The organism is Algoriphagus ornithinivorans (assembly GCF_900115305.1).
Classification (GTDB): domain Bacteria; phylum Bacteroidota; class Bacteroidia; order Cytophagales; family Cyclobacteriaceae; genus Algoriphagus; species Algoriphagus ornithinivorans.
Genome location: NZ_FOVW01000010.1, coordinates 57,672 through 155,295 on the forward strand (window position 1 = coordinate 57,672; position 97,624 = coordinate 155,295).

Annotated in this window: 89 protein-coding genes (1 of these 89 running past the window's edge); 47 read left to right on the forward strand and 42 right to left on the reverse strand. The window is 39.9% G+C overall.

The genetic code is table 11. From position 1 onward, the window contains the following. The 3 genes from BM073_RS15120 to BM073_RS15130 form a co-directional block, all read left to right on the forward strand. On the forward strand, positions 1-80 hold the 3' end of the coding sequence (locus BM073_RS15120; protein WP_091655174.1) for a metal-dependent hydrolase family protein. It extends 1,204 nt beyond the left edge of the window; 80 of the gene's 1,284 nt are visible here — the last part of the coding sequence; the start codon falls outside the window, past its left edge; its stop codon occupies positions 78-80. Positions 81-293: 213 nt separating this feature from the next. Then, the gene (locus tag BM073_RS15125) at positions 294-1,811 is read left to right on the forward strand and encodes a S10 family peptidase (protein ID WP_091655175.1); all 1,518 of its coding nucleotides are present in this window, start codon (positions 294-296) and stop codon (positions 1,809-1,811) included. Positions 1,812-1,824: 13 nt separating this feature from the next. Beyond that, the gene (locus BM073_RS15130) at positions 1,825-2,916 is read left to right on the forward strand and encodes a serine hydrolase domain-containing protein (RefSeq protein WP_091655176.1); all 1,092 of its coding nucleotides are present in this window, start codon (positions 1,825-1,827) and stop codon (positions 2,914-2,916) included. A 4-nt stretch (positions 2,917-2,920) separates the two neighbouring features. Here BM073_RS15130 and BM073_RS15135 read toward each other — a convergent pair whose 3' ends face one another. From BM073_RS15135 to BM073_RS15145, 3 genes are all read right to left on the reverse strand, one after another. After that, positions 2,921-3,316 carry a response regulator gene (locus tag BM073_RS15135; protein WP_091655177.1) on the reverse strand — a complete coding sequence of 132 codons (396 nt, stop codon included), beginning with the start codon at positions 3,314-3,316 and terminating at the stop codon, positions 2,921-2,923. A 165-nt stretch (positions 3,317-3,481) separates the two neighbouring features. Then, a complete protein-coding gene (gene groL, locus BM073_RS15140) occupies positions 3,482-5,110 on the reverse strand; it encodes a chaperonin GroEL (RefSeq protein WP_091655178.1) in 1,629 nt (542 codons plus the stop codon). Positions 5,111-5,146: 36 nt separating this feature from the next. Next, on the reverse strand, positions 5,147-5,425 hold the full coding sequence (locus BM073_RS15145) for a co-chaperone GroES (protein ID WP_091655179.1): 279 nt from the start codon (positions 5,423-5,425) through the stop codon (positions 5,147-5,149). Between the two features lie 221 nt (positions 5,426-5,646). Here BM073_RS15145 and BM073_RS15150 point away from each other — a divergent pair, with 221 nt between their 5' ends. Further along, complete coding sequence (locus BM073_RS15150) at positions 5,647-6,357, forward strand: hypothetical protein (RefSeq protein WP_091655180.1); 711 nt, start codon at positions 5,647-5,649, stop codon at positions 6,355-6,357. Positions 6,358-6,369: 12 nt separating this feature from the next. Here the strand turns inward: BM073_RS15150 and BM073_RS15155 are convergent, their stop codons facing one another. The 9 genes from BM073_RS15155 to BM073_RS15195 form a co-directional block, all read right to left on the reverse strand. Next, entirely contained in the window at positions 6,370-7,299 is a 930-nt protein-coding gene (locus BM073_RS15155; RefSeq protein WP_091655181.1) for a sterol desaturase family protein, read from the reverse strand. 145 nt (positions 7,300-7,444) lie between these two features. Further along, positions 7,445-7,804, reverse strand: coding sequence for a preprotein translocase subunit SecG (secG, locus tag BM073_RS15160; protein WP_091655182.1), 360 nt, complete (start codon positions 7,802-7,804; stop codon positions 7,445-7,447). A gap of 10 nt (positions 7,805-7,814) precedes the next feature. Next, positions 7,815-8,561: a DUF8458 domain-containing protein gene (locus tag BM073_RS15165; protein ID WP_091655183.1), complete on the reverse strand. Its 747-nt coding sequence runs from the start codon at positions 8,559-8,561 to the stop codon at positions 7,815-7,817. Between the two features lie 31 nt (positions 8,562-8,592). Further along, positions 8,593-9,132 carry an LPS assembly lipoprotein LptE gene (gene lptE / locus BM073_RS15170; RefSeq protein WP_091655184.1) on the reverse strand — a complete coding sequence of 180 codons (540 nt, stop codon included), beginning with the start codon at positions 9,130-9,132 and terminating at the stop codon, positions 8,593-8,595. Continuing rightward, positions 9,116-10,411 carry a sigma-54 interaction domain-containing protein gene (locus tag BM073_RS15175; RefSeq protein WP_091655185.1) on the reverse strand — a complete coding sequence of 432 codons (1,296 nt, stop codon included), beginning with the start codon at positions 10,409-10,411 and terminating at the stop codon, positions 9,116-9,118. Before BM073_RS15175 ends, lptE begins: the two co-directional genes overlap by 17 nt. Next, entirely contained in the window at positions 10,408-11,886 is a 1,479-nt protein-coding gene (miaB, locus tag BM073_RS15180) for a tRNA (N6-isopentenyl adenosine(37)-C2)-methylthiotransferase MiaB (protein ID WP_091655186.1), read from the reverse strand. Before miaB ends, BM073_RS15175 begins: the two co-directional genes overlap by 4 nt. A gap of 85 nt (positions 11,887-11,971) precedes the next feature. Then, positions 11,972-13,072, reverse strand: a complete 1,101-nt coding sequence (gene dinB, locus BM073_RS15185) for a DNA polymerase IV (RefSeq protein ID WP_262481191.1) — start codon at positions 13,070-13,072, stop codon at positions 11,972-11,974. Continuing rightward, positions 13,062-14,297 carry an anthranilate synthase component I family protein gene (locus BM073_RS15190; RefSeq protein WP_245756435.1) on the reverse strand — a complete coding sequence of 412 codons (1,236 nt, stop codon included), beginning with the start codon at positions 14,295-14,297 and terminating at the stop codon, positions 13,062-13,064. The genes dinB and BM073_RS15190 overlap by 11 nt, the downstream gene beginning before the upstream one ends. A 56-nt stretch (positions 14,298-14,353) precedes the next feature. Next, positions 14,354-15,076 carry a YceI family protein gene (locus tag BM073_RS15195; RefSeq protein WP_091655260.1) on the reverse strand — a complete coding sequence of 241 codons (723 nt, stop codon included), beginning with the start codon at positions 15,074-15,076 and terminating at the stop codon, positions 14,354-14,356. 125 nt (positions 15,077-15,201) lie between these two features. Between BM073_RS15195 and BM073_RS15200 the strand changes: the two genes are divergently transcribed. The 7 genes from BM073_RS15200 to BM073_RS15230 all read left to right on the forward strand — a co-directional run bounded on the left by BM073_RS15200 (position 15,202) and on the right by BM073_RS15230 (position 21,325). Further along, the gene (locus tag BM073_RS15200) at positions 15,202-15,723 is read left to right on the forward strand and encodes a gamma carbonic anhydrase family protein (RefSeq protein ID WP_091655187.1); all 522 of its coding nucleotides are present in this window, start codon (positions 15,202-15,204) and stop codon (positions 15,721-15,723) included. A gap of 81 nt (positions 15,724-15,804) precedes the next feature. Continuing rightward, on the forward strand, positions 15,805-16,326 hold the full coding sequence (locus tag BM073_RS15205; protein ID WP_091655188.1) for a hypothetical protein: 522 nt from the start codon (positions 15,805-15,807) through the stop codon (positions 16,324-16,326). A gap of 105 nt (positions 16,327-16,431) precedes the next feature. Then, a complete protein-coding gene (locus BM073_RS15210; RefSeq protein WP_091655189.1) occupies positions 16,432-17,145 on the forward strand; it encodes an esterase family protein in 714 nt (237 codons plus the stop codon). A gap of 19 nt (positions 17,146-17,164) precedes the next feature. Further along, positions 17,165-18,121 carry an ATP-grasp domain-containing protein gene (locus tag BM073_RS15215; protein ID WP_091655190.1) on the forward strand — a complete coding sequence of 319 codons (957 nt, stop codon included), beginning with the start codon at positions 17,165-17,167 and terminating at the stop codon, positions 18,119-18,121. Positions 18,122-18,139: 18 nt separating this feature from the next. After that, a complete protein-coding gene (locus BM073_RS15220) occupies positions 18,140-19,258 on the forward strand; it encodes a carboxylate-amine ligase (RefSeq protein WP_217643119.1) in 1,119 nt (372 codons plus the stop codon). A gap of 41 nt (positions 19,259-19,299) precedes the next feature. Beyond that, complete coding sequence (locus tag BM073_RS15225; RefSeq protein ID WP_317042671.1) at positions 19,300-20,130, forward strand: type 1 glutamine amidotransferase; 831 nt, start codon at positions 19,300-19,302, stop codon at positions 20,128-20,130. A gap of 4 nt (positions 20,131-20,134) precedes the next feature. Then, the gene (locus tag BM073_RS15230; protein ID WP_091655191.1) at positions 20,135-21,325 is read left to right on the forward strand and encodes a hypothetical protein; all 1,191 of its coding nucleotides are present in this window, start codon (positions 20,135-20,137) and stop codon (positions 21,323-21,325) included. Between the two features lie 115 nt (positions 21,326-21,440). Here the strand turns inward: BM073_RS15230 and pyrE are convergent, their stop codons facing one another. Further along, complete coding sequence (gene pyrE / locus BM073_RS15235; RefSeq protein WP_091655192.1) at positions 21,441-22,085, reverse strand: orotate phosphoribosyltransferase; 645 nt, start codon at positions 22,083-22,085, stop codon at positions 21,441-21,443. A gap of 96 nt (positions 22,086-22,181) precedes the next feature. Here pyrE and BM073_RS15240 point away from each other — a divergent pair, with 96 nt between their 5' ends. Next, entirely contained in the window at positions 22,182-22,859 is a 678-nt protein-coding gene (locus BM073_RS15240) for an NUDIX hydrolase (protein ID WP_091655193.1), read from the forward strand. Here BM073_RS15240 and coaD read toward each other — a convergent pair. From coaD to BM073_RS15260, 4 genes are read right to left on the reverse strand one after another with little or no spacing between them, the layout of a single operon-like run. Then, entirely contained in the window at positions 22,856-23,311 is a 456-nt protein-coding gene (coaD, locus tag BM073_RS15245) for a pantetheine-phosphate adenylyltransferase (RefSeq protein ID WP_091655194.1), read from the reverse strand. The two genes, BM073_RS15240 and coaD, sit on opposite strands and share 4 nt — an antisense overlap. A gap of 2 nt (positions 23,312-23,313) precedes the next feature. After that, a complete protein-coding gene (locus tag BM073_RS15250; RefSeq protein ID WP_175557930.1) occupies positions 23,314-24,132 on the reverse strand; it encodes a DUF3822 family protein in 819 nt (272 codons plus the stop codon). 13 nt (positions 24,133-24,145) lie between these two features. Beyond that, positions 24,146-24,727, reverse strand: a complete 582-nt coding sequence (locus BM073_RS15255) for a hypothetical protein (RefSeq protein ID WP_091655196.1) — start codon at positions 24,725-24,727, stop codon at positions 24,146-24,148. A gap of 49 nt (positions 24,728-24,776) precedes the next feature. Next, positions 24,777-25,286 carry an NUDIX domain-containing protein gene (locus BM073_RS15260; protein WP_091655197.1) on the reverse strand — a complete coding sequence of 170 codons (510 nt, stop codon included), beginning with the start codon at positions 25,284-25,286 and terminating at the stop codon, positions 24,777-24,779. A 14-nt stretch (positions 25,287-25,300) separates the two neighbouring features. On the opposite strand from BM073_RS15260, the gene BM073_RS15265 reads away from it, so the two are divergent. The 5 genes from BM073_RS15265 to BM073_RS15285 all read left to right on the forward strand — a co-directional run bounded on the left by BM073_RS15265 (position 25,301) and on the right by BM073_RS15285 (position 30,469). Further along, positions 25,301-26,740 carry an ATP-dependent DNA helicase gene (locus BM073_RS15265; RefSeq protein ID WP_091655198.1) on the forward strand — a complete coding sequence of 480 codons (1,440 nt, stop codon included), beginning with the start codon at positions 25,301-25,303 and terminating at the stop codon, positions 26,738-26,740. A gap of 125 nt (positions 26,741-26,865) precedes the next feature. Beyond that, positions 26,866-27,261, forward strand: coding sequence for a DUF1573 domain-containing protein (locus BM073_RS15270; RefSeq protein ID WP_091655199.1), 396 nt, complete (start codon positions 26,866-26,868; stop codon positions 27,259-27,261). Between the two features lie 72 nt (positions 27,262-27,333). Continuing rightward, complete coding sequence (locus BM073_RS15275; protein WP_091655200.1) at positions 27,334-28,083, forward strand: TerC family protein; 750 nt, start codon at positions 27,334-27,336, stop codon at positions 28,081-28,083. Positions 28,084-28,129: 46 nt separating this feature from the next. Next, the gene (locus BM073_RS15280) at positions 28,130-29,875 is read left to right on the forward strand and encodes an ABC transporter ATP-binding protein (protein ID WP_091655201.1); all 1,746 of its coding nucleotides are present in this window, start codon (positions 28,130-28,132) and stop codon (positions 29,873-29,875) included. A gap of 81 nt (positions 29,876-29,956) precedes the next feature. Next, entirely contained in the window at positions 29,957-30,469 is a 513-nt protein-coding gene (locus BM073_RS15285) for a UpxY family transcription antiterminator (RefSeq protein ID WP_091655202.1), read from the forward strand. Positions 30,470-30,495: 26 nt separating this feature from the next. Here BM073_RS15285 and BM073_RS15290 read toward each other — a convergent pair whose 3' ends face one another. From BM073_RS15290 to ligA, 5 genes are all read right to left on the reverse strand, one after another. Next, a complete protein-coding gene (locus BM073_RS15290) occupies positions 30,496-31,200 on the reverse strand; it encodes a hypothetical protein (RefSeq protein ID WP_091655203.1) in 705 nt (234 codons plus the stop codon). A 125-nt stretch (positions 31,201-31,325) separates the two neighbouring features. Beyond that, the gene (xseB, locus tag BM073_RS15295; protein WP_091655204.1) at positions 31,326-31,514 is read right to left on the reverse strand and encodes an exodeoxyribonuclease VII small subunit; all 189 of its coding nucleotides are present in this window, start codon (positions 31,512-31,514) and stop codon (positions 31,326-31,328) included. Beyond that, complete coding sequence (xseA, locus tag BM073_RS15300; RefSeq protein ID WP_091655205.1) at positions 31,511-32,824, reverse strand: exodeoxyribonuclease VII large subunit; 1,314 nt, start codon at positions 32,822-32,824, stop codon at positions 31,511-31,513. Before xseA ends, xseB begins: the two co-directional genes overlap by 4 nt. Before the next feature lie 2 nt (positions 32,825-32,826). Next, on the reverse strand, positions 32,827-33,690 hold the full coding sequence (gene dapA / locus BM073_RS15305) for a 4-hydroxy-tetrahydrodipicolinate synthase (protein ID WP_091655206.1): 864 nt from the start codon (positions 33,688-33,690) through the stop codon (positions 32,827-32,829). A gap of 72 nt (positions 33,691-33,762) precedes the next feature. Next, entirely contained in the window at positions 33,763-36,216 is a 2,454-nt protein-coding gene (gene ligA / locus BM073_RS15310; protein ID WP_091655207.1) for an NAD-dependent DNA ligase LigA, read from the reverse strand. A 139-nt stretch (positions 36,217-36,355) separates the two neighbouring features. Between ligA and BM073_RS15315 the strand changes: the two genes are divergently transcribed. Beyond that, the gene (locus tag BM073_RS15315; RefSeq protein WP_091655263.1) at positions 36,356-36,988 is read left to right on the forward strand and encodes a TetR/AcrR family transcriptional regulator; all 633 of its coding nucleotides are present in this window, start codon (positions 36,356-36,358) and stop codon (positions 36,986-36,988) included. Between the two features lie 66 nt (positions 36,989-37,054). After that, complete coding sequence (gene metG / locus BM073_RS15320; RefSeq protein WP_091655208.1) at positions 37,055-39,112, forward strand: methionine--tRNA ligase; 2,058 nt, start codon at positions 37,055-37,057, stop codon at positions 39,110-39,112. 197 nt (positions 39,113-39,309) lie between these two features. Here metG and BM073_RS15325 read toward each other — a convergent pair whose 3' ends face one another. After that, positions 39,310-40,212, reverse strand: coding sequence for a YitT family protein (locus tag BM073_RS15325; protein WP_091655209.1), 903 nt, complete (start codon positions 40,210-40,212; stop codon positions 39,310-39,312). A 185-nt stretch (positions 40,213-40,397) separates the two neighbouring features. Here BM073_RS15325 and BM073_RS15330 point away from each other — a divergent pair, with 185 nt between their 5' ends. The 4 genes from BM073_RS15330 to BM073_RS15345 are packed head-to-tail and all read left to right on the forward strand — an operon-like array spanning position 40,398 to position 44,420. After that, positions 40,398-41,825 carry a circularly permuted type 2 ATP-grasp protein gene (locus BM073_RS15330; protein ID WP_091655210.1) on the forward strand — a complete coding sequence of 476 codons (1,428 nt, stop codon included), beginning with the start codon at positions 40,398-40,400 and terminating at the stop codon, positions 41,823-41,825. Positions 41,826-41,834: 9 nt separating this feature from the next. Beyond that, positions 41,835-42,812, forward strand: coding sequence for an alpha-E domain-containing protein (locus tag BM073_RS15335; protein WP_091655211.1), 978 nt, complete (start codon positions 41,835-41,837; stop codon positions 42,810-42,812). Then, positions 42,812-43,561: a proteasome-type protease gene (locus BM073_RS15340; protein WP_091655212.1), complete on the forward strand. Its 750-nt coding sequence runs from the start codon at positions 42,812-42,814 to the stop codon at positions 43,559-43,561. Before BM073_RS15335 ends, BM073_RS15340 begins: the two co-directional genes overlap by 1 nt. A 1-nt stretch (position 43,562) precedes the next feature. Beyond that, positions 43,563-44,420 carry a transglutaminase family protein gene (locus BM073_RS15345; protein WP_091655213.1) on the forward strand — a complete coding sequence of 286 codons (858 nt, stop codon included), beginning with the start codon at positions 43,563-43,565 and terminating at the stop codon, positions 44,418-44,420. On the opposite strand, the gene BM073_RS15350 is transcribed toward BM073_RS15345, so the two are convergent. After that, positions 44,421-45,191: a DUF6503 family protein gene (locus BM073_RS15350; RefSeq protein WP_139217511.1), complete on the reverse strand. Its 771-nt coding sequence runs from the start codon at positions 45,189-45,191 to the stop codon at positions 44,421-44,423. A gap of 165 nt (positions 45,192-45,356) precedes the next feature. Between BM073_RS15350 and BM073_RS15355 the strand changes: the two genes are divergently transcribed. The 3 genes from BM073_RS15355 to BM073_RS15365 all read left to right on the forward strand — a co-directional run bounded on the left by BM073_RS15355 (position 45,357) and on the right by BM073_RS15365 (position 48,977). Then, complete coding sequence (locus BM073_RS15355; RefSeq protein ID WP_091655215.1) at positions 45,357-46,577, forward strand: PepSY-associated TM helix domain-containing protein; 1,221 nt, start codon at positions 45,357-45,359, stop codon at positions 46,575-46,577. Positions 46,578-46,619: 42 nt separating this feature from the next. Then, positions 46,620-47,720: a glycoside hydrolase family 130 protein gene (locus tag BM073_RS15360; RefSeq protein WP_091655216.1), complete on the forward strand. Its 1,101-nt coding sequence runs from the start codon at positions 46,620-46,622 to the stop codon at positions 47,718-47,720. Between the two features lie 174 nt (positions 47,721-47,894). Then, entirely contained in the window at positions 47,895-48,977 is a 1,083-nt protein-coding gene (locus BM073_RS15365) for an alkaline phosphatase family protein (RefSeq protein WP_091655217.1), read from the forward strand. A 235-nt stretch (positions 48,978-49,212) separates the two neighbouring features. Here BM073_RS15365 and BM073_RS15370 read toward each other — a convergent pair whose 3' ends face one another. Continuing rightward, positions 49,213-49,551, reverse strand: coding sequence for a single-stranded DNA-binding protein (locus BM073_RS15370; protein WP_091655218.1), 339 nt, complete (start codon positions 49,549-49,551; stop codon positions 49,213-49,215). Between the two features lie 482 nt (positions 49,552-50,033). Between BM073_RS15370 and BM073_RS15375 the strand changes: the two genes are divergently transcribed. The 6 genes from BM073_RS15375 (at position 50,034) to BM073_RS15400 (ending at position 53,046) form a co-directional block, all read left to right on the forward strand. Continuing rightward, the gene (locus BM073_RS15375; RefSeq protein WP_091655219.1) at positions 50,034-50,291 is read left to right on the forward strand and encodes a hypothetical protein; all 258 of its coding nucleotides are present in this window, start codon (positions 50,034-50,036) and stop codon (positions 50,289-50,291) included. Between the two features lie 90 nt (positions 50,292-50,381). After that, entirely contained in the window at positions 50,382-50,588 is a 207-nt protein-coding gene (locus BM073_RS18255; protein WP_091655220.1) for a GDCCVxC domain-containing (seleno)protein, read from the forward strand. Between the two features lie 30 nt (positions 50,589-50,618). Further along, positions 50,619-50,975, forward strand: coding sequence for a bleomycin resistance protein (locus tag BM073_RS15385; RefSeq protein ID WP_091655221.1), 357 nt, complete (start codon positions 50,619-50,621; stop codon positions 50,973-50,975). A gap of 62 nt (positions 50,976-51,037) precedes the next feature. Next, positions 51,038-51,646 (forward strand): hypothetical protein, encoded by a 609-nt coding sequence (locus BM073_RS15390; protein WP_139217512.1) that lies wholly within the window; start codon positions 51,038-51,040, stop codon positions 51,644-51,646. Continuing rightward, positions 51,633-52,163: a GNAT family N-acetyltransferase gene (locus BM073_RS15395; RefSeq protein WP_091655223.1), complete on the forward strand. Its 531-nt coding sequence runs from the start codon at positions 51,633-51,635 to the stop codon at positions 52,161-52,163. The genes BM073_RS15390 and BM073_RS15395 overlap by 14 nt, the downstream gene beginning before the upstream one ends. Positions 52,164-52,230: 67 nt before the next feature. Continuing rightward, on the forward strand, positions 52,231-53,046 hold the full coding sequence (locus BM073_RS15400; protein ID WP_175557931.1) for a hypothetical protein: 816 nt from the start codon (positions 52,231-52,233) through the stop codon (positions 53,044-53,046). Between the two features lie 64 nt (positions 53,047-53,110). Here BM073_RS15400 and BM073_RS15405 read toward each other — a convergent pair whose 3' ends face one another. After that, a complete protein-coding gene (locus BM073_RS15405; RefSeq protein ID WP_091655225.1) occupies positions 53,111-54,466 on the reverse strand; it encodes a glucoamylase family protein in 1,356 nt (451 codons plus the stop codon). 83 nt (positions 54,467-54,549) lie between these two features. On the opposite strand from BM073_RS15405, the gene BM073_RS15410 reads away from it, so the two are divergent. The 5 genes from BM073_RS15410 to BM073_RS15430 all read left to right on the forward strand — a co-directional run bounded on the left by BM073_RS15410 (position 54,550) and on the right by BM073_RS15430 (position 60,871). Next, entirely contained in the window at positions 54,550-55,797 is a 1,248-nt protein-coding gene (locus BM073_RS15410) for an alkaline phosphatase family protein (RefSeq protein ID WP_091655226.1), read from the forward strand. Further along, a complete protein-coding gene (locus BM073_RS15415; protein WP_091655227.1) occupies positions 55,797-56,195 on the forward strand; it encodes a group III truncated hemoglobin in 399 nt (132 codons plus the stop codon). The genes BM073_RS15410 and BM073_RS15415 overlap by 1 nt, the downstream gene beginning before the upstream one ends. Positions 56,196-56,311: 116 nt before the next feature. Next, positions 56,312-57,328: a hypothetical protein gene (locus BM073_RS15420; RefSeq protein ID WP_091655228.1), complete on the forward strand. Its 1,017-nt coding sequence runs from the start codon at positions 56,312-56,314 to the stop codon at positions 57,326-57,328. 43 nt (positions 57,329-57,371) lie between these two features. After that, the gene (locus tag BM073_RS15425) at positions 57,372-58,247 is read left to right on the forward strand and encodes a formate/nitrite transporter family protein (protein ID WP_091655229.1); all 876 of its coding nucleotides are present in this window, start codon (positions 57,372-57,374) and stop codon (positions 58,245-58,247) included. Positions 58,248-58,333: 86 nt separating this feature from the next. Next, a complete protein-coding gene (locus tag BM073_RS15430; RefSeq protein WP_091655230.1) occupies positions 58,334-60,871 on the forward strand; it encodes a family 20 glycosylhydrolase in 2,538 nt (845 codons plus the stop codon). Here BM073_RS15430 and BM073_RS15435 read toward each other — a convergent pair. The 11 genes from BM073_RS15435 to pdxA all read right to left on the reverse strand — a co-directional run bounded on the left by BM073_RS15435 (position 60,868) and on the right by pdxA (position 73,297). Further along, on the reverse strand, positions 60,868-61,602 hold the full coding sequence (locus BM073_RS15435; protein WP_091655231.1) for a sugar isomerase domain-containing protein: 735 nt from the start codon (positions 61,600-61,602) through the stop codon (positions 60,868-60,870). The genes BM073_RS15430 and BM073_RS15435 overlap by 4 nt on opposite strands. Before the next feature lie 6 nt (positions 61,603-61,608). Continuing rightward, positions 61,609-63,735: an FN3 associated domain-containing protein gene (locus BM073_RS15440; RefSeq protein ID WP_091655232.1), complete on the reverse strand. Its 2,127-nt coding sequence runs from the start codon at positions 63,733-63,735 to the stop codon at positions 61,609-61,611. A 3-nt stretch (positions 63,736-63,738) separates the two neighbouring features. Continuing rightward, positions 63,739-65,193 carry a DUF1501 domain-containing protein gene (locus BM073_RS15445; protein WP_091655233.1) on the reverse strand — a complete coding sequence of 485 codons (1,455 nt, stop codon included), beginning with the start codon at positions 65,191-65,193 and terminating at the stop codon, positions 63,739-63,741. A 1-nt stretch (position 65,194) separates the two neighbouring features. Then, a complete protein-coding gene (locus BM073_RS15450; protein WP_091655234.1) occupies positions 65,195-67,510 on the reverse strand; it encodes a PSD1 and planctomycete cytochrome C domain-containing protein in 2,316 nt (771 codons plus the stop codon). A 137-nt stretch (positions 67,511-67,647) separates the two neighbouring features. Continuing rightward, positions 67,648-68,997: an acetyl-CoA carboxylase biotin carboxylase subunit gene (gene accC, locus BM073_RS15455; RefSeq protein ID WP_091655235.1), complete on the reverse strand. Its 1,350-nt coding sequence runs from the start codon at positions 68,995-68,997 to the stop codon at positions 67,648-67,650. A gap of 24 nt (positions 68,998-69,021) precedes the next feature. After that, entirely contained in the window at positions 69,022-69,498 is a 477-nt protein-coding gene (gene accB, locus BM073_RS15460; protein WP_091655264.1) for an acetyl-CoA carboxylase biotin carboxyl carrier protein, read from the reverse strand. Between the two features lie 88 nt (positions 69,499-69,586). Beyond that, on the reverse strand, positions 69,587-70,150 hold the full coding sequence (efp, locus tag BM073_RS15465) for an elongation factor P (RefSeq protein ID WP_091655236.1): 564 nt from the start codon (positions 70,148-70,150) through the stop codon (positions 69,587-69,589). A 23-nt stretch (positions 70,151-70,173) separates the two neighbouring features. Then, positions 70,174-71,172 carry a beta-ketoacyl-ACP synthase III gene (locus BM073_RS15470; RefSeq protein ID WP_091655265.1) on the reverse strand — a complete coding sequence of 333 codons (999 nt, stop codon included), beginning with the start codon at positions 71,170-71,172 and terminating at the stop codon, positions 70,174-70,176. A gap of 221 nt (positions 71,173-71,393) precedes the next feature. Continuing rightward, entirely contained in the window at positions 71,394-71,585 is a 192-nt protein-coding gene (gene rpmF / locus BM073_RS15475; RefSeq protein WP_091655237.1) for a 50S ribosomal protein L32, read from the reverse strand. A gap of 29 nt (positions 71,586-71,614) precedes the next feature. Further along, a complete protein-coding gene (locus BM073_RS15480; RefSeq protein WP_091655238.1) occupies positions 71,615-72,181 on the reverse strand; it encodes a YceD family protein in 567 nt (188 codons plus the stop codon). A 93-nt stretch (positions 72,182-72,274) separates the two neighbouring features. Then, positions 72,275-73,297 carry a 4-hydroxythreonine-4-phosphate dehydrogenase PdxA gene (gene pdxA / locus BM073_RS15485; protein WP_091655239.1) on the reverse strand — a complete coding sequence of 341 codons (1,023 nt, stop codon included), beginning with the start codon at positions 73,295-73,297 and terminating at the stop codon, positions 72,275-72,277. A 105-nt stretch (positions 73,298-73,402) separates the two neighbouring features. Here pdxA and rsmA point away from each other — a divergent pair, with 105 nt between their 5' ends. The 5 genes from rsmA (at position 73,403) to BM073_RS15510 (ending at position 77,723) form a co-directional block, all read left to right on the forward strand. Continuing rightward, entirely contained in the window at positions 73,403-74,188 is a 786-nt protein-coding gene (gene rsmA, locus BM073_RS15490; protein WP_091655240.1) for a 16S rRNA (adenine(1518)-N(6)/adenine(1519)-N(6))-dimethyltransferase RsmA, read from the forward strand. Then, on the forward strand, positions 74,175-75,542 hold the full coding sequence (gene mgtE / locus BM073_RS15495; protein ID WP_091655241.1) for a magnesium transporter: 1,368 nt from the start codon (positions 74,175-74,177) through the stop codon (positions 75,540-75,542). Before rsmA ends, mgtE begins: the two co-directional genes overlap by 14 nt. Before the next feature lie 4 nt (positions 75,543-75,546). Then, complete coding sequence (locus BM073_RS15500) at positions 75,547-76,476, forward strand: 2-hydroxyacid dehydrogenase (protein WP_091655242.1); 930 nt, start codon at positions 75,547-75,549, stop codon at positions 76,474-76,476. Positions 76,477-76,641: 165 nt separating this feature from the next. Then, a complete protein-coding gene (greA, locus tag BM073_RS15505) occupies positions 76,642-77,115 on the forward strand; it encodes a transcription elongation factor GreA (RefSeq protein WP_091655243.1) in 474 nt (157 codons plus the stop codon). Positions 77,116-77,330: 215 nt separating this feature from the next. Further along, positions 77,331-77,723, forward strand: coding sequence for an HIT family protein (locus tag BM073_RS15510; RefSeq protein WP_091655244.1), 393 nt, complete (start codon positions 77,331-77,333; stop codon positions 77,721-77,723). Positions 77,724-78,004: 281 nt separating this feature from the next. Here BM073_RS15510 and BM073_RS15515 read toward each other — a convergent pair whose 3' ends face one another. The 4 genes from BM073_RS15515 to BM073_RS15530 all read right to left on the reverse strand — a co-directional run bounded on the left by BM073_RS15515 (position 78,005) and on the right by BM073_RS15530 (position 82,698). After that, on the reverse strand, positions 78,005-78,439 hold the full coding sequence (locus BM073_RS15515; protein WP_091655245.1) for a hypothetical protein: 435 nt from the start codon (positions 78,437-78,439) through the stop codon (positions 78,005-78,007). Between the two features lie 67 nt (positions 78,440-78,506). Continuing rightward, positions 78,507-79,688: a class I SAM-dependent rRNA methyltransferase gene (locus tag BM073_RS15520; RefSeq protein WP_091655246.1), complete on the reverse strand. Its 1,182-nt coding sequence runs from the start codon at positions 79,686-79,688 to the stop codon at positions 78,507-78,509. Continuing rightward, positions 79,675-81,072, reverse strand: coding sequence for a high affinity choline transporter 1 (locus BM073_RS15525; protein ID WP_091655247.1), 1,398 nt, complete (start codon positions 81,070-81,072; stop codon positions 79,675-79,677). The genes BM073_RS15520 and BM073_RS15525 overlap by 14 nt, the downstream gene beginning before the upstream one ends. A gap of 6 nt (positions 81,073-81,078) precedes the next feature. Continuing rightward, entirely contained in the window at positions 81,079-82,698 is a 1,620-nt protein-coding gene (locus tag BM073_RS15530) for an ABC-F family ATP-binding cassette domain-containing protein (RefSeq protein WP_091655248.1), read from the reverse strand. A 166-nt stretch (positions 82,699-82,864) separates the two neighbouring features. Here BM073_RS15530 and BM073_RS15535 point away from each other — a divergent pair, with 166 nt between their 5' ends. The 5 genes from BM073_RS15535 to BM073_RS15555 all read left to right on the forward strand — a co-directional run bounded on the left by BM073_RS15535 (position 82,865) and on the right by BM073_RS15555 (position 95,110). After that, entirely contained in the window at positions 82,865-86,005 is a 3,141-nt protein-coding gene (locus BM073_RS15535; RefSeq protein WP_091655249.1) for a PKD-like domain-containing protein, read from the forward strand. Between the two features lie 36 nt (positions 86,006-86,041). After that, a complete protein-coding gene (locus BM073_RS15540; RefSeq protein WP_091655250.1) occupies positions 86,042-89,722 on the forward strand; it encodes a PKD-like domain-containing protein in 3,681 nt (1,226 codons plus the stop codon). 137 nt (positions 89,723-89,859) lie between these two features. Continuing rightward, positions 89,860-92,868, forward strand: a complete 3,009-nt coding sequence (locus BM073_RS15545) for a PKD-like domain-containing protein (RefSeq protein ID WP_175557932.1) — start codon at positions 89,860-89,862, stop codon at positions 92,866-92,868. A gap of 71 nt (positions 92,869-92,939) precedes the next feature. Next, entirely contained in the window at positions 92,940-93,950 is a 1,011-nt protein-coding gene (galE, locus tag BM073_RS15550) for a UDP-glucose 4-epimerase GalE (RefSeq protein ID WP_091655252.1), read from the forward strand. A 206-nt stretch (positions 93,951-94,156) separates the two neighbouring features. Further along, positions 94,157-95,110: a CHRD domain-containing protein gene (locus tag BM073_RS15555; RefSeq protein ID WP_091655253.1), complete on the forward strand. Its 954-nt coding sequence runs from the start codon at positions 94,157-94,159 to the stop codon at positions 95,108-95,110. A gap of 96 nt (positions 95,111-95,206) precedes the next feature. Here BM073_RS15555 and ggt read toward each other — a convergent pair whose 3' ends face one another. After that, complete coding sequence (gene ggt / locus BM073_RS15560; protein WP_091655254.1) at positions 95,207-96,901, reverse strand: gamma-glutamyltransferase; 1,695 nt, start codon at positions 96,899-96,901, stop codon at positions 95,207-95,209. Positions 96,902-97,624 lie beyond the last annotated feature (723 nt).

Sequence of the window (97,624 nt, forward strand, 5' to 3'; positions counted from 1 at the left end):
ATCCTGATCAGGATATCTCTGTCATGAAAAATGTGGTTTTTGTGATGAAAGAAGGAAAGGTTTATAAGGCTGAATTATGAAATTAGAAGGCTGAAATGGCAGTGCCAGTTGGCAGTAGGCAGTAAGCAGTTTCGGATTGAGAAAGATAAAATCTGAATGGTGGGGTGATTCTTGAGAATACTAAAAATTATAAATCACCAATTTTCAATGGACAATAACCATTAACTCAATAACTAATAACCATTAACTCAATAACCAATAACAAATAACCAATAACTCAACAATCCATAATCATGTACTTAGTATCCAGATTAAGAATAGTGTTCCTTTTTACTTTGATTTCAACCTTCACTTTTGCTCAGGAGAAGGCTCATGAAACCAAAGAGCTTCCCAAAGCTCAGGTGTTTGAAAGTAAACAGACTGTCACCATTGACGGCAAGGTCATCAACCTTCAGGCAAAGGCAGGGACCCTAGAACTGAAGGACGAGAACAATAAGCCTATCGCCCTTTTTGGTTTTACCGCTTATTTCAAAGAAAATGGAGGAAAAAATAGACCCATCGTTTTCGCCTATAACGGAGGCCCTGGTTCATCGTCTTACTGGTTGCACATGGGTATCATGGGACCCAAAAGAATTGTTGTCGACGATCCGAATTACAACCAAGGAGCTCCCTATCAACTAGTCAATAATGAATTCTCCATACTGGATGTAGCAGACGTGGTCATGATGGATCCTGTTGGCACAGGTCTTTCCGTACCCATTGGAGATGCAACAGGGAAGGATTTTTGGGGAGTAGATCAAGATATCCGATCTGTCAGCTTGTTTATCATGCAATTTCTTAAGGCTCATGATCGGCTGAATTCTCCTAAATATATCCTTGGCGAAAGTTATGGTACATTTAGAAATGCAGGCGTGATGAATTACCTGCTGAATAAGGGATATGCCTTGAATGGTGTAATTATGGTTTCAGCTGTATTTGACTTGAGATCACTGTTTTTCGCTCCTAATGAGGATTTATCCTATATCGTGTATTTGCCAACTATGGCCGCTACTGCTTGGTATCATAATAAGATAGAAAGGAAACAGTCGGACTTAGATGCATTTGTGGAAGAAGTGAGAGGGTTTACAGAAAATCATTATACGCCGGCCTTATTTAAAGGAAATAGAATATCTGATACTGAAAAAAATCAGGTTGCTGCCAGTCTTGAATCTTATACTGGAGTCTCTGCAGATATTTGGAAAAGAGCTGATTTGAAAATTACAGCCGGTGAATTTTTCCAGGAATTATTGCGCGATGAAAAGAACACAGTGGGACGACTGGATTCCAGATACACAGGAATCAATATCGATCCAATGTCAATGGATTCCTTTACAGATCCTCAAAGTGATGCCATCTCTCCTGCTTATACTATGGGCTTTCTAGACTACTTTCATGGAGCTTTGGGAGTAAGTAAGGATTTACTCTATGCTACTTCAGCGTATTCCAAAGAAGGCTTCAAATGGGACTGGAAGCATCAGGGCAATAACTTTTGGGGAGCAGATGCAGCCGTCACCACAGTTCCTGATATGACAGAAGCCCTGAGTAAGGATCCAAATGTGAAGATATTGATCATGAATGGATATTATGATTTAGCAACTGTCTTCTATGGCGTGGAGCAAAGTATTTCTCATATAGATCTCCCGAAGTCGGCAACTGACAGAATTATCATGGAATACTATGAAGCCGGGCATATGATGTACACACATTTGCCGTCTGCGAAGAAATTTAGAGAAGATTTGAAGGTATTTATTGAAGATACTTTGAGAAAATAAAGTAGATTTCCACATGATAAAATTCAAGTTTTTCAAGGCCCTGTTATTGAGCGGGGCTTTTTTTCAATTAGTAACTGGCTTGGTTCAGGCACAGTCATCATCTCTTTATTTTCCGCCTATCAATTCTGAGGATTGGGAAAAAATGTCAATTTCTGAAGCAGGTTTTGACCAGGAGAAAATGGGTGAATTTTTGAATTGGCTGAGTGAAACAGATACCAGAGCTTTTCTGATTTTAATAGATGGAAAGATTGTCATAGAAGAGTATTGGGGCAATAAACTGACAGGATTGGGTCAGATGGATGCTAACTCTTATTGGTATTGGGCTTCTGCCGGCAAAACTCTTACTGCTACTTTGATCGGAATAGCTGAAGAGCAAAAACTATTAAAACTCAAAGATAGGTCTCAAAAATACTTGGGGACGGGCTGGACCTCATTAAGTCAAAAACAGGAGAAGAAAATACGTTTGATTCATCACCTTACCATGACTACAGGCTTGAATGATCAAGTTTCAAATTTAGATGATACTACGCCCTCATCCTTTCAGTATTTGGCCGATCCAGGCAAGCGCTGGACTTATCACAATGCTACTTATACAGTTCTGGATAAAGTGATTGAAGCATCCACTGGAATGGATATGCAGGAATACTTTCGGGCAAACATCGGAGATAAAATTGGCATGAAGGGTTTTTGGCAAAAGACCGGACAAAACAATGTCTTTTTCAGTACGCCTAGGAGTATGGGCAGGTTTGGTCTATTGCTTTTGGCCAATGGAAGTTGGGATGGAAATAAATTATGGGAAGGACAGTTTTTTAAGGATATGATCCAACCATCTCAGCAGCTGAACCCAAGCTATGGATACTTGACTTGGCTGAATGGAGAGAGTTCATATCTATTACCAGGAAGTCAAACAAGACTGCCGGGAAGTTTGATTAAAAGTGCTCCAGAAGATATGTATCAGGCTATGGGAAAAAATGGACAGTTCTTGATGGTTGTACCATCCCAAAATCTGGTAATTGTAAGAGTAGGGGGAGCTCCGGGAAATCTTCCGGTTCCATTTTTATTGGCAAGACAAATTTGGGATAGGCTAGGACCTATACTAAAGTAAAAGCTTAGTCTTTGGAATCGTTTCTTGAAAGTTGATAGTTGATTTTCTCCATGGTTAGTGGTTTTTCGATAAATCCACTAACTACTTCATAATCCATAGCCTTTTGCCTATCCTGAAAATCAATGGAGCTGGAAAGGATGACTATTTTATCTTTTCTTTTCGGAAATTTTTCCAGATAAAAATTCAAAAACTCCCATCCGTTCATAACGGGCATGTTAATGTCCAAAAAAATCATGATTTGTTGGTCTGTTGGGAGTTCGGCTATTGCCATTAAAGCTTCTTCACCTTCTAGAAACTGGTAAATGTGCTTGGAGATATCCGTCTTTCCTAACAGCCGTTTATTGATCAGATTATTTATCGGATCATCGTCCACAAGAAAAATCGCTTCGAAATGGATCATGTTGGCAAAAGTAACTAATCAGGCTGTATATAGCCCAAAATACAATTATTCCTACTGTCAGAAAAAACTTTAAGAGCCTTTTTTCAAAAATGATTTTACAGGCACTCAAAATCAGGACAATAAAAAAGGAGGCCGAAGCCTCCTTCTAAATTTTATAGGGTTGAATTACATCATTCCACCCATTCCTCCGCCGCCCATTGGAGGCATTGCAGGACCATCTTCTTTAACGTCTGCTACTACACATTCAGTAGTCAAAAGCAATGCTGCGATAGAAGCCGCATTTTCCAAAGCAAGTCTAGTTACTTTAGTTGGGTCGATTACCCCCGCTGCGAATAGATCTTCGTATTGATCAGTTCTCGCATTGTAACCATAGTTTCCTTTGTTTTCTCTGATCTTGTTGATTACTACAGAAGGCTCGCCACCTGCGTTCAATACGATAGTTCTCAAAGGAGACTCGATTGCCTGTCTGATGATATTGATACCAGTGTCTTGGTCTTCGTTGGATCCTTTCAAATCCGCCAAAGCATCAACAGCTCTTACAAGAGCTACACCACCACCTACTACTACACCTTCTTGTACAGCAGCTCTGGTAGCATGCAATGCATCATCTACACGGTCTTTCTTCTCTTTCATTTCTACTTCTGTTGCAGCTCCGATATATAGGATAGCTACACCACCAGAAAGTTTAGCAAGTCTTTCCTGCAACTTCTCTCTGTCATAGTCAGAAGTAGTTTTTTCAATTTGAGCTTTGATCTCAGCGATTCTACCCTTGATTGCATTTGGATCACCAGCACCGTTTACTACAGTAGTGTTGTCCTTGTCGATATTGATTTTCTCAGCACGACCCAACATATCAACAGTAGCATTCTCTAATTTGAAACCTCTCTCTTCAGAGATTACAGTACCGCCAGTAAGGATAGCGATATCTTCCAACATTGCTTTTCTTCTGTCACCGAAACCAGGAGCTTTAACAGCAGCTACTTTCAGAGCACCTCTGATTTTGTTAACTACTAGAGTTGCCAATGCTTCTCCGTCTACATCTTCAGAAATAATAACCAAAGGCTTACCGGACTGCGCAACTGGCTCCAATACTGGAAGCAATTCTTTCATGGAAGAAATCTTCTTATCATAGATCAAGATATAAGGAGACTCCAATTCAGCTTCCATTTTCTCAGTGTTGGTCACAAAGTATGGAGAAAGGTAACCTCTGTCAAACTGCATACCTTCTACAGTTTTAACTTCAGTTTCAGTTCCTTTTGCTTCTTCTACAGTGATTACACCGTCTTTTCCAACTTTGTCCATCGCATCAGAAATCATTTGACCGATTTCTTCGTCGTTGTTAGCGGATACGGTAGCTACCTGAGCAATTTCTTTAGAGGTAGAAATCTCTTTGGAGTTTTCTTTCAATCTGGCAACTACAGCAGCTACCGCCTTGTCAATACCTCTTTTTAAATCCATTGGGTTAGCACCCGCAGCTACGTTTTTGATACCTACGTTGAAAATTGACTGAGCCAAAACAGTTGCAGTTGTAGTACCGTCACCTGCATTATCAGCAGTTTTGGAAGCTACTTCTTTCACCAACTGAGCGCCCATATTTTCGATAGGCTCTTCCAATTCGATTTCTTTTGCTACAGATACACCATCTTTAGTAATGGTAGGTGCACCGAATTTTTTATCAATGATTACGTTTCTTCCTTTTGGACCAAGCGTAACTTTTACAGCGTCTGCCAAAGCATCAACGCCTTTTTTCAGTCTGTCTCTTGCGTCTGTATCGAAAAATAGTTCTTTAGCCATTTTCTTGATTTTTTAGTGTTTGTTCTTGTTGAATGATTAAAGGATCGCGAAAATGTCAGATTCTCTCATGATAAGATAATCTGCACCATCTACGTTGAGTTCAGTACCGGAATACTTTCCGTACAAAACAGTGTCTCCAACTTTTACAGTCAAGGGCTCATCTTTTTTACCATTGCCAACTGCTACTACGGTACCTCTTTGAGGCTTCTCCTTGGCAGTGTCCGGGATGTAAAGACCGGATGCGGTTTTCTCTTCAGCTGCAGCAGGTTCTACTAGAACTCTGTCCGCAAGAGGTTTGATGTTCACTTTTGACATAGTTATGAAATTGTTTAAAGGTTAGTTTAAAATTCTATACTCCCTAATGAGCGATTCCTGTGCCAAGGGAGTTTTTCATGAAAAGTCTGACAAATCGGCTACATCCTGTCAGGTAGAGGACTGCCAATTCGAATTTTGAGCTACTTTTTGTCTGCCAAAATTTCCAAAAATGCTGGATAAAATGTCAGAATTCTGTAAATTTTCGTAAACCTATGTTGCCAATGAAAACATTGTCGAAAAACTGGATGACAGAAGGGCTGATTGATTTCGAATATAAGAAGTATCAATTGTTAGCCTATTTGCAGGAAACAGAAAAGCAGTTTAAAGCCGTTCGCCTGTATCCGCATTTAGGGGAGTTGATTGAGCATCATCGAAACCTCAATGAGTTTAAATCCGGGAAAAAGTCTATCTCTGACTTCTTTCCCAAGGCTCTTTCACATGTGGATTTGAAGCAAGTTAAACTTCACTACAAGGACCTGGAAAAAGAAGATCAGGTGCTGCAGGAGGTTAACCAAATTGCGGACTTTGCCTTACCCAGCATTGAGAAAAAAATCGTTGAGGGAAGAAATATCTATGATTATGTGGAAGACCAAGTGGAGTTTGAACCAGTAGGAATTCAGCCGATTTACAATAGGGAAGGCTTTGTTTTTCTGACAAGAGAGAAAGACTCTGATGTCTATGCATACAGGTATAAATCCAGTTTGCTCCAACTTGCAGGAGAAAAATTCCGAAGTATCAGCTTATGGCTTTTGGGTGTTTTTCAGAAAACCCTTGTCAAGACATTGGAAATGCTCAAACTTGAATTAATCCGGGAGGTAAAAGAATTGCCTAATCCAGCTACTTGGAGAATGCATTCCCACCAGGCTTTTCCCATTGATGAAACGTTGATACCAATCAGTAAAAGGCTATTGCTTCAAAAAGTCAATTCATAAAAAAAAGGAGGCCTAACTGGCCTCCACTAATTCTTCTTTCTTATCTATTTCCTTTTCTACGGGAACCAACTTTTTCTCCCGGTTGGCTATTACCTCAGCGCCAGGCTTGTCAAATAATATTCTCCAGGCTTCCTTAAAGCTTTGAGCTTTTCTTAAGTCAGAGAAAATGTCTCTCCATTCATGAAATACCAGGTAAATAGGATTGTAAGAAGTTACCGGCTTGGTAATTCCATAATTAGGTCTTTCGCCTTCCGGCATGAAAGTGCCAAACATTCGGTCCCAAATTATGAAGGTTGAACCGTAGTTTTTATCCAAATAATGCTCATCACTAGCGTGGTGAACTCGGTGATGGGAAGGAGTGGTGAAAATGAATTCAATTACCGGGTGAAGTTTTTTGATGTATTCTGTATGGATCCAGAACTGATAGAGAACGGCTATCTGGTGGCAAATGAAGAATACAAAGGGGTCAAAACCCATGAACATCACAGGGAAAAAGAAAATGATTTTAATATGCTGTGTCCATCCCAAACGAAAAGAAACGGATAAGTTATATTTGGATGAATTGTGATGCGTGATGTGTGTAGCCCACCAGAATCTCTGCTCATGCGCAACTCTATGCGCCCAATACCTGGCAAAGTCAATTGCGATAAAGCAAAGGATAAAAGACCACCAAGTTGCCGGGATTTTGAAAGGGGAGATGTTGTAGAAGAACAATGCAGAACCAAAAGTGGCCAATTTGATCATCGCACTGATGCCTACATTGACAAAACCAATAGTGGCTGCTGCAAAGAAATCTTTGGCATCGTATGAATCTTTCTTTTGATACCAGCTAATTCCCCATTCTAAGAATACCAGGAAAAACATGATCGGAGCTGCCCATAAAATGAGATTAGGCCAGCTTTCTAGATTAAGATCCTCCACTCGGAGTGTTTGATTATTCATAAAGGATAATTTGGTTGAAGCAGCAGATTTTAAAGAACGGTGATTAGCTATCCGCTGAAAAAACGCTTATCTACTAAATTAAATAAAAAAGTCCGCCTTATGAAGGCGGACTCTAATTATATTCTTAAATGGTCTTAATTTTCCATTATTGGTTGGAACTGCTGTCCGGAGTGGTAGTCTCTGCTGGAAGAACGCTTTCACCTTCGGTATCTCCGAATGCCGGAGCAACTACTTGCTGCTTCGCACTTTCAATATTTGGTGATGCGAACTGATTTGGCTGGCTTCCAGTGTAGAAAGCTGATGATGCCAAGGAAAGAACCAAAATTGCAATTGCCAGTACCCAAGTTGCTTTTTCAAGTACATTTCCTGTACGAGTTACACCCATGATTTGGGAAGCACTTCCACCGAAAGCTGCCCCAACTCCACCTTTAGAATTTTGTCCTAAAATCACAAGGATCAAAAGAACTGCTAAGATTAGGATAATGGTGATTAATAAGGTAAACATATATTTTTAATTAAGATTTTTTCAGATTTTCAATCAAGTCCGCAAAGTAAGCCCTTTTATCCGGAAACTTCAAACTCAATTTCTTATAAATTTCAATGGCTTTTGCCTGTTTATCTTGCTTTACCAAGAGTTTGGCATAAGATTCTGAAATCAGATTGTCATTAATTTTAGTGCTTTCTGCAGCAAGATTTTCTGTATTTTGATTGGCCTCTATTTCTTTAATGGTAGCCAGCTTGATATCCTTTTTGCTGAACGCCTTGATCAGGTCAATTTGTTCCTGCTTTTTGGAATCGAGAATTTGCTTCTTCTCTTTCTTTTTGATCGTTTCGATCAAATCTTCTCCCGCTCCCGGTCTTTTCACTCGCTTTTTAGGCTTTTCAGGGCTTTTTGGCTTCTCAGGTTGGGGAGCAGTACCTTTCAATTGATCACCTAATGCTTTTAAAGACTGGGTTCTGCTCGCTTGATCAGGTTTTTCAGGCTGGTCTTCCGGAAGAAGATCGTCTTTTCTGGAGCCCGTATCGCTTGCACTTATTTTTTGTTCTATCAGTTTTTTCAACCAAATCCTATCCGGACTGGTGATTGCAGCCATTCCCAAAGCGCTGGATTTGGATTTCTTTTGAAATTCATACCTGGCTATCAAAACATGAGGGATTTGAAAATAAGGAAAGTTTTCCTGCACCTTCTTCAATTGGAGGATATCACTCTTCTCCAAGGAGTCGGCTTTTTGGATTATTTCTTGAAATTGGCTGGCGTTCACTTTCTGGCTTTTGGGTGAAAATATAGAAAATTTACCAATTTGCTACAGTTGCAGTAAATACATCCTGTATGATGTTTTTGAAAATTTCCTCGATTAACTGACTTTCTACGTCCAATAGGGTAGTAGTTCTCGGGTCATAATCCTGAAAGAAGGAAAAACTTCTTTTGAGGTTTTCCTCTTCGTTAGTCAGGTTGATATAATCCACTTCCACAGCAATGGTTAATCGCATTTGCCCCGCTCTATCTGGTAGGTTTGGGTTCCCGCTCGAAACAGCCGATTGTGGCGTCAATGTGTAGCGCTTAATTGCACCGGAAAACTGAAGATCTCCATTACTCCTTACTAATTCCAGTTGGGTATTCCTCTGATAATATTCTTTCAGACTTTCTGTAAATAGCTGCTCCATATTTGCCGGACCACCACCAGAATCGTTGAAGAAATTATCAACAGAGAATGTCTTCACCAATTCATAATTAATGTTGGTTCCGGTAAAACTGTATTTGACCGAGCAGCTTTGGAATAATAGAAAAATCAATCCCAGTGCTAGGCCAAGGTTCTTATTGATCAATTTCATACTGCTTGATTTTTCTGTAAAGGGTCCTTTCAGATATTCCCAAATCGCTCGCCGCATACTTTCTTTTATTGTTATGCTTTCTTAACGCCCGAAGAATCATTTCCTTTTCCTTTTTCTCCAAAGAAAGTGAGTTGTCATCTTCTTCGTGAATGATATCTTCAATTGCTTCGTCCTCGTACTCATCAGTATCTACAGAAGAAGGCTTCTGAGATTCCAGTACCAGAGGAACATTGTAATTGGGACTGTTGTCGCTTTTGTTTTCAGCCGGAGCTAAATTGCTCTCCATATCCTCAAACAGCCCGCTGTGTTTTTGAATTATACTTTGGTTTAAACCACCGCTTTGATAAGATTCCAATACCAATTTTTTGAGCTCATTCATGTCCTTTTTCATATCAAAAAGAACCTTGTACAGAATATCTCTTTCTGAAAAATCCATCCCTTCGCTTTTTCCCTGATTATTAGGGAGCGTCATAGGGAGGCGGGAATTTTCTGCTGGTAAATACCTGGATAAGGTTTCTGCATCTACCTCTCTTTGCTCTTCCAAGAGGGAAATTTGTTCAGCAATATTTTTCAGCTGCCTGATATTTCCGGGGAAAGGATAGCGCACCAATAAGGTTTGTGCCTGCTCATCCAGAGAAATAGGCTTAACATGATATTTTTCAGAAAAGTCAGAGGTAAATTTTCTAAAAAGTAAAACCACGTCCTCTCCACGCTCTCTCAGAGGTGGGACATAAATTGGAACAGTGTTTAACCTGTAGTAAAGGTCTTCCCTGAATTTTCCTTTTTCTACTGCCTTTAATAAATTGACATTGGTGGCAGTGATGACGCGAACATTCGTCTTTTGAACTTTTGAAGAACCCACTTTAATGAATTCCCCGTTTTCTAAAACCCGAAGTAATCTCGCCTGTGTTCCCAATGGCATTTCTCCGATTTCATCTAAGAAAATTGAGCCTCCGTCGGTAACCTCAAAATAGCCTTTTCTAGCCTCATGAGCTCCGGTAAATGATCCTTTTTCGTGACCAAATAATTCAGAATCAATGGTTCCTTCCGGAATCGCTCCGCAGTTGATCGCGATAAACTTTCCATGCTTTCTGGTAGAAATGGAATGGATGATTTTTGAAAAACTCTCCTTACCGCTCCCACTTTCTCCGGTAATCAAGACCGTCATATCTGTAGGGGCAGCCTGCATTGCTACTTGAATGGCATGGTTCAGTAGGGGACTATTTCCTATGATTCCAAAGCGGAGTTTGACGCTATGTATCTCTTGGGCTGTGATCATGCAAAGGTTGGATTTACTTCCAAAACTTCTCCAAACAGCGTTGCAGGAGAGCAGTCTGTAATTTTTACTTTGACATAGTCACCCATTTTCAATCCTGCAGCTGGCACGATAACTACCTTATTTGCGGAATTTCTACCTTTCAGCTCATCCTGAGACTTTTTAGAAGTCCCTTCGATCAATATTATTTGTTCTTTTCCTAAATCCAGCTTGTTTCTTTCAAATGAAATCTGACTTTGCTTGGAAATGATTTCTGCCAATCTTCTTTTCTTGACATCCAAAGGAATGTCATCTTCATATTTCTTAGCGGCTAGAGTTCCCGGTCTCTCAGAATAATAGAACATGTAGGAAAAGTCATATTTCACTATATCCATCATGGTCAGGGTATCCTGATGCTCTTCTTCAGTTTCGGTACAGAAACCTGCAATCATATCAGAAGAGATACCGCATTCCTCACCAAGGATTTCACGGATAGCCTGCACTCTATTCAAATACCATTCTCTATCGTAGGTTCTGTTCATAAGTTCAAGAACCCGGCTGTTTCCTGATTGAACAGGCAAGTGAATGTATTTACAGATATTGTCGTACTTTTTAATTGTATACAACACCTCATCAGTAATATCCTTAGGGTGGGAGGTAGAAAACCTTACTCTCAAAAGAGGACTCACTTGGGCAACCATCTCCAACAAATTGGCAAAATTGACCACCTCTGTGACGTCACCTTCTTTTTTATTGAGGCGCGCTTTGTTATTTTCTTCAGGAGACCATTTGTAAGAGTCCACATTTTGACCTAAAAGTGTGACTTCTTTATAACCCTTATTAAAAAGATCCTGAGCTTCAGCTACAATAGAATGTGGATCTCTGCTTCTCTCTCTTCCACGAGTAAATGGAACCACACAGAAGGAACACATATTATCACAACCTCTCATGATAGAGATGAAGGCCGTCACTCCGTTGGAATTTAACCTTACTGGTGCAATATCGGCATAGGTTTCCTCTCTGGATAAAAAGGTGTTTACCCCTTTTCTTCCATCCTCAGCAGCATTGACCAAGTTAGGCAAGTCTCTGTAAGCATCCGGACCGACTACTACGTCTACTATTTTTTCTTCCTCAAGTAATTTATCCTTCAGACGCTCAGCCATACAGCCTAAGACGCCAATAGTCATTTCAGGCTTATGTTTTTTAACAGCATTGAAATGATTCAATCTGTTTCGGACTGTTTGCTCGGCTTTTTCACGGATAGAGCAGGTATTCAAAAAGACCACATCAGCCTGCTGAAAATCCGAAGTCGTATCGTACCCATTTTCTTTCATGATGGAAGCCACGATTTCTGAGTCAGAAAAATTCATCTGACAGCCATAGCTCTCAATGTAGATTTTCTTGGATTTACCGGTATTTTCCTCAACGGTGGTTTTATAATCGACTGCTTGCGCCTCTTCTCCAGTGATAATGTCGATATCTTTGATCAGTTGGTCCATGTAGTATTTTTAATCTTAAGGGATGCGAAATTAACAAAAAGCGGACAAAATGGCAGATTTCTTAACGATATTTATTAATAAGTGTTTATTCAAAAGGAATCCTCAATTGCTCTCCAAAATGCGTCTGTTCTTCTGTAATGTTGAGGTTGGAAACTCCCAGACCCAGTAAGCGCACCGCTTTGGGGATTTCTTCCTGGTAAAGTAATTCCTTTGCTATCTCCCAAATCAGTTCTTTTTCAGGATATTGTTCCAAGGTTTTACTTCGAGTTTGCTGGGTAAAATCAGAATATTTCAGTTTCAAAGTAATCGTTCTGCCTTTGACTCCGGACTTCTCCAGCCTTCGTATAACTTCTTCAAAAATTGGAAAAAGTTGTTCTTCCATTTCCTGAACCGTAATCAAATCCCGGTCAAATGTATTTTCTGCGCTTAGAGATTTTCTGATTCTATGAGGCTGAACCTCGGAGAGATGGATTCCTCTCACAATGTTATAATAGTGTAAGCCTGATTTTCCGAATTTTTTGGTTAAAAACTGAAGGGAAAAGTCCTTAAGATCTTTGCCGTTATGAATCCCGAGTTTTTGCATCTTTTCGGTGGTGACCTTTCCAATTCCGAAAAACTTCCCAATCGGTAACTTTTCTAAAAATTCTTCAGCTTCTTCCGGAAGGATGACCGCTTGCCCATTTGGCTTATTGAGATCGGAGGCAATTTTTGCCAGAAATTTATTGTAAGAAACCCCAGCGGAGGCATTCAAGCCGGTTGCCTCTTTGATTTTTGCCCGGATTTGCCTAGCTATTAGAATGGCGGACTTGATGTCTTTTTTATTTTCTGTGACATCCAGAAAGGCTTCGTCCAAGGAAAGGGGTTCTACCAAATCTGTGTATTCGTAGAAAATTTCACGAATTTGATGTGAAATCTCGCGGTATCTATCAAACCTGGCTTTGGCGAAGATCAGATGAGGGCACTTTCTTGCAGCCAAAACGGAGGACATGGCCGAGTGAATTCCATATTTTCTAGCCTCATAGCTGGCAGCAGCCACTACGCCGCGAGCGGCATTTCCACCAACTACCAGTGGTTTGCCTCTCCATTCCGGATGATCCAATTGCTCCACAGAAGCATAAAAAGCATCCATATCCACATGGATGATTTTTCTGATTTTTGTTTGCTCTATGCTGTTTTCAAGATCCACGTAATACCTCTAAAAGCGCGCTGGCCTTAAGCAGGCACTCCTCGTATTCCTGCTCCGCTTCCGCATCAATGGTGATGGCGCTACCTACTGCAAAATACAGTTTCTTAGTTTCTAAATCAGCAACTATACTCCGGATAATGACTGAAAAATCGAAATCTCCGTTTTCCTGAATTATTCCCAAAGCACCGGAAAACCAGCCTCTTTGGAAGTTTTCAAATTTTTCGATCAATTCCATTGTGCTGATTTTTGGCGCACCAGTCATACTTCCCATAGGGAAGGTCGCCTGAAAAATCTCCTTCAGGCCTATTTTTGGTAAAAGCTCCGATTGAACCGTACTGATCATCTGATGAACTTTCGGAAAGGAGTATACGCCAAATAGTTCAGGTACATGAACAGATCCAATCTGAGAGACTTTGGATAGATCATTGCGCATCAAATCGGTGATCATCAGATTTTCTGCTCTTTCTTTTTCACTTTGAAGCAGAATTCTTTTGCTAGCTTCATCTTCCTCTTTATTCTTTCCTCGTTTGGAAGTTCCTTTGATGGGCTGGGCAATCAATCTGGATGCTTCTTTTTTCAAGAAACGCTCAGGAGAAGCCGAGATTAGGTACTTTACATTGGACTTAAAAAGGCCTGAAAATGGCATAGGTGAAAGCTGCATGAGTTTGAAAAAACTGGTAATTGGGTCCAGTTTTTCAAAAGAAGCTTGGTATGCTATGCAGTAATTCATCTCATAGGTATTCCCTTCGATGATTTCATTTTGAATTGCTTCAAAAACGCGGATGTACTCCTCTTTCGAAGTCAAAGCTTGAATCTCTATAGGGGTAGAGTCAATTTTTGTATTTGCCCCTTCAAGTGATTTTTCAGGTAGAGCTTGGTTAGAATAGATTTTGTCTCCGTCCCAGGTGATTCTGAGTTCAGCTTTGAAAAAAGTTAGATCGGGAACTTTGACTAAAATAGGGTTCTTGCTGCTGAGTTTTTCTAGTTGATTTTTGTAATCGTAAGAAATGATCCCTGCTGCAGGATAATTCGAATGTTCCCATAAAGAACCTTTCTCTAGTACAGTGTTACCTGCCAGAATTTGATCCGGAAAAGTGCCCTCGGGATAGTCATGCCCGTTTCCGAACGTAAGACAATAAAAAGAATAATTCTGGTCAATCCATCTGATCAGCCTTTCAATGACTTGATCCGATTGGATGGGGTATTCAAAAAGGTCGTTTTTCACAGGTACAAAAAAAAGAGGAATTCGTTCGAATTCCTCTTTTTAAGATTAATTTCTGATTAGTTAGCTTTTACGTCCAACTGCAAAGAAACAGTGTTGTAAATAAACTGATCTTTTGCTTTGTCTACTGCATTAGCTTCGTCACCATAAGATAATCCCCAAGCTGTTCTGTCAATGTTGAATCCAGCTTTTGCCATTACCGCACCATTTTCAATAGTTACAGCAGCAGGGAATTTGATGTTTTTGGTAGTTCCTCTCATGGTCAAGTTACCGCTAATCCAATGAGTTGGGTTTTCTGGAGAAAGCTCAGAAGCTGTCTTTGGAGTGTTGTCAGTCTCGAATTGCTCCTGATCTGCAACCATGTCACCAGCGGCAAATGGTTCTACGCCTGTGATTTCAAATGTTGCTGTTGGATAGTTTGCAGCATCAAAGAAATCTGCGGATTGCAAGTGTCCCCAAAGTTTTCCGTAATCTTCAGAGCCATCTTCCAAATCTTCGATTTTCAATCCTGTGATGTCAAAAGTGAAAGATCCACCTGTGATTTCTGAACCTTGAACAGTCAAAGTACCAGTTGTAGCAGGAATTTTACCGAAATGCTGGCCTGCAGGCTTATAACCTCTCCAAGCGATAGAAGTAGAGGCAGGGTCCAAAGAAAGGGTAGTACCTTCACCTTCAGCTACTTCCTGAGCATCGGTAGTTTCTACTGTGTCACCTGGTTTGCTACAAGCGAATGTAATCATTGCAGCGGCTAAGAATAGTCCGGTTTGTTTGATAAACTTCATAATGGTTTGATTTAGTTTCTTTATTTGATGTATATACACGGAAACTCAAAATTGGTTAAAAAGTTCACAGAGTTCAAAAAAAATTATCAATTTTTGTTTTTGAGTCAAACAAAAGCCCGAAAGTGATGAAAGCATTGATAATGGAAGTGAACGGTAAATCTCCACAAATGGGGAAAGAATGTTGGTTGGCACCTAACGCCACCTTGGTTGGAGATGTGATCATGGGAGATAATTGCACAGTATGGTTTAATGCCGTCATTCGAGGAGATGTTCATGAGATCAGAATTGGAAATGACACCAATATTCAGGATGGAGCAGTAATTCACTGTACCTATAGAAAGGCTGGTACATATATAGGTAATCGGGTTTCCATTGCCCATAATGCCATTGTTCATGGATGTACAATTCATGATGATGTTTTGATCGGAATGGGTGCTGTAGTGATGGATGGGGCCATTGTGCACTCAGGCGCCGTGATTGCCGCTGGAGCAATCGTTTTGGCCAATACGGTCGTTGAGGCCAACAGTATTTATGCGGGCATGCCAGCCAAAAAGGTAAAAGATACCGGACCTGAAATGTTGGAAGTTATTGAGCGTACTGCCAAAAATTATCCCATGTACTCTAAATGGTTTTCAAAAAATGAGTGAGTTAACCGGATTTTTTTGATTTGGATCATTTTTAAAAGCGGCTGATTTTCTTACTTTTAACAAACTTTTAAACTACTTTTTATGACTAAGTTATTGGATTTTGTAGGCAAGAAAAACCACTTAATAGTTTTGTTTGCCTTGGTAATTCTCTTCAACATTCTTCTGTCTTTCTTCATGCCAAAAGATCAGGCTCTTGACCTGAAGTTCGCTTATACCTTCGGAGAGGCCTACCAATCTATTGAAACCATGGATCTGGAAACCAGGCAAATTTACCGTCTGGGAGTTTGGACGCTGGATTTTCCTTACATGATATTGTATTCTCTGGCATTCTATGGTCTGCTGTTTAAAATCTGGGGAAATAGAGGATTCATCAAGCTTCCTTTCCTGATTGCATTAATGGATTTGGGCGAAAACCTTTTGGTAATAAAGATTTTAAATTCTTTTCCTGATGTGAATAAAAGTATGGCGATTTTTGCCTCTGTTTTTACGACTTCGAAATGGATTTTAGTGGGGGTATTGATGCTTTTTATTTTGGGAGGCCTTTTTAAAATTCTACATTCTAAAGCCCTTTCCAAAGAGGAGAGGGAGGAAGTCAAGGCATAATTCATTCTTTCTATACTCTTTCTCTGAGGTTCTTTGCTTTTGGGGAAATTTTTGAATAGTTTTTACCAATAGACCTATCAACTCATCAGGTCTATTTGATTATTTATGAAAGAAGAATTTATAAAGTGGTATTCGCCAAACCTTCACAGGGATGTGCAAATGCTGGTTTTTGGTCATGCAGGATATCCTGTTGTAGTTTTTCCAACTTCCAAAGGCTCGTTTCACGAAAATAAGGACATGGGTTTGATTGGCTCAGCTCATTGGTATTTGGAGCAGGGTTTGATTCAGATTTATTGTCCCGAGAGCAATGATGCTCAGTCTTTTTATAACAAAAATATACACCCTCACGATAGGATTCAGAATCATATAGCTTATGATAAAATGATCTGCCATGAAATCGTGGAAAGGATCAGACTGAATACCTCAGTAGCAAAAGTGGTCATGGCGGGATGTAGTTTTGGAGGATATCATGCTGCCAATTTCGCTTTTCGGCATCCCGGCTATGTGAGCCATATGTTCAGTATGTCTGGGGCATTCAATATCCGGGATTTTATGGACGGATATCATCATGATGATATTTATTACAATAGTCCTCTAGAATACCTACCCGGCTTGATGGATGGAGAGCTCTGGAATATGGATATAGTATTAGGTACTTCCAATTGGGATATCTGCTTTGATGCTAATCTCAAGCTTAATGAATGCCTGAAAAACAAGAATTTGAATCATTGGCTGGATGTGAGGCAAGAGCGTCATCACGACTGGCCTTTGTGGAAAGAAATGTTTCCCCATTATCTCAGTAGAATAAAATTTAATTAACCCTTTGGTATAAATAGCAATGAAAAAAATCGGAATACTTTTCGGAATGGAAGATACTTTTCCTCATGCTTTTGTGGAGAGAGTCAATCAAAAGGCAGAAAAAGGCATAGTCGCTGAAGCTGTAAAAATTGATAAGGTAGTACAAAATCAACTGACTGATTACGCTGTCATTATAGATAGAATATCTCAGGACGTCCCCTTTTACAGAGCCTATTTGAAAAATGCTGCTTTGACTGGCACCGCAGTGATCAATAATCCTTTTTGGTGGAGTGCAGACGATAAATTCTTTAATAATTGCTTGGCGGATCAGTTGGGAGTACCATTGCCGAAAACTGTTTTATTACCGTCAGCTGAACACCCAACAGACACTACCAGTAAGTCATTTAGAAATCTGGCAGCTCCTCTGGACTGGGACTCCATGTTCAATTACATAGGCTTTCCGGCTTATATGAAACCTTACGCAGGTGGAGGCTGGAAAAATGTTTATAGATTGGAAAACAAAGAAGAGTTTTTTCAAAAGCATCCTGAAACCGGGCAATTGGTGATGTTGCTGCAGGAAGAAATTGTGTTTGATGAATACTTTAGAGTCTATTGTTTGGGAGGAAAGGCTGTTCGAATCATGCAGTATGAACCCCGAAATCCTCATCATCTTCGCTATGTAATTGATGGGCCTCCTGCCTCCAAAAAGCTATTGGCAAAAGTGAAGGAATATACCCTAGCTCTATGTAAAGGATTGGGATACGATTTTAATACCGTGGAATTTGCTGTTCGGGACGGAATCCCTTATGCCATCGATTTCGGTAACCCTGCACCGGATGCAGATATCAATTCAGTTGGTCAGGAAAACTTTGACTGGGTAGTGGAAGAGGCAGCGAAAATGGCGATCAGCTACGCCAAAGCCCAAAAGCCCGGGAAGATGAATCTTACTTGGGGAACTTTCATGAGAAATTCTGTAGAAGCAGCCAAGCGCTTCTAAAACTCAAACCAAAAGCCTATGTGCGCTTCAATCAAAAAGCTTCCCCCCTTTACCTTGGGCGTGGAAGAAGAGTATCAAATCATAGATCCCAAAACCAGAGATCTCAGGTCCCATATGTCCAAAATCGTGGACGGAGGGAAAATAGTGCTAAGGGAACAGGTGAAGGCTGAAATGCATCAATCTGTGGTCGAGGTTGGAACCAATATCTGTAAAAATGTAGGAGAGGCCAGAAAAGAAGTTTCTTATTTAAGGAATAAAATCTCCGAATTGGCAGCAAAACAAGACTTGGTAGTAGGTGCCGCGAGTACACACCCATTTGCTAAGTGGCAAGATCAGGAGATCACTGATGATCCGCGCTACCATAACATTGTGAATGAGCTGAAGGATATTGCCAGGTCCAACTTAATCTTTGGACTTCATGTGCATGTGGGAATAGAAAATAGAGAAGTAGCCCTTCAATTGATGAATCAGGCTTGCTATTTTTTGCCTCATATTTACGCATTGACTACAAATTCACCCTTTTGGGAGGGAAGGAATACGGGATTCAAAGCTTTTAGAGCCAAGGTTTTCGCTAAGTTCCCGAGAACCGGGTTACCCGAATACTTTGATTCGGTACAGTCTTATGACAACTTTCTGGAAATCCTCGTCAAAACCAATTGCATAGATAATCCCAAGAAAATCTGGTGGGATTTGCGCATGCATCCATTTTTCAGCACTATAGAATTCCGAATTTGTGATATGTGCCTGACGGTTGATGAGACGATATGCATCGTAGCCATCATTCAAGCTGTGGTAGCTAAGCTTTACAAGCTTATGATGAGCAATACCAGCTTTAATATTTACCGAATTGCACTGATTAGAGAAAACAAATTCAGGGCTGCCCGAAATGGAATAGAGGGACAATTAATTGATTTTGGCAAGAAGACTGAGGTGCCTACTACCGAACTGATCATGGAATTGCTTGATTTTATTGATGATGTGGTAGATGAGTTGGGAAGCAGAAACGAAATCGAATATGTGCATACCATTTTGAAAAATGGAACAGGAGCTGATCAGCAATTGGCTGTTTTTGAAAAGACCAATGATTTAAAGCAAGTAGTCGATTATATCACAGGCAAGTTTAACCAAGGGATCTAATCATTTGCGTACCTTTGTAGCTGGAATTTAAATGAAAAAAGGTGGGTAAGAGAAAGTTGCAATTGGCTATTTTGGATATGTATGATGGGGAACCCAATCAGGGAATGCGCTGTATCCGAGAAATCGTGGAGCGCTTTTCCAAGGAAGTTACCTATAAGATATTCGATGTAAGAGGAAAGGCTGAGATTCCTGAAATCAGGGATTTCGACCTGTTTATTTCCACGGGAGGTCCAGGGAATCCACTGGAAGGAAATGGCTATTGGGACTTGAAATACTATGACTTTTTGGACCAGGTTTGGATTTGGAATCAAAACCATAGTAAAAAGAAATACCTACTGTTGATTTGCCACTCTTTCCAGATGGCTTGCAAGCACTTTGGTTTGGGTGAAATCACAAAGAGAAAGTCTACCTCTTTTGGAGTAATGACTATTCATAAAACTGCCGATGGGATTAAAGATCCATTGTTCCAGAATCTTCCCAATCCTTTTTGGGCTGTGGATAGCCGGGATTTTCAGGTTGTTCAGCCGAAAATGAGAAAATTCAAACTTTTGGGTTCTCAAGTGATCGCTTTGGAGAAAATCCGAAATCATGTAGAGTATGAGCGAGCTTTGATGGCTATTCGATTTTCTGAGGAAATTGTGGGAACTCAATTTCACCCGGAAGCAGATCCAGTTTCCTTTTTAAACCATCTGAAAAAACCGGATGTAAGGGAGAAAATTATTGCATTAAAGGGTAAAGGTAAGTTTAGAAGCATGTTGGAGGATTTGGTTGACGAAGAGAAAATCTACAAAACCAATGAAACATTGATCCCGAATTTCCTAGCTAATTCAATTCGAAAATTGACCAATCGCTCCGTGGAAGTGATGATATAATAATATGATAGAAAAATTCAGGCGTTTATTTAATCAGCATTTTTCAGAGGAATCTTACGCTGAATTTTTAAATTCCATTGACAGGGATTTTGATCATAGACCGACTTTTAGAATCGCGGAAACTCCTTTTTTTATCCCAGAGGAATTTCAAAAGCAATTGGTTGAAGCGAGTCAGGAGGTTATTCAATTCATTAAAAGGCCTGATTTCAAGCAATTGACCCAAAAAGCGATTGACCTGAATGTTTCTGTGCCCAATGAGGATGCACATACCCAGTTTTTGGCCATTGACTTTGGGGTCTGCATGGAGAATGGAAAATTGATTCCCAAGTTGATTGAAGTTCAGGGTTTTCCTTCTGTATTTAATTTTCAATATAACCTGAATCAAAAATTTCAAGGGACCTATCCATTCCTTTCCGAATTGACACCCTATTTCCCTGGAGTAGATTCTGAGAAGTATTTAGAAATTCTTAAAAAAGTGGTCCTCGGGGTATATAAGCCGGAAGAGGTAATTTTATTGGAAATCGAGCCTGAAAAGCAGAATACGAAAATTGATTTTTATTACTGCAAAAAGGATTTGGAAGTGCCTTTTGTTTGCGTAACTCAAATTCGAAAAGAGGGAAAGAAATTATTTTATACAAACGAAAAGGGGAAAGAAATTCAGATAAAGAGGATCTACAATCGGGTAATCTTTGACGAACTCAATGCCAGACCTGATTTAAAGATGCAATTCAGGTTTGAAGAGGAATTGGATGTGGAGTGGGCAGGACACCCCAATTGGTATACTAGAATTTCAAAATTTATTTTGCCTTATCTGAGAGGTCCATATTTTATTGAGACCACTTTACTAAGTGAGTTGAAGGAAATACCTGAGGATTTGGAAAATTACGTATTAAAGCCTCTTTTTTCTTTTTCTGGAGCCGGAGTAATATTCAATGTGAGTAAGGAGGATATTGAAAAAGTGAAGCAGAAGGATTTGTATATTCTTCAAAAGAAAGTGCAATATGAACCCGTAATTCAATCTCCAACAGGAGGAGTAAAGGTAGAAGTAAGAGTTTTGGCGCTTTGGCCTGAGGAAGATGAATCTCCAACTTTGGTTGGCAATTTATCCCGTTTAAGCAGAGGGGAGATGATTGGGGTAAAGTTTAACAAAGACAAAGACTGGGTAGGAGGTTCTATTGGATTTTTCGAAAAGTAAATGCCTGTCTTTGTGTTTTTGAATCCTAAAAGGTTTGAAAAGCCCTAAAAAAGAAAGTCAAAGCCTGAGAAGACTTTGACTTTTTCATTAGAGAATAAAGTGTCCCATATTGGTCTTATGGAGTCCAGTTAGCGGGGTCTTTTCTCCAAGTTTCAAGCGATTTTAAAACCTCATCACTGATATACTTCTTTTCTACAGCTCTAGGTAACATGGCTTCATAATTTGACAATACCACCAATTTGATCCCTGCTTCCTCGAAATTATCATCCGCAACAGAGAATCCATAGCTAAATATTGCTACCATCCCCATTACTTCAAATCCGGCATTTTTCAAATCCTGTACCGCTTTCAGGGAACTTCCCCCTGTAGATACCAAATCCTCAACGACCACCACTTTTTGTCCCGGTGTGACTTTTCCCTCTATCATGTTTTCCATTCCATGTCCTTTAGGTTTGGACCGCACATAGATAAATGGAAGCTTCAGATCATTGGCAATCAGTGCTCCTTGTGGAATACCTGCAGTGGCAACTCCCGCAATGGCTTCTGCTTCCGGATAAAAATGTTGGATACTTTTCACCAGGTTTTCCTTTATCAAATCTCTGACAGCGGGGAAAGAAAGTGAAAGTCTATTGTCACAATAGATGGGGGATTTCCATCCTGAGGCCCAGGTAAAGGGCTTTTCGGGTTGAAGTCGGATAGCTTGGATTTGCAAGAGTTGGTCTGCTACTTCAGCAGCAATTGAAGAGTCTAAAATTTCCATGTTTCAAAAATAAGTGAATATGATGGTTTCGGGTTGTGGTAAGTGATTTTTTTATGCATTTTTGGCGCTTACCCAATCAACAGTACTGATTCTTCCATGAGAATTTTTGTAAATGATAAACCAATGGATTTGATCGGTTTCGAAGATCTGAATCCTAAGAAGAAGTTTGATGCAATTTTTTCGGATTCAGAGGAACTTCCGCCTGCAAGTCAGTGGCAGGAAGACATCCTTTTTCAGGAACCCTCACATGATTTGATTATCAAAATCCTCTATCAACTTCGTACCCGTAAACTCAAAGATCTGGACTCTGTTACTTTGGTAAGCAGGAATAAGGATGAATTGAAAAAATTTGTCAAGAGTAGATTTTCCATCATCAAAGCAGCAGGGGGTATAGTGACCAAAAAGAATCAGATTCTACTCATTTTTAGACTAGGTAAATGGGATTTCCCGAAGGGGAAATTTGAAAAGGGCGAAACCCCTAAAGAATGTGCTGTCAGGGAGGTGGAAGAGGAATGTGCCATTCATGTCAAGGCTGGAAAGCCCATTTGTAATACTTGGCACACCTATACCCAAAACCGAAAGAGTATTTTAAAGAAAACATATTGGTTTGCTATGGAGTGTGTATCTGATGCTGAGATGAAGCCTCAAAAAGAAGAGGGTATTGATGACATTCGCTGGTTTCCGGAAGCAGAGACAAAAACAGCTTTAATCAATTCATATCCTTCAATGAGATGGCTTTTCAAGCATTTTCTCAAAGAGCACTTTAAGCATTAAATAGAGTATGGTAGAAACTCGCTCACATCGCCACCATATCTATGTACCTCACGAATGACAGTGGAGGAAATAGCTGCGAATTGAGGAGTGGTGATTAAAAAAACAGTTTCCAGATCTTCGTTGAGGTAGCGATTCATCTGAGAAATGGTATTCTCATATTCAAAGTCTGTAGTATTTCTCAGGCCTCTGATCAAAAAGTTTGCTCCGTGTTTTTTTGCCAAAGTTGAGGTCAATTCATTGTAAACAATGACCTTGACATTTGGCATGTCTACATATACAGATTCAATTTTTTCCACCATTAGATCAATATCGAAGTATCGATTTTTTTTGGTTGAATTGTAACCTATTCCGATAATAACCTCATCAAAAATATCCAGGCTGCGGATGACAATGTCATGATGACCTTTGGTGTAAGGATCAAAAGAACCGGGGAAGATTGCTACTTTGCTCATAATTAAAGGTATTGCCAAGAGACCTCAAATAGCCCCAGATCTTTTAAATGTTTGAATCCATGGGAATAATTCTGATTTGCATGAGGAACCAGAATTCTAAAATTTTGAAAATATTGTTTTCCCCAAGATTCAGTAATATCACTTTTTGAAGGGATTCCAAAAACACTGATTCTCACATGATTTCGGTCATAATGTAGTTGCTCTATCAGGATTAGAACATATTTTAAAATGTCCTCCTTCGACTGAATCTCAAATAGGTTGAAAGTACTGAGCTCCTGATCGGTAAATGCCGCTACATACATCTGCTTCCCAAACACGTTGACAATTATTTCCTGCCCGATCAGGTTGAATCTTTCCTTGAAAAGGTAAGAAAGGAATGAACAGGATCCATGATAGAAACTGAGATCTGAAAATCTGGCTTCCAAATGCTTCTTCATTTTTTCATCTACATAGGAAAGCACTTGCAAGTTATTGCTATCCAAAGGAGTGTTGAAGTAAAAGGCGTTATCCGGAACTTCCTTGGAAAAACTTAAGAATTGAGCTTCATTTCCTGAGGAGTATAACACTCCTGGAACCAAGCTAAATCCTGGATGATGAATGAATAATCTGGCCGGCACATCCAACCGTAGCAATGGATCAGTTAGTATTAATTGGTCCAAGCTTTTTAGATTCAACTTGGGATAATAATGAATCCCGGTGTTGGATTGGTTTTGATCTTTTGCGAAGATGACCAAAAAGTCGGGATACAAAAAAAGTGATAAGCTTGCTGTATCCTCTACATCAAACTTATCACTTTTGAATACTTTGAGAGTATTTTCCAAAATTAGGAGGGGATTATTTCCAGTTACCTTCAGTAGAAGCGTCAGTTCTGGATCCTACTCTTAATGCTTTTTCGTTGTTGTTTAATCTTCTCTCAGGATTAATTGGAGCAGGGTCTCTAATTTCAAATACGTTGATTTGGTAGTTGTTTCTTTCGATTTTATCTGCAAAGAACTCGAACATTTTGCCTCCAGATCCTGGTACTACAGCCAAAGCCTCTAGGTTGAAGTCGGGATATTTTCTTTCGTTGAACAAAGAGTCCATCACATTTACCGAACCTAAGGTATCGAAAGTCACAGTAGTTTCTTCCTTACCGTAATCCAATAACTTGGTAGTCTCAGTTCTTTGTACCAACCAGATCTCACCGTTTTGGATGAAGTTTTTCAAATCATTCCAGTTGTCAGCATACTTACCGTTAGATGCTTGGTAAGCCAACTGTGCATCGCGAAGCATTTGTAGTTTTTCGATGATTGCACTTTCGATAAGAGCGATTCTTTTCTCTTCTTCTACGACATCATCTACGCCTTTATAGAGGAGATAGCCAAGAGCAATTGCTACTGCGAAGAAAACAAAGGATAATACTTTGGTTAAATTCATTTTGTTGAAATTTTAAAATCTGGGTAAGGTTGAAGGTTTTTAAAACGTGCTATTTTAGATAATTATTTTCAAAATTAAAATATCCTTTCCACAATCCTAAGTCCTTTAGGGAATTAATTCCCCAAAAGATTTGATGAACTGACTCTGGAGGCAATGAACGGAGCTCTGAAATGGACATCCATGCAATTTCGGTAATTATTTGGTGATTATCCTCTAATTCTGGGTCTTTTCCCAATTTTACTTGCCCTGAGCCCGATTTTACTTCGAAAAACAGCTCAATTGCGTGTAAAGGTGGGCGTAAAAACTCGTGAACGAAAAGAAAATCCCCGATTTCTACTGTCAAGCCGGTCTCTTCTGCGAATTCCCGCTTCAGATTATTTTTAGCATCAGAACCGTAATTCATACCACCTCCCGGAACTGACCAAAATATTCTGTCGTCTCCCATCAAATGACGAATCATTAAGATTTTTTCATCCTGAATAAAAATCCCATTTACTCTAGTTCGAAGTTGATTGCCAAATTTTGATGTGATTTCCTTACCGATTTTGTCTTGCTTCATGTACTTTCGCCAATATGGGTAAAGATAGTCAAGCTGCTTGGAAGGCCTCAGAATTGATCCGGAAAAATTTCCCCTTTGATCCCACTTCCGGTCAATCTTCTTTTTTCCAAAAAATGGATGCCTTTCTTTCCTTGGAACTAGGAGAAAAGCCTTGTTTTGTTTTGAGAGGATATGCCGGAACCGGAAAAACTTCGGTGATTTCTGCATTGGTTCAAAGCCTTCCCAAACTAAAAATGAGATCTCTTTTATTGGCACCTACCGGAAGAGCTGCCAAAGTAATGAGTAATTATAGTGGAAGGGCTGCCTATACCATTCATAAGATTATCTATAAGCCAAAAGGTGAAATGGGGGCTCTATCCAATGGCTTTGTTCTACAAAAAAATTATTACAAAGACACAGTATTTATCGTAGATGAATCTTCCATGCTGGCAGATGATGGCGGAATGTCCGGAAATTTGCTGGGAGATTTGATCCGCTTTGTTTATAGTGAAGAAAGTAACCGATTGATATTGGTGGGAGATACAGCCCAACTTCCTCCTGTGGGCTCAGAATACAGTCCTGCATTGGATTCTAATTACCTCACTCGCTATTTCCGATTGCAAACAGATCAGATTGAATTGACCGAGGTTATGCGCCAAAGGTTGGAGTCAGGTATACTATTTAATGCCACCCAATTGAGAGATCAGGTTTTGAAAGAAAAGCCTGCTGTTCAGATCATGACTTCTCAATTCCGTGATATTTTCAAGATGACCGGGGAAAAATTGGAGGATGGATTACGCTATGCTTATGACAAGTACGGGACTGAAAACACGGTAATCGTCACTCGGTCCAACAAGAATGCAGTTCAATACAATTTGTACATACGAAAGGTCATTCACTTTTTTGAAGATGAGATCAGCTCAGGTGATTTACTAATGATCGTGAAAAACAATTACACCTATATGGCTGATTCGGATAGGGTCAACTTTTTAGCAAATGGGGATATGGCGGAAATCATGAAGATCCGCTCCTTTGAGGAGCTTTATGGCTTACGCTTTGCGACTTTAGAATTACGTCTTCTGGATTATCCAGAAGAACCACACTTTGAGGCAAAAGTCATTTTAGACACGCTTTATTCACCCAGCCCCTCATTGACAAGGGAGCAATATAAAAGTTTGTATGAGCAGGTTTCTGAGGACTATGCAGATATAGCAAATAAAACTGAGCGGATGGAGATGATCCGAAAAGATCCCTATTTGAATGCATTACAAGTTAAGTTCGCCTATGCTTTGACTTGCCATAAAGCGCAAGGAGGGCAATGGAAGGCAGTTTTTGTAGATCAAGGCTATTTGCCTGATGATACTGTGGATAAAGACTTTATCCGATGGTTATATACTGCAGTCACTAGATCCTCTGAGGAATTGTATTTAGTGAATTTTTCCCAGGGCTTCTTTGTTAAGAATTCAGGTATTTAGAAAACTTAACATTCCCTTTCCATGAATTTTGGCAAGGTATTTTCGGATATTTGATGAAAGCTTTAGAAATTTAGCCTCAAAGAGAAATTAGAATTTAAAATTTGAACTCAATAATTAACATAATCATGAAAAAATTAGGATTGATCTTGACCCTCTTTGCAATGGTTTTTGCTTTTCAGGCGAATGCTCAAAGCGAATCTGGCGCAGTAATTACCTTCAAAGAAAAATCTGTGGATTTCGGTGATATTACCCAAGGTGACAAGGTTTCCCATACTTTCGAACTGACGAATACCGGTACTACTCCATTGATTATTTCCAATGTAGCGGCCACTTGTGGTTGTACGGTTCCTTCTTGGCCTAAAGATCCGATTGCTCCAGGTGCGAAAGCAAAAATCGAAGTGTCCTTCAACTCAGCTGGAAAAATGGGTAAGCAAAACTCAGTAGTGAGAATTTATTCAAATGCTTCTGAGCCAATCGAAAAAGTATCTTTGATTTCTAACGTTTTGCCTAAAACGAAGTAATAAACTTAGTAAAGCATGGAAAGCCTGTCTTAACTTTGGACAGGCTTTTTTGTGCCCAAAAATTACCCCACTATGGAAATATTCATGCAGTCCGAAACCTGGATCGCACTTCTCACTCTCACATTTCTGGAAATAGTATTAGGTGTAGACAACATCATATTTATTTCCATTGTATCCAATAAGCTACCGGAAGCTCAGCAGCCCAAAGCGCGAAATTTAGGATTGACTTTGGCTTTGGTTTTTAGGATAGGCCTATTATTAGGGATTTCTTATATAGTACGATTCACCCAGCCGCTATTGACGATTTTTGAATACGATTTCAGCGGAAGGGATTTGATATTACTAATCGGAGGTTTATTTCTTCTTTTTAAATCTACTATGGAAATTCACCATAAGATGGAAGGTGATCCTCAAGAAATAAAAGCCAACACTGCGAAGAGTTTTGGTTCAGTCATCGCTCAAATAGTATTCTTGGATATCATCTTTTCATTTGACAGTATTCTGACAGCAGTCGGTTTGGTGGATCATGTGATCATCATGATTATTGCAGTTGTCATCTCTTTGGGAATAATGATGGCATTTGCTGGAAAAATCAGTCGCTTTATCAACCAACATCCGACATTGCAAATTCTTGCATTATCCTTTCTGATATTGATTGGCTTTATGCTGTTCTTGGAAGGCTTTCACCAAGAAGTTCCAAAAGGATACATCTATTTCGCAGTATTCTTTTCTTTGAGTGTGGAGCTATTGAATATTCGAGTTAGAAAGAAATCAACTGATCCAGTAGAGTTAAAACCAAGATTAAAAGAAGAAGAAAATTGATTTGGAACCCCGGAAGTGATTTCGGGGTTTTCTTTTTTTTACACCCATGCAACAGAAATCAGAAAGAAAAGTAACCATTGGTCAGGTTTTTACCACCATCATCTGGCCCCGTAGAAAACACCTGTTTTTAGGTCTTTTTCTCATCATCATTAGTAGGCTATCAGGCTTGGTCCTTCCTGGGGCCAGTAAATATTTAGTGGATGATGTCATTCCTTCCAATGATTTGAACTTGCTAAAATGGCTGATTATTGCGGTGGTAGTAGCCATTGTGATTCAATCTGTGACCTCATATGCCTTGACTCAGATTTTATCTGTGGAGGCACAAAATCTCATTGCAAAGCTCCGGTCTAAAGTTCAAAGTCATATCATCAAATTGCCCATTCGTTTTTTTGACAATGCAAAGACCGGAGAACTTGTATCCAGAATCATGTCTGATGTGGAAGGTGTAAGAAATCTGGTGGGAACCGGTTTTGCTCAAATGATAGGAGGGGTAATTACTTCCGCCATTTCGCTGGTTTTATTAATAAGTATCAGTCCCTTGATGACCTTGTATGTCTTGGTTCCGGTAGCAATATTCGGTTTGGTTTCCTTAAAAGCATTTGGACGGATCAGACCGATTTTTCGAGAAAGAGGCAAAATCAATGCTCAGGTTACAGGCAGGCTTACCGAAACCTTGGGAGGAATTCGAGTGATCAAAGGCTTCAATGCTGAAGCTCAGGAAATAAAAACTTTCCAACAGGGTGTAGATGAGTTGTTCCAAAACGTGAAAGCAAGTTTGACAGCAACTTCTTTTGTGACCTCAGCAGGCACCTTACTTTTGGGACTGGCTTCTGCTGGCATTATGGGTATCGGAGGTTGGATGATCATGGAAGGGGACATCACGTTCGGAGATTTTCTGGCTTTCACGCTCTATCTAGGTTTTATGATCGCACCTATTGTACAAATGTCAAATATAGGTTCCCAGCTTACTGAGGCCTTCGCAGGCCTTGATAGGACAGAAGAAATCATGAATACTCCTTTGGAATCTGATGATAAAGAAAGATCCATTGAACTTGAAAGTATTCAAGGGGATATTCGTTTTGAAGACGTTTCCTTTGCTTATGAATCAGGAAAAGATGTGATCAAGAATATCAATTTTCACGCACCGGCTGGAACAGTAACAGCATTGGTTGGTTCTTCTGGTTCGGGCAAAACCACCATAGCAGGTCTTGCGGCCACATTTTTAAATCCAGATTCTGGAAATATATACTTAGATAATCAAGACTTGCAAAAAGTAAGTTTGGAGTCCTTCCGTTCAAAATTAGGGGTTGTATTACAGGATGACTTTCTTTTCGAGGGTACCATTCGGGAAAACATTCTTTTCCCGAGACCTGATGCTACTGAAGAGCAATTACAGCAAGCGGTTCATGCCGCCTATGTACAGGAGTTTTCGGATCGTTTTGAAGATGGACTGGATACCTTGATAGGGGAGCGAGGTGTGAAGCTTTCAGGTGGGCAGAGGCAGAGAATAGCCATTGCCAGAGCGATTTTAGCAGATCCTAAAATTTTGATTTTGGATGAGGCAACTTCAAATCTAGATACCGAGTCAGAAACTTTAATTCAAGCTTCTTTGAAAGAACTAATGAAGGGGAGAACCACCTTTGTAATCGCACATAGATTAAGCACTATTCGACAGGCTGACCAAATATTGGTGATAGAGCATGGGGAAATAGCAGAGAGAGGAAAGCATGAAGACCTAATAAGCAAAGAGGGACGCTATTATCAATTGTATACCTATCAGGCAAGAATCTAAATTTGGATTTGAAAACTCAGGTTTATTCATGGGGAAAAGATAGGATTTTGTAGATTTGATGTCCCAAAACAAAATTTAGAGATGAGTGATTTGAAATGGTATGTGATGTATACGGCTTCACGTTCCGAAAAAAAGGTGGCCACAAGATTAAGAGAAAAGGGTTGGGAAGTTTATTTGCCTCTGGTCACTGAGTTAAGACAATGGTCTGACAGAAAAAAGAAAGTAGAAAAAGCCCTATTCAACGGTTATGTTTTCGTAAAAACCCAGAGAAACCAACTTTGGGAATGTCTTCAAGTACCGGGAGCAGTGAAGTTTGTTCATTTTTCCGGGCAGCATGCCACAGTGAGGGAAGAGGACCTGGATATTATCAAAAGAGTTGTAGAAACCGGGGTGGCTGTCGAGACAGATGGTTCAGAAATTGAACCGGGAGAAAAAGTTCAAGTGATTGGAGGAGCACTACAAAATATGATAGGGGAGTGCGTGGAGAAAGGAAATAAAGATTATTTCATGATTAGGATTCCAGGAATTTATCAGAATATGCTGATATCTATCCCAAGGAAATTTTTGCAAGTCATTCCAGAAAAAATTCAATGAAAAAAGGCCGGTTTAAACGGCCTTTTTTAGTCTTTATTTTTTGGTAAAATATAGCGTCTAAATACGATTTGAGCCTGAAATAAATGGTCCGCAAATCGGTTAAATCCGACATTTCCATCTATGTTATCCGTAAATGTTAGTAGCATAGTACCCTCACCAGCTATATCGGAATAAGGGCCAATTCTATAACTTAATCCTGCTCTTACGGGCACGTACGCCGTTGTCAAGCTTTCATTGGTAGGTCGCTCGTCTGGGCTGTAAGATTTTGTTTGTTTGGTTGATACAGCCATTACACCTATTCCAGCCCCTCCGTAGATATTAAACCTGCTCCTATGCATATGATTGCTAAAAGGGATTAGGTTAATACTTGGCATGACATCCAGATAAAAAGTGGACCCCTTAGCGGTAAAGGAAGCACCTGCTATCCTCCATTTTTCCTGCACATTCAAATTACCATTATTGCTACTACTGATTGATTGGTATCCCACTGTATACCGAAGGTCAAAAACCTGAGATAGCTTTTTAGTCCAGGCTACTGAAAGAGAAGGCAAAATCTCAAAGCCTATGGTACGGTAAGGCCCTCCATTATCAATATAAGAAAACGATGGACCAGCACCCACAGTCAAGATGTTGTTTCTGGAAATCCTTTCTTTATAAAAGTTCTGGCTGTAAGAATTTGAAGATATCACCAAAAATAAAAGTGCCAGAAATAGTTGAAATACTTTTTTCATCACGTCTCAAAGAGCTTAAAGCTCAATTAATTCCTTTGCAAATTTGGCAACAAAAATGCCAAGTACCTGAAAGATGGCTTATTAAAAACTCGAATATCTGAAAATTATTGTTTCAGACGCCAAAATCAGGCTTCTTCAAAAGCCTTTTGAATCTCCTCCTCGGTAGTTTTCAGCTTCTTTTTACAAAAACTGACCAATTCTGTCGCCTCTTTCACCAATTCGGAAAGTTCATCTACACTCTTTTTGCCTTCTTCTAATTGTGCCAATATGAGCTCTAGGCGCTCCAATGCCTGCTGATAATTTAAATCCTTCATAGTTCTTTGATATCAGTGATTGTACTTTTAATCTTTTTTTGATTGCTTACTGTAAGAATCTCTTGACCTTTTTCAAGATCCTTTACCAAATGAATAGGAATCCCGTCCAATTCTGTTCGAGTGTAACCTCTTTCCAAAATTGCTTTGGGATCTAAGCTTTTTAAGCTTTTTTCAAGATGTTCTAATTTTTGACCATTAGACAAGACCTGCTGGGAGGCTGCCTTTTTTAAAGCCTGATGGAGTTGCTCCAGACGGTATGACTGTGTATTGAGATTTGTGGACAAATTCGCTTTGATCCTGTCTTTTCTGGCATTTAGCCTTTCTTTCTCCAAAGTCAGCCTGTTCTGGACTGCAGTTTTCAACCTTAAATTCTGTTGATGCAGTAAGTTGTCAGCAAGCTTTATGTTTTGTCTGGTTAGCCTGTCCAATCTTGTAAGGGCTATTCCTAAATTTTCCTCAAAAATTCTGAATCCTGAAAGTAGAAATTCAGCTACTGCTGTTGGAGTTTTTAATTTGGTATGGGCTACCAAATCTGCAACTGTTTCATCCCTTTCATGTCCTATGCCGGTAAAGACAGGCAAAGAAGAGTTGGCTATTTTGGCCGCTAGCCTATAGTCATCAAAGCAATCTAAATCCAACTGTGCACCACCACCTCTGATGATAATGACAGCTTCCAATCCTAACCTTTCTTTCAATTCCTCGGCTTTATCCAAAGCATTGATTAAGCTGGAAACAGCCTCGTTCCCTTGCATCATAGAAGGTATCAGCGTATGGTAAATTTTATACCCCTGAGGATTATGCTCCAATTGATTGATAAAATCACCATATCCAGCAGCAGTAGGGCTGCTGATAATGCCTATTTTTTGAATGACTTGAGGAAAAATTCGGGAAGCATTTAGTCTGAGTAGACCTTCTTTGGTTAGGCGATCGATGGTTTCCTGACGGATTCTAGCTCTTTCACCCAAGGAGAAAGAAGCATCAATGTCTTTCACAATCAGGCTTAACCCGTAAACAGGGTGAAAGGTGATTTGGACTTGTGCCAAAACTTTCATCCCATTTTTGATTCCTGTTCCTGTTAGACTTTCAAAGCGTGAAGCAATGGTTCTGTATGTAAACTGCCAGCAATTACAGCGAATTTTGGCCAAAACTTGATTGCCCTGTTTTTCGGCCAATTCAAAATAAGCATGTCCCTGAGGAGCCTGTCGGAAATCAGCGATTTCACCGATCACCCAATAGGTAGGATCCAACTGATTTTCCAATGTGGATTTGATCAGCTCTCCCAGCTCCTGTATGGATAGCGCTTGCTGCATCTTTATTTGAATTTTTGGGCAGCCGCCTTGATCAATTGATTCAACTCCATACTAGCTCTTAGCATTGGCAGACGAACTTGATCATCACAAATCCCCAGATGACAAAGGAGGTTTTTGATTCCCACAGGATTTCCCTCTTTATACATCAGGTCATTAATTTCTAAAAGTGAAAAAGCCGCTTCTTTACTTTCAGAGTCCGTTCCGTGACATAATTTATGAAAGGTTTCAGGAAGGGCATTTGCCAAAACTGAAATGACTCCAACTCCTCCTATACCATACAGAGCTTTGGTCATTAGGTCATCTCCAGAGATTAGCAAAAAATCTTGAGGCTTACCAGCTGCAATACGCATGCACTGCTCCAAATTTCCGCTAGCCTCTTTGATTCCTATGATATTTGGATGGTTTGCTAAGCTAAGTGTGGTTTCTGCACTCAAATTGGACATGGTTCTTCCCGGTACATTATAAAGAATAACCGGAACAGGGCATGCATCAGCGATAGCTCGATAATGTGCAATGATACCTGCCTGACTTGGCTTATTATAGTAAGGGCTTACTGATAAAATAGCGTCAATTCCAGTAAAATCTGTATTTGCGATTTCATCTAAAACGGACTGCGTGTTATTCCCTCCAATTCCATAAACTACAGGAACTCTTCCAGCATTATATTTTAGACAAGCTGCCAACACTTGTTTTTTCTCTGTTGCATTCAAAGTGGCAACTTCCCCAGTAGTTCCTAATGCTACCAGGTAATCAACTCCACCTTTGATAGTGTGATCAATGAGTTTTTCCAATCCATTGTAATCAATGGTGTAATCATCATTAAAAGGAGTGGCCAGTGCCACACCCGTACCGTAAAATTGGTTCATTGCTTTTCGAATTTGGAGGTGCAAAGATAATTGCTTCCTCGTGGTTTGGTTCTACCTTAAATAAAATAGGAATTATTCCTGAATCATAGAAAGAAACTCTTCCTCTGAAATCAATGGAATACCTAATTTTTGGGCTTTATCCTTTTTGCTAGGCCCCATTCCTTCACCTTCTATAATAAAATCCAGATTCTTGGAAACGGAAGAAATGTATTGCCCTCCGTGGGCTTGAACGAAATCAACAATCTCATCCCGCTTAAAGTTTACCAATTTGCCTGAAGCTAATATTTTCTTTCCAGCCAGGGATTGACTTGCAGGCTCTTGATCCGCCTGGTCTATTTCGAATTTGAGACCTAAATCTCTCAACTGCTGAAGTATTCTCTGATTTTCAGGATTGGCAAAAAACTCATGGATGCTTTGAACCAAAGTGCCTCCCACGCCATTGATTTCCAATAATTCCTCTTCTGTTGCTTCTTGTAACTTATCCAAGGTTTTGAAGTGTCTAGCCAAAAGTTGGGCTGTATTTTCTCCTATATTTCTGATACCAATCGCAAACAAAACCTTTTCAAAAGGCTGACTTTTGGATGCCTTAATACCCTCCAGCATATTGGAAATAACTCCTTCTTGAAAGGTGTTAGCCTTTAGTTTTTTGATTCGCTCTCGAAGTTCATCCGGTAATTCCAGATTCAATCGCAGAATGATGCCATGCACGGTTCCTTCCTTTTTACTGGCTTCCAGGATTCTCTCAAATTCCACTCTTCTTCCAAGAAAAATTTCCAAGACAACTGCTACCGGTATATAATCTTCCAGCTTGGGAAGTTCTGGATGATCCTTCAGGGAGTTGATCAGATAATCCACCATGCCCGTGTTGGATGGAACTTTCTTCTTCCATTTTCTTATTTGTTCCTGAAATCCTCTCAGGGTTTCGTTCAATGGAAGCTCAGCAGCACTTTCTAGGTACTCCTGAATTTGCTTGAAGGAAATTTGTTCGGTCAAAGCAAAAAGTGCTTTTTCCAATTTGATATAGAGCAGTCCACTCCCTTCCTTTTCATATTGGTCTTGGCTCATTTCCAAACCCAGCAATTCACGCTCTTTGGTTTCTAGAAGGTAAATATCACTATAGTTGGAGATGAACTTTTGGTCAATTAATGCTCGAATTCTTTCTGTTCCCAATGAATCAATGTCCATGGCTCTTTTAGAAACGAAGTGCTCGATTCTTCCCAGAACCTGTGGAGGGCAGGATTCAGCATTGGGACAAAAGTGCTTTGCTTCACCTTCTTTTCGCTCCAGGGCAGTTCCACATTCAGGGCAGGTTTGAATATATTGGATAGGCTGCATGCCAGCTTTCCTTTTCTGAAGATTTACAGCTGTTATTTTTGGAATGATTTCCCCGCCTTTTTCGACAGCCACTATATCACCTTCATGAATTCCCAATCTTTCGATTTCGTTGGCATTGTGGAGGGATGCGCGTTTCACAGTCGTTCCTGCCAAACTCACTGGCGCCAAATTAGCTACGGGTGTGATAGCCCCTGTTCTTCCCACTTGATAAGTGATTGAAAGCAATTCTGTTTCAGCACTTTCAGCTTTGTATTTGTATGCAATCGCCCAACGTGGAATCTTGGCCGTAAAACCTAATTCCTCTCTTTGCTCATAATTGTTAATTTTCAGTACCACACCGTCTGTATCCAATGGAAGGGTATGGCGCTTTTCTCTCCAAGTTTCAATGTATTGTAAAACCTCTTCCACATTAGAGGCTTTTGTATAGGTCTGTGAGACATTAAAGCCCCATTTTTCAATAAGATGAATAGCTTCTGCATGAGTTTCAACCCCAATATTTTCTCCCAAAAGCTGATAAAAATAGCAATTCAACCTCCTTTTGGCGACGACCGAGGAGTCCTGCATTTTTAATGTTCCCGAAGCTGCATTTCTAGGATTGGCCAGCAGCGCGTCTCCCTTTTCCGCCCTTTCTGCATTGATTTTTTCAAATTCTTTCAATGGCAAAAATATCTCTCCCCGAACCTCAAATTTTTCTGGAATATTTTCTCCCGCTACTGAAAGTGGGATGTTTCGGATGGTTCTCACATTGGCTGTGACATCATCACCTTTAGTCCCGTCACCTCGGGTTACGGCTCGGGTCAGTTTGCCATTTTCATAAACCAAACTGATTGCCACTCCGTCGAATTTCATTTCGCAGAAATATTCGTAATCCGAATGCCCCAATCCTTTTTGTACGCGTTCGTCAAAGGCTTTGAGCTCTTCGATCGTATAGGTATTGCCCAAAGAAAGCATGCGGTATTCATGCGCGACAGTTTGAAATTCCTTGGTAATCGTACCACCAACTCGCTGACTTGGACTATCTGGATCCAACAAATCCGGATATTCAGTTTCAAGCCGAATTAGTTCTTCCAGCAACTGATCAAACTCATAATCAGATATTTCAATTCTGCTCTCCTGATAATACAGGTGATTATGATAATTGATTTGTTGGCTGAGTTCTGCGATCCTTTTGGCAGCTTGTTGGTGATTCATGGATTGGAAAGAATTTTGGGTGGGTAAAAATACCCCTTTGCATTTGGCTTCACAAGGAGATTATCCTTCAAAATATGCAACTAAAAATAAAGATAGCTGTTGGATACCTTTGTATATATTTGTTTCTAAATCTGTTCATATGAGCAAAAAGACCAGTGTAGAAAGTAAAATTTTGGAAAAGGCATATCAGCTTTTTTTGGAAAAGGGATATCGTCATACTACTATGGACGATATTGCTCAGGAATTGACCATGAGCAAAAAAACGCTCTACAAGTATTTTCCTGGCAAACTGGAATTGCTTTCCGCATCCTTTGATAAGCTTAAAACCAAAATGACGGCCAAAGTAGAGGCTATTTTGGATAATAGATATATTACATTTCCACTCAAGCTGAAGTCCACGCTTTCAGTGATTGCTACCCATTTGGCACCTATCAATCCAGGCTTATTTGAAGATTTGAGGGAATATGCACCTGAGATTTGGGTGGAATTGCAAGAGTATATTAATGAGTCGGCTTTTCTTCGATTTCAAAAGCTAATAGAGCAGGGGAAAGAACAGGGATTGGTAAAAAACAACCTGAATGTCAGCTTAGTAGTGACTCTATACGCAGCTGCTGTCCAGTCATTATTAGATCCAAAATTTTTGAGCCAGTTTCCGGAAAATATCCGAAAGGAAATGAGTTTACCGCCCTCTGATATTTATGATCAGGCGATCACGATTATCTACAATGGGATTTTGACGGAGGATGCGAGAGATGAATTTACCAATGCATAAAGGCCCCTTTAAGGGTTTTCCTTATCTTTGCGACCTGATTAGAAATTTGTAATCACCCATTCAGACATGTCTAAGAATTTCAAGCGATATACAGTTACCTCAGCTTTACCTTATGCCAATGGGCCCTTGCATATCGGCCATTTAGCGGGATGCTATGTTCCTTCAGATATTTATGTGCGCTACCTTCGATCCAAAGGAAAAGATGTAGCCTATATCTGCGGATCGGATGAGCATGGAGTAGCCATTACAATCAAAGCGAAAAAAGAAGGAAAAACTCCCCAGGAAGTAGTGGATCATTATCATGAAATGATGAAAAAAAGCTTTTCCGAATTCGGAATCAGCTTCGATCATTATTCCAGAACTTCCGCCAAAATCCATCACGAAACAGCTCAGGGATTTTTCAAGGATTTGTATGAAAAAGGAGAATTCTTGGAGCAAAGCACTGAGCAGTATTTCGATGAGGAAGCCGGGCAATTCTTGGCCGATCGCTACATAGAAGGTACCTGCCCTAAGTGCGGAAATGAAAATGCCTATGGAGATCAGTGCGAGCGATGTGGATCTTCTTTAAGCCCTACTGATCTAATCAATCCTAAATCCAAATTGAGTGGAGCAACACCGGTTCTGAGAGAAACCAAGCACTGGTTTTTGGACTTGGCTCGCTATCAGAATTTTTTGAAAAAATGGATTTTAGAGGAGCATGCTCAAGATTGGAAAAACAATGTATTGGGACAATGCAGATCATGGTTGGAAGCTGGTGATGGCTTGCAGGCAAGGTCCATGACAAGAGATTTGGATTGGGGTATCAAAGTGCCTTTGCAAGATGCACAAGGGAAGGTGCTCTATGTTTGGTTTGATGCGCCAATTGGCTATATCTCCTCTACGAAAGAGTGGGCTGCTGAAAAAGGGATTGACTGGAAGCCTTATTGGAAAGATGATGAAACCAAGTTGGTTCACTTCATTGGAAAAGACAATATCGTTTTCCATTGTATCATTTTCCCGGCTATTTTGAAGACTCACGGAGGCTATATCCTTCCAGAAAATGTTCCGGCCAATGAATTCTTGAATTTGGAAGGAGATAAAATTTCTACTTCCAGAAACTGGGCTGTGTGGTTGCATGAGTACTTGGAAGAATTTCCGGGAAAGCAGGATGTACTTCGTTATGTATTAACTGCCAATGCTCCTGAGACTAAAGACAATGATTTTAGCTGGAAAGATTTCCAGGCTAGGAATAATTCTGAGTTGGTGGCTATCTATGGCAATTTTGTCAATAGGGCAGTGGTTTTGACTCATAAATATTATCAAGGAGAGATTCCACAGCGTGGAGAGTTGACCGGCTATGATGAGGAAGTGTTGCAGGCCCTTTCTGAGTTTCCTGAAAAAATTGAGGCTTCCATTGAACGCTATAGATTCAGAGAGGCATTGGGAATCATGATGGATTTGGCTCGATTGGGGAATAAGTATCTTGCTGATACCGAGCCTTGGAAAGTGGTGAAAACGGACGAAGTTCGCACAGCTACCATCATGAATATTGCCCTCAATATCGCTGCAAATTTGGCGATCGTTTCCGAGCCATTCTTACCATTTACGGCGCAGAAATTAGTGGGCCTATTCGGGTTGGAAGCTCCAGACTGGACTCAGGCAGGTAATGGACAGCTCTTGAAAGAAGGCTCAAGCATTGGTCAAATGGGCCTTTTATTTGAGAAAATTGAAGATGAAGTAGTAGAAAAGCAATTGAATAAACTCCAAGAATCCAAAAAGATGAACGAAGCAGCAAATGCACCAGCAGTACCGATGAAGGAAATAATTACTTATGATGATTTCGCAAAATTGGATATGCGGGTAGTAACCGTTTTGGAGGCTGAAAAAATGCCTAAATCCAAGAAATTGATCAAACTGAAAGTAGATACCGGCTTAGGACATAGAACTGTTTTGAGTGGAGTAGCTGAGCATTTTGAACCGGAGTTTTTGGTGGGTAAGCAAGTAACCATGCTGATCAACTTGGCACCAAGAAAAATGATGGGTATTGATTCCGAGGGAATGATTTTGATGGCTGAAGACAAAGATGGTAAGCTGAAGCTATTGATTCCTCATGAGGGAACGGCGAGCGGTTCGACAATCTCATAATATTGAGATGCGAGAGGCTAGAAGCGAGAGATGAGAGTTTAGAGTCTAGAGCCTACTAAAAAAAAGAAAGCCATCGGAGATAACCAGATGGCTTTCTTTTTAGATATACCTGTCTAATTTCTAACATCTAACTTCTTTCAACTAAGTATATCCTTTTTATTTCTAGCATCTATCATCTCGCTTCTCGTATCTATAAATCAATGCAGTGGCCTTTTTTTAATCATCCCTCCTTTGGTATCCTTGATCGGATATTGGATCACAAATGCTTTGGGGTCAATTTTGTCTATTTCGGTTAGAACTCTGGTGACTTCCAGTCGGGTTACCACACAGAATAATACATTTCGGTCAGGATTTTTGGCTTTTTCCCCAAAGCCTCCATCAGCTTTGAAGGCAGTTACTCCTCGTCCCAAGTCGTAAGTGATTTTTGTTTTGATATCATCCGAGAAGTCGGAAATGATCATTACTCCGATATATTCTTCTACCCCATTGATCAAAAAATCCACTGTTCTGGAAGCTGAAAAATAAGTCAGCATGGAGTACATGGCTGTTTCCAAGTTGACCATAAGCGCGGCAACCAAGAATAAACAGACATTGAATACAGTAATAAAATCGCCTACAGTTAAGCTGGATTTTCTTGATACTTGAATGGCCAATACTTCCGTGCCATCAATTACTGCTCCTCCACGAATAGCAAAGCCAATTCCGCTTCCCAAGAAAAACCCCCCAAAAACCGCTATAAGTAGCTTATCAGCAGTAATGGTGGGTAATTTTATATAATGGACCAATAGTGCTAAGGCAAATATGGCTAGGGTGCTTTTCAGTGCAAACCTAAGGTTGAGTTGCTTGTAGCCTAGATATATAAATGGAATATTGACCAAAATAATAAGGTAGGAGAGATCCAGTGGGGTCAGGATTTCCAAAAGCAAGGAAACCCCCATGGCACCGCCGTCAAAAAATCCATTGGGCAATAAAAATCCTTTTAGCCCAATACTCGCCATAATTACTCCTATTCCAATGAATATAACGTCCTTAATTTGTCTCCAAGTTGTCACTTGTTGTACCCAATTTTTGTCCGTCACCTTTAGTATACCTTTCGCCATATGCGAAATTAATCTAAAAAGGGGAAACAATTTTATTTTATGGATTAGCAGTTTTTTTCTGATATTATTCAGATAAATCAAATTTTAAGCTGTTCTATTGAAAAAATCCTAATCACCGCTATGATTTTTGAATTAATGTAAAATTCACTTATCTTATCCGAGGACTCCGTAAATTTTTGAAACTTATGAAAATAGAAGGATATAATGCTGGAGAGCATTATGATGAGATGTTTACACCCCAAGGAGAAATACGCCCTCATTATGAGGAGTTTTTTCAAAGCCTTAAGAAAATTCCCAACAGGAAGATGAATCACCTGCAGTTTTCTGCCAATCAAACTCAGCGGGCAATGGGGATGACCTTTAATGTGTATCACGACAATCAGGGATTGGAGAAGATTCTTCATCTGGATATCGTTCCCAGAATAATTCCCAATCAGGAATGGAAAAAGCTGGAGGCAGGTCTCAAGCAAAGGACATATGCTCTAAATCTTTTCTTGCAGGACATTTATAACGACAGAAAAATTCTAAAGGATAAAATCGTTCCAGAAGAATTAATATTAGGCAGTAAGGATTACCTCAAGCCTTGTATTGGCTTGACGCCTCCTAAAGGAATTTGGTGTCACATCACAGGCACAGATTTGATCAAAAATAAAGATGGGGAGTATTACATATTGGAAGATAATCTTCGCTGTCCTTCCGGGGTGTCTTATATGCTGGAAAGCAGGGAAATTATCAAACGGGCTTACCCTAATTTGTTTAATAAAAAGGGAGTGATGCCTGTCTCTGATTATCCTGCTAAGTTGCTTAGGATGCTACAGAATCTCTGCAATAAGACAAAGCCAGTAGTAGGAGTTTTAACTCCTGGAATTTACAATTCAGCATATTATGAGCATTCCTATTTGGCTCTTCAGATGGGGGTGGAATTGGTCAATGGGGTAGATCTAATCGTGCAGGATAAAAGGGTATTTATGCAAACCACCCAAGGCCTGCAGCAAATAGATGTGCTGTATCGCAGGATTGATGATGTGTTCTTAGATCCTTTGGCTTTTAGACCAGATTCAATGTTAGGGGTGCCGGGGTTATTTGAGGCCTATAAGGCGGGTTATATAGCATTAGCTAATGCACCAGGAACGGGTGTGGCAGATGATAAGGCGGTATATGCCTATGTTCCCAAAATCATCAAATATTACTTAGATGAAGATCCAATACTTAATAATGTGCCCACTTATTTGTGTAGAGAGGAAAAGGATAGGAAATATGTCTTGGAGCACATCGATGAGTTGGTAGTTAAGGAAACCAATGCAGCTGGCGGATACGGGATGCTGATCGGGCCTAAAGCCAGTGAGGATGAACATGATAAATTCCGTGAATTGATAAAAAATAATCCTACCAATTATATAGCTCAGCCAACTTTATCGCTATCTACTGTTCCAACACTCACTGAAGAGGGACTGGGAGCAAGACATGTGGATTTGCGTCCTTACATATTGTATGGTAGTGAAATTGAAGTAATTCCTGGAGCTCTCACAAGGGTTGCGCTGAGAGAAGGCTCTTTGGTAGTCAATAGCTCTCAAGGAGGAGGAAGTAAGGATACTTGGGTCTTATACAATTAATCGAAAACTATGTTAAGCCGCGTTGCAAACCATATATATTGGCTGGGAAGATACCTGGAAAGGGCTGAAAATTATGCCCGATTCATCGATGTAAACTTTAACCTGATGCAGGATTTGCCTGTAGATCTCAAAGAACAATGGCAGCCTTTGATAGCTGCTACAGGTGATTGGGATTTATATACAGCCAAGTATCAGGAATTCGAGAAAAATCAGGTGTTGTTCTTTTTGGCATTTGACTTGGATAATCCCAACTCCATGTTTTCTGCGATCTCCAGAGCCAGGGAAAATGCTCGGATTATCCGTGAAAATTTGAGTAAAGAAACTTGGGAAAAGACCAACCAGCTCTATATGATGATGCAGGAAGGTTGCGAGAAAAAAGTTTGGAAGAAGCCAGACCCAAGACCTTTTTTCGAAAAAATCAAAAATCAAATCCTTCTGTTATATGGAATTGCAGATAGCAGCGTAGCCAGAGTTGAGGGCTGGTATTTTAGACAATTGGGCCAGTTTTTAGAAAGAGCTGATAAAACTTCCAGAATTTTGGATGTGAAGTATCATATTTTACTGCCTCCCGGACAGGATATAGGCTCTCCTTTGGATTTTCTACACTGGATGGCTTTGCTTAAGTCGGTGACTGGCTTTAATACTTATCGAAGAGTTTATGGAAATATAGACCCTTCCAATGTTGTGGAGTTTTTGGTTTTGAATAAATATTTTCCAAGGTCAATTTATTATTGTTTGAAAGAGGCAGAGTCTTGCTTACATCATATTTCAGGGAATCTGGATGGTGGCTTTAAGAACCCAGCTGAGAAAGCCATTGGAGAGCTCAGGTCTCATGTGGAGTTTGCAGAAGTTTCCGAAATAATAGACTTCGGTTTACATGAATACTTGGATAATCTGCAAATAAAACTGAATAAGCTATCAGAACTGATCGACAGTACGTACTTTCGACTTAGGGATAACTTTATCTCACAAAATCAGGATCAATAATGACATTTTGCCTCGGCATTAAGACCAAACAAGGACTGGTGGGTCTTTCTGACACTAGAATCACCTCTGGAAATGAGACTACCTCTTCCAAAAAAGTATTTACAGTAAACAGAGAAAAACACTCCTTTTTTATCATGACGAGTGGTCTTAGATCTGTAAGAGATAAGGCTATTACATACTTTACAGAAGTCATTGAGCAGCAAGATGAGTCTTTTACCAAATTGTATCATGCCGTAAATGAGTTTGGGAATCAGGTAAAAACAGTTGCTAAAGAGGATAAGCAATTTTTAGAAGAGGCTGGTTTGAGTTTTAATTTATTTTCAATCATTGGAGGGCAGCTGGAGCATGATCCCGAGCCAAAGCTCTATCTATTATACCCTCAAGGAAATTGGATAGAAATCAGAAAAGGAACTCCCTTCGTGATCATTGGAAACTCAGGCTTTGGAAATCCGGTGTTAAAGAGATCCCTTCATTATGAGGATTCTATGGAATACGCACTACGTTGTGCATTTCTAGCTTTTGATGCTACCAGGATTTCGGCCAATGATGTGGATTTCCCCATAGATACGGTTGTTTTGAAAAATGACGAGTATTTCATTAAGGAAAAAAGATTTGAGCAAAAAGAACTGGAGCATATATCAGCATTTTGGAATAATAGACTCAAAAATGCCATTGCGGAATTACCCGCTGAAGTATTAAATACAGCAATTTCGGATTTTCAGAAATTAGTAGAAGAGGAGGAAAGCTGATATGCTAATCCAAGTCAGGCACCTCAGCGAATATAGTTATGCAAATCCTGTGGGTTTGGGGGTTCATAAGCTTTTTCTGATTCCTCAACATCGTCCATATTTTCGGATTGAGCATCAAAAAATCAAGATTGATCCAAAACCTGTGGATCATAATTACAGGCAGGACTTAGCAGGAAATTGGTATCAACAGGCTTGGTTTGTGGGAGAGACAGAATCACTCAAGATCGAAACAGACTGGATTTTTAGACTGGATTCCTTTAATCCCTTTGGGTTTATATTGGATAAAGGATTTGAGGACTCTGGTTGGAATCATGAATATCCCCATTTTAATTATCAGGACGTGGAGAAGTTTTTAATTCCTTTTCTTGACCGTCCTGAACCTGTTAAGTACCGGGAATTCATAATCCCTATTAAAAGTAAATCCTCAGGTCTGGTCGATTTTTTAGTTAGACTGACAGAAAAGGTCCATCAAAACTGGGGGCATATCATCAGACACGAACAGAATATTTGGGATGCTAGCCTGACTTATTCCTCCAAAAAGGGATCCTGTAGAGATTTATCCTTGATGCAAATGGATATGTTAAAGTCCCTGGGACTTGCTACTCGTTTTGTTAGTGGATATGCTTTCAACCCTGAATTGGATGAAGGCCATGAGTTACATGCTTGGTTGGAAGTCTATCTTCCGGGTTCCGGTTGGGTAGGAATGGACCCAAGTCTTGGGCTTTTTACAGACCATAATTATATCCCACTGGCTGTGCATGCTGACCCTGACGCAACTATGCCAATTCAGGGAGCATTTTTAGGTTCGGGTAAATCCGAGCTACATACTCACGTTGAACTCAAGCTAATTCGTGCCTGATTAGTTGGCCACTACTGCTTGTTTTTCAGGCATTTCAAAAATATCCTCATTCAAGGGGTCTTCACTAAGGACTACATCAGAAAAGCTTACCTGATAACGGATTCTACCGGTAGAATCTCCTTCCAAGGTATATCCTGTCATTATCCTTGGAAACACTAATCCTCCTGCATCTCGATAATCTTCATATTTCAAGGCATTAAACTGACTGTTGGATTGATCGAAAAAAGTCACAGTATAAAGTAACCATTGAAGCCTTTTGGTTTCGGAATCAACTAGCATGACATATTGATCTTCTGGACTATCCCCTTTTCCTTCATCAAAGGAAACCTCAAAGGCCTCAAACTCTTCCCCATTCAAAGTTTTATTGTCAACCTTTTTCACATTTACGCCTGGGTCTGTGAAAATGTAGGGAATTGAAAAAAAGTAGAAATAAAGATTATGATAAAACCTTACGGAATTACCAGCAAAAGCCTGCCTGTTTGGACTGATCCAAACCTTTTCTCCATCAAACCCAATTTGAAAATTCTGAGCGTCAATTCTTCCTTTTCTACTGTCTAAATTAAAAAAGTGATTTTCCTGGGTCAGATTAGTTTCATGAATCATGGTATAGGAAAAAGCCTTGGAATCTATCCATTTATTCCAATCTCCATGAGCATCCAATACCTGCTTGAATTCCTCCGGTTGCTCAAGTCTTGGATCAGGAGTTTTTTCTGCACAGGAAATTATTAGAATGATGATGATAGAACAAAGAAAGGTTGAGAGGCTACGCATGAGATTTATATTTGATCGGGAAGATAAAAACTTTCTATGCTTTTTACCCATTTAATCTCCGCGTTTAAATGAGAAAACTGGCGATTCAAATTATTTTTTAGAATTAGTCTTAATAATAAAGATTCTTGTTTTAATTTTGTCCAAGTCTAAATAAGAAAGATATCCATGGCTCAGAAATCTACTCTTTGGAAGAAAGTTCGTTCAGTATTTAATCAAATTCACCTCTATGCAGGTTTAATATCCGGCTTAGTGGTTATTGTAGTTTGCTTGAGTGGAACTATCTATGTCTACAATACTGAAATCAAGGAATGGGCTGATTCTGATAGATATTTTGTAGAAAAAGGAGAAGAATCCTTGTCTTTGGACGTGCTGAAATCTCAGATGGAAAGTAAGATGGAAGGAAAAGTGACTTCCGTCTTTGTATCTGAAGATCCTGAGAAGTCCGTTCAAATTGGATTTTTGAAAGCAGGAGAAGAGGGTAGAGGTACTACCTATTATGTGAATCCATATACTGCTGAAATTTTAGCAGATAATTCCGAGCGAACTTCAACAGAGGAATTCATGAGCTATATGTTTTCTCTACACCGCTGGCTGATGATTGATAGAGTGGAGGAGCCGATTTTGGAAAGTATGGGTAATCGGGATTTAGGAAGATTTATAAACGGAATCGCCACTTCTTTATTTCTGCTGGGAGTTATTACCGGAATTTTCATTTGGGTTCCACAAAAAGTGAAAGGTTGGAAGCAAGGATTGAAAGTGAAATGGTCTGGAAACTGGAAGCGAATTAATCACGACCTACATAATACCTTAGCTTTTTATTCACTGATTGCATTGTTTATCATGTCCGCAACTGGTCTTTTCTGGTCATTTCAATGGTACAGGGAAGGCTGGCAGAAAACATGGGATACCTATCAGGCACCCCAGGAAGAAAAATCTGAACCAGAGGAGATTATTGTTCCCGGACCAGCCAAAGAGTTCTCTTTAGATGCAGTATTAGCTTCTTCTCAGGAGATTTTGCCTTATGCTGGAAATACAAGAATTTCCCTTCCTTCGGATGATTCCCAAACGATTGAAGTTACCAAGTATAGAACAGGATTTTTTGCAAGGGCGGGATCGGATCAGCTTTCTCTAGATCAATCAAATCTCAGCTTGGTTAATCAAAAACTTTTTTCTGATATGTCAGTGCGGCAGCAAATCGGGAGATCCGTGAAAAGTCTACACACGGGTGAGATTTTTGGGTCCTTCACGAAGTTTCTATGGTTTGTGGCTTGTCTTATTGCAACTTCACTACCTATAACAGGAACTTTGATCTGGTGGAATAAAAGGAAGAAAAAATCTGCGAAGAAAAAGTCAAAGGGTAAAACTGAGGTTGCACAAATGGCTTAAGACCTTTCAGGGTTTTGGGAGAAATATGCCTTAAATTGAGGCATGAAAAAACTTCTTCTACTCTGTTTATTCTTTTTGTTTGCCTTTGGTTCTGCTTTCTCCCAAGAGAAAAGCTGGATGCTAGGCCCCTTCCTTAGGCCTAATAATGCTGTGCCAATCATCAGCCCTGATCCAGAAAGCACTTTTCTGGACCCCATGAGTCAGAGAACTGTTTTTTGGGAATCCATGGCAACCTTTAATCCTGCAGCCATTGTCAAGGATGGAAAGATTCATGTCCTGTATCGTGCAGAAGAAAAGTTGGGGGAAAAGGAGATTGGCGGGCATACTTCCAGAATTGGGATGGCTATTTCTTCCGATGGAATCAATTTCGATAGAAAATCAAGCCCGATATTTTTTCCCGGCAATGATAATCAAAAGGAATTTGAATGGACCGGAGGCAGCGAAGATCCTCGAATAGTTGAGACTGAGGATGGCTTGTATGTTCTAACCTATACGCAGTGGAATAGGGATGTGCCAAGACTTGCTGTGGCTATTTCAAAGGATTTATATAACTGGGAGAAAAAGGGTCCTATTTTTATCAATTGGAAGGAAGGCAAGTACCATAACGTTGAGTCAAAATCCGGAGCCATAGTAACCAAATTGGTAGACGGGAAATTGGTGGCTGCTAAAATCAACGGAAAATATTGGATGTATTATGGTGTTCCGCATATTTGGCTAGCAAGTTCTGAGGATTTGATTAATTGGACACCGGTAGAAAACCATGAAGGAAATAGAGTGCCTGTTTTGAGTCCCAGACCAGGATATTTTGATTCTTGGTTGGTAGAAGCTGGACCGCCGCCTATTTTGACAGAAGATGGAATTGTGGTGTTGTATAATGCAGGAAACTCGCAAGCTGTGGGTGTTCAAAACTTGGGCAATCGGGTGTATACAGGTGGTCAGGCGCTTTTTGATGTGAATGAACCTTGGAAATTAGTAGATAGAACTGATGAGCCATTTATCCAGCCCGAACTACCATTCGAGAAGTCTGGGCAATATCCGGAAGGGACTACCTTTCTAGAAGGCTTGGTTTATTTCCAAGGAGCTTGGTACTTGTATTATGGTACAGCGGATAGTATGGTTGGGGTAGTTGTAGATAGAGATTAGAGGCGAGAGACGAGAAGCGAGAAATGAGAAGCGAGAGAACTGATGCGAGAAGTAAGAGACTCGAAGTTATATTTATGAGAGAAATTAGGATTAGGTATAATTTCTATGGGAGTTGCCTAGGGTTTGAGTGAAAAGTTTAAAATGAAGTTTTAAGAGAGAATACCTTCAATTGCTATGAATAGTAAGTTGCTTTTTTCAACCATTTTGGTGGTTTTATCGGGTTTTGCTCAAGCTCAAGAAGCCAAAAACATTATTTTGATCACCTTGGATGGCTTAAGGTGGCAGGAAGTTTTTTCGGGAGCTGATTCTTTATTTCTCAGAGATGCCGAAATGGTCAAAAACCCTCAAGGCTTATACAATGAATTCTGGGAGACTAATCCCGTCAAAAGAAGGGAAGTTCTGCTTCCATTTTTTTGGAACACAATTGCTTCTACAGGACAGCTTTATGGAAATCGCCAATTGGGAAATAAGGTAAATAACCAAAATACCCATTGGTTTTCCTATCCGGGTTACAATGAAATTTTGAGTGGTTTTGCTGATGATCAACGAATCAACTCAAATGATAAAATTAATAACCCCAACAAGACCTTCTTGGAATATCTCAACCAAAAGGAAGGTTTTGCCGGTAAGGTTTTGGCTTTCGGCTCTTGGGATGTTTTTCCTTATATCATCAATGAGGAAAGAAGCGGAATTCCTGTGAATGCAGGTTTTGATCAGGCTGAAGGAGAGCACTTGTCTGATAAAGAAGAGTTACTGAATAGATTACAGACAGAGATTATTGGACCTTGGACCGAAGTTCGATTGGACGCCTTTACCCATCATTTTGCTATGGAGGCATTGAAAAACCAAAGACCAAGAGCATTGTATATTGCCTATGGTGAAACAGACGATTGGGCGCATGAGAACCATTACGATAGATATCTTTGGGCTGCCAGGCAAACCGATGATTACATCAAAGAAATCTGGGAATGGGTTCAAAGTGATTCTGAATACCGAGATAACACCACCCTCATTATCACTACAGATCATGGAAGAGGAGTTAGAAAGGATACCTGGTTGGGACATGGATCTTCCATTCCGGAATCCAGCGAAACTTGGATTGCTCTATTGGGAGCAGGAATAAGCCCTCGAGGTGAAATTTCAGAAAAGGGGCAATGGTATAATGCACAAATTGCCCGAACGATTTTTGAAATGCTAGGCTTCGAGTACCCTGATGAAAAGGCAGCTAAGTCCTTGAAATTGACATCAAGTAACTAGCCGGGTCTACTTTTTTAGCCTTAAGATATTCTCTAGCGCACTTTTGATTTTTAAAATAGAAACAGAGGCTTTCTGAAATTCCATTTGACTTCTTGAGCATGAGAGAATGCAAAATTGCGAAGCTGGAAGATGATTGGTTGAAATTAACTAACCATGAATCCAATTTCTAGAAATCACTTTAACTCAGTCTGTCAAAATTAGATTTTCGAGAAAGCCTCCATCTTTCCAAGATGAATTAAGGTTTTGAACCCATCAACATCACCTCGCTGACTACCACCTCGGTAATATATTTTTTTACTCCGTTTTTATCCGTGTAATTCCGGCTGCTCAATTTTCCTTCTATGCCGATTTCAGAACCTTTATCCGTGTATTTTTCCAAAATATCTACCTGCTTGTCCCAGATAACCAAATTATGCCAAGTGGTTTCGGTGACTTTTTCACCTTGCTGATTTCTGTAAGTTTCATTAGTGGCTAACCTGATTTTCCCAAGCTTTTTTCCTGATTCCAAAGTCTTTACTTCGACTTTGTCTGCCATTCTTCCGATGAGTTGTACTCTGTTTTTAAGCGCATTCATAATAGTTATAGTTTTAGTGTGAAATAATTTTTCGCCTTTGGCAAAATGTTGATTCAAAGTTGCAGGATAGGCGATCAGTTAGTCGGGAGGCAGTCGATAGTATCCGATAGCAGTCGTTTGTTGTCGGATAATTGGACTTTAGGAGACCCAATTCAAAAAAATCAAAAAAAAGTTTAGTGATTTTTTATGCCTTTTTGTTGGATAGGTCTTTTATTACTAGGCTGTACCTAGCTAAGGACTTATTTGATTAGTAAGAGAAAGGTTGATAAAGAATAAATTTCAGTTCAATTATTTACTGTATCATTACCAATAAGTTGGTCATAAATACATTTTATAAATAATCTGATTATCCGCAATCATGCTAGTTGACAAAAAGATTTAATTAGTTGTTTTCGGTAAGAAAGCGGAAATCCATATTAAACAAGTTGACATTGAAAAAGTCAGTTTTCTTATCTTTACCTATATCAAAATTGATTTAAAATATGAGTTTGAACCTAGCATATTACAGAAAATCAGACTGGAGCAAATTGATAGAGATGATTGATGATCCTGAAAAAATGCATGATACTTGGGAAGAGTGGTACCAAGACTTTTTGAGGGTCGAAAAACAATTAAAGTCTTTAGGTTTTTCACCTAAAAGAATCACAGTCGATTTGGATAAGCTGAAGGAATTTTGTCTTCAAAAGAGAATCAAGATTGACGGAAATGCCAGATCTTCCTATGTTAGCTCATTAAGTTAAAATCTCGTTAGTTATTAAACTGACGAATAATTCAAGGAAAATTTATAATCGCTGAATATCTTATCATCAAATTATAGTTATTTTGAATTCATGGTCGTTCAACTAGATTCAACCATCACTTGCCCAAATTGTGGATTTCAAAAAAGAGAGCATATGCCTGAAGATGCCTGTGTTTTCTTTTATGAATGTGTGCAATGTAAAACTATACTCAAACCTCTTCCTGGTGACTGTTGCGTTTTTTGCAGTTATGGAACAGAGAAATGTCCACCGATTCAAAAAGGTAATTCTTGTTGTTGAATTAGTCACAACTTAATAAAATTGAATTCTATGCTCACTGCAATCCACCCCAAGCTTCCCATGAGGGACAAGAACCTAACTCAAAAATATTATTGTGATCAATTGGGGTGTGAGGTCTTGGGGAATGTTGACTATGAGGATTACCTTATGTTAAAGAAAGATCATATTGAGATTCATTTTTTTCGGTTTAAGGATTTGGACCCCAAAGAGAACTACGGTCAGGTTTATATCCGTGTCACGGGTATCGAAAAATACTATCAATCCTTAATTGAGAAAAGAGTAGCTATTCATCCCAATGGACCGCTACAACTCAAGCCTTGGGGGCAAAAGGAATTTGCTTTACTTGATCCGGATAATAACCTCTTGACTTTTGGTGAGTCGATATAAAAAGCTATTTGAAATTTTACTTCGATCTTTTTAGACTGAATAGAAGCCCTTATTTTTCCAGGATGAAAGCAATTTTGCTACTAATTATTCTTCTTACACCGCTTACTCTTATTGCCCAAACTGGCTATAAAGATGAAATGGGAAGGGATGTAAGCAGAGAGTATTTTGAAAATCAAATTTTGGAAGGTCCCTATTTTGGTATTCCAGATGGAGAAGGAGGAAAAATATTGGTTCATAGGATGCCGTTTGGAAAGGTGGATCCCCAAGCATTTTTTGAGAAAACAGGAAATCTGGATGCGCTGAATCAAGGTAAATCACTGATTGTGATTTTTTACCCTGGCCAAGATGAATGTAATTCCACTGGTTCGGGAGATCGGACTAAGTCCTTTGAGAAGGAGCACAAAACTTTAATTAAATGGGCGGAAAAGGCTAATGCAGCTCCACCGATTTATCTTTATTCCAATCCCTCAGGCTTGGAAAGGTTTAAGGATGTAGTTAGCTGGAAATCTGATCCGGATGGAGTATTTTCCCAAACATTTTTTCGATATCCCTATCCTTGCGGAAGTTTTGTGGTGATACATCCATCGGGGGAGTTTCGAGGAATCTTAGGGGGATACCCTCTCAACCAAATTCAAGTTGCACTTAAAAAACTTCAGCGTGCCAACAGATAAGATTGATCTCACTATCACTGCCCTTAAAAAGGAGGAATTACCAGAGCTGGTAGAGATGGCCAGAAAAGCATTTATAGAAGCTTTCACAGAGGGTAATAAACCCGAGAATGTAAGGACATACTTAAATGAAGCATTTGCGTATTCCCAAATTACCAAAGAATTTGAAGAACCTGCATCACATTTTTATGTTGCCAAATTGGAGGGTACCATCATAGGCTATACCAAGCTGAATGAAGTACCTGCCCAAACTGATATTCATGATCCAGAGAGTTTGGAAATAGCTCGTTTGTATGTTTTGGAAGAATACCTCGGGAAAGGTATTGGAAAGAAATTATTGGATTTTGGGATCAAATTCGGCAAGGAAAAAGGTAAAAAATATCTTTGGTTGGGTGTTTGGGAGCATAATGCCAGAGCTATCCGTTTTTATGAAAAAAATGGATTGAGAATTTTTGCTGATCATCCTTTTCCTTTCGGGGATGAAATTCAAACAGATTATTTAATGAGGATTGATTTCTAATTGAGTGCTGAATTCTTCTTTTTCCTTTGTTTTGTTTTTTAGTTATGCATAATCCTAATTTTTTAATATGTTCATGTTTTCTTTTTATGAAATGGAAAATGAAGAGTTAGAAATACCCAAGCTATACTCGTATTTCGGAATTTGTTTGGCTACATTTTTTGGAGGACCCTTGGCAGGAGGGGTATTAATTTATAAGAACCTTCATGTTTTAAATGAAAGAAGTAAAGGGCTTAAGATTGTCATTTTATTCTTCATCTTTCAGGTTCTCTTATTTTGCTTTATTATCTTCTTGCCCAAATATTTCGTCAATCAAATTCCTAATTTTTTAATCCCGTTTTTGACCGCCCTGATAGTCTATCAAAGCTCAAAAAAATTATTTGGTGAGGAATTAAAGTTTAGAGAGATAAATGAAATAAAGCCGAAAGGAAACTTAAAGGCCCTAGGAATCGGATTTTTGGTTTTACTGCTATCCAGCTCAATTTTCTTATCATTTGCAATTCCAATGAGGCTTTTGAGTGATCCTGTAGAATTTGAAAATTTTTTGGTGGACTTTGCTGATAATGAGGCCAAAACTGCAGATTTCAATGATCATTTTTTCAATTTATCAGACTCCGAGCTGGCCTCTTACTTTCAAAATGATTATCTGCCTATTTGGTATGAAAACAAAGAATTGATTCAGGAAATAAAAGAATCAGACATCCAATTGAGTTGGGATTTGGAAAAGAAGCTTGAACTTTTGGATAAATACACGGACAAAAGAATTTTGGTCGGAGAAGTATTTTTGAAAGATTATAAAAATAGACACGCTACCTATATAGAAGATATTAATCTAATTATGGGCGATATACATGATATTCTAAGGGAGCTGGAGGAGCTTTATTAAACTGATTTTTATAGAATCTATGCCTTCAAATCCAGATTCCAATAGAAGTCGAAACGCATATTTTTTATTTAGGAACCTGGTACTCAAATCCCAACTTATCCAATCCAGCCTGAATCTCAGGAGCATTCATAAATAGTTTCCAACCTAATCCTGAACGGTAATTTTCTATCATGGTCACCATTGGACCTTGATCTATAGCCAAATAGCGCTGTGGAAAAAAGTTGTGATGAGGACTCATGGCATCGTAAAATCCATAAGGCCCAAGTACTTGGTCTCCGTAATTTTCATATAAATTTCTAATCACTTTCATGGACTCTTCGGGAGTATATACTATGGAAGAAACAGCTGCAGTTGGAGAAATGACTCCTGTGTCATTCCCCGGCCGATGTGCATCGTAAAAGTTGATAGAATAAGAAGCGGTAAGTCCCCAAAGATTCTCTCCATACCCGGAAAATTTATTCGGGTTTGCAATACACCATGCTCGATTAATCAGTGTTTGGTTGGTGTTTTCCTGCCCATAATCTGCATAAGCATCTTTTAGCCCAAAAGGATGTAAGCCCAAATAGGAGTAATGTGCCCAAAATAGTGGTCCTCCCAACTCTTCCGCTCCATTATGCCTAAGTTGAAGAGGGAAGCCATATCCACCCGCAGAAGGAGCTTTGATATCTCCAGACCTAGCCCATCCCTGATGGTAAACCTCGGAGCTGATGCTATGTGTAGGAGAGGAGGCTGCTAGGATGTAAGTGATTAATACCTCATTGTATCCCTCCAAAGCGAAATTCATGTCCCATCCAAAATTAGGGGACCAATGCCAGTATAAAACGTTCTGTCCTCCTCTTGTAAACCAACTCCAATCCATTTCCCTCCAGAGTTGATCTATTCTTTCAGCAATGTTTTTTTCTAATTCATTGCCATCTTTATAGTATTCCCGCACAGCCAATAAACCTTGCATCAAAAAAGCAGATTCTACCAAATCGGCTCCATCATCCTTTGGGGAAAAAGGGACGGTCTTTCCAGTTTTTCCATCCAACCAATGTGGCCAAACTCCGTGGTAACGGTCTGCTTTTTCCAGAAAGTTTAAGATTTTCTCAAATCTTCCTGCAGCCTGAACTCTGCTGATCCAACCTCTTTCAATTGCTCCAAGAATTCCTATCAAACCCATGCCTGTTCCTCCAGTAGTGATCATATGGGCATCATTGGCCGGATAAACGCCATCCATGTGAATTCTTTCAGGTGCCATTCCAGAGTTAGGTTCAGCCCCATCCCAGAAATATTGAAATGTGTAATATTGAATTGTATCCAATAGTTCTTCATCACTGAGTTTCGTGACATTTTCATCCGTTGCCTCGTCCATAGGGTCAGTCTTTGGCGAATCACATGCAAACAACAATAGAAAGGGAATAATATAAATGGTTCTCATAGGACTTTGTTAGCTGGGAAATAAGTTAATGAATAGATAGGTAAAAACTTATTCAGACCATATTTTTGACAAAAAATAAGTTTATGAGGTTATTACTCTTAGGTTTTGTCATCGGTCTTTCAACTATTTTGAAAGCTTTTTCCCAGGATAAAGAAGATCAATATGTGATTTTGATTTCTCTGGATGGATTTCGCTATGATTATGTGAACCGGTTCCAACCAGAAAATCTAAGCATGTTCATAGCAAATGGAACAGCCGCACAAGGCCTCATCCCTTCTTTCCCCAGCAAGACATTTCCCAATCATTATACCATTGCAACTGGTCTGAAACCCGAGCATCATGGCTTGGTTGATAATAGCTTTTATGATCCCAAAAAGGATAAGCAATACTCTATTTCTAACAGAGATGTAGTAACTGACGGCTATTGGTATGGGGGAACGCCGCTCTGGGTTTTAGCTGAGCAAAATGGGCTGACAGCTGCGAGTTACTTTTTTGTAGGAAGTGAGGCGGCCATCCAAGGAGTTAGGCCTAGTTATTATTTCGATTACGATGGTAAGGTTCCTAACCTGACTAGAGTCTCAAAAGTTTTTGAATGGCTACAACTTCCAGAAAATGAAAGACCAAGGTTGATTACCCTTTACTTTTCTGATATGGATGACACGGGGCATGCATTTGGTCCATCTAATGATGCAGCACTGAGGCAGACACTCACACGTTTGGATAGGGAGTTAGGTGCTTTATTTGAAGGTTTGAAAAGTTTGGGTCTTCCCATCAATGTAATCTTGGTATCTGACCATGGAATGGTGGAGGTGCCTAGGGAGAACTTGATTAATTATGAACCCTTGGTGGATGGGGTAGAAGCACGAATTGTAAATTCGGGAGCTTTGTTGCATATGCACCTAAAAAATCCAGATGAAAAGGCTGAGATTAAAGCCTTGATAGAATCCAGAGGCAAGCATATTCATGTCATTGATATTGCCGATCGGGAGTATTATCAGGATTTAAGTTTGCATGAGGATTTGATGGGAGACCTTTTGATTATACCTGATTTAGGATATTATCTGACAGATGATCGCGGGATGTTTCGATACCAAAATCGGGCTGCCATGTCCAAAACTGAAGTCTTTGGAGAGCATGGATTTAGTCCTGATTATCAAGAAATGCAGGGGATATTTTATGCGAATGGTCCTGTTTTCAAAGAGGGACTTTTAATTGAGCCCTTTGAAAACATTCATATTTATCCCGTTATATGTGAAATATTAGGTTTACCTATTCCTGATTCAATAGATGGTCAGCTAGAAGTTTTAAAGCCAATTCTCAAAGAAAACTGATGGATAGGGCTCAGATATCAAGTAGAAAGGAAGTTGATTTTTTAGTTCGCCGCTTTTATGATCAGGTTCGAAAGCATGAAGTTTTGGGGCCAGTTTTCAATCATGTGGTAAAGGATTGGGAGCACCACTTGGTGCATTTAAGTGACTTCTGGGAAATGATCTTACTCCAAACAGGGCCTGGAAGGGGGAAATTTAATCCTACAAAGGTGCATAGAGAGGTAGATGCTCAGGTCAATCATCAAATTGAGCAGTCGCATTTTGGACATTGGTTGGAACTGTGGTTTGCAACCATCAATCGATATTTTGAGGGGGAAGTGGCTGATTATGCTAAAGAGCATGCCCGTCGTATGGGACATATGCTTTTTATGAGAATTTGGGAGGCCAGGAATAATTCCTAATTCTTAATCCTTTGAATATCTGACCTTTTTTGTTAGCTTGATTGTACTATTTCAGGATTTTTTAATGCCTGACTCAATTGGCTGAATCTTGAATATTTTTACCTAATCAATGACTTATGAAACTCAGATTTGCACTCATTCAGCTTTGTTTATTCTTCTTTTTTGCCATCCCACTTTTAGCTCAGGAAGACTTATTTACCAATCAGGAAACCTTGGACTTGAAGATGAAATTTTCCATCAAGGACATGAAGAAAAACACCAATGATTCTACTTATGTTGATCAAGTAATATGGTATAAAAATGAAGCAGGTGAATGGGAGGAATTGGAAGTTGAAATGAGGACTAGGGGGAATTTTAGGCTCAATAACTGCTATTATCCACCTATGCGTTTGAAGGTTAAAAAGAAGGAGCGAAAAGGAACTCCATTTGAAAACAATAAAAGTCTAAAACTTGTCATGCCTTGTAATCGGGCTAGCAATGCGGATTCCTACGTGATCAAAGAATTGATATGTTACAAGCTTTTTGATGAAGTTAGCGAGTATACTTTTTCCACCCGAATGGTCAGACTCCACTTTGAAAACGAGGATGATAAGAAAGGTGAACAGGAATTAATTGGTTTTTTGATAGAAGACGATGATGATGTGGCTGATCGTTTTAATGCAAAAATTGTAGATGATAAAAAGATCCTGGGGACTTTATTGGAAGACTCAGCGGCTTTGAGACATGATTTGTTTCAATTGATGATTGGGAACACCGACTTTTCAGGATTGTATAAGCATAATCAAAAAGTCATGCAATTGGACGAACGCACAGTGGTTCCCTTGGCATATGATTTTGATATGACTGGCCTTGTTAATCCACCCTATGCACAGGTGAGTAATCTCGTCGATATTGAAAAGGTGACAGATAGATTATATCGTGGTTTTTGTAGAGATGAGGCAATCACCCAGACGATTCGAAAAGAATTTATCGCCAAAGAACAAAGTATCTATTCTGTAGTTAATCGATATAGTGATTGGTTAAGTACGGGAGAGAAAAAAGAAATTGACAGATTTCTGAGAGATTTTTTTGAAATCCTAAACAACGACCGGTCTTTTGAAAAGTTCGTAGTCACCTCATGTAGAAGCTATTAAACTTTTAGCTTAAAGTTTATCTTTATTGAATAAATAATTCTTTATGATCTGGAAAAAGGAGAAAAGTCCTGAGCAGCAGGAAAAGGAGCGTCAAAGAGAAATTGATAAGGAAATCCATAATTCTGCTGAAGAAAAAAAAGACGGGACCAAAACTCATGGGGAGGTTCTCCGTGACCAGATTACTGATGCTCTTAAGACATATGACAAAAACTCCAGTAGTATTCTACTCAGCTCTTTGACCGCAGGAATGGAGATTGGCTTTAGCTACTTACTGCTCGCTACGCTTTTTTACTTTTTGGAAGGGAAAATGGCAGAGGATACCATTTTTAAAATGATCGCTTTTGTCTATCCCATGGGATTTATTTTGGTGGTGTTAGGTCAGTCTATCTTGTTTACCGAGCAAACGGCCCTGCTAACTCTTCCGGTTTTAAATAAGAAAAGGACTCCTCTTTCTATGCTCAAATTATGGGGACTGGTGATTAGTGGAAACTTGGTTGGGGGCTATTTTATTGGTCTATTACTGGTTTGGCTGGGTCCTAGATTGGAAATTTTCGATTTACATGTAATCGAAACCATTGCTCTCCACGTTCTCAAAGCAAAAATCCATGTAATATTGGTTAGTGCCATGGTTGCAGGTTGGTTGATGGGACTATTGTCTTGGTTATTGGCTTCATTCCGAGACACCATTAGTCAGATTGTGATTATTTTCCTGATTACATCCGTCTTGTCTTTTGCGAGCTTACACCATAGCATTATCGGAAATATTGAGGTATTTACCGGAATGATCAGTTCGGATAAAGTTCACCTGATAGACTACCTTTCTTTTCAATCCACAGCACTTTTAGGGAATGCATTTGGTGGGGCAATTTTCGTAGCATTACTCAAATACAGAGCTTTTGTGTTTAACATTGGGAAATAAAAGATTTGATTAGCTACTATAAACTGAAGGTCTTAAAAATTGCCAGCTAAACCACATCTCCCTATTTTTAAGTAAATAAAGGGAGCATGCGAAAAATATTTTGTATTCTAATTCTGATCTTCTCAGGGAGAAATCCCGACAGCTTTGCTCAAACAGAGTCTTCTAATGGGATAGTCATCAATTGGAACCTACTTCAAAATCAACTCGGAGAAAATTCTTTCCATGAGGCTAGCTTCGTGATAAAAAATCAAAGTAAAGAGCCGCTTGAAGCAGGGTGGGCAATTTACTTTAATACAATCTTTTTAGGTTTGAGACCCGAGGTTAATTCCGAAATTTTTGAGATCAAACATTTAGCGGGGGACTTTTTCGTGCTACAAGGTAATCCTACCAGTCCTAAGATTCCCGAAGGAGATAGCCTGTTAATATCTTATAAGTCTACTACTCCCCATTTGAAAAATTCACATGCTCCTCAAAGCTTAATTTTAAATTCTAACTCTGATCAAATTATTCCCATAGTAAAATATGAGGTGGATCAAATGAGTTGGAAAGATTTCATGGCTTACAGTAATGGTTCGGAGATCTTTATTCCAAGCCCAGAAAACCTCTATAAACAAAATCAGGAACTGAACTTATTCCCTTCAGAAAAATTACCGCCTTTTTTGCCAAGTCCAAAGCAATGGATCTATCATGCGGCACCCATTAAGGTGAGTAATGCAGGCTTGGCAGTGGTTGGTGATAAGGCATTTGCAAGTGCTTCTGCTTTTTTAATAAAAAGAATCAAGGAAGGGTATAATCCTCAAATTGACAGGAAAGAAACTCCAGTACAAATAAGAATTGCCACAAACGAAAAAATTCCAAGTGAAGGATATCATCTTGAAATTAGAGGTAAACGTGTATTGATTTTAGCTTCTGATGAAAAGGGGGCCTTTTATGGAGTTCAATCCTTCTTGGCCTTGCTTCCCCCAGGCTTTTGGGATAATCAAACAAGCTCAATTGAATTGGTTCAAATTGAAATTGATGATTTTCCCTCTTATCCTTATAGAGGTTTGTTCTTGGATGTAGCAAGAAATTTTCAGCCTAAAGAGCAAATTCTAAAGTTATTAGACATCATGGCATTTTATAAATTGAATAAGTTTCATTTCAATTTAGCCAATGATGAGGGTTGGAGATTGGAGATTCCGGGTTTGCCCGAATTGACAGAATTTGGGTCTAAAAGAGGTTTTTCAATTGATGAAAAGGAAGCTATATGGCCTTTTTATGGTTCAGGAGCTTCGGTATTTAATTCCCCCGGAACCGGGTATTATTCCGTTGAGGATTATCAGGAAATCTTAAGCTATGCTCGGGAGCGTTTTATAGAAGTCATACCTGAATTTGGAGTTCCTGCACATTCAAGAGCAGCGATTTTGGCCATGGAAAGACGCCATGAGAAGTTCAGTCTTGCTGGAAATCTGGAAGCAGCGAATGAATATAGGTTGGTCGATCCCGATGATCAGTCAGTTTATCTCTCAGCTCAGAATTTTAAAGACAATACTATTTGCGTTTGCCAAGAGTCTACCTACTCCTTTTATGCTCACTTAGTCAAAGAAGTGAAAAAAATGTATGTCCAAACCGGTATAGAGTTGAAAACATGGCATACGGGTGGAGATGAAGTTCCACATGGTGTTTGGGCACAATCTCCTGTCTGCACGGATTTCATTCGAGCAAATAAAAATGTAACCCATGATCAACTGGGGGATTATTTCAGGTCTAGGGTTGGAGAAATACTTGAATTTGAAGGGATACAGTTAGCAGGATGGGAAGAAATTGGTCAAACATACAAGAATGGAAAAGCTATACCAAACCCTGAATTCTCCGAAAAAAATTGGACTTTATATGCATGGAATGCTGTTGCTGGTTGGGGCAATGAGGACATGGCTTATCAGTTGGCAAATGCAGGATATCCTGTAGTGATTTGTTCCAGTTCTAATCTTTATTTTGACCTAGCCTATGATTGGGACCCTGATGAGCCAGGCCACACCTGGTCAGGGGTAAGTGACCTTTATCAAGCTTGGAAAATAGTCCCTGAAAAACTTTTTCTATCGCAGGATAAAACCATGGAAGGAGGTGAATGGGATTGGAAAGTTCAAGAAAGCTCATTTACAAAACTTACCGAATCAGGAAAAAAGAATATCAAAGGAGTGCAAGGGCAGCTTTGGACAGAAACAGTGAAAAGTCCCGAAATGCTGGAATATTATCTTTTTCCTAAAATGCTAGGCTTGGTGGAAAGAGCATGGAATGCTGATCCTGCATGGAGTAAAGAAGTGACTACAGCTCTAAAACTAGAAGCGAGAATGTCGGAGTGGAATATTTTTAGCAATGTTGTCGGACAAATTGAAATTCCCAGATTGGAATCCATTTTTGGAGGAGTAGTTCTGAGGCTTCCTGCGCCAGGAATTCAGGTAAAGGATAGCTTTATTCATGCCAATGTTCAAAACCCTGGACTGATCATTCGCTATTCCACAGAAGGAGATGAACCTACCATCAATTCTCCTATTTATTCCAAGCCTATTCCTTATCAAAAGGGAATCTCTTTTAGGGTTTTCAGTCCTAAGGGGCAAGGAGGTATGACTAGAGTATTGGATTAAAGACCTAAAACCTTGCTTTTATATTTTTCCAGTAATTGCTCGTTAGCTTTATCTCCTTCATCAGTATTTGCACTATTGAATAATTCAGGCATATGACCTTTTTTGACAAGGATTTCAATAGACTGGGTTACAATTGCCTGAAGAAGTGCTGCACTGATAATGGTTGAAGTTGCTCCAGTAGTATGTTCTATCCCTTCTAATTTAATTGCCGCATCACCGATTTCTCCAAAATTATCCAAAAATAAATCTGCTATTTGAAACAGTTTCAAACCTGAAGTATGCCGGGAATCCACAGATTTACTGTGTGCATAATTAGTGATTGCGATTACTTTACTTCCTTGATTTTTAGCCGACAAAGCCATTTCAATGCAGGCAGCATTTCTCCCGGAATTGCTGAAAACAATCAGGGTATCCAATGAAATGAATTTAAAATTTTCTAATAATTTGTGAATGTATCCTTCCTGCCTCTCCAAAATTGAGCTTTGTGAAGCTGAGATATGAAGCATAAGTTTAGGGTCAAGAATGGGCTTAATTCTGGCTAATCCTCCGGCTCGATAAAATATTTCTTCAGCCAATAAATGGCTATGGCCGGTGCCAAAAGTAAAAATCCATCCATTCTGTTGAATTGTTTCCGCTATCCAATTTGCAGCTTGGAGAATCTCATTTCTTTGATTGAATGCTTTTTCTAGCTTTTCATCAATCTTTTTTTTAAAGCTCAGATAACTCTCCATACTTTCTTAATTCAATAAAATCTCGTCTATAAATACCCAGCCTTTTGCTCCGGCTCCAGGGTGCCAAGCTGGGAGTGAGGAAATTGGATTGAGCTTGACTTTTATTTTTTGAGGACTATTGCCTTGGATCTTGTATTGAAGTAATTCCGATCTGATTTCACCAATTTTTTCAGACTGTTTAGGTTGATCCCGAATGATACTTTTCCAACTACCATCTTCCCAGCTAAATATTTCAACCTGCGTAGGAGGGAAGATATAGGCACTTTCATGATATAATAAGCTTAAGCCTAAACTTTCCACATTTTGATTTTCAGGAATCTCAAACTCAGCTTCAAAGGCTTGTTCACTATAGCCTAGCCATTCCCCGGAAGTATGATTGTTTTTTCCCTTGATTTGATCAAAAAGTGTATTAGCTCCCTGAGCTTGATATCTTGGATTGGGAGCATTTAGAAGTTTTGAATCGGAAGGGCTCAGGCCTGACTTCATGAATACTGAGGATACAGTCGGCGAACTTTTCCAATCAGGAGCAAAGACTTTGGCTTTGATTTTTCCGGATTGATTGATCCAAATAGACTGCGAATAGATATGGCTATTGAGGCTATCAGGCTCAGTTCCGTCTAAAGTGTATCGAATCTCAGCCACTGGAATCGGATGACTGAGCACTAATTCCAAACTGTCTTTGAAAAGTGTTTTTGCCTGTGAAATTTTAGGAGGATTCAATTCATAAATTATCCCTTTACCATCAAATCCAAAATCAATTCTTGTGGTTGGTAGATTTTTTTTCAATTCATTTTTTTGAGAATCCGAAAGCCCAGTTTGCCACAAGAAGAGCTTTTTCAAATTATTCATTTGAGACAAAATTTTGACACTTTCCTGCTGGAGGTTATTTCCTGAAAGCGCTAATTCTTGAAGGGATGATAGTTTTCCCAGTTGGGTAATTTGTTGAGAGGATAGTCCGGAAAAATTTAGTGAAAGCTTTTCCAAGTTATTGAAATCCTCCAAAAAGCCTAGATCCAGATTTTCCAAAGGCATTTTGTTGAGGCTTAGCTCTACCACCTGAGTTTTTACTTTTTTCAAATCATTAAGTGAAGCTGGGTCAAAGGCAGCTATTCCGAAATAAGAAACAGCCAAGGCTGGAGATTCAGGGTAAAGAGGCATGACCGTTCTATAAAAATTATTGAGCTCTTTTACAGTTTCAGGCGAAGCCGCTTCGAACTCATACCTTCTTTCTGGCTGAAAGCGCAAGCTTGCAAATTGATATAGTTTACTTTCCTTTTCCAGCTCTTCCATTTTCTGGTCAAACTTTGCCCCATTCGCCACCCACTCCTTTAAAATACTCAATTCTTCTTCAGAGAGTTGGGCCTTGTTTTTTGGAGGCATATGTTCCTTGGCATCCATCGGGAGGCTAATGCGCTGAACCATCATGGAGTTTTCCAAATCTCCGGCCAATGCGAAAGGCCCTGTTTTACCTCCCTTTTGAATTCCTTCTAAATGATCCAGCCTTAATTCGCCTTTAATTTTGCCCTCTCTATGGCAAGTCACGCATTTTGCCTCCAGGATAGGCTGAACAATATCTCTGAATACCTCTGCTTCCGCCAAAGTAGGAAATTGACTTTCCTCTGGGTTTAACGGGGCTAATAAAAAGTCTTCCCCATGAGTTAGGTTAGCACCCCAGTGTCCTGTTAAAATAACTCCTATGGCTAAAATCACGGCAGAAAAGCCTATAGTTTTGGAGCTTATATTTCTGAAAAAATAGATGAAAATAGAAAAAGCAAATACCAAAAATCCAGCCCATTGATGCCAATTTAGAGACTCTCCTTCGTAATCTTCTTTTGCCAAAATTAAACCTGCGACTACGGTAATTCCTGCAAAATTAGCCCCTGCAAGAAAGATCAATTCGCCGATATTTTTGACCTCATTGTTTTCGCGGAGACTGGGTACTATAAAAAAGATGATGCCTGCAAGTAGTAGGACTATAGGAAAGTGCAAGAGTAGGGGATGGGATCTGCCTATTACTTGAAAGATGGACGGAAACTCCGTGCTTTCTGGAGCAAGACTGAGTACAATACTGAGCCCTAGCCAAACAAAAAGACAGTTTTCAAGCAGGTTACGGAGCGTTGATTTTTCTCTCATAAATTAAGCGATCAGGTCTTTCACCACTTTGCCGGATACGTCAGTTAGTCTATATCTTCTGCCGAGATGTTTGTATGTCAGCTTCTCGTGATCTATGCCCAAAAGGTGTAAAACAGTAGCTTGAAAATCATGGACATGCACTGGGTTCTCAGCGATGTTGTAGCCGAATTCATCTGTTTCACCATACACCATTCCGGATTTTACTCCTCCGCCTGCCATCCAAATGGAGAAAGCCCTGGGATGATGATCTCGTCCGTAGTTTTCCACTTGGATTTTGCCTTGACAATAATTGGTTCGGCCAAACTCTCCACCCCATATCACCAAAGTTTCGTCTAATAAACCTCTTTGCTTCAAATCTGTGATTAAAGCAGCAGAGGCCTGATCCACATCTTTGGCTTGCATGGCCATTTGATTGGGTAGGTTATCGTGTTGATCCCAACCCTGATGGTATAATTGAACAAATCGGACTCCGCTCTCAGAAAGCTTTCTTGCCAAAAGACAATTGGCAGCGTAAGTCCCTGGAACCAAACAGTCTGGTCCGTATAACTTGATTATAGAGTCGGGCTCTTTTGATACGTCCGTGATTTCAGGTACAGCAGTTTGCATTCTATAGGCCATCTCATATTGCTGAACTTTCGCTGTGATGGCCGGATCATTAAACTCCCGGAAACTCAAATCATTCATTGCAGCAATCTGATCAAGCATTTTTCTGCGCTCATCCCGGCTCATGGATTTAGGGTCTTTCAGGTATAAGACCGGGTCTTCGGAGTTTGAAAATTGAACCCCCTGATGAGTTGCATCTAAAAATCCATTGCTCCAAAGCTTAGAATAAACCCCCTGCCCATTTCCTTTTCCTCTGCTCAGTAATACACAGAATGCCGGTAAGTTGCTATTCTCACTCCCCAAACCATAACTCAGCCATGAACCCATGCTTGGGCGATTACCGACTTGAGCACCAGTTTGGAAAAATGTCAAAGCAGGATCATGATTGATTGCCTCTGTATGCATAGACTTGACTATGCATAAGTCATCCACTATGCTGGCTGTATGAGGGAAAATGGATGAAATCCATGCTCTGCTTTCCCCGTATTGTTGAAAATCAAAATAGGAACCCACTAAGGGAAATTTTTCCTGTCCTGCGGTCATTCCCGTCAATCTCTGACCCATGCGAATAGACTCTGGGAGATCCTGTCCATAGTTTTTTTGCAGAAGAGGCTTATAATCGAAAGATTCTAATTGAGAAGGGGCACCATTTTGAAAAAGATAAATCACTCTTTTTGCTTTGGGAGCAAAATGAGGAAGAGCTGCCATAATTGCATCTTCGGATTCACTTCTTCCTGAAAAAAGATCAGGGACCAGCAATGAACCCAATGCTGCACTCCCAAGCCCAAGACTTAATCTGGAAAGAAATTTTCTTCTATTGAGATTTAATCCCTGTTCTAAGATTTCTTTTTCCATGTTAGATTTTGGTTATTGTTTCTTCCAGGTTGTAAAGGCTCACAATTACCTGCATCAAAGCAGCAGTTTCGGCATTGATATGATTTTCTTCCAGAGGGTATTCTCCTACCTCTAAGCTTTCTTTGACTTGGTTTGGATAGGACTGAAACCTTTTCAGCTGGTCATCATAATAACTCATCAAAAGCCTCGATTCTTTGGAGCTCATTGGCCTGCATAGAATTCTTAGAAATGCATCTTCTATTGCAGTTTTGGATTCAGTTTCCTGAGTCATTAATCTGGAGGCTAATACTCTAGAAGCTTCTAGAATTAAAGGATCATTCAGCATGACCAAAGCTTGCAATGGAGTGTTGGTTCTCCCTCTTCCTACCTCGCATCTATCTCTATTACTTGAATCAAATATGATGGCTTTGGGTGGAGGAACGGTGAGTTTGATGAAATTGTAAAGTCCTCGTCGATAAAGGCTTTTTCCATGATCTTGAACATAGGTTGCCAGCACTCCACGTCCCGATGATGCTGCCTCCCAGATGCCTTCTGGCTGATAGGGTTTAACGCTAGGTCCACCCACCTGATTAACCAATAAACCGCTACTGGCCAGAACTAGATCTTGAATGTTTTCAGCTGGTAATCTTAATCTAGGTGCTCTTGCCAGGTAAATATTTTCCGGATCTTTATTGAGATGCTGTCTAGTGATTTTTGCGGATTGTTGATAGGTGGCAGAGCTGACAATCTGTTTCATTAAACGCTTGATATCCCAGCCATTTTCCATAAAATCTACTGCGAGCCAATCCAATAATTCCGGGTGGGAGGGAAGATCTCCCTGCATTCCAAAATCTCCCGCTGATTTGACTATTCCAGTTCCGAATATTTCCTGCCAAATAAGATTAACAAAAACTCGGGCTGTCAATGGATTATCTCTATTGGTAGCCCATTGAGCCAATCCCAGTCTGTTTTGAGGAAGATTATTAGGAAATTCAAGGATTGAAGCTGGCGTAGAAGGGTTCACTGGACTAGTGGGAGCATCATATACTCCTCTATCTAAAATGTAGGTTGTTCTGGCTTTCTCACCTTCTAACTCACCCATAACAGAAACAGATAATTTGCTTGTGTCCTGATAATTGATGAAGTCTAAAATACCGCTCAAGTCTTCCCGTTCTATCCATAGAATGGGAGTTTTAGCGGGCTTTGAAATACTCACATCTCCCTCGTAGCCTTTTTCTGGGCTATTATTGAAGAAGGCGAAAAATTCATAATATTCTTTCTGAGAGAATGGATCATATTTATGATCGTGGCATTGAGCACATTCCATAGTAATGCCCAATATTCCCTTGCTGAAGGTATTGGTCTTATCCAGCACATATTCTACTCTATATTCTTCATCAATAACCCCGCCTTCTTCAGTGTATTTATGGTTTCTATTGAAAGCGGTGGCTAAAATCTGTTTTTTGGTTGGGTTTGGCAATAAGTCTCCTGCAATCTGCCAGGTGATGAATTGATCATAGGGAAGATTTGCGTTTAATGAGTGGATCACCCAATCCCTGTATGGCCACTGGGTTCGAATGTTGTCATCCTGATACCCATAGCTATCGGCATATCTGGAAATATCCATCCATAGAATTGCCAGTTTTTCTCCAAAAGAATTTTGTGCAAGTAAATTGTCAATCAACTTTTCATAATTGCCAGACTCGTCCAGGTCAGAAAATTGCTGTAGAATCGCTGGGCTAGGAGGGAGTCCAGTCAAATCCAGACTAACACGCTTGATCAATTCATAGGATTCTGCTTTTGGATTAGGCTTTAAACCCTTTTCCTTCATCTTTTGAAGGGTGAATTGATCTATTTCATTCTTGGTCCATTCAGTTTTTGGAGGGAGTTTGCCCTTTTCAGCTCTTACAAAAGCCCAATGAGGTTCGTATTTTGCGCCTTGTTCTATCCATTTTTTAATCAGTGCAATTTCTCCTTCGCTCAGCTTTAGGTTAGATTCAGGAGGAGGCATGATTTCTGAAGGATCAAGAGAACTGATTCTATGATATGCCTCCGATTCTTCAGGTTTTCCTGATACCAAAGCAAACTTTCCCGGATTTTCCTTCAAGACCTTAAATGCAGAACTTTCCAAGTCTAATCTGAGATCGGCTTCTCTTTTGTTAGCATCAGGACCATGGCAGGCAAAGCACTTATCAGATAATATGGGTCGGATATGGAAATTGTAACTTACTTGGTCTATAGATTCCAGTGAGTCATATTCTGTATTGCTTGGTTCGCATGACCAAAAAAATGGAACTAAAAGAATTAAAGCATAAATATTTCGCCTCTTGAAAACCATAAAAGGGATTATTTTGGTATTTCAAGTTATGGAAAAATTTTAAAAAAGTAAGAGTCGTTTTTGATTAATTTTTATTTACCAAGGCAATAAAAAAGCCACCTGAAAAGGTGGCTTTAATTATTTTTATTTATTCAATATCAGCTCTTTATCACTGAGAAATCAAATGATTCCAAGAATTTGGTGGTAAAGTTTCCTGCCTTGAATTGCTCATTTTCCAGCAAAGCAATGTGGAAAGGAATAGTGGTTTTAATACCATCAATTACAAACTCTTCCAAGGCTCTTTTCATTCTTACGATCACCTCTTCTCTACTTTGACCACTTACGATCAACTTGGCAATCATGGAGTCATAGTTTGGTGGAATAACATAGCCTGCGTAGACATGCGAGTCAACCCGAACTCCACGTCCTCCTGGGATATGAAGGTTTTGAATTTTACCAGGACTTGGTCTGAAACCATTGGCAGGATCTTCTGCATTGATTCTACACTCCATTGCAAAGAGTTTAGGGAAGTAATTTCTTCCTGAGATTTTCTCACCTGCAGCTACCTTGATTTGTTCTTTGATCAGGTCAAAATCAGTCACCTCTTCTGTAATTGGATGCTCTACCTGAATTCGGGTATTCATCTCCATGAAGTAGAAGTTTCTGTCTTTATCGACCAAGAATTCTATTGTACCTGCTCCCTCATAGCCTATGGCCTCAGCGCCTTTGATAGCAGCTTTACCCATAGCTTCTCTAAGTTCATCTGTGATGAATGGGGAAGGAGTTTCCTCTACCAGCTTCTGATGTCTTCTCTGAATAGAGCAGTCTCTTTCTGATAAGTGGCATGCTTTTCCTCTGCTATCGCCGACAATTTGAATTTCAATATGTCTAGGCTCCTCAACAAATTTTTCAAGATATAATCCATCATTGCCAAAGGCAGCTCCAGATTCCATTTTTGCATCATCCCATGCTTTTTTGAAATCTTTGTCTTCTTTAACAATTCTCATTCCTCGACCACCGCCACCTGCGGTTGCCTTGAGGATAACAGGGTAACCCATTTCATTGGCCAGTTTTAAGCCTTGCTCGATGGAGTCCAAAAGACCTTCTGAACCTGGAATAGTCGGAACACCTGCTGCTTTCATGGTTGCTTTAGCAGTAGCTTTATCACCCATCTGGGCGATCATATCCGGAGATGCTCCAATGAATTTGATTCCGTATTCATCACAAATTCTTGAGAATTCAGCATTCTCAGAAAGGAACCCATAACCCGGATGAATAGCGTCTGCATTGGTAATTTCAGCAGCGGCAATTATTCTGGGAATATTGAGATAAGATTCTCTACTTGGAGCCGGGCCGATGCAAACTGCTTCATCTGCAAAGCGAACGTGCAGGGAATCCTTGTCTGCTGTAGAGTATACAGCTACAGTTTTAATTCCCATTTCCTTGCAAGTTCGAATTACTCTTAGAGCAATTTCACCTCGGTTGGCTATTAATATTTTTTTAAACACAGCGATTTATTTTTAGTGGAAAAATTAACCTGCTGGATCTACCAAGAACAATGGTTGATCGTATTCAACTGGTGTTGCATTGGAAACTAAGATCTTTACAATCTTACCGGAAATTTCGGATTCGATTTCGTTGAAAAGTTTCATCGCTTCGATGATACAAACGGTCTGTCCAGCCTTGATGGTGTCACCTACATTTACAAATGCAGGAGCATCAGGGTTAGGAGTGAGATAGAAGGTTCCGATCATCGGGGACTTAATTTCTACCAAATTAGAGCTTGCCGCAGCTGGAGCCTCAGAAGCAGCAGGTTGAGGTGCTGGCGCTGGCGCTGGAGCAGGTGCTGCAGCTGGCTGAGGAGCCGGAGCTGATTCCACCACTCTTACTTGAGCAGACTCTGCATATTTCTTGATAGAAAGTTCGAATTCTTCTGTTTTGATTTTTACTTCAGCCAGACCAGAATTCGAGATATAGTCGATTAATTCCTGAATTTCTTTTGCTTTCATAGGTTTCATGTTTTGGATTGCCTCTCGGCAGGGTTGGGTTTAAAACAATAAAGCTGTGTAATTTACTAAAATCACACAGCTTTTGATTTTATTTTACTCGTTCGGAATATGAACCATCACGAGTGTCTACCTTGATCATGGTGTCCTGATCTACAAAAAGAGGAACCATCACAGTAGCACCTGTTTCAACAGTTGCCGGCTTCAAGGCATTAGTAGCAGTATCACCTTTGATACCCGGCTCGGTATAGGTGATCATCAATTCAACAAATGGAGGTAATTCCACAGAAAGTGGAGTTTCAGTCTCATCGTGGATCAAAATATCCACAAGCTGACCATCTTTCAATAAATCAGAACGCTCGATCAGTTTTTCTTCGATCATGATTTGTTCGAAGGTATTGGTATCCATAAAGTTGTAACCCATGTCATCCTTGTACAGGAATTGATGAGGTCTTTTTTCAACTCTTGCAGTGGTTACCTTTTCACCTGCGTTGAAAGTCTTATCCAAAGTTTTGGCAGAGGTAAGACTTTTCAATTTTGTTCTGACGAAAGCAGCTCCTTTTCCTGGCTTTACGTGCTGAAATTCTACAATGGTCCAAATGTCATTGTTCATTTCAAGGCACAATCCATTTTTAAAATCTGCAGTACTTGCCATATATATTTGAGTTTATTTTTTCCTTATTTGGGGTCGTAAGCCCATTTCACATAAATAGATCCCCAAGTAAATCCACCACCAAAAGCAGCCAAAATCAAATTGTCTCCTTTTTTGAGTTGACTTTCATAGTCCCAAAGACAAAGTGGAATAGTGGCGGCAGTGGTATTGCCATAGCGTTCAATATTCATCATTACTTTTTCTGGACCTACTCCCATTCTGTTGGCTGTAGCATCTATGATTCTCTTATTTGCCTGATGGGGAACAAGCCAAGCTACATCGTCTCCAGTCAATCCGTTTCTTTCCATCACTTCAGCACTTACATCTGCCATGTTGGTTACAGCAAATTTAAACACTGTTGAACCTTCTTGGTAGGCGAAATGCTCTCTTGCTTCAACTGTTTGATGAGTGGCTGGCTTACGGCTTCCTCCTGCTTTCATGTGTAGGTAAGGTTCTCCTGATCCATCAGATCTCAAAATCGCATCTCTGATACCATATTCACTGGTGGTAGCTTCCAGTAGTACTGCTCCTGCACCGTCTCCAAAGAGGATACAGGTTGTTCTATCCTGATAATCTACGATGGATGACATTTTATCAGCACCAACTACCACTACTTTTTTGTGGGTTCCCGCTTGAATAAATTGAGCCCCTAACTGAAGTGCGTAAAGGAATCCTGAACAAGCAGCAGAAATATCAAAGCTGAAGCTCTTTTTTGCTCCGACTTTGTCCGCTATGATGTTGGCTGTTGCCGGAAAGGGCATGTCAGGAGTGACAGTCGCACAGATGATCAATTCCACATCCATTGGGTCGGTACCGGTTTTTTCCAACAGTCCTTTGACTGCTGCTGCGCCCATTACCGAGGATCCTTGGTTTTCTCCTTTGAGAATTCTTCTTTCCTTGATTCCTGTTCTCGAGGTGATCCATTCATCATTGGTCTCGACCAGTTTTTCAAGTTCTTTGTTTGTCAGACGGTACTCAGGTACATATCCCTGAATCCCGGTGATCATGGCTCTTAGTTGCTCCATTTGATTTTGTTTTTCCAAAGACAATTCAAAAAGTCTTTGATTTTCTTAGGTTGATAGGTTTTGCTAAGGAAGGTCAAAAATATTACAATTGCTTCTTACCACCAAAATTAATCCGTTTATGACAGCTAAGTCATTGGTTAAATGAGTCTTGGAATTAGCTGAAAAACAAAAATCCATCCCGTTTCGGGGATGGATTTCAATTTTATGAGTTAAATATTGGATTAAGCCAATACCTCTTTTTCGATGATCACCTGACCTTTGTAATACAACTTACCGTCCAACCAGAATGCTCTGTGAGGAAGGTGCATTTCGCCAGTTGTAGGACATTTAGCCATACCAGGAGCCTCTAACTTGTAATGAGTTCTTCTTTTATCTCTTCTGGTTTTCGAAATTTTGCGTTTAGGATGTGCCATTTTATGCGTGGTTTATGATTTCTCGTTCTTTATTTTTTTAATTTTTTCAGCATCTCCCAACGGGGATCTACCGGTGTGTCTTCATTTTCTTCTGAGTTTTCCTCTTCTTCCTCCCAGTCTGACTGATCATCGATATAAATGTATTGTCCATCTATATCAGAATCGTCTTCCTCATCCAATTCATTGCGGTGATCAGGGTGGATTTTCTTGGCTGGAATAGCCAATAAGATAAACTCGTAAATCAACTGAGCTACATTGATTGAAGGAGTATCCCTCGTAATCATGTAGATATTATCGTCAATTTCTTTTTCTTCAGAGCCATATTTGAAAATGATCTCCTCTTGAATATCAAGCGGATAATCAAATTCTTCGAGACTTCTATCACAAGTCAGTCTCACATGACCCGCAATATCAAACTCCATCTCTATCAAATTTGCTCCTTTGTGCATGATGACCCTTGTGGTCAACTTGCCTTTCTCAACCAGTTCATTATCCTCGAAAGCCGAAAAGAACTGATCGTCAATCAGAAACTCGATTTCGTGCTGTCCTTCTTTGAACTTAATTACCTCAATATCAAAGCTTCGTAAGAATTTCACACTTCCTCCTTCTGATTTAAGACCGCAAAAATAGGTATAATTTTGTTTTATCTAAAATAGTCAGGGAAATAATATTTGGTTAAACCGAAATAATTATTCCTCTTCGACTAATGACTCATGGTATTGTATGATATCTGAAGCCAAATAAATGGCCGCACGCATCGATCCTTCATCTGCCAGATTCTTTCCTGCAATATTATATGCAGTGCCATGATCCGGTGAAGTACGAATAACAGGGAGCCCCGCCGTGAAGTTCACTCCATTGCTAAATGCTATTGATTTGAAAGGAATAAGCCCCTGATCATGATACATGGCTAGAATCCCGTCAAACTTACTTTGATGCACCATTCCAAAGAAACCATCAGAAGGATAGGGACCAAAAACCAGTTTGTTTTGGTCTTTCAATTCATTGATAGCTGGTCTGATTACTTTTTCCTCTTCCTCTCCCAACAGTCCATTTTCTCCGGCATGTGGATTTAGTCCCAGAATTGCAATTTTTGGTTTGGCAATTCCAAAATCCTTCTCAAGGCTTTGTAGCATTAAATTCGCTTTCTCTTTGATCTTCTCACCTGTTACGGCTTGAGCTACTTTTGATAAAGGAATATGTCCAGTGACTAAGCCAACTCGAAGTTGTTCTGCCACCATAAACATCAAGCTTTTTTTCGCACCAACAGCTTCGGTCAAAAATTCTGTGTGTCCTACAAATTTTAAATCCTCAGAGTTGATGTTGTTTTTATTCAATGGAGCAGTGACCAAAGCCTGAATATTTCCAGCTTTTAAGTCTTCAACTGCCATTTTTAGCGCTTCTAGAGCCATTTTACCAGCCTCCTGAGTTTCTACTCCAGGGATAATCTCCGGACATTCTTCTACAGCATTGATCACATTTACTCGCTTGTGCTGTATTTCATCCAGAGACCGAATTTGTACAAAATTGAAATCTTCCATGCTGAGAAGCTTTCTGTAATAACTCAGAGCTTTTCCATGCCCATAGATCAATGGAGTGAAGTTTTTATAAGTTCTATTGTCCTGAAGAGCCTTCATAGTTACTTCTGCCCCAATGCCATTGATATCCCCTATGCTGATCCCTATTATGGGTTTTGAAATTTTAGCGCTCATAAAAACTTGATTGTTGAAAAGAATGGCCTAATCTTGAACTTAGGCCTTTAGGAATATTGTCTTAATTTTAGGCTGCAATTTATAAAAATTTATCTGAGCTATTCGATGCAGAACGTCAGACCCAAAAAACATCTGGGCCAACATTTTCTGACCGACCTTAGTATTGCCGAGCGAATAGCTCAAGCAGTGCAAGGCCACGGAGATGTAGGCTGCGTATTGGAAATCGGCCCCGGAATGGGAGTGCTGACAGATTTTCTGTTGAAAAACCCCATGGAACTATATCTAATAGATATTGATTCTGAGTCCATAGCCTATCTGCATCAGAAATATCCCCAGCTTGGAGGAAAAATCATTGAAGGGGATTATTTAAAGGAGAATTTAGATGCTGTTTTACCGGAGCGTTATGCCATAGCCGGAAACTTCCCTTACAATATTTCTTCTCAGATCTTTTTTAGGGTTTTGGAAGAAAGGCAAAAAGTAACTGAGGTAGTTTGCATGCTTCAGAAAGAAGTCGCGCAGCGAATTGCTTCTCCAAAAGGAAATAAAGATTATGGTATTTTGTCTGTTTTGCTTCAGGCATATTATTCTATAGAATATTTGTTTTCCGTTCCTCCAGGTGTTTTCAATCCCCCTCCGAAAGTAAATTCCGGAGTAATTCGTCTGACAAGAAACCAAACAGAAAAACTGGATTGTAATGAAAAGCTTTTCTTCCAGGTTGTCAAAGGCGGTTTTGGAAACAGGAGAAAGACATTGCGGAATTCTCTGAAATCATTTCAGCTTGCTGAGGAGTTTAAAAGCCATCCTATTTTGAATAAGCGAGCCGAACAGTTAGATGTGGCTGATTTTGTGTTTTTAACCCAACAAATCGAAGCTTCCCGTGGAAATCATTAAGCAATTTGAACTTTCAAAAGAATACCTAGAAAGCCTTAGGTTGGCGATCGAGTCTGAAGACCTCGTGTTCATTGAGGAGTCTTTAGAAGGGGTAAATGTAGCTGATATTGCAGCCATCCTCGACGAGCTGTCGATGGAGGAGTCGATATATGTGCTGCGTGCTTTAACCAAACAGACAGCTGCTGATATTCTGATAGAGTTGGATGACAATACGCTTTTCAGGGTTTTGAAAGAAATCAATGAAGCTGAGATAGCATCCTACATCGAGTTGATGGATTCTGATGATGGAGCAGATATTCTAAACTTACTAGGTGAGCGTGAGCGGGAGGAAGTTATTTCTCATTTTCAGGATAAACTCAAGTCTGAGCAAGTCTTGGATTTGTTGCGCTACGAAGAAGACACCGCCGGTGGTATCATGGCCAAGGAATTTATCCGAGCCAATAAAAACTGGAATGTCATCCAAACCATCAATGAGATTCGCCGACAGGCAGAGAATGTTGAAAAGATCTTTTCCATTTACGTAGTTAATAATAGGCAACAGCTCTTAGGTAGAGTCTCTTTGAAGCGGATTATCCTAGCAGGAGAAAATACCAAAATTGAGGATATTTATGAGGAAGAAGTGATCTCTGTTCCTACCTATATGGATCAGGAAGAGGTAGCTGCCATCATGCGGAAATATGACTTGGAATCCGTTCCGGTTGTCAATGCAAAAAATAAACTGGTAGGTAGAATTACTGTCGATGATATCCTCGACGTAGTACAGGAAGAAGCTGATGAGGATATCCAAGCTATGGCCGGTATCTCCGGAGATATCGAAGAGTCTGATTCTATCTTTATGATCACCAAAGCAAGATTGCCTTGGCTATTGATTGGTGTGATGGGAGGATTGATGGGGGCTAAAATCATCGGTTTCTTTGAAGATGGTTTGAATAAATATTTAGCCTTGGCCTCCTTTATCCCGCTCGTGGCAGCTACTGGAGGAAATGTAGGGATTCAAGCAAGCTCTTTGATCGTTCAATCCCTTGCCAATAAATCCATATTTGATGACACACCATTTCAGCGATTTTTTAAAGGCTTACTAATTGCCTTGATCAATGGAGTTGTATTGGGAGGTTTTGTTTTCTTGGTGGTTGTTTTTCTTTATGGCTTTGAGCCTATCTTCGGAGTTACAGTTGGGATTGCCTTATTTTGTGTAGTACTATTAGCCTCATTTATGGGGACAGTTACCCCGCTGGTTCTGAACAGGTTTGGCATCAATCCGGCCATAGCCTCAGGTCCTTTCATCACCACCACCAATGATTTATTAGGCTTGGCTGTTTACTTTGGCGTTGCCATGCTATTACTCAATTTGTGATTAAATGAAGATTTTGATTATAGACGAGATGCATTTGAGCATCATCGATTTATTGGAAAATGAAGGTCATCAGGTAGATTATGAGCCAAAAATTTCCAGAGCTGAGATACTGGAAAAAGTAGCAGATTATCATGGGCTTGTAATCCGTTCTAAAACTCCCATGGATAGGGAATTATTGGAAAAGGCCAGTCAATTGCAATTTATAGCCCGAGCTGGAGCCGGTTTGGATCAAATTGATTTGGAGTACTTGGTGGAGCGGGGAATCAAATTATTTCATGCTGCCAAAGGAAACCGCGACGCAGTGGCAGAGCATGCAATAGGAGGCTTATTAGCCTTGTTCAATCATGTCATTAAAGCTGATTCCGAAGTGAGAAAAGGAATCTGGGATAGAGAAGGAAATCGAGGACATGAACTAAAGGGGAAAACGGTAGGGATCATGGGATATGGCAATATGGGGAGCCAGTTTGCCAAAAGACTCAAAGGTTTTGGAGTTCGCGTGATGGCCTATGATAAATATAAATTGGGCTTTGGCTCGGAAGAGGTAGAGGAAGTTATTTGGGAAAAAGTCAAAGCAGAAGCTGATGTGTTAAGTTTGCACATTCCATTGACTTCGGAAACCAGGAATTTTTTCACCTACGAAGAATTAAAAAGCTTCTCCAAACCTTTTTGGCTGATCAATACCGCAAGGGGTGAAGTCATCAGCTTTGAAGTACTTAACAGAGCATTGGATGAAGGGATATTAAAAGGAGCTGTTTTGGATGTTCTGGAAAATGAAAAATTCAAGAAGTTTACCGATAAGCAAAAAGAGCAGTTTGAAAGATTGGCTGCTCGAGATAATGTAATATTTAGTCCACATGTTGCTGGCTGGACTTTTGAATCCTATGAAAAAATCAATAAAGTTCTGGTAAAGAGGATAAAAAAGGCTTTTAATTAGCGAATTGAGTGAAAAAACAGGAGGCTTTTATTTTTGAGGCAATTTTGCTTTCTGATTAGAGTTTTTCTATTTTTGCTTTACAAATTCAGGAAGAAAACAAGGTAACGGTCCCTTTCACGCGACCGTTACTTTGTTTTTTGTACCTACTTAACAAAGTGATATTTTATGTCAAAAGTACAATACTACACAGAAGAGGGTCTTAAGAGGTTGAAGGATGAACTTCACGAATTGAAGACCAAAGGAAGATCTGATATTGCAAAGCAGATCGCAGAGGCACGTGACAAGGGTGATTTATCCGAAAATGCCGAGTACGATGCTGCAAAAGATGCACAGGGCCTATTGGAACTTAAAATCGCCAAGTTGGAGGCAGTGGTAGGGAACGCCAGAGTTTTGGATAACTCTCAAATGGACCAATCCAAAGTTGGGATTTTGAGCACGGTAAAAATCAAAAATGTAAAGAATGGGATGACTGTTTCTTACACTTTGGTATCTGAGGAAGAAGCTGATTTGAAAGCGGGGAAAATTTCCTTAGCCTCTCCATTTGGAAAAGGTTTAGTAGGTAAGACTGTGGGAGATATTGCCGAAATCAACGCTCCAGCAGGAAAGTTGCAGTTTGAAGTTCTAGAGATTTCTTATTGATTAAAAAATATTATCAGTTTGGAATCCCGGTTTTCGCCGGGATTTTTTTATTTTAAGGATATGTATATCTACTTTTCTACCTATAAGAAAATTATCAGTATAAAAGCTCAGCCTGATGGCTATCAGGGACAAACTTCGGTCTTCGGTCTTCGGTCTCCATTAGCAAAGGGAGATAGGGCTGCTTGAAAAATTCCGAATAATCATATTTAAAAATTATGGCAAGCATATTTACAAAAATCATCAATCGGGAAATTCCTGGACATATCATCGCTGAGGATGAAAATTACATAGCTTTTTTGGACATTATGCCTTTGGTGAAAGGACATGTTTTGGTAGTTCCCAAACAGGAAGTAGACTATATTTTCAACTTAGAACCAATGGTCTTATCAGGATTGATGACATTCGCTCAAAAGGTAGCGAAGGCAATGGATAAGACGATCAAGTGTACCCGTATTGGAGTAGCAGTGATAGGATTGGAAGTTCCTCATGTCCATGTGCATTTGGTTCCTTTGAAAACCATGGATGATATCAATTTCACCCGACCTAAACTCAAATTGGAGAAGGAAGAATTGGCAGAAATAGCAGAGCAGATTAAAAAAGGATTTTAAGAGAGAGAATAGAAGCGAGAATCGAGAAGTTAGAGAAGAGAGAATAGAAGTGAGAGAAGGTGCTGGGATTTTTAAGAAAATAAAAAAACCGAAGCTGGTAAAGCTTCGGTTTTTTTGGTATTTGTGTGTATGCGTTCTTACCTAGAAGATGATAAATATAACTTAGAATTAGCCCAAAGGATCAAAATCCGGAAGTTTCGGTCTCCTGTCTTCGGTCTTCCATTAGGATAGGCAGAGAAGACATGAATACTGGCACGACTGCGGATAATCAGTTTTTGCAATTACCCTAACCAATTAGCCCAAGGAATTCTGCTAAGAATCAACACCAATCCTATGGCATACATCATGTAAACACTTCTGAACCTAGCACGGTCACTTTGTAGTTTTTTTGCTCGGATATAACCAATGCTAATTAAGACTATAGCAATGATATTGATTAATGGGTGCTCTAATGCAGTTAATCTGGCAGCTGGGTCAGACATTGCCCCACCTGAAGTCAACAGGCTAAATCCAACTGGGCTTACGAAGTACAAAATCAAACCCACCAATAATTGCGTGTGAGCAAGAATAAATGCGATCATAGCAATCTTCCTGTCCTTTTCTGTGAACTCTTTTCCACTGAGAGAACCGATTAGCATCAAAACTATGACGATGATCAAGGCGATTAGAGCCAAATAAGCGAGTCCTGAGTGTAAATGTTGGATTCCTGTATACATATTCGATGATGTTTATTGGGTGAAATTACTCCAAAAGAAATAATACTCGACTAAAATTGTTTGAAATTTACTCCACGTAAAGAACCAGGCCTTTGAGATACTCAGTTTCCGGATGATAAATATTGATCGGATGATCAGCCGGCTGACTTAAGTGATGTAGCACTTTTACTTTTCTGCCAGTTTCCATAGCCGCAGCGGTAATGGTATTGGCAAATAGAATTTTATCGACTACCTGAGAACAGGAAAATGTAAATAGAATTCCCCCGGATTTGATTTTTTTCAATGCCTCTGCATTCAGTCTTTTATAAGCCTGAACAGCATTATGTCTTGCTTTGATATTTTTGGCAAAAGCTGGAGGATCCAGCACGATGAGATCATAATCGTCACCAATTTCCCGAATGTATTTCACCACATCTGCCACCTTGGACTCATGGGATCCCTGGATTTGAAGGTTGAGCGAGATATTCTCTTCTGTCAGTTCAATAGCCTTTGGAGAAATATCTACAGAATGCACCTCATTTGCTCCTTCTAAGAGCGCTAAAACCGAAAACCCGCCTGAATAGCAGAAGGTGTTCAGGACTTTTTTTCCCTTGGAATAAGAGGCCAAAAGCTTTCTGTTTTCTCTTTGATCAATGAAAAAGCCAGTCTTCTGTCCTTTCTCCCAGTCAATTTTATAGGTAGCTCCGTATTCTTTTACTAAATCAGTGGAGGCTTGTCCCCAAACCCATTCATTGCTGCTGATGCCCAGATTTTTTGGAAGGGTTTCTGAACTTTTATCATAAATTCCTTGAATATCCTTGCCGTATACTTCCTGAATTGCTTCGGCAATCTCTTGAATATGTGCATGCATGCCTACATGATGGGCTTGGATGACTGCCGTTCCATTATAGAAATCCACAATTAAACCCGGCAGTAGATCCCCCTCTCCATGAATTAGCCTGTAGACATTGGTTTCGGGATTATTGATGAGTCCTAAAGCCTTTCTCAATTCATAAGCGGATTGAATTCTTTTCTTCCAAAAGGATAGGTCAATTTGCTCTTCTTTGAAACTGATAATTCTGACCATGATTGAGCCGTGGGAAAAATGACCTATTCCCAAAAAAGTATTCCTTGAAGAGTAAACAGCCACCAGTTGACCGGATTCAAGATCAGAATCCATTTGGGCAATCGCACCTGAAAAAACCCAATGATGCTTTCGCATCAGTGAAATTTCTTTTCCTTTTTTTAAAATTATCTTAGGATAGTTCATAGTTCGGTTTTGATTTGTCAGGGAATAAATAGCTTCCGGCTATCATGGAAATAATGCTGGCAAATAGTCCATATATATGAGCCTCTACATAAAGCTCAAAGTTGGAAATGACCAAATAAACGATCATGCCAATTACCATAGACATCAAGGCACCCATCTTGGAAGCGTTTTTCCAATAAAGTCCTGCTGTCAAGGGTACAAATAAAGATACTAGCATCAAGATAGAGGCTCCAGCGACTAATTCATAAATATTGGATTCCCAACTTGCCATTATTGTTGCGATGATGGCTACAAAGACCACATTCAATCTTAGAATCCATAAGAAATGTCTGTCATCCAGTCTTTCTCCAAAATAGGGCTTAATGATATTCTCTGAAATGATGGCAGCAGGCGCCAGAAGTCCACTACTCGTAGTGCTCATAATTGCTGAAATTAAAGCCCCAAAAAAGACAATCTGTACAGGCAAGCCCCCATGCCTTAATATCATGGAAGGGAGGAGCATTTGCTTATTTTCCAAATAAAGTTCTGGATAGAGCACCTTAGCTCCCAATGCGATAAATAAAGGCAACAAGCCAAAAGTCAAATAAAATGTGCCAGCCAAATAGGTGGAGCGTACAGCTACTTTTTCTGATTTGGAAGCCATGACTCTTTGATAAATATCCTGAGATGGAATAGAGCCTAAGCCCAAAATGATCCAAGCTCCGAAATAATTGATCCAGGAAGTAAAATCGGGCTCAGGAAAAAACTGAAAGCTTTCTTCGGGAGCTTGAGAAAGTATTTCCTGAACGCCTCCTGCTTCTCGAGCCACCAATATTGCAACCCAAACCAGACCAATAACTATCATAGTGGTTTGGATGAAATCGGTAATCGATATAGCCCACATACCGCCCAAAAATGTATAGAATACTACAATTCCTGCAGCGATGAGAATTCCTTCTAAAAGGCTTAAATCAGTTACTGCTCCCAGCACCAAACTTAAGGCAACAAGCTGGGCCGCTACATAGCCAAAGTAGGCCGGAATCATGAAAACCGAAGCAAAAAACTCAACTCTTTTTCCGAAAATTCTTTTAAATACATCCCCAATTGTAAGAACTCCCATTCTATACATAGGGCGTAAATAGAACATCCCAAATAGAACCAAGCATAGTGCCCCTCCAAAAGGGTCTTCAATAACTCCAATCAAGCCCTCCTCTAGGTATACAGAGGATGCTCCAAAGATAGTTTCTGAACCAAACCAAGTCGCAAATAGGGCAGAGGCAGAAAGAAAAAGCGGGAGAGATCTTCCCGCTAATACAAAATCATTGGAGTTTTTAACCAGCTTGGAAGACCAAGCCCCGATTCCCACCGTGATAGCGAGATAAGCTATGATGGCAAGAAGCAGCAAGGCAAATTAACTTTTAGCGTACATTTTCTCGCGAAGTGCCTTGATCTCCTCACTTTCCAAATAGTCATCGTATGGCATTCTGCGATCGATGGTTCCATTTGGTGTGAATTCTATGATTCTATTGACAGATGACTGTACAAAAGCATGGTCATAGGATGACATCAAGACTGTTCCGGGAAACTCTATAACCGCATTGTTGAAAGCTGTAATAGATTCCAAGTCCAAGTGGTTGGTAGGCTCATCCATTACCAATAGGTTAGGATTTTGCAACATCATCTTAGAAATCATGCATCGAACTTTTTCACCACCGGAAAGAACCGTACATTTTTTCAATGTTTCTTCCCCGGTGAAAAGCATTCTTCCCAAGAAAGTTCTAACGTATGCTTCTTCCTGATTGCTGGAATATTGTCTCAACCAATCGATCAAGTTAAGATCTGAATTGAAGTACTTGGAGTTATCATTCGGCAAGTAGGCCTTGTTGATCGTAACTCCCCATTTGAAAGAGCCTTTGGTAGCAGGAATCTCTTCCATAATGGTTTGGAAAAATTTATTTACCGCCTGCTTGGTCTTAGAGATAAAGGCAATTTTATCTCCTTTGTCTACCATTAGATTTACATCGGTAAAGTAAGTAACCCCATCCTGCTTTAATTCTAGGTTTTCGGTCATAAAAATCTGGTCCCCGGCTTCTCTTTCCGGTTTGAACATAATGCCCGGATACTTTCTCGAAGATGGCTCAATATCATCCACATTCAACTTCTCCAACATCTTCTTTCTGGCAGTTGCCTGCTTGGACTTTGCCACGTTGGCAGAGAATCTGGCAATGAATTCCTGTAATTCTTTTCGCTTTTCTTCAGCTTTCTTGTTTTGATCAGAACGCTGCTTCAAAGCCAACTGGGAGGACTCATACCAGAATGTATAGTTACCAGAGTAAATCTTAATCTTTCCGAAGTCTATGTCCACAATGTGTGTTGATACGGCATCTAAAAAGTGACGGTCGTGAGAAACTACAATAACGAGGTTTTTGAAGTTGACCAAAAAATCTTCCAACCACACGATGGTATCAGCATCCAAGTCGTTGGTAGGTTCATCCAAAATCAAGATATCAGGATTCCCGAATAAAGCTTGAGCTAGGAGAACCCTTACTTTTTGATTACCCGCCAGGTTTTTCATTGGCTGATAGTGCAAATCCTCCGAAATCCCCAAGCCTGAAAGTAGGGCAGCGGCATCAGATTCTGCATTCCAACCATCCATTTCAGCAAATTCTGCTTCCAACTCAGAAGCTCTAATCCCGTCCTCCTCAGAAAAATCAGCTTTCATATAGATAGCATCTTTTTCAGACATGATGGAATAAAGCTTTTTATGTCCCATCAAAACCGTTTTAAGAACTTCTACTTCATCGAACTCAAAGTGGTTCTGCTTCAAAACAGCCATTCTTTGACCAGGAGTGATGTTGATGGATCCTGAGGTACTGTCTATATCTCCGGAAAGGATTTTAAGAAAGGTAGATTTACCCGCACCGTTTGCGCCAATCACACCATAGCAATTGCCGGGAGTAAATTTAAGATTGACATCTTCGAAAAGGGTTCTTTTTCCAAATTTGAGGGAAAGATTATCTACTGAAATCATGTATTAGCTTCTTTTTTTTGAAGGCGCAAAGATAGGAATTATATTATTCCTTTTCCTGTAATACCAGACCATTTACATGATAATCCCTCACATCTGACATCTTTTCTCAACAATATTTTATTCAGTTGCTTATATTGAAAAATTATAGTTCCCTTAACCGAGTAGAATGAGGAAATTTTACCTGACAACAATTCTTTTAATCATTTTTCTGGCGAAAAGTACTTTCTCTTTTGCTCAGCTTTCTACTGTGGGAAAAGAATTCTGGGTGGGATTCATGGATAATAACCGAGTACCACCTTCAGGAAATTCAAATGGAGCACCTGATTTTGCAGTTTTGATTTTAACAGCCAGCGAAAATTCAACAGGAACTATTGAGTACTTGGGACAATCGGTAAGTTTTTCCATGACAGCTGGACAACAATACACCCTCAGAGTACCTTCTGAAGATTTAGATTTATTGCATAGGAACTCAGCAACCACAGAAAATAAGGGAATCTATATTTCAAGTACTGGAAAAATTGCTGTTCACGCATATAATGAACGCTTTAGAAGTGCCGATGGAACTGTGGTTTTGCCGGTTGGAGCATTGGGAACGGACTATTACATTACTTCTCACTATGAGACTTTGACCGCAGATGTGAATTTCAATGGGAATATCAACGATGAGAGTACCATGTTGGTCATCGCAACCGAAGACAATACTCAGATTGAAATCACTACTTCTGTCAATACCTTAGGAGGAGGAAACCCGGGAGTGCCCTTTTCAATCAACTTGAATAGGGGGCAGAGTTATCAGCTGAAAGCCAAAGAAGATATGACTGGAACCCGGGTTAGGGTGATAGGAGAAAATGCCAATGAGTGTAAAAAGATTGCAGTTTTTGGAGGAAATAAATGGACCTCAGTAGGGAATTGTGGTGCGGCAAATGATCACTTGTTTCAGCAAGCTTATCCAGTGAATACTTGGGGGACTTCATTTGTTCATGTGGCACTATCAGGTAGAACTTCTGGGGAATTAGTCAAAATTTTAGGCTCTGAGGACAATACAGATGTGCGTGTCAATGGAGTTTCAGTTGGCACAGTAAATAGAGGAACTTGGATCCCCATCGAATTTGGCATTAACGAGTCTGGAAAAATTGAAACTTCTAAGCCTTCTTCGGTGACAGTGTTTTCGAAAAGCCAAGCCTGTAATCAGCCAAATTCTCCAAATTCGAATACTGGAGATCCTTTCATGATTACCTATAGCCCATCAGAGCAATTTTTAAAGGACTTAACCTTTCAGTCCCTTGCCTTGCCATCCATAGTTAATCATTATGTAAATATCGTAGTCAAGACAGGAAGCCAAAATTCAACTATTCTGGATGGTCAAAATATAGGGGCATTATTTTCAACTCTTCCCGGGGATTCAGATTTTCAATATGCCCGTGTCAATATTTCGCAAGGAGTGCATAGACTTTCTAATCCCGAAGGTTTTGCAGCCTACGCCTACGGTTTTGGGGATTTAGAATCTTACGGATATGCAGCCGGTGCCGCTTTGGATAATTTGAATTTCAAAACAGAATCCGAATATGAATTTGATGTCCAGGGTGAAAATATTGCCTGTTTAAATCAGGTAGGTGATTGGATCATCAATTCTGAAAACCCAGATTTCACCTATTTTGTCTGGGATTTTGGAGATGGTAGTGATATCCAAGAAGGTGCTCAGGTGACTCACACCTTTACTGAGCCAGGAGAATATGAGGTAAGTGTTTTGGCAGCTATCAGCCCTAATTCATGTGATCAACGCGAGGAGGTTACCTTCAGCGTCACTGTTTTGGAAACAGAAGGAGAGCTGTTGGGAGCAGAGTCTGTCTGCCCTGATGTCGAGGAATTACTATATTCATTCAAAGCTATTGAAAATGTTAGTAGGGTTGAATTTGAGGTAGAGGGTGGAGAAATTATCGAAACCACTGATAATTCAGTTCTAATTAATTGGGGGCCGGCCAATGATGCAGCCTTTGTTAAAGCAATTCCTTATTCCTTAAACGGTTGTCCTGGAGAACCAATCATCAAATCAGTAGTAATTAATCAGCGAATTGAAGCAGAAGACCCCGAGGGAGTAATGCAGGTTTGTTTTGATCCTATTGTTTTCCACACTTATTCAGCTCCAAGTGCTTCTTCAGGAAGAGGATATACTTGGACTGTGACGGGGGGAGAGATTGTTTCAGGTCAAGGGAGTTCTGAGATTGAGGTTTCCTGGAATCAGCCCGGCGTTTTAGGGGCTGTTTCTTACAAGGTTTTTAGTTTGGTTGATGAACTTTGTGAGGGAGAATCTTCCGAAATAGAAGTGAAAGTAGAAGATGAGTTTGTAGTCAATGTAGCTCGACTGCTTCCAATTTCCTGTGCGGGATTGAATTCAGGAGAGATTGGATTGGAAGTAATTGGCGGAGTTGCTCCATACACCTTTGAATGGTCTCATGATTCAGGATTAGCTTCTGCTGATGCTTTGCAGTTAATAGCAGGTCTATACTCTGTAAAAGTCACAGATCAGTTAGGTTGTGAAAGACTTTTAGAAAACTTGGAAATAGTTCAGCCTGAACCTTTAGCTATCCAATCTATAAGTCCGGTTGGGACTTCCTGTTTTGGTAAACCTGATGGAAAAGTAAGTTTTACAATAACTGGAGGTGTAGCTCCTTATACAATTGATTATCAAGGTTTAAATACCTTCACTGGAAGTATAACTTTATCAGATATGCCTCAAGGTGAATATTCTTGGGAGTTGTTGGATGCCAATGGATGTAGCATTCCGCTAGATTTCGAAATAACATCACCTATTGCCCTTGAGGTAGATGTAAGAATGGAGAAGCCTGCCTGCCCAGGCGGAAGTAATGGAGAATTATTTGCCTTTCCTGCTGGTGGAGTCGGACCTTATGTGTATACTTGGGACTTCCAATCCACCCTTGGTAATCAATTACTTGCTGTTCCGAAAGGAAATTATGCTGTTTCTGTCACAGATGGTTCAGGATGTGTAAGCTTAGGCGAAGGTATAGTTGAAGAAGCCGAACCTGAAGTTAGACTTCCAACAGGATATTTTCCACAAAGAGATAAGGATCTCTTCGAAGGTATTTCCAATTGTGAGTTGCAATTCCAACTTTGGATATACGATAGATGGGGTCAACTTATCTATACAGGTACTGAGGGATGGGATGGCACGGTTTCTGGAGTGAATGCGCCATCAGGAACTTATTCCTATGTCTTCCAATATTCATTTTTATTGGAAGATGAATTAAAAGTAGAAAACAAATCCGGAGCTTTTGCTCTTATTAGATAGCTAGATCACCCTAATCTGCTTATGCCTTATATATAAATGAAACACGCAAAAAGATTCTTTTTGATCTTTTTGGTGTTGAGTTCATTTTTCCTGAGCGAAGGTAGTTTCGCCCAGTTGAGCACCGTCGGTTCGGAGTTTTATTTCGGGTTTATGGAAAATAACCTGAAGGAAAACAATGAGGATAAAGCCCTAATATCCATTACGGCTACTGAAGACGCTATTGGCTATATTCAATACTTGGGGAAGACCATAAACTTTTCAATAGCCAAGGGGAAAATTTTCACTCATGAAATTCCCACCACAGCGACTGAAGACATCATTCATCGTTCTTCAGGTATAATCAGCAATAAAGGGGTATACATTTCTTCCTCTGGCAAAATAGCTGTCCATGCTTTCAATCTCAGGTCTACCAGTTCAGACGGAAGTGTTATTCTGCCATTTACAGCTATAGGCAAGGATTATATTGTCACTGCTCATTATAATGACATCAGTCTTTCTCCCAATAATTTTGAAAGCACCGTGCTGATTGTTTCGGCAGAGGATAATACAGAAGTTGAAATTAATCCTACCGTACCTACTGTCAATGGATTTGCAGCCGGTTCACCGGTGAAAATCACAATAAATAAAGGTCAGAGTTATCAGTTAAAAGGACAAGGCGATTTAACAGGAACACGAGTAAAGGTGGTCAATTCTGGCTCTGATGATTGTAAAAGAGTTGCCGTTTTCGGAGGGAATAAAATGACTCAGGGGGGAACTTGCGGTTCTACATCAGATCACTTATTTCAACAGACCTATCCACTTTTTACCTGGGGAAATGAATTCATTCACATTCCTCTTTTGGAAAGGACAGCCGGAGAATTAGTCAAAGTGGTGGCTTCTCAAAATAATACCACCATCGAAGTCAGTGGCTTAGCACCTGTGACTCTGAATGAAGGTGAATTTTATATCTATGATTTTAAGTCTACTGATATTGCCACTATCAAATCTGATAAACCCATAGCAGCTACGGCAATTGCGAAAAGTCAGGACTGTGATACTCCAGGCCCCCTTAAATTTGGTGACCCTTTGATGATCACCTACAATCCAAATAATGAGAGGATATCTTCCATCGTTTTTAACTCCCTGCAGTCATATGGATTCCTTAGGCATTTTGTCAATGTAATTGTTCCAGCTGAATCAGTGAATGAAACGATTTTGAATGGAAAAAATATCGGAGATCAATTCAAAGCCGTTCCAGGAAATCCAAATTTTCACTATGCTCAGATCAAATTAAGTGGAGGTACAAATTCACTTTCTAATCCTAAAGGATTGATTGCCTATGCCTATGGAACCGGTAATTTGAATTCCTACGGCTTTTCTGCAGGAGCAAATTTTGAAAGTTCTGAATACGAGGCAGACAGTAAATATGAGTTTGAGGTAGTGGGTGAAAGAGTGGCTTGTTTTGGTCAAGAGGCAACCTGGATGATTCAACCTGAAAGTAAGATTTACACTCAGTTTAAATGGGATTTTGGTGATGGTTCTGACCCTGTTTTTGGACAAGAAGCCAAGCATACATTTATAAAAGAAGGGAAATTCACTGTTTCTGTCTTAGCTTCTAACGGAGCAGCCAGCTGTGCCTTAGAAAGAACCTATTCTTTTGATGTGGAAGTCCTAAAGGTACTAGCAGAGATCAAAGGGGAAACCAATGTTTGTCCCGGAAGTACTCAAGTTTACGAATTAGGAGAGACTGCCAATTTCGAAAAGCTGGAATGGCTTGAGGTAATCGGTGGAGAAATAGTGAGCCAATCAGCTAATTCTTTGACGGTGAAATGGAGTGAAACTTCCGATGCCGGTCAAATTAAAGCGGTGGCTTTTGCACCAAATGGATGTAGAGGAGAAGAAATAATTCTGGATATAGAACTTGGAAGTACAGGGCTTGATGTAATTCCACTCGGCCCTGAAAGTATTTGTGGAATACAAGAGCAGTCTCTGGTTTATGAAATTCCCGCAGATTTTGAATTCACTGGGTCAATCTTGTGGGAAGTGATAGGGGGAAAGATTACTGGTGAGGCAGATAAAAAACAAGTTGCAATTTTATGGGATGATGATGCAGAGGAGCGCAAGGTGTTTTTTACGATTACCAATACAGAGGATGCATGTGGAGGTATTTCTAAGAAATTGATTGTTGAAAAACTGGATAAAATACTTTTTGAGAATGCCCAAATAAACGGAAATCAAGAAGTTTGTCTGGGTTCAGAAATTACCTACACTTTTTCATCAACAACCCCATTTGGAAATTTGGATTGGGTAGATGTAAGAGGAGGTTCAATCTTAGAAACAGGTGATGATTTTGTGAAAATTCGATGGATTGAGGAAACTGAAAATATGGGGCTTTCACTGATACCATACAATGAATCTGATTGCCCTGGTGAGTTGATATCTCTGGAAATCCGAATAAAGGAATCAGAAGTTTTACCGAAGCCGAAAGGAATTGAAACCCTTTGTGGACCCGATTTTCCTGATCAAGTCTATGAAGTTCCAAATCCTCAGACAGGAGTTCAATATTCTTGGGCTATTCAAGGAGGAGAAATCATCGGTGAAAATTCCGGTAAATCAGTTACTGTAAAATGGAAGAATTCCAGCGAGGGGAAAGTCATTTCTTATTCTGAGCAAATTCAGGATCAAAGCGTTTGTCCTAGAAGCTCAGAGGTTTTAAAAATTAAGACTGGAGAACCAATTCTGCTTCAAGAGCAGATAGAGACATTGGCTTCTTGTCCAGGTGAAACCAATGGTGCTTTGGAGATCAAAGTGAAAGGGGGGACACGTAATTATGAATTTGAATGGGAAGGATATCCTACTGTAAAAGTAAATAAGCTTGAAAATATTGCTGCGGGTGAATACCAAGTAACTGTTAAAGATGTATCAGGTTGTGGGATAGCCAAATTTAGCTTGACCTTATCAGAGCCAAAAGGATTGGAGTTAATCCGAGAATTGGAATACATGAGAACCACTTGCTCAGATTCGGGTGATGGTGGTTTTATCGCTTATTTGACAGGAGGCAAGGCACCTTATAAGGTGGAAGGATTTGATTCTACTTGGGATGGTGAAAAACTTACCGTGAAAGGATTGTCAAAAGGTCCATTTACCCTTTTCGTCTTAGATGCTACCAATTGTAGCTTAGCAGTAGATGGGATAATTGGAGGTACTGAGGAGTTAAAGGTCAGCTTCGTAGAAGAAAGTGAAAGTTGTCCCGGAGGAAGTTTTGGAAGGTTGGCTGTAAAAGTTGAAGGTGGTGTAGGACCTTATCAATATGCTTGGGACTTGGGCTCTGGAATCGCAGAGGTCCGCTCTACTTCTAGTACCTCAAATTTTGGATCTAACTTTATCAGTGATATGCCTTCCGGAGAGTATGCTGTTACGGTGACGGATAGTAATGGCTGTCAGGTAATGGCCTATGGAAGGATTTCAGAAACTAGTCCGCAGGTTCGAATGCCTACAGGATACCTGCCTTCTGATGGATTGTATTATCCTGTTTCTAATTGCTCTCTGAACTATACCCTCAAAGTTTTTGATAGATGGGGAGGGATGGTCTACGTCGGAACTGAAGGTTGGGATGGTATGATTAAAGGAAATGAAGCTCCAGTTGGAACATATACTTTTGTCTTGAGTTACACATTCAGCAAAGAAGGTGAAATAGAGACAGAAGAAAAGTCTGGAATTTTCACCTTAATCAGGTAAATTTCTGATTCAGGAGATTTTAGCAGATGAATTCAGTGTGGAAAAGGACGATTTGGACATTCTTGCCAATTTTTTTGGTATGCTTTTCCGCTTTTTCCCAAAATAGTACCCTAGGTAGAGATTTTTATATTGGTTTCATGGATAATAACCGCAGGAACTCTCAGCCTGATAAAGTCGTGGTTATCATAACAGCCAATGAAAAAGCCTCAGGAATCATTCAAACCCCCAAACAGGCAATTTCATTTTCTCTAGAAGCCGGTCAGCAACTGATCCGAGAATTTGATGGAGAAGATGAAGGAGTTATTCATAGGGAGAGTGGACAGGTAGAGTATAGACCCTTTAGAATCACCTCTTCGGGCGATTTGGCTGTCCATGCGATCAATGGAAGACAATACAGCACAGATGGAACTGTGGTGCTTCCTTACAGCTCATTAAGCACCGAATACCTGGTCATGGCTCATTATGATGTTTTCGGACCAGGTCAAAATCCAGGAAGTAATCAAAATTTTGAAAGTACTTTACTGGTTGTTGCCACAGAAAATGATACAGAAATTGAGATCATTCCTGCTGCAAGAACAGTCAATACAATTCCTGCTGGAGCACCAATTCGGATTGTGTTGAATGAGGGAGAAAGTTATCAAGTCAAGGCAGAAGGAGATTTGACAGGTTCCAGAATAAAGGTTTTAAATGCCAATCAAAATAATTGCAAACTCATAGCAGTTTTTGGAGGTAATAAGACCAGCTCTGCAGGAGATTGCGGAACCAGTGGAGACCACATTTTCCAGCAGGCATATCCTATTCAAACCTGGGGTAAAGAATATATTCATATTCCTTTAGCAGGAAGAACATCCGGTGAAATAGTAAAGGTATTAGCCTCACAGGATGGAACTGTCGTACGAATAAACGGAGAGGTAAAGGCAACTTTAAATGCCAGACAAAGCGCCAAATTTGAGTTTGGTAAGAATGACATCGCCAGAATAGATGCAAATAAGCCCATCTCTGCAGCTGTGATTGCAAAAAGTGCGGCTTGCAATGAATTTGGCGTTGCACCTTTAGGAGATCCTTCTTTATTTGTTTTGAGTCCAAACTCACAAATGCTCAAGAATATTATTTTTTCTACCGGCAAGCTCATCGGTGGGTTTAATCAAAATATCGAGCATTATTTAACGCTATTAGTAAATTCAGGGACAGAGGGTCAAACTATCCTGAATGGCCAAAACGTTGGCGGTAATTTTTTACAAGTTTCCGGCACGAACTTGAGCTATACGAGAATCAAAGTTCCATTTGGAGTTAATTCTGTTTCAAACCCAGAAGGTTTGATAGGATATGTGTATGGGTCTGGCTCTATTGAGTCCTATGGATTTGCTATTGGTGCAAGTTTGGAGAATGTCCAGTTTGAAACTGAATCGAGCTATGAATTTGAAGTTGAAGGAGAGAAGGTAGCCTGTCTCAATCAAGAAGGACTTTGGAAGATTATTCCCGATGATCCCAAATTCATTAATTTCTCTTGGGATTTTGGTGATGGGAGTACAAGTAAAAGCGGTCAGGAAGTCTCTCATATTTTCACGAAAAAAGGGACTTATGAGGTAGTTATAACTGCTTCTACAGGAACAGGAGCTTGTGATAGCGAAACAGAATTCAAATTTGAAATAGAAGTTACATTCGTTGAAACAGAATTGAAAGGGCCTGCCTCTCTTTGTCCCGGTGCTGAAGGAATTCGATATTATCTTGAAAATTCTCTCAATACAGATCAAGTGATTTGGGAAATAGAAGGAGGGGAGATCACTCAAAGTAATGAGGAATTTGCCTTAGTGAATTGGGATGTAGTTGAAGGTACAGGACTTATTCGCATTACACCTATTGCTGAAAATGGTTGTTTAGGAGAGGTTTTGGAGATCGAGGTAGAAATCCAGAATAATATTGAGCCTGAAATACCTTCCGGACAGGCAGGACTATGCGGAAGTACCATCGAGCCACTTACCTACACTGTACCCTATCCAGTGGATGGAAAAGATTATTTCTGGCAGGTTAGCGGAGGTCAAATTCTATCCGGTCAATCGACTGAAGAGATCGTAGTTTTGTGGGATGAAAATGCCTCTGAAAGAAGTGTTTTTTATGAAGAAAGCTTGTCTTCTGATCCCTCTTGCTTCGGCGTCTCCAAAATTTTAAACATTGGATCTTTTGATGCACTTACTGTAACTGAAGGAAATAAAATTTCTCCTTCATGTCCTGGAGAAAGTGATGGGGAAATTTTCCTATTCATAGAAGGAGGTTCTGGAGATTTTATATTTGAATGGGAGGGATTTCCGGAAAATCAGGGGGATTTTTTAAAGAACATACCTGCTGGTAACTATCAGGTAAAAGTGATCGATCAAGCCGGCTGTGGGGAAATTCAGTTGAATATATCCCTAGAGGATCCTAAACCTATTTTGATTAATAGAATAGCAGTGACAGATGTAAGTTGTGCTGCTGAGTCCAGTGGAGGAGCTGTCTTGGAAATTTCTGGTGGAGAACCGCCTTATCAAGTAATTGGATTTGAATCTGAATGGGATGGTAGCCGTCTTTCATTTACAGGATTGAGCAAAGGAACTTTCGAGCTTTTACTAGAGGACTCCAAATCATGTACTATGCCATTTGAATTGGTAATTACCGGTCCTGATCCCCTCAAGTTGGAATTTGAGGAGCTGACACCAGGTTGTCCTGGAGGACTGGATGGGGCATTGGAAGTTAAAGTTTCTGGAGGAACTCCACCTTATACTTATCAGTGGGAAAATGGCGAAGCATTGGCGCTTTTGGAAAATCTTCCTTCAGGTGAATTTTCGGTGACAGTCACAGATTCCCAAGGCTGCCAAATTTCAGGTTTGGGTAAGGTGTCGGAATCGAGGCCTCAGGTTCGAATGCCTACCGGATTTTCGCCCAAAGATGGCCCTTATCAACCTATATCCAATTGTAGCATCAGTTATAAATTAATGATTTTCAACCGATGGGGACAATTGATTTTTTCTGGGACAGAAGGATGGGATGGGAATCACAATGCCAATCCTATGCCACCGGGAGCCTATTCCTACTATATATCCTATCAGTATAGCTTGGAAAATGGTTTGAATACTGATGAGAAACGAGGAACATTTACCTTAATCAATTAAAGATTTGATCAAAAATTCGGGAGATCTTATCCTTTGGATTAGATTTGTTCTTTAGGAATTTTTAATCAAGAATGAAAAAAATATTAATTACCGGTGGGGCAGGATATATTGGCTCACACACTGCCGTAGTTATGGCAGAAGCGGGTCTCACCCCAATTATTTTAGATGACTTATCAAATTCCAGTGAGTCAGTTATCGATAGACTGGAAGAAATCATGGGTTACAAACCAATTTTTTACAAAGGAGATTGTAATGACTCATCAATTTTAAATCAAATAGGAAAAGAACATCAACTTGCCGGAGTAATTCATTTTGCGGCTTTTAAGGCGGTGGGAGAGAGTACTCAAGAGCCATTGAAGTATTATCAGAACAACTTAGGCTCTTTGATGGTCTTGTTGGATTTTATGAAAAAAGAGGGAATTCAGGATTTGGTTTTCTCTTCATCCTGCACAGTATATGGGCAACCGGATGTTTTGCCTGTTACAGAAACCACACCTCGAAAAGATGCTGAAAGTCCCTATGGGAACACCAAGAAAGTATGTGAGGATATTTTGGTTGACTATGTGAAAAGTAAAGCTGGAGTTAGAGTGATTTCACTCCGCTATTTCAATCCGGTTGGTGCGCATCCTAGTGCTAAAATCGGAGAGTTACCCAATGGAATTCCAAATAACTTGGTGCCCTTTGTTACCCAAACAGCCGCTGGATTAAGAAATAAACTGACTGTCTTTGGAAATGATTACGATACTTCAGATGGTTCTTGTGTAAGGGATTTTATTCATGTGATGGATTTAGCAGATGCACATGTAAAAGCGCTTAACTATTTGGGCGGTCAGAGTGCTAATTTTTACGATGTATTCAATGTCGGAACTGGCCATGGGAATACGGTATTAGAAGTAGTTGAGACTTTTGAAAAAGTCAATCAAATAACACTCAATTATGAAATCGGACCTAAGCGTCCTGGTGATGTAGTTAAAATCTGGGCAGATACGAAAAAAATCAATCAGATATTGGGCTGGTTTCCGAAATACTCCTTAGAAGATTCCCTTCGGGATAGTTGGAATTGGCAGAAAACTTTGAATTAAAAATAAAATCAGCTCTCTGAAGCTGATTTTTTTTTTGATTATACATACCTGTTAATTTTCATTTGATATAAGGATTCAATCTTCCTGTATCAATTACTGCATTTTACACTCATAAAATTGCAACTTTTTGAAAACCAGGTCAATCCAATTCCTGTTGACCCTACGTAATTCTTTTATTCGATTTTAACATTCAAACCCAAAAAATCATGAAAAATTTATTTCAAAGTGTGTACTTCAGCATTTTTGTAATGCTGTTTTTTGTTGCCTGCCAAGGCATGGAGGATGCTCAAATTCCTATGGCAGATGATTCAAATGTAGAGTTTACTGGTGACGAAAATGCCAGAAAAGGCCAAATGATGGAATTTGGTTCCTTTTTGATTGGAACTGAAGAAGTTCCTGCTGTCAATTCTTCCGGTGCGGGCGCTGCTTTTTTCTCTTTAAGCCCTGATGGTAAAAGCCTGAATTTCGAAGTGAGAGTTGCAAACACCACAGGAATTATTTTTGCTCACTTGCATAATGCAGCAGAGGGAGTAAATGGTCCTGTAGTAGTAACCTTGATTCCCGCTCAAGATCCATCTGGACTGGAAAACGGAGTGGTTGCAGAAGGAATGATCAAAATGGAAGACCTTTCAGGACCTTTAGACGGAAAAATGATTTCTGACTTAGTCCGGGAAATCAACATGGGTAGAATTTATGTGAACATACATACCTCTTCTTTTCCTTCAGGGGAGCTACGAGGACAAGTTAGCATGGTTCAACCAAACAATAATGATAATTTCACTATCAAGCTATCTGGTCTGAATGAAGTTCCAGCTGTAGAAACTGATGCGACTGGAGTAGCTATTTTCAGATTCAATAAAAAGAATTCCTCTGTAGACTTCCAGGTGAATGTTGACAATATTTCAGACATTCGATTCTCGCATATACATCTTGCTGAACCAGGAGCTAATGGCCCGGTGGTAGTAACTTTAGATGGTGAAAGAAGAGATGGACCTGTAGAGGGAGTATATGTTAAAGGAACCTTAACCAGCGAAAGTCTAGGAGGTAAGTTAATGGGCGGAGACCTGATGATCTTGAGGGAAGCAATGAGAACAAGCTATGCTTATGTTAATGTGCATTCAGATCTAGTTCCAAGCGGAGAGTTGAGAGGTAACTTCTAAGGATTCATTCTTTAAATTACATGTAAAAGCCCTTCAGAGAATTTCTTTGAAGGGCTTTTTTTTAGAGGTTGAGGTAAGAAAATACCTCAATTTTTTTTAGTATCCAGCAGCTTGACCGTCTTTTCTGGATTCGGATGCACCAAAATAAACTTTTTGAATAGGGTCATATCGAATTGCTTGATAGCCTCCATAAGGCCCCACACTAAACTCCACCCTATGTCCCATTTCCTCCAAGGTTCTGATCACTTCGTAAGAAAATCCGCTTTCTAGGTTGAGCGAACCTCCGGAAGTCATATGGGAACCAGTAGGCTGGGAGGAGCCGACATGACGCATTCTTGGAGCATCTCCCGCCTCTTGGATATTCATTCCAAAATCGATGATATTGACTACAATTTGGGCATGTCCTTGCGGCTGGACCGCTCCTCCCATTAAGCCAAAACTCATAAATGGCTTTCCGTCTTTGGTGATAAATGCAGGTATAATAGTGTGAAATGGTCTTTTACCTCTAGCTAAGGAGTTCCAGTGGTTTGGGTCCTGAACGTTAAACATTTGCCCCCTGTTTTGTAAGACAAATCCCAGGCCGTCAGGTACCATGCCAGATCCAAATTCATCATAAATGCTTTGGATAAAGGAGACCATATTTCCTTCCGAATCAGCTACAGTTAGATAGGTGGTATTCCCTTTTTCAATATCTCCAGCAGGATATTCATCTGCAGCTTGGTGGAAATCTATTAATTTTCTTCTCTCAGCAGCGTATTCCTTTGAAATCAGGTAATCTACGGGAATTTGATTGAAAGCAGGGTCCGCATAATATTTTGCCCGGTCTTCGTATGCTAGCTTCTTTGCCTCAGTCAATACATGTAAATATTCAGCACTTCCAAAGCCCATAGATTTGATGTCAAATCCTTCCAGAATATTTAGCATTTGTAATGCGGCGATTCCTTGCCCATTTGGAGGAAGCTCCCATACATCATAACCTCTATAATTGGTGCTTACAGGGTCTACCCACTCGGAAGTATGATTTTTTAGGTCCTCGTAGCTTAAGTAGCCTCCATGCTCTTTCATAAAACGATCTATGGTCCTCGCTATTTCACCTTCATAAAAGGCCTTTTTTCCTCCTTTGGCAATTAGATCATAAGTTCTTGCGAGATCAGGGTTTTTGAAAACATCTCCCTTTTTAGGAGTTGATATTCCATTTGGCATATAAGTCTTCCTGAAACCCGGAAGGTCTTGCATTCGAGGCCAGTTATTATTCATCTGCCAGGCAATAACCTCTGATATAGGGAAACCCTTGTTTCCGTAATCAATGGCAGGTTGGAGGATATCTTGCATGGATAGCTTTCCAAAGCGCTTGTGCATTTCAAACCAACCGTCCACTGTACCGGGAACAGAAATAGGAAGAGGTCCTAAGAAAGGGACATAGTTTAGCCCTTTTTCTTTAAATACTTCCATGGTCAAACTAGCTGGAGCTCTTCCACTTCCATTGAAGCCATAAAGTTTTTGAGTTTTGGCATCCCAGATGATGGCAAAAACATCTCCACCAATTCCACAGGCATGAGGTTCTACCAAACCCAACATGGCATTGGCTGCAATAGCTGCGTCCATGGCAGTTCCTCCTTTTTTCAAAATATCCAAAGCAGCTTGTGTCGCCAAAGGCTGGCTGGTGGCAGCCATTCCATTTTGAGCGACGATTTCAGATCGAGTAGCAAAGTTCTTTCCTGTAACCCGATCTTGTCCTTTGGTTCCCAAACTGATCAGCAAGAAGCTAATCATCAAAGCAATATATTTCATATGATTTGTCGAATTTGATTCGATATTAAGTTGGAAGCTTAATTTGGGCAAGTCAAACTTGGTTGAATGGTGAATTTCTCAGATTTGGGCTTTATATATTTTGCAGAAATACAGTAGAAATATATTGAAATACTCCTTCGGCGAAATAATAGAAAAGATACTTTTTAAGATAGATTAAGATATGCCTGCGGCACGATAAGGGTCAATTCCCCCTTTGAAAATGTAAATAAGGTTTAGGACGAAAGCTTTATAAAAGGGGGCAAGGGGGATTTTAGTTGAAATACAGTAGAAATATATTGAAATACGCCTTCGGCGAAATAATAGAGAAGATACTTTTCAAGATAAATTAAGATATGCCTTCGGTAAGATATACCTTGAGACCATCCCGCATCAAAAGCTCCTTAGGAGCGAAAAATAAAATAGCCAGGGGTTTTAACCCCTGGATCCTTGTACCTAACCTCAACCCAGCGCTGGCCCGAGAACTCCTTTTGAAAAAGAGGCATTATGCCAGCAAGACAGGACAAAGCTCTGTTTAAATCGGATTGAAAATCCTACGATAGGGCCTCGGAATTGCAAATTCCGAGGAACTAATGGGTACAAAAACAAAAAAGTCCCGAATCTCTTCGGGACTTTAAGCGGAATGGACGGGACTCGCTCCGATAACTATCGAGAGCCGCGACCTTCCCGAGAATCGGGACAGGCATTCTAACCAGTTCGTTTATT

Coding starts and splice junctions, on each gene's coding strand:
- BM073_RS15435 (WP_091655231.1), bottom strand. CDS start 61,602: ATGGAGAGTTATCTGAGCTTTAAAAAAAAGATTGATGAAAAGCTAGAA.
- BM073_RS15510 (WP_091655244.1), top strand. CDS start 77,331: ATGGCAAGCATATTTACAAAAATCATCAATCGGGAAATTCCTGGACAT.
- BM073_RS15520 (WP_091655246.1), bottom strand. CDS start 79,688: ATGAACTATCCTAAGATAATTTTAAAAAAAGGAAAAGAAATTTCACTG.
- BM073_RS15315 (WP_091655263.1), top strand. CDS start 36,356: ATGAGCAAAAAGACCAGTGTAGAAAGTAAAATTTTGGAAAAGGCATAT.
- BM073_RS15355 (WP_091655215.1), top strand. CDS start 45,357: ATGGCTCAGAAATCTACTCTTTGGAAGAAAGTTCGTTCAGTATTTAAT.
- groL (WP_091655178.1), bottom strand. CDS start 5,110: ATGGCTAAAGAACTATTTTTCGATACAGACGCAAGAGACAGACTGAAA.
- BM073_RS15270 (WP_091655199.1), top strand. CDS start 26,866: ATGAAAAAATTAGGATTGATCTTGACCCTCTTTGCAATGGTTTTTGCT.
- BM073_RS15370 (WP_091655218.1), bottom strand. CDS start 49,551: ATGAATGCGCTTAAAAACAGAGTACAACTCATCGGAAGAATGGCAGAC.
- BM073_RS15385 (WP_091655221.1), top strand. CDS start 50,619: ATGCTCACTGCAATCCACCCCAAGCTTCCCATGAGGGACAAGAACCTA.
- secG (WP_091655182.1), bottom strand. CDS start 7,804: ATGTTTACCTTATTAATCACCATTATCCTAATCTTAGCAGTTCTTTTG.
- BM073_RS15230 (WP_091655191.1), top strand. CDS start 20,135: ATGATAGAAAAATTCAGGCGTTTATTTAATCAGCATTTTTCAGAGGAA.
- BM073_RS15130 (WP_091655176.1), top strand. CDS start 1,825: ATGATAAAATTCAAGTTTTTCAAGGCCCTGTTATTGAGCGGGGCTTTT.
- BM073_RS15240 (WP_091655193.1), top strand. CDS start 22,182: ATGAGAATTTTTGTAAATGATAAACCAATGGATTTGATCGGTTTCGAA.
- rpmF (WP_091655237.1), bottom strand. CDS start 71,585: ATGGCACATCCTAAACGCAAAATTTCGAAAACCAGAAGAGATAAAAGA.
- BM073_RS15450 (WP_091655234.1), bottom strand. CDS start 67,510: ATGGTTTTCAAGAGGCGAAATATTTATGCTTTAATTCTTTTAGTTCCA.
- BM073_RS15145 (WP_091655179.1), bottom strand. CDS start 5,425: ATGTCAAAAGTGAACATCAAACCTCTTGCGGACAGAGTTCTAGTAGAA.
- BM073_RS15535 (WP_091655249.1), top strand. CDS start 82,865: ATGAGGAAATTTTACCTGACAACAATTCTTTTAATCATTTTTCTGGCG.
- BM073_RS15470 (WP_091655265.1), bottom strand. CDS start 71,172: ATGGAGCAACTAAGAGCCATGATCACCGGGATTCAGGGATATGTACCT.
- BM073_RS15205 (WP_091655188.1), top strand. CDS start 15,805: ATGACTAAGTTATTGGATTTTGTAGGCAAGAAAAACCACTTAATAGTT.
- BM073_RS15365 (WP_091655217.1), top strand. CDS start 47,895: ATGAATAGTAAGTTGCTTTTTTCAACCATTTTGGTGGTTTTATCGGGT.
- BM073_RS15555 (WP_091655253.1), top strand. CDS start 94,157: ATGAAAAATTTATTTCAAAGTGTGTACTTCAGCATTTTTGTAATGCTG.
- BM073_RS15210 (WP_091655189.1), top strand. CDS start 16,432: ATGAAAGAAGAATTTATAAAGTGGTATTCGCCAAACCTTCACAGGGAT.
- BM073_RS15290 (WP_091655203.1), bottom strand. CDS start 31,200: ATGAAAAAAGTATTTCAACTATTTCTGGCACTTTTATTTTTGGTGATA.
- BM073_RS15135 (WP_091655177.1), bottom strand. CDS start 3,316: ATGATCCATTTCGAAGCGATTTTTCTTGTGGACGATGATCCGATAAAT.
- xseB (WP_091655204.1), bottom strand. CDS start 31,514: ATGAAGGATTTAAATTATCAGCAGGCATTGGAGCGCCTAGAGCTCATA.
- BM073_RS15515 (WP_091655245.1), bottom strand. CDS start 78,439: ATGTATACAGGAATCCAACATTTACACTCAGGACTCGCTTATTTGGCT.
- pyrE (WP_091655192.1), bottom strand. CDS start 22,085: ATGGAAATTTTAGACTCTTCAATTGCTGCTGAAGTAGCAGACCAACTC.
- BM073_RS15500 (WP_091655242.1), top strand. CDS start 75,547: ATGAAGATTTTGATTATAGACGAGATGCATTTGAGCATCATCGATTTA.
- ligA (WP_091655207.1), bottom strand. CDS start 36,216: ATGAATCACCAACAAGCTGCCAAAAGGATCGCAGAACTCAGCCAACAA.
- BM073_RS15415 (WP_091655227.1), top strand. CDS start 55,797: ATGGATAGGGCTCAGATATCAAGTAGAAAGGAAGTTGATTTTTTAGTT.
- galE (WP_091655252.1), top strand. CDS start 92,940: ATGAAAAAAATATTAATTACCGGTGGGGCAGGATATATTGGCTCACAC.
- metG (WP_091655208.1), top strand. CDS start 37,055: ATGTCTAAGAATTTCAAGCGATATACAGTTACCTCAGCTTTACCTTAT.
- BM073_RS15425 (WP_091655229.1), top strand. CDS start 57,372: ATGATCTGGAAAAAGGAGAAAAGTCCTGAGCAGCAGGAAAAGGAGCGT.
- BM073_RS15260 (WP_091655197.1), bottom strand. CDS start 25,286: ATGAAGCAAGACAAAATCGGTAAGGAAATCACATCAAAATTTGGCAAT.
- BM073_RS15265 (WP_091655198.1), top strand. CDS start 25,301: ATGGGTAAAGATAGTCAAGCTGCTTGGAAGGCCTCAGAATTGATCCGG.
- BM073_RS15530 (WP_091655248.1), bottom strand. CDS start 82,698: ATGATTTCAGTAGATAATCTTTCCCTCAAATTTGGAAAAAGAACCCTT.
- dapA (WP_091655206.1), bottom strand. CDS start 33,690: ATGAACCAATTTTACGGTACGGGTGTGGCACTGGCCACTCCTTTTAAT.
- efp (WP_091655236.1), bottom strand. CDS start 70,150: ATGGCAAGTACTGCAGATTTTAAAAATGGATTGTGCCTTGAAATGAAC.
- BM073_RS15545 (WP_175557932.1), top strand. CDS start 89,860: ATGGATAATAACCGCAGGAACTCTCAGCCTGATAAAGTCGTGGTTATC.
- BM073_RS15200 (WP_091655187.1), top strand. CDS start 15,202: ATGAAAGCATTGATAATGGAAGTGAACGGTAAATCTCCACAAATGGGG.
- BM073_RS15150 (WP_091655180.1), top strand. CDS start 5,647: ATGAAAACATTGTCGAAAAACTGGATGACAGAAGGGCTGATTGATTTC.
- ggt (WP_091655254.1), bottom strand. CDS start 96,901: ATGAAATATATTGCTTTGATGATTAGCTTCTTGCTGATCAGTTTGGGA.
- coaD (WP_091655194.1), bottom strand. CDS start 23,311: ATGAGCAAAGTAGCAATCTTCCCCGGTTCTTTTGATCCTTACACCAAA.
- pdxA (WP_091655239.1), bottom strand. CDS start 73,297: ATGAGCGCTAAAATTTCAAAACCCATAATAGGGATCAGCATAGGGGAT.
- BM073_RS15420 (WP_091655228.1), top strand. CDS start 56,312: ATGAAACTCAGATTTGCACTCATTCAGCTTTGTTTATTCTTCTTTTTT.
- BM073_RS15540 (WP_091655250.1), top strand. CDS start 86,042: ATGAAACACGCAAAAAGATTCTTTTTGATCTTTTTGGTGTTGAGTTCA.
- greA (WP_091655243.1), top strand. CDS start 76,642: ATGTCAAAAGTACAATACTACACAGAAGAGGGTCTTAAGAGGTTGAAG.
- BM073_RS15345 (WP_091655213.1), top strand. CDS start 43,563: ATGCTAATCCAAGTCAGGCACCTCAGCGAATATAGTTATGCAAATCCT.
- BM073_RS15255 (WP_091655196.1), bottom strand. CDS start 24,727: ATGAATTTAACCAAAGTATTATCCTTTGTTTTCTTCGCAGTAGCAATT.
- BM073_RS15375 (WP_091655219.1), top strand. CDS start 50,034: ATGAGTTTGAACCTAGCATATTACAGAAAATCAGACTGGAGCAAATTG.
- BM073_RS15360 (WP_091655216.1), top strand. CDS start 46,620: ATGAAAAAACTTCTTCTACTCTGTTTATTCTTTTTGTTTGCCTTTGGT.
- BM073_RS15445 (WP_091655233.1), bottom strand. CDS start 65,193: ATGGAAAAAGAAATCTTAGAACAGGGATTAAATCTCAATAGAAGAAAA.
- BM073_RS15195 (WP_091655260.1), bottom strand. CDS start 15,076: ATGAAGTTTATCAAACAAACCGGACTATTCTTAGCCGCTGCAATGATT.
- BM073_RS15220 (WP_217643119.1), top strand. CDS start 18,140: ATGTGCGCTTCAATCAAAAAGCTTCCCCCCTTTACCTTGGGCGTGGAA.
- BM073_RS15125 (WP_091655175.1), top strand. CDS start 294: ATGTACTTAGTATCCAGATTAAGAATAGTGTTCCTTTTTACTTTGATT.
- BM073_RS15275 (WP_091655200.1), top strand. CDS start 27,334: ATGGAAATATTCATGCAGTCCGAAACCTGGATCGCACTTCTCACTCTC.
- BM073_RS15390 (WP_139217512.1), top strand. CDS start 51,038: ATGAAAGCAATTTTGCTACTAATTATTCTTCTTACACCGCTTACTCTT.
- BM073_RS18255 (WP_091655220.1), top strand. CDS start 50,382: ATGGTCGTTCAACTAGATTCAACCATCACTTGCCCAAATTGTGGATTT.
- BM073_RS15335 (WP_091655211.1), top strand. CDS start 41,835: ATGTTAAGCCGCGTTGCAAACCATATATATTGGCTGGGAAGATACCTG.
- lptE (WP_091655184.1), bottom strand. CDS start 9,132: ATGAAATTGATCAATAAGAACCTTGGCCTAGCACTGGGATTGATTTTT.
- xseA (WP_091655205.1), bottom strand. CDS start 32,824: ATGCAGCAAGCGCTATCCATACAGGAGCTGGGAGAGCTGATCAAATCC.
- accB (WP_091655264.1), bottom strand. CDS start 69,498: ATGAAAGCAAAAGAAATTCAGGAATTAATCGACTATATCTCGAATTCT.
- BM073_RS15330 (WP_091655210.1), top strand. CDS start 40,398: ATGAAAATAGAAGGATATAATGCTGGAGAGCATTATGATGAGATGTTT.
- BM073_RS15280 (WP_091655201.1), top strand. CDS start 28,130: ATGCAACAGAAATCAGAAAGAAAAGTAACCATTGGTCAGGTTTTTACC.
- BM073_RS15325 (WP_091655209.1), bottom strand. CDS start 40,212: ATGGCGAAAGGTATACTAAAGGTGACGGACAAAAATTGGGTACAACAA.
- BM073_RS15440 (WP_091655232.1), bottom strand. CDS start 63,735: ATGAGAGAAAAATCAACGCTCCGTAACCTGCTTGAAAACTGTCTTTTT.
- BM073_RS15400 (WP_175557931.1), top strand. CDS start 52,231: ATGTTCATGTTTTCTTTTTATGAAATGGAAAATGAAGAGTTAGAAATA.
- rsmA (WP_091655240.1), top strand. CDS start 73,403: ATGCAGAACGTCAGACCCAAAAAACATCTGGGCCAACATTTTCTGACC.
- BM073_RS15215 (WP_091655190.1), top strand. CDS start 17,165: ATGAAAAAAATCGGAATACTTTTCGGAATGGAAGATACTTTTCCTCAT.
- miaB (WP_091655186.1), bottom strand. CDS start 11,886: ATGGACCAACTGATCAAAGATATCGACATTATCACTGGAGAAGAGGCG.
- BM073_RS15285 (WP_091655202.1), top strand. CDS start 29,957: ATGAGTGATTTGAAATGGTATGTGATGTATACGGCTTCACGTTCCGAA.
- BM073_RS15155 (WP_091655181.1), bottom strand. CDS start 7,299: ATGAATAATCAAACACTCCGAGTGGAGGATCTTAATCTAGAAAGCTGG.
- BM073_RS15430 (WP_091655230.1), top strand. CDS start 58,334: ATGCGAAAAATATTTTGTATTCTAATTCTGATCTTCTCAGGGAGAAAT.
- BM073_RS15340 (WP_091655212.1), top strand. CDS start 42,812: ATGACATTTTGCCTCGGCATTAAGACCAAACAAGGACTGGTGGGTCTT.
- BM073_RS15350 (WP_139217511.1), bottom strand. CDS start 45,191: ATGCGTAGCCTCTCAACCTTTCTTTGTTCTATCATCATCATTCTAATA.
- BM073_RS15175 (WP_091655185.1), bottom strand. CDS start 10,411: ATGATCACAGCCCAAGAGATACATAGCGTCAAACTCCGCTTTGGAATC.
- BM073_RS15405 (WP_091655225.1), bottom strand. CDS start 54,466: ATGAGAACCATTTATATTATTCCCTTTCTATTGTTGTTTGCATGTGAT.
- BM073_RS15410 (WP_091655226.1), top strand. CDS start 54,550: ATGAGGTTATTACTCTTAGGTTTTGTCATCGGTCTTTCAACTATTTTG.